Source organism: Salinivirga sp., from assembly GCF_055145285.1.
On record NZ_JBSRDC010000004.1, the window covers coordinates 1 to 115343 of the forward strand.

Here is a 115343-nt window from a genome sequence, read left to right on the forward strand (position 1 = left end):
AAAATCGTTGCGCTCGCCGCGTGAAAACATTCCGGACAAAACCATACTTAAATAAGACACGGCGTGTGTAAGCAAATTACCTGCATAAAAACAAAAAATCATCCCGGAAATTCATTGGCAAACACACCGTGTCTACCAAGTAACCTTTCGCGGATAAAAACAGAATGAACAAAACACCAATATCTCGACAACAAGCCCCCCCCACGGCTATATTCAAATAAACCTTTCATTATAATTTATTTCTTACGAATCATTTTCAAAGATTTGTTATCTTTATTCTTTATTATCGCATCTATTTCTTATGAGCAACCGATATCACATTTTATGCCTTGTGTGCCTGGCAATAGCTCTTCTTATGAAGAGTAATGCATCTTTGGCTGCAACACAAAAAGGTACTCTGCAAAAAGAAACCATTATTGTGGGTGGCGATTATGATTACAAACCATACACCTACCTTGATAAAAACGGCGAAGCCCGGGGATTCGATGTAGAGGTAATAAAGCATATAGCCAAAGCCTATGGCTTTAAAATAGAGTTCCGTTTTACGGAATGGGAGGAAGCTCTCAACAACTTAAAAAACGGCAAAGTTGACCTACTACTGGCAACGCTTTACACCGACATAAGAGATTCTGTTTTTGATTTCACCATTCCTTACAACGAGGATTATTACGATGTATTTGTGCGGAAAAACAGCCCGATAAAAGAGATCGGTGATCTTGCAAACAAAGAAATTATTTCTTTAAAGGGCGATGCTTCTATTAACCGTTTTATTGAACCCATGGCCCTTTATAAAAACACCACCGAGGTAGGCTCTTTGCCCGAAGCCATTCGTTTACTATCAGAGGGTGAGGGAGATGCTGTGTTAGCACCTTATTCCATTGCCATGCAAACCATTGATGATGCTAATATCGACAACCTCAAATCGATTGGATATTCCATTATGCCCATTTTGTACCGGTTTGCCGTAAAAAATGACGATACAGAACTACTTTCAGTTTTAAACGACGGAATTGATGAACTGAAGGTTTCAGGTTTAAAAGAAAAGCTGCAAAACAAATGGAAAATTTATCAACGTAAACAAATATCGGTGATGAAAGTGCTCCGGTACATAGGCATTGGCCTTATCCCTATTATCGTCCTCATCATTATGCTCGTTATATGGACCCGTATGCTCAGAAAAAGAGTGGCCGAGAAAACAAAAAGCCTTCAGGAAAAAACCAATTCGCTTGAGGACATGATTAAAACCAAAGACAAACTTTTCTCTATTATTGCCCATGATCTAAAAGCCCCTTTCAATAGTATTCTTGGCCTGTCGGACTTGCTGCAGGAAGATGACGATAAAAACGACATTGAACACTCTAAATACCTCGCAAAACATATACACACCTCAGCCAAAAACACCTTAAACCTGCTCGAAAATTTATTGAGTTGGGCCAAAATGCAAACAGGCCAGATGAGCTTTAACCCTGAAACGCTGCATTTACGAGACATCACCAATAATGTGGCAGACATTGCAAATGCCTCGGCAAAAATTAAAAACATCTCCATTCAGCAAAATATTGACAATGATATGCAAATATTTGCTGACAGAAACATGCTCAAATCAATACTGTACAACCTGATCAGTAATGCCATAAAATTCACACACAAAAATGGCACTGTCAATATCGAAGCACAACAAACAAACACATCAACACAAATAAAAATATCAGATAATGGCGTGGGAATCAGCCCCGAAGACCAGGAAAACCTTTTTAGCTTACGCTCAAGCATATCCACCCAGGGAACAGAAAAAGAAAAAGGCAGCGGTCTGGGACTTATTTTATGCAAAGAATTTATTGACCGGCACAACGGACAAATTGATGTAAACAGTGAAAAAGGACAAGGCACAACATTTATTATTGAATTACCAATTTCTGGAAAGCAATAAAAAACAGCAACAAAGGAATTGAAACAAATAACGTCGCTTCACCACTCCCTTAAACGAATCTGTTTGTTGAACAGGCAAAACGTACAGCCTAATCATCGTAAAACACTATATTTTTTTAAAATTTTCTTGTAACTTTTGCGAATCATTATCGTCATACAACCGGAAAAGCTAACACCATGACCACAGAGGAATACAATCAGAGTGTTGATGAGTTCAGTGATGCCGTGTACCGATTCATGCTCAAAAACACTCGTAACGAGGAGCTTGCCAAGGACATTGTACAGGAGTCGTTTGCCAAAATGTGGGTGAAAAGGAAAGAAATTGATGGCCAAAAAGCCCGTTCATACCTTTTTTCCACCGCGTATCATCAAATGATTGATGTATACCGTAAAGAAAACCGCAAAGACGACTTCGAAACAGTGCAGGAGCAAGATTACGCGCACGACGACCAGTACTCCGACCTGAGCGAAGTGCTGAGTGAAGCAGTTAAAAAACTGCCCGAAATACAGCGTTCGGTTTTGATGCTACGCGATTATGAAGGTTACTCCTACCAGGAAATAGGAGAAATAACCAAACTCAACGAATCGCAGGTGAAAGTATACATATACCGGGCGAGATTGTATCTGAAGAAATATATTGGTGCCATGGAAAATGTAATATAATGACAAACATTAATCGAAATAACTACGAAATCTATATGATCGACTATCTCGATGGTCAACTCTCAGAAGCCGATGAGCAATCCCTCATGCAGTTTCTGAAAGAAAACCCTGACCTGAAAGAAGAACTCGATCTGATAAAGAACAGCGCACTTCCTGATTCAGATGTGGTTTTTGATGCCAAAAATGCCCTCAAGAAAAACCTGGAGGACGAGCCCATCAATGATGAAAACATTGACGAATGGTGTATTGCTGCAATGGAAGAAGATTTATCTCCGGCAGGGAAAACAAAATTTGCACAAGAATTAGAAAAACATCCGGCTTTCAGAAACATATTTACTCGTTACCTTAAAACCCGCCTTGAGGCTGAAGATATTCCATTTCCCGGTGTTAAACCCTGGCAATTACCAAACTTTGAAACCAGGCCATCCATCGAAGATGCCGACTACTGGATTATTGCAGCCCTGGAAAACGACCTGACCCTTGCACAACGCAAGGAATGGGATACATTTAAAAAACAAATAAACGGTATTGACAAACTTGAAAAAGATTATCTTACCACTAAGCTGATACCCGAACAAATCACCTATCCCGAAAAAAGCAAATTAAAAAAGCGTAACTCCCGCATGCGGTACCTGTACCCATTATCGGGAGTAGCAGCTGCAGCAGCATTGTTTTATTTGTTTATCAGTATTGCCAACATTAACCAAAACACCTATCAGGAGTTTAATAAAAAAATGGCCGGAATAGAACAGCAAACTGAGGAGGGCCGATACCCCAACCCGGCATTTATCAATCCGGCCATGAAGAGCCACATGGTTAATACAATAAAACACTTTACAACTGCCCAAAACCGGAAGGAAGAAACAATTCAAAAACAAAAACCCACTTTTACAAAAAAACATTTTACCACACTTGAACCCATGCCCATCAGGCAGGCAAGCATCGAAAACTTTGAAAATGAAAACATGCCAGAGCCTGAAATGCAAACCGAAGTTATTTCAGCCAATGAGGTGATGAATAAAATGTATGCGCAAAACAGCCAGCCCTCATTCAATGTAAAACCCGAAGATAAATTAACCCTTTTTAAAGTAGCACAAAAAGGCGTAGAGGCCGTGAACAATAAAGTAGGAACGAATATGAACCTGCAGGCCAAATATGACAATCGTGGTCAAAAGAAAAAAGTGCACTTTTCAACGAGGCTTTTTTCCATCACAAGAACAGTAAATAAATAAGGTAACTTATCATTACAACGAATAGTCATAAACACGAAATCGGAAAATAAAGCATGATGAAAAAAATAATTCTAATCCTCAGCATTCTAATCCTCTTTACCACCGGGAAAATCCAGGCGCAAGAGGATACCATAAGCAACCAACATACACCTGACACCACCTATATTGATTTAAAAAACAAACGCATCATCATTATTGATAAGGTGGGTGGCAACTACGATACTTTTGAAGATGATGACGACGAAGACAACCGCACAGAACAAAAGCATAAAAGCGCCGATTTTGATTCACACTGGGGAGGTATTGAATTAGGACTAAACACATACATGACCCCGGACCAATCGCTCACACTTGGCGAAGACCAATACTACCTGGAGCTGGAAGACTCAAAATCGCTGGAGTTTAACCTTAATCTTTTCGACATAGCCATACCCATTATTGACGACCGTGTAGGGCTGGTCTCGGGTCTTGGTTTCAGCTGGAACAACTATAAGTTCGATAACAAACAACTGGTCCTTCAAAACGACAGTTCAGCGCTTTACTATGACAGTGTATCGTTAAAAAGCTATAAAAAGAACAAGCTCACAACCGTATTCCTGACAGCGCCACTGGCATTGGAATTCCATTTTCCGGCTGGTAATAAAGAAGTCTGGTTCCTTGTGGGTGGATATGCTGGTGTGAAAATCGGCTCGTACGTAAAACTGGTGGCCGACGATGATGATAAATCCAAAACAAAAGAAGATTATCACCTCAACACATTCCGTTATGGATTCAGAGCCGCTGCAGGAGTCAATAATTGGAGTATTTATGCCACCTACAGCGCCAATCCATTATTCAAAAAAGACGAAGGACCGGAACTTTATCCTGTAAGCGTGGGAGTAGGACTGGCGTTTTAAAACAACCCTAATCGTAAAGTACATATCCCCCAGAGTCGAACCAATAAGATAGGTTGCGGCCTTTTATATGTACAAATAGCGGAGGCCGGGCAACAAATCAATCAGGCTAATATCCAATGATAAGATTGCAGCAAGGCTTCCATTAAATCGTTGCCTTTCAGTGAGGACCGCACTCAAAGCCAGACCCTCACTATTTATTTACAAGGTTTTATAGAATTTCCGTCAATGATAACGCTCTGTGAAAAAACCGATTCTAAACAAACACGCAGAAACAACCCGTGAAAGCTCAACAGAACCTTTTGAAATTTGGAATTTAAAAAAGCATCAGCCATCATACTTCCCCGTCTTATCTTCAATCGCTACATCTTTTTCAGAAGCCTGCATCTTCAAATTTATCAGTGTCGAAGGAGCCACATTCAGTACTTCCTCTTTCACTTTGGTGAGAATTTCCAATGCATTATCCCAGGTAGTTTCAATAACTGTTTCAAACGGACAAACACGATATTTTACGCCGCTGCTTTCAATTACAGCAATCGCCTTATCAACCACATCGTAAACATTATCAACTCCCTGTGGTAAAACCTGAATAGCTACATTAATCTTTTTCATTTTTCTGTCTTTTTTAACTTACTGCATTCAAGATGCTTAATGATTTCCTATCCACCAAAGATAAAAATTTTATCACCAGGTGTAACATATGCATGAAGTGTTCGTCCTAATATTGAACCCGCGAAAATGAATGTTTAACCCCATTCATTTCCGTTTATTAACCCTTAAAACCATTATTTTATGAAACCCAAAAATCACCCTTTTTTGGCCCTGGCATTAGTATGTCTCCTTTTCAGTATCAGTACCCAGGCCGCAGAAAAACCAGGAACAATTACAGGAATTGTAATTGAAGCAAACACCAAAGAACCTGTAGCATTTGCCAATGTTGCATTAATGAACCAAACAACAGAGAACATTGTCGCAGGAATCATTAGCGACGAAACCGGGCACTTCAAACTGAATGGAGTTCCTTATGGCAATTACAGGTTACAGGTGTCATATCTTGGTTTTGAACGCAAGATGCTTCCCATTAAGCTTAACAGAGAAAATAAAATCCTGGAAGTGGGCACCATACCTTTAAATCCTAAAAGCGAACAGCTTGATGAGGTTATGGTAGAAGAAGAACGCCTTAAAGGAAAGCAGGAAGTCGACCGCACGGTTTATACGGTAAACACAAAGGTGCAGGAGATGTCAACCGACGGCATGGATGTACTCAAACAAATCCCCGGAGTTACGGTTGATTTCCAGGACAATGTAACGCTCGAAGGTACAGGTAATATTCTGTACCAGGTAAATGGCATCACACGCGATAAAGATTTCGTAGCACAACTCAACCCAAATGATTTTAATAAAGTAGAGATTGTAACCAATCCCGGCGTGGAATATGAAGCAGACATAGACGCGGTGATCAACATTGTGTTAAAAAAACGCCCCAAAGGTGGCCGGGGAAAAATTTCTGCCCAGTTACCTAATCCGGAATCGATATTGGGTAACCATAATGCCAGTATTGAATACGGAAATGATAAATTTCGCGTATTTCTCTCAGATCGCTTACATTTCGAAAACTTCGATGCCAATCAAACTACCGAAACCCGCATTATTAGTGGCAATAATGTAACATCACTTTATGAAGAAGGCTCCGGTAACGCCACGTGGATGAACAATAGCACAAATTATGGAATTGATCTGTTCCTAAATGATAAAAACACCATAAACCTTTATGGTAGCGTATATCTGCGCAACATGAATCAAAAAAATTACGAACAGCATGGCATACAACAAACAAACGATGTGTTGATGAAAGAATATGACCTACTCATGAATCAAAAAGACCTTGGTATTGGACTTTATCACTCCCTTTTCTATGAACATAAATTTGATGAAAAACACAATAAATTTACGAGTCAGGTTAACTATTACAACTATACAAGCAACGGTGACAATAGCTACGATTACACCTACACCTTCCTGAATGGTGAACTATCAGAACCGCTGGAAATAAACCGGTTCGAAGATATCAATAATGAGCGCAACATGCTTGAGTGGAAAAATGATTACCAGCAAATGCTGGGCAGCATTAAAATGAAAGCCGGCTATTGGACTTACTACCAATGGTACGACAACAAATTTGAAGCCGACCAGGATGTCGATCGTGATTTCAAATTTAATGAAATCAGACAGGAAGCCTATGTTAGTGCCGGTGAAGCAATAGAGCAACTGCAATGGAATGCGGGTTTGCGCATGTCGTATTCACATAGCCGCATAGACGCCAGCGCCACCAATGAATATCTGGAGCTTCTGCCACAAATGAGCCTGAAGTATGGTTTATCCAAAACCTCATCACTTAAGTTCAGTGCACGCCGCCGCATCGACAGGCCTGACATGGGACAACTGAACCCCTTTGAAACACAAGCCGACAGCCTCACTATTTCACGTGGAAATCCCGACCTGAAACCACAGCTTATCAACCGGGCAGAATTACAATATGCCATCAACTTTAAATCGAACTATATTGCACCCAAAGCCTATATCGACTATACCACAAATAGTGGCCAGCAAACCACTTTCATCAACGAAAATGGTATTTCGGTTGTGCAGCCCGACAATGTGGGCAAAAGATATGAATACGGCCTAAGCCTCACTGGAGCAATAAAAATTACCCGTTGGATGCGATTAAATGCCAACATACGGTTATTCAACACCGAAATTTATGGTCCGGACAATTATAGCGACGAGCAAATGGCCTGGGGCGTAAACAGTTCACTTACTGTGTCGCCCTGGAAAGACAAGCCAATACATTTTATGGCACAAATACAATATAACAGCCCCCGCCTGCAATATAAATCAGAAACCATTCGCGATCCTTTAATTATTATTGGGGCAGATTATAAGATCAATGAAAGATGGCAGGTAAGTGGTTTTGCAGTACCGGCCAATTATAATTTCACCTACGCTGCCATTGAAAGAACCGACACAAACTATTATTTCAAAAACGATGGCAACATTGACATCAGCTACTTTTTTGCCATAGAGTTGGCATATAGATTCAAATGGGGAAAAGAACCCAAAAAACTTCAGCGCTCAACCGATTACGAAAAAGATGGTGGTGGAGGCACACTATAGGGTGATTAGGGTTAATTTGCCTCAAACCGCATGGGGAAGCCTGTGCGGTTTTTTCTGTTTGTATAGCGCAAATACGTTTTCTCGCAGCGACCGCCATTGAAAATATCACACCACGGGCGAAACGGATTATTCTAGCCTGTGATGGTTTCAGGCAATTTCCAGTGGGTTAATTTTTGGGGTCGCATCAGATTATATTTGGTGCGGTTTCCCTATAAAATTGATGCTCAATTGATCTAAAACTAAACGGGCTATTTTTTCATAAACCTCAAAATATCGCGGATTTCTATCACGCTAAATATCAGGTATAACGCAAGCATCTCAATAAGCAAATATTTAAAAATTTCCGGCACTGAAAATGCCATAATGATCATAGCAACTATGAGCACCAATAATTTCAACCCGGTTAAAGCCATAAAGGCCCGGTTAAAAACAGCTAAGCGTTTTTGCACGTATCGATATAGCGAATATTGGATAATCCACGAAAAAACAAGATAGGCAATAAGTAAGTAAAGATAGCCGGGGTGGAAACTAACCAATTTTGTAAATTTCAATATCACCCATCCTGAAAAAAACAAAACAACGCCAAGTAAAAGTGTAATAATTAAAAACTTCCGGTAAGATTTCCACATAATTTTAGAATTTTTTTACAAAAATATCTAAATTCATTGCATTTTATTCTAATTATCAAAAAAAAACCTTCCCTTCTGGTAAGAGTTATTCATTTTCATTAATTTTAAACCCTTTTCCTTAAAAATTTATCAACAGGGATGTAACCATCAGACAACAAATATCGAATAGATTTACAAACACAACCAACAAAAAATAAAAATTATGAAAAAATTATTACTTATTATTGCGGCTGTTACAATGGCTTTTAGCCTTTCAGCGCAAGATTGTTCCGATCTATTTATTTCCGAATATATAGAAGGGGACTCACAAAACAAAGGCGTAGAAATTTATAACCCCACAGCTAATCCAATTTCGCTTACCGGTTACACATTAGTTCGTTTTTCAAACGGCGATGTATATCCGACAGATGAGCTCAATCTTGCTTATGTAGATTCAGTACAGGAAATTCAGCCTTACGATGTTGTTGTAGTAGTTAACGGGCAAACCGTAGAAAACGACTATGGTGTTGTTGATCCGGAACTTTACGATATGGCGGATATTGCAGGGCAAGGTGAATACGGCTTGGATCCCAACTATTTTAATGGTAACGATGCTGTTGCTATTCTTAAAAATGACAATTTAATTGACCTTTTGGGAAAAATTGGTGAAGATCCGGGTGAAGGATGGACTGATGCAGATTCGCTTAATTACGTAGCCGGTGAGTATTACTGGTTATCATGGACATCAAATCACACACTGATTCGTCAGGCAACAGTGCAGCAGGGTGTAACAAGTAACCCAACTGCTTTTAATCCTGCCGAACAATGGGATTCGCTTCCACAAAATGTATGGCAATATTTAGGCTATCACGAATCTGAATGTGACCCCAACTACGACGGATACCCGGATTATTACGACTACGATGGAATTGGTGATTTTTCTGCAGCGCCAGCTAAAACAAAAATGGCTGTTTATCCGAACCCCGCTAAAGCAAATAGCGCAGTTAGAATTATGGGTGCTGAAAACATTGTGAGTGTAAAAATTTACAACGTTCTTGGATCGCTTATAAAAACATACCCCATCAACAATAAAAGCGGAAACATTGTTCTTGAAACTAATGGACTCGAAAAAGGCATGTATCTGATGCGTGTAGCTTTTGACAACCACACAGAAAACACACAACAACTGATTATAGAATAAAAAAGCATATTTAAAGTGCGGGTATTCCTCTATGGGTACCCGCTTTTTTTATAAATATACATTTATAGCAGTATTAAATATAAATTTTTTGCAATGAGAGTATTATTCACAATTTTAGCTTTAGCTCTAACAAACTGGTTAGTTGCACAAACTACCACCATTGAAGGAGTTGTGGTAGATGCTACTAACGGCGACCCCTTGATAGGCGCCAATATTGTATTTGCAGACAATCCCGGTAAAGGAACAGCCGCTGACATGGACGGTAAATTTAAACTTCAGGTTGAACCGGGAAATTATAAGCTGAATATTTCTTATGTAGGCTACAAAAGCAAAACCCTTCCTGTTAGAGTTGGTAACAAACCGGTAAACCTTGAAATTTCTCTAAAAAGCCAAATGCTGGATGAGGTTGAAGTTGTAGCCGATGTAGCCATTGACAGAAAAACACCGGTGGCATTTATCAACATAAAAGAGAGTCAAATTACAGAAGAGTTGGCCGGCCGTGACCTCCCCATGCTCCTCAACACAACACCCGGAGTGTACGCTACCCAACAAGGTGGTGGTGAGGGTGATGCAGAAATAAAAATGCGTGGTTTTGATGGTCGTTTTGTTGGTGTACTTTTAGATGGAATTCCCGTGAACGACATGGAAAATGGTACCGTATACTGGAGTAACTGGTTTGGACTAAGCGCTGTAACCCGCACCATGCAAACGCAACGCGGTTTGGGCTCTTCAAAATTGGCCATCCCATCTGTTGGCGGTACCATCAACATACTGACCAAAGGAATTGACAACAAACTATCATTCAACGCCAAACAAAGACTCGACCAATACGGAAAATCAACCACCACAGCAGGTTTCAACAGTGGTGAGATAGGCAATGGCTGGTCTTTTACCGTGGCCGGATCATACAAAACAGGTAAAAGTTGGGTTGATGCCATGACAACGGATGCTTACTTCTATTTTGCCAAGGTCAACAAAAGAATTAAAAATCACACCCTTAGCTTCACAACCTATGGAGCTCCTCAAAAACACATACAAAGAAGTGATAAACTCAGGATTCAAATGTTCGATTTAGACTATGCTTTGGAAAATGGTGTTGACACTTCAGTTTCAACCCAGGTTGTTGACAAAGGAATAGGATATAACCGCAACTGGGGCTATTTGAGAAGAACCCGAGATAATCCTGATGCTGAAGCAAAAAAATTCTACATGAACCGCAACGATTATTTCAAACCCATGTTTTATCTGAAAGATTTTTGGAATATCTCTGATAAAATAAACGTTTATAATATCGCCTACATGTCAATTGGTCGTGGCGGTGGCATTTCCGGCATCAGAGAACAAGATGGTTCAGGATATACCGTGAACTATGATCCAGCAACAGGCCAGGCAGATATACAAAGCAGGTATGATGCCAATACAGACACTTCTGGTTTTACCGGCCCACCAATTTTCCCAGAATACTCTGGAACCCTCTACCGCTCAAGATATGCCGTGGCCAAACAAAGAAATGACCACATATGGTATGGATATCTCGGAAACATGAATTACAAGCCCATAGAGCCACTTGCTCTTGATTTTGGAGTTGATTTAAGAGCTTATGCTGGTTCACATTATGGTCAGGTAGATGACTTACTTGGAGGAGATTACTACATAGACGAAAGTGATCAACGTCTTAATTACGATGAAAACCCAAAAGCCGCCATGAAGAGCGAAGGCGATAAAATATTGTACTACTCTACTAGCTATGCCAAATGGGGCGGATCCTATTTCCAGGCAGAGTATTCCACCCCTGTATATTCTGCACTTATTAATGTAACCGGTTCAATGGTGAATTATAAAAAGGATGATTATTTTGCTGATACTGCCAGTAATGACAAAAACTTCTATGGATGGACCATCAAAGGTGGCTTCAACTATAACTTTACCGACAGAATCAATGCTTTTGTAAATGGAGGGTACTATGATAAAGTGCAGATGTTATCCTACATATATGAGGGCTATACTGTTGAATATAATGATCAAGTTGAAAATGAAAAAATTAAATCCGTTGAGTTAGGCTTTCAATATAAATCCAAGCTGTTCTCTGCCCGTCTAAATGGTTACTACACAAGATGGGAGAATACTGTTCGCCGAATTAGTGCTTATAAACAAGAAGGACCCAATTCAGGGCAATGGTATAATAATTATGCAGGATTAGATGCTGAACACATGGGTGTTGAATTGGATTTTACACTTAAACCCATAGAAGAATTAGAAATCAAAGGATGGATGTCCCTTGGTGACTGGACCTGGGATAAAGAATATGATAATCTTACACTATTCAATTATGATCCCTTTACAGGTACTGCTTATGAATATGACATTTCATTTGACATAAGTAACATATATGTAGGTGGAGCCGCACAAACGCAATTTGGTGGTCAGGTACGCTATGAACCCATTGATGGGCTATACGGTTCATTAACAGGTACCTATTTTGACAGATATTATGCTGACTTTGAACCCGAAACAGCCACGGACGACGAAGGTAATCCTCGCCAGCCATGGCAAGCCCCATCGCATATTCTATTTGATTTCAATGCCGGCTACAGTTTCCCCTTACCCTGGTATGAAAAAATAAAACTTAACGTTGGTTTCAACATATTAAACTTGCTTGATGAACGTTACATTACCGCAGCACAAAACAACGCTGAGGTACTTGGCGGAGGAAACCCTGGTGAAAATTTCGATGCAGCATCAGCAGCCGTATTTTTTGGACCTCCTCGCAGGTTTATGGTTAACCTTGGAATTCGTTTCTAAAAATAAACTACAAACATAAAACCCACATCACTTCTTCGGGAGTATGTGGGTTTTTAGACTCAAACAACAGAAAAATATCTAAACAATGAAAAATATCACACTCATACTGGCATTGTTCCTGACAATGCAACTGGCAGCCCAACCCACAGGCTATTACAATGGCACCGAGGGCAAAACAGGCACAGAACTTAAAAATGCTTTAAACGATATCATCTCCGGCCACATGGAGTGGGCCTATTTTTATGCTTCAGACATATTTTTGCAGTCCGACGCAGATACAGCAACACCCGGAAATGTAATAACGGTTTATAAAGGTTCTTCAGTTGACGGTACTGACTATGGCACAGGCGGCGATTTTCTGAACCGTGAGCACGTGTGGGCAAAATCACACGGGCAATTCGATACCGAGCTTCCCACAGGAGCCGATGCTCATAATTTAAAACCCTCCGATGGCTCGGTAAACATAGCCCGCAGCAACAAAGACTTTGACAATTGCCAGGCTACCGGCACCCAACACGACGAAGCCACAGGCTGCTATTACACCAGCACAGCATGGGAGCCACGTGATGAGGTAAAAGGCGATATTGCCCGCATCATCTTTTACATGGCTACCCGCTATGAGGGCGAAAATGGTGAGGTAGACCTGGAAGTAAATGACCAGGTTGAAAATTCACCCCAACCACTACACGGCAGGCTATCGGCACTTTTGCAATGGAACGAGCAGGACCCGCCCGATGCTTTTGAACGCAACCGAAACAACGCCATTTTTGGTTACCAGCAAAACCGTAACCCCTTTATCGACAACCCGGAATGGGTAAATATGATTTGGGACGGTGCTGCGGCAAATAGCATCAGTATTGCCAGTGTAACACAATCGCAAGACCTGGTTTTTACCGGCGATGCCGTTGATATTGCTGCTACCATCACCGGAACAGGAACCATAAGTGCAACTTTATACTGGGGAACCGACATTGAGTCAATGACCAACACAGTATCTATGAATGCCTCAGGCGATGAATTTACAGCACAAATCCCTGCTCAGGCCAGCGAAACAGACATTTATTATACCATTGAAGCTACAGACGACAACGGATCGTATCAATCTGTGCCCTACACCTATCACGCAGAAGCCATTTTTAACGGCACAATTCAAACAATTGCCGATGTCCAGGGTGAACAGGCCGCAACACCCTTCGAAGGCCAGGAAGTGACCATTACGGGCGTTGTAACGGCCAATTTTGGTGAGGGCTTTTTTGTTCAGGATGGCAGCGGCCCCTGGAGCGGCATTTATGTGTATGATGTATTGAATCCACAAATTGGCGACAGCGTAATTCTTACCGGAACCGTCACAGAATACTACGACTTAACAGAAATTGTTGATGTAACAGATTATTATCTAATAAGTCGCGATAATGTACTACCTGCTATAGAAACAATTCAAATTAGTGACCTCGGTGAGGGATATGAAAGTGTTCTAATTAAAATTGCAGGAGCTGAATGCACCAACACCGACTTAGGTTATGGTATGTGGGAAATCAATGATGGCACAGGCACTATGGCTGTGCACAACACTCAGATTCACGAAATAGAGCCTTCACTTGGAACAATTTACGATATTTCTGGTCCGCTAAAATGGGACTTTGGAGAATGGAAAATTGAACTAAGAGGTGCTTTTGACACCCAAAGTGGCGACCATACAGCTCCCATGGTCAACGAGGTAACTGCAAACAGTGCTACTTCGCTAAAAGTAACATTCAGCGAAATACCGGAAGAAAACAGTGCTTTAAATTTGGCTAATTACAGCGTAAATAATGGCATTTCAGTAACTGATGCGGCTATCGGTTACCCCTTAACAAACGTGATGCTTACCATCGACGAACTCACAGAAGGAGATTATGAAATAACCATCTCCAATGTTGAAGATGGTTCTGGCAACGTTATGGAGACCCAAACCATTGCATTCAGCTTTGGCACAGGCCTTGAAGATTTTGAAAACCAAAACTTCCGGTTGTATCCCAACCCTGCAGAAAACGGACAGGTAACTGTGGACGGCATCAAAAATGTAAAAAATATTCAAATTACAGATGCTACGGGTCGTGTGGTAAATGAAATCACCAACACCAAAGGCAATAACACAATAACAATTAGTCAGTTAAACGGTGGCATCTATTTTATTAGATTAACTACTGACACCAACAAACAATTTGTTTCAAAACTAATTGTACGGTAATACAGTAATAATTCAAAACTATACTGCACCCCGGGAGTTAGGCTTAACTTCCGGGGTGTTTTTTTGAGGGTTATTGTTTTTTTACTTATCTGAATATAAATGCTCGCCGGGCTACCCCGGCGACCGTGCATTGTATCGCGTGGTATCCTAATTAAATATTACAAACGTTATAAAAGATGCTGCTATAAGTGGCCTCTTTTTTTGCTCACCTCGCACCCTCACTAACTCTTCTATATTTGTGCCATATGGCATTAACCGAAAGGAGCGGACTGCCTGCACGCGGTTCGTGCAGAATTTCTACATTAAGGCCATGAACGGCAAAACGGGCGAAATTGCTTGGCGGCCAATGGGAGGCCGGCTTGGAGCCGGTCTCCCATTAAGGGGGCTTCGAACCTTTTTGGACAGCCTGCTTTAAACTTATCCTGTATATAAGCTTTTCCTAACAGCAGGGGAATGAAAAACCGATTTAAAAAGTAAACATATCATTAATCTTCCTTCGAAATAATCACTCCTTCAACAAATCATCAATAGCGCCGCGAATATGTGCATCACTTCCCATACGCAACTTACCATCTTCTCCTTTAATAAATCCTATGCCGCGGCCCGATTCCAAAAAGTTGCCGTTTTTATCGATATAGAAGAATTTGGGCACGGCCAGAATACCGCAGGTGTCTGAAAATTCATCTGCGCGTACGATGTGCGTAAAATGAAATTCATGATCGTTCAGGAAAATATTAACTTTTTCAGGGTCATCATCGGTTACTGCTAAAAAATGCACCTGATCGGCGTAATCTTCTTTAATTTTATTGAGCAGAGGCATCTCTTTTATACATGGAAAGCAGCGTGTATGCCAAAAGTTGAGCACAATGGGCTTGCCTTTCAGGTCTGAAAGATGCATAGTATCACCGTTCAATTGCTGAAGCGGCAAATCAGGCAGGGGTTTACCTACCTTTAAATACTCAAAATAATGAAACCCCGGGTCGGCTTTTTTAGTAGTGTATTTAAAATACCTGATCAACGAATCATTACGAGTCAACTTTTTATAAATATTAAAATTGACCTGCAGTCCATCTTTTCCGAGTTTTAAACGCATATGTCGCTTAAAATCGTCGAAAGTTTCGGCAGTCATCACTCTTTTTCCGTCGGAATAAAAAACTTTCGGTTTGTCCTGGGTAAAACCTACCAGGCTAGCCAGGGCAAAAATCAGTAATAGCAAGTGTTTCATGATGTTTGTTTTTGAACCATTAAATTAATTAGCAGCAAACAACAGCAAATTAATCACAAATTATTGCAATTAGCTGAATCCCGAAAATCTTATTTACGACATTTCGAGCTTTTCGTGAATTTTCCCCTCAAGTTTATGTAATCTATTCAAAAACCACATACACAGGAAAATGGTCTGAATAGCCTTTCAGGTAAAGTGTACCAGCATGCGTACGTAATGGATGACCGTCGTATTTACCACCTTGTACACGTATACTTTCATCATCATAAATGTTTGCCTTTTCATACTTTAGGCCATCTTTATCAAGTAACGATTTGGTAAGTAAAACCTGGTCAAACAAAAACCAGTCATCACGATAGCATAATGTTCCCCGGTCTTTTGATAAAAGGTTCGCCAAGGGGTTATAAAAGCCTTTGTCACTCAGCCCGGTTTTATCAGATGTAGCTTTTAAAACATCAGCAATACTCTCATTGGCTGGATCATCGTTAAAATCGCCCATTACAATAATATTGGCTTGTGCCTCAGCCCCTTGAACCGAGTCGATAATTGATTTAGTAAGTTTTGCTGCTGCCACTCTTCGGTAGTTACTTTTTTCCTGCCCGCCCCGGCGCGAAGGCCAATGATTAACGATTACATGCACTTTTTCGCCCTGTAATTTACCAACCACAAGCAACTGGTCTCTCGTGTGGTAATCTTCTCCGGGAAATGTTAAAGTATAGGTTTTACTGTCGATTAGCTCAAACCGGTCCTTTCGATACAACAAACCCACATCTATACCCCGGTGATCGGGTGAATCATAATGTACGATTTCATAACCTGCCTGGTCAATTGGCGCGGTTTTTATCAAGTCTTTTACCACAGTTCTATTTTCTACCTCACAAAAGCCCAAAATATCGGGCCCGGCTTGTTTTTTATCGCCGTCCAGTTTCTCAATTACATAAGCCAGGTGATTCAATTTACGTTGATATCTTTCCGTATCCCATGCTTTACCACCACCGGGAGTCCAGTCAAAATCGCCAGATTTTGGGGAATCAATGGTATCAAACAAATTTTCAAGGTTATAAAACGCCACTGAAACAGGTTGTTTTTGGGCGTAACCAAAAGTGAGAAAAAAGGATAAAATCAGTAAAAAAGTTATTCGTATCATAATAATATTTGTTTTTAGGTTGAATTAATGTGCTTCGAGCCAGTCGTTACCGGTATTTATATCTACCTTCATTTTTACTTTAAGTGAAACTGCATTTTTCATTGCTTCCAGGACGATTGTTTTTACTTCATCTATTTCATTTTTTCGTGTATCGACAATTACCTCATCATGTACTTGCATAATCATGCGGCTTTTAAGATTTTTTTCGGCCAGTGCCTTGTTTATCTTAACCATGGCCACCTTGATCATATCTGCCGAAGAACCCTGGATAGGCGCATTGATGGCATTGCGTTCAGCAGCTCCCCGCACGGTGCGGTTGGCCGAGTTTATATCGGGCAAAAATCTCTTGCGCCCCATAATGGTTTCGGCATATCCTTTTTCGCGTGCCCGGGCAATGGATTCATCCATAAAAGCCTTTACTTTCGGATAGGTTTCAAAATAACTATCGATAAGCTGTTTAGCCTCCTTGTTCGACATACCGGTGTTTTGCGACAAACCAAATGCTGAGATACCGTAAATGATACCAAAATTTACCCCTTTTGCCTGGCCGCGCTGTTCACGGGTTACCTCATCGGGCTTTAAGTCAAATAATTTTGCTGCTGTAGACTGGTGAATATCCTCATCATTCTGAAAAGCTTCAAGCATAGCTTCATCCTGGCTTAAGTGTGCCATAATGCGTAATTCAATCTGGCTATAGTCAGCAGCGAGCAACACATGTTCTTTATCTCCCGGGATAAATGCTTTGCGAATAATCTTCCCTTTCTCATCGCGTATGGGTATGTTTTGCAAATTTGGATTGGTACTGCTTAAACGCCCGGTGCTGGTCACTGCCTGGTTATAGGAAGTATGAATCCGGCCTGTTTTGGGATTTACAAGTTTGGGCAAAGCTTCCACATAGGTATTGAGCAATTTACTTAAACCACGGAATTCCAGTATGGCCGGCACTATTTCGTGCTTATCGGCAAGCCGTTCCAGTACATCTTCACCGGTGGCATATTGCCTGGTTTTTGTGCGTTTAGGTTTGTCGGTTATTTTAAGTTTCTCGAATAGCACTTCCCCGAGTTGTTTAGGCGAAGCAATATTAAACTCCATACCGGCATAATCATGAATTTTTTGCTCTAGAGCGATCAGCTCCGTCCTCAGTTCTTCGGCAATATTCTTTAATGCCCCGCTGTCAATGGTAACACCATAATATTCCATATCGGCGAGTACATGTACCAGGGGCATTTCAACTTCCTGAAACAGTTTGTCCAGCTCATATTTTTTCAATTGGTCCTCAAGCAAAGGTTTAAGTTGCCAGGTAATATCGGCATCTTCGCATGCATAATCTTTTATCTTCTCCGGGTTGAGCTGTCCCATGCTCATTTGACCCTTTCCTTTTTTGCCGATTAATGATTCGGTGGTAACCTTTTTGTAGTTGAGGTACCGCTCTGCAATTGAATCAATATTGTGTGGTAATTCGGGCTGAATCAGATAATGGGCAATCATGGTGTCGAACAAATTATGTCCAAGATTGACACCATACTGCCGCATAACAAGCATATCGTATTTGGCATTCTGCGCGGTTATCTTATTAGAATCATCTTCGAGTATTGGTTTAAACAACTTTATTATATTATTTATTTCAAGCTCATTGCCTTTAACACTTATGTAGTATGCGCTTCCTTTTTTCCATGAAAAAGACATGCCCACAAGGTCGGCTTTCAATGGTTGCGAAGCAGTGGTTTCCGTATCGAAGCTAAAGGCAGACTGCTTGTTAAGTAACGCTGCAAAATCCTCAGTTTCTTTTTTTGTAATAATCAGTTTATAATCTGTCTCAACTGTTTGAATGTTTTCGAAATCATCTTTTTCTTCAGAAGTTTCATTATCACCAAACAATGAACCCTGAGCTTCAGATTGCACAGCACGCTCTGGCATGACTCGCTTCTTTAGGTTGCGAAACTCCAGTTCATTGAAAAGCTTTTCGAGCTCTTCCTCGTTAATTTCTTTTCTTTCAAGGTCGCTATAATCCTGGTCAATAGGAACTTCTACATTAATGGTTACCAGCTTTTTGGATAGCATTACCTGGTCCTTATGTTCAATAAGCTTTTCCTTTTGTTTGCCTTTAAGCTCGTCAATATGCTCATAAAGCTCTTCTACAGAGCCATATTGGCCGATAAGCTTTCGGGCAGTTTTTTCGCCAATTCCCGGTGCACCGGGAATGTTGTCTGAAGAATCGCCCCAGAGTGCCATCACATCAATAAGTTGCTCTGGGCGTTCAAGACCATATTTTTCTTTTATTTCATCAACACCAAGAATATCGATGCCCTGTCCAAAGCGCTTGGGTTTATACATTTTTATGCCATCGCTCACCAACTGTCCATAATCCTTGTCGGGCGTCATCATAAAAACCTCTACGCCATTTGGCTCAAGCTTTTTGGCCAATGTTCCAATTACATCGTCAGCTTCGTAGCCTTTTTGCTCGATAAGTGGAATATTCATGGCTTTTATTAAATCGCGGATATACGGAATATTGCTCCGCAACTCCTCGGGCATCTCCTCACGATTGGCTTTATATTCTTTATACATCTCGTGCCTGAAGGTGGGTGCACTTACATCGAAAACCACAGCTACGTGGTCGGGGTTTTCTTTATTGAGCAATTCGGTAAGCACATTCATAAACCCGAAAGCAGCAGAGGTATTCATCCCTTTGCTATTGACGCGTGGGTTTTTAATAAATGCAAAATATGATCTGTATATCAGCGCATAAGCATCGAGCAAAAAAAGTTTTGGTTTAGCCATAAAGCCTGTATTTAATTATTCTGTTGGATTATCTGAAGCATACCATTCGGCAAAGCTGGTGGCAGTTTCATATAGTTTAATGCTAAAAACCGACAGGTTGCCGGGTAGTTGTTTATTAATTTTTGCGGCAAAATCAGCCACGAGGTTCTCACAGGTGGGCTGCTTTTGTTCAACGATGATATTTTCGAACAAATGCTGCATTTCGGGCAGGCGCTCATCGTTTTTATACACCACAACCGAATGGTCATATTTATCCACAATTTCCTTGTTTACCAACTTTTTCAGAGCGCCGAAATCCATCAGCATCCCATTTTTGGGGTCGGCATCATCTTCTTTAGGTTCTCCTATAATAGTTACAAATAGCTTGTAGGAATGTCCGTGTATATTGCGGCATGGCCCGTCATAATTGCGCAGGGCATGCGCCATTTCAAAACTAAACTCTTTGGTAATTCTTATCTTTGACATTGAAAAATTATTTAAAATCAACATTAATTAACAAAAATACAATCTTAAAAGATAAAAGTGCCATATCAGGTGGGCTTTTTAGTCAAATTGAGTATCACTTCAGATGCACAGAAGCAACCAAAAATGGCTGGCATATAAGAAATAGTACCCACATTACTGGCTTTATTCAGTCCCTGCTCCACCACAATGGCGTTTTTATCAACCTCTTCCGGCGAATAAACAGCTCTTACCCCTTTACGTACACCAAGTTTATAAAGTCTTTTTCGCACCATCCGGGCCAGCTGACAGTGATGGGTTTTACTGATATCTGCAACCCTTACCCCGGAAGGGTCCATTTTGCCGCCACTGCCCATTGAACTCACCACAGGATAACCGTTTTTTAAGCTATGGTAAATGAGGTATGCCTTTGGCGCCAAAGTATCAATGGCATCTACCACGTAATCAAAGGGGGTTTCGAGTACTTCGATCATTCGTTGGTCGCGCAGATATTCATCCAACACAACCAGATCCATGTCCGGTTGAATATCACGCAATCGATTCGCCATTACATCTACTTTCTTTTGCTCAATTGTAGACCGCATGGCCGGCAACTGCCGGTTGATATTTGTAGGTTCAATGGTGTCGGCATCTGCAATGGTCATTTGTCCGATTCCTGCGCGGGCCAATTGCTCCGCAGCCATTGCCCCAACGCCTCCTAATCCAACGACCAAAACATGAGATGCTGCCAACCGCGTTATGTTTTCCGCTCCAAAAAGCAACCTCGTTCTATCATTCCACATCATTAAATTCTCTTTTTAAACACTTTAGTAAAATTATGCTCAACTTTTACTTCAAGTTCTTCCACATCTACCGTTCGAAAAGCTGCAAAGTTATCATATATTGACTTGATTTTGCAATCCGTTTCATCGGTCTCGAAAAAAACACGCTCAAGCGGGACTTCGGTTAATACCTTCTGCAATTTAGATGAAGCGTGTAAAATGGCTTTTCCAAAAGAAAAGTACACATTGTAGTCTAATAATTGGTGTAGTTGCTGGATATTTCCCTGAAAACCGTGTAAAACAAATGGAATATTTGCATATGACTTAATAAATGGAAATATATCGCTCAATGATTTTACCTGATGAATGATAACCGGCAACTTTAGCTTATGCGCCACATCTAACTGATGCTTAAAAACTTTTTCCTGTATTGAAAGCTCAGGGCCCTTTACCCGGTCTAAACCGCATTCTCCAATAGCGATGAGATTTTCGGGCTTATGTTTCTCCAGGTAGTTGCAAAAACGCTGTGCTTTGGACTCATCTGCATACCAGGGGTGAAGACCGGCAGTATAAAAACCCGTTGGAAAATTTCCTTGTAAAAAATCTTCGGCGTGCAGGCTCAAAATACTACAGCGGTCATTTTGCTGATGGGTATGCACATCAATCAACATAAGTGAAAATTTATTAACCTTACCGATAAGATGTAATGCATATTGATAACTTTCAGGGTGAGTGGCCTGGATAATGGGTGCATTTGCCTGAAGCTTACCCGTAGCTTCAATGAACAGGTGTTATTTCACCAGCCTCAATTTTTCAGCAGCTTGGTCGAGCACATTCTGCGGCCTCGCAAAACAAAACCGCACAATACCATAATTGGAATGGTCATGCATGTAGGCTGAGAGCGGCACGCCAGCTACACCGAATTCTTTAATTAACTTCAACACAAAATCCTTGTCGCTCAGGCCGGCTTCATTTGGAAATTTCACAGGTTGATACATGCCGGATTTAACCGGTAACAATTCAAAGGAAGTACCTTCTAATAACCGGGCAAAATAGTCTCTTTTTTGCCCAAAAGAGCGGGATATTTGGCCGAAATCGACCCCTTCGGACAAGTAGTCGTCCAGTGCAAATTGAGCCGGGGTATTAACGTTAAATGCAATATATTGATGAAGCTTTCGGAACTCATGCATTAAATCTTCGGGTGCAATGCAAAAACCTACACGCCATCCTGTAATTTGAAATGCTTTTCCAAAGCCCCCCACAATAAAACTCCGTTCGGCAAGCTCACGTTTTCGGGCCAAACTATGGTGTTCATAACCATCATAAATCAAAAACTGCAGGCTTTCATCTCCGAGAATCATTATATCTGTTCCGTTGACTATTCTGTGCAGTTCATCCAAATCATGCGCCTTTAAAATGGTACCTGTCGGGCTATGCGGATTGTTCAGAATAATCATTCTTGTATTGGGCGTAATCAATTTTTGGACCTTTGACCAGTCAATATGAAAATCAGGCTCTTCAAGTTTGACATATATGGGTTTACCCTGGTTTATTTCAACCGTTGGTGCATATAAATCATACGAGGGTTCAAAAATAATAACCTCATCGTTTTCGCGCACAGTGCTGGACAAAACAGTGTAAATGGCCTGAGAGGCCCCAGCGGTAATGGTTACTTCGTTACTTGGGTCGTACTCAATACCATATTTTTCTTTAAAAATAGCAGAAATGTTTCTGCGCAAACCTTTGTGACCATTGATAGAAAGGTAATAATTCCGGTCCTCATCAACATATTTTTTTATGAGTTGGGTCAGTTTTTTATCCTGCTCGAAATTGGGGAAGCCTCTGGATAGGTCCAACGCGCGATGCTCATTAAAAAGCTTTGAAACCTCTGAAAAAATCATGGTTCCATAGTCAGCTATCTTTCCTCTTATTGTATGGTTAAATTTCATTACACATTTTTTTAAACCAGTGATGCATATATAACGCCATTTTCAAATAATCGTTTACAAGATACAAAGATTTGATTAGTTAAACACTTGTTTAAGCACATCGTATGTTTTCAACCTGCTTATATTAAGTTGTATATGGTAATAATCGACTATTTGAGCCAATAAGGCTTGATTGGTCATTCTGTCAAACTTTAATTTGTGAAAACCTGACAAAGGGGTATGCAAAAGTTTATTAAAGCTCACATTCAATTCCTCAGGAATTGTATCGTGCATAATTTGTGGCACAAAGGACCCTTCAGAGGGGGAAAACCATGCCTGTTTGTCGGTTTTTTTTGAAGGGAAAATTCCCAGAAATCGTGTCAGGTGCAATAAAAACAATAAATGAAAATGCTGCGGATTGTCTTTTTCCTCATCAAAAAGGTGAAAAGCATTAATTAAAAAGCTAAAAAACTCTTTGTCAGGCTCCTGCTCCGGAACCACTTTGCTCAGTATTTCGGCAATAAATTGTGCAACAGTATTTTTTTGCACAGAAAAAGGAATGTCGGCATAAGGTTTCGCAAATCGCAACTGCTGAATTCGCTGCAAAGATCTGTTTGGAGAAAAATTCACTTCGAGACTTAAATGAAAAAGCGGCTGAAAATAATTGGAACTACCCCTTTTCCGGTTGCGACGCACAATGGCAGAAAAGCGACCAAAATCTCTTGTCAGGAGATGCACAATCAATTGACTTTCGCTATAACGGATTGTTCGTATTACTATACCTTCTGTAGAAGTACTCATCGGCTGACAACAAAAATTTTTGCCGCGGCTGTAGATGTACCATCGAATGATGAAGCATAAATCATGTAAACACCTGTTTCTACACGCTGATTATTGAAGTCGCGCATATTCCAGAGTGCTGTTCCTCCTTTACTGAACGTCTCAAAGATAATATTACCGGCTACATCAGCTATTCTAACTTTCATGTTATTACTCAGTCCTTCGATGTGTACCAGTCCCTGATAATTTTCATTTACAGGATTGGGATAAACCCTGGGTTTGTCGACCGTGGATTTTGCTTCTTTTATTCCGGAATAATATGACACCAGACCTTCATCAGTGGCAATATATACCCATCCATTGGTATCATCAATTCCAATATCGCGAATAAAATCTGAAGGTAACGGACTGTTCTCTGCGTTCAAATTTAAAATTTGCTCTGTGCCATCTTCAGATATTAAAAATACACCTCCGGTTTGAGTGCCCACCCATTTGCGGTTCCCCGGATCTACAGCAATACAGGAGACCCGCTCGTTTTCGAGTAAATATTGTGCTATGCCTTCTTTTTCAACTATGATTCGTGAAGCTCGGATGTCGTAATTCAATACAGATTGGGCATTATAATAAACGGCTACACCCCCTTCATCCAGGCCAACCCACACATAATTATCCTGGTCTACGGCCATAGTTGTCACAAAACTGGTGAGCATGCTATTGTCGCTGCCAATAACCCTAAAGCGCTTGTAACCATCGGCAATAGACCCATTTTTAATTTTTTCAGGATCAAATGCCACCAAGCCATAGTCCTGGTCTACAAACCAAATATCGCCCCACGGCATGGCCGTAAGGTTGGATGTAATCCGGTTCGAAATACTTCCCTGCAAGCTGTAGGCTTCCCACTCAGCACCTGCAGGCTGGAACAAATACAATGTGTGAGGCACCTGAGATGTTGTAATCCACACATCTTTATTGTTGTCATACACCAAACCTGAAGCTAAAATGTATGCTTTGTCTATATTATTAAAATTCTCAAGTGGGCTGTTATCCTGATTGTAATGATTAATTACAGTAGTATCCATAAACTCTAACAGACCATAACCGTTTGACGTGGCAAAGAAATGCGCATCATTACCCGGGTCGGGCAGAATATAATTCAAGTTGCGCACTTCAAATAATTCTTCGGTATTCCTGTTGTTCAGGTTAATCCACTGACCATCGTAAATATACATTCCATAACGCCTGTATTTAGCGCCTGCAACCCCTCCGGCAAAATATACTTTGCCATTGGAAGCCTCTACGTCATTAATAGCATTCGTGAAAGGAGAATTAGGGAGAATAACACGCTCCTGACCAGGTTCAGCTTTCACAATACCATATGTCGGGTCAGCAAAATACGCAATTCCATTAATTAAAATAGCTGCAGAGGTGTGGCCCCAATTATTATTATATCCATTGAAATAATATTGTGTCAACAAGTTACCGTTTTTGTTAAAAAACCGCACCTTATAGGACGAAATAATTGTGGTTACGCCATTGCGTTTTTCCATTCCATAAACCCTGTATTTTTCGTAATCGTAATATTGTGCGTAACTACCTCCCTGATATTTATAAATAATATCGGTTGTGTCGTCGGGTCTGCTTTGAGCAATATAAATATCACCGCCAACTTTTTCTATAAAAGGAACCTGTAGGTTATAATCAGGAATAGCCTGAAGTACGTTCCAGTTTTGGTAATTGTGCAAGTTAATACCTGTTCTTGCAGCACAATAAACCCCTTTATCTGTACCCACCCAAATGGAATCATTGCTGGTAGTTACATCGAAAGTAATAATAGCATCGCCGCTGGAGCCCAGGAAAAAGGTACTTTGTACTTCACGCTCCGGAATATTAATAAGTACAAGCCCAAAGTCACAAGCTAAAAAGGCAGTATCGCCGGCAAAATGAATATTATTAACTGATTTGGCATTTAATGAGGTGTTTTGCTGAATATCCGCCAGGGTATACACTTCATTATGATAAACAAAATCGACAAGACCGGAACTGTACCCGACCATCAAAAAATCCAATTCCTGATGGTATTTTATGGAAGAAATATTGACACCAGACAAGCCTTCGACAGTAGAAAAAGTGGTAAATTCGCCTGTTGTCAGGTTGTACTTAAATATAGCATTGCTTGTGGCCGCATATATTTCATTTTCATTCCCATCTACCAAATTTACCTGACGGTATGAGAAATGGCTTTCCCAATCGCCAATAGCATAGCCCTGTCCATAACCTGTGAATGATATGCCTGTGAGCGATAACCATATCAATATGGAATAAAACAGAAATACTCTTGCCATAAAATATGTATTAAAGGTTCAGTTCAATAACTCAATTTGGACGCAAATATTTTATTTGCCAGCGTTTTCACGCAAATAGTGAATAAATTTACTGAATGCCTTTCCCCGGTGACTGATCTGATTTTTTAGCTCCAGGTCCATTTCTGCAAAAGTTTGTCTGTAACCATCGGGCACAAAAACCGGATCATAGCCGAAACCTTCCTTTCCTTTCGGGGTATTGATAACCTCACCGGCTACGACACCCTCAAAAAAAAGCGGTTGATCATTTTTCAAAAAACAAATTACGGTTCTAAACCGGGCTCTGCGATTTTCTTTTCCCTTCATTTCGTGTAAAAGCTTTTGCAGATTTGCTTCATCGCTTTTAGGTGTACCCGCGTAACGTGCAGAATAAACACCCGGAGCCCCGCCAAGCGCCTCAACCTCGAAACCGGTATCGTCTGCAAATACGGGTAATAAAACAGAACTTTTTACAAACTGACATTTCTCCAGCGCATTATCTTTCAATGTAGTGCCCGTTTCAGGAATTTCGGTCTCGTAACCTATATCACTCAAATTCCGAATGGTTGCAATGCCCGAAGCCAACTTTTTTATTTCCTTCGACTTATGGGCATTATGCGTTGCGAAAACTATTTCCATATTTGTGATTACTTAGTTGGTTTTTGAAAATAATGTATGGTGCTTTGCCTGCGAGGTATGGGCATTTCTTTTATTCCCCAGAGGAAAAACACATAGAAAAATGTAAAAAACAACCCCCCGGCCTGGGTTTCAATGGTATCTTCATTAAGCATTGAAATAAATACTATAAACAAAAAAATGAGCATAGGTAAATTCAAATTTTTGCGGTAATATTCGTACAGCACAGGATATATGATAGCCCACATAAAAATAATAAATCCTATTAATCCAAAAGTGAGCAAAATGGTTAAAAACTGGTTGTGTGCCCGAAGTCGCCTTTTATGAATTAACTGACTGTCTGTTTTTTCATAATAATTGTCAAAGGCATCCTGCACATCGCCAGTACCTACTCCAATTAGTGGATTGGCTTTAAAAACTTCCCAGCCGGCTTCCACATAATATATGCGCTGAATGATGGAATGACCACTCGGATTTTTACCTTCTTTATAGCGCTCAATCTCCCAAAAAACGCGGTACAGATTCGAGTACAAGTTAATTTTTTTCGCATACAAACAATTGGCCACACCGTTTTCAATGGCCTGTATATCAGATTCGTTAAGTTTCCATACACCTACGGAATCTTTAGTATAGCCCTTGGATGCAAGATACCGGATTAAGGTATGTTTGATTCGGTGACCAATTTTATCCTTCTTTCCATACTTAAATGTGCTCCGTTTGTTCCACGCTTTTCTCAGCTCTTTTTCTGAAATACAGGCGTATACAAAATGCGAATTCTCGTATAAAGTACGGTTTAGGTAGTGCTTATATTTGTTGCCGTTTTTTGTTACAGCGGGCAACTCATCTGCCTTAGGCACTATACGATAATTATACCTGGCCCATGAATGCACTACGAAAGAAATTACAATCAAAGATAAACCAATAATGATACTGTATACTATAAAACGAAACACCTTGTGATTGATCAAATGAGTGTAGTAGAGGCTCATGCCAAAAAAGCCAACACCTAAAACAACAATTCCGGTTAAAGATCTTAGCATAGCCAAAAAAACAATCAGCCACAAGACTGATGGTATGCTCCAGTATCTGAAATATTTATCGTTTTTATGAATAAAAACAGACATATAGATGAACACGAAAATGACAAGATTAATCATTAACGACAACCGTATATGTGAAATTGCAAAAGAAATTCCTCTTATGCTGTGATAACCGACCACACCACCGGATATCAGCAGGTAAGTACTAATAAAAGATGCTACCAAAATGGCGATTCCAAAAATTTTAAATACGAATCGCCATTGCTGAACACTTAATGGTTTAGTGGTTGCAAAAATAAGGGGCAGCGAGAGAAGTGGTAATTTCACCCTAAGATCGTTGGCTGCGTATTCAAAATTCTCAGTATATAAGAGTCCGAGAAAATGTATAATTATGATTCCGAGAAACGACAATACAAGCTTGTTACTAAGTGCTTTTTTAAGCTTTGCCAATATTTCTTTGTCGAACACCCAATTAGCCAATATGATTAATTGCCCAATGGTCATAAGTGACCTGGCCAGGGGCATGCCGACAAACATTACAATAATACCCAAAATATGGATATTTTCCCGGGTAAGATATTTTTGTATAGTAGTATACATTCCGACAAAGATAATATTTTAGCGATAGTTACCTTTCAATCGCCAAATTTTCAATTTACGATTACACAATATGAATGGCATCTACAACACATTTATCTACTACTTGTGCCACATCATCGTCAACCGGATACCTAATTTTCTGAATATCAACTAACTTTTTTTGCCCGGTAAGGCTGGCCTTTCCATCTTCCTCATCCATTGAAAAAATATCGGGATAAACATCTGCACAAATGGCGCAGCCAATACATTTTTTACGGTTGAGTAGTATGGTTTTCATTAAACGCTTCACTAAATGTGCTATTGTAATTTGGCATACTCAGCGGGTACAATTTTGTAAAGTTGATCGCTACGTCTTATCAAACCGGGAACTGGCACACTCACAAAACTACCCTGAGGTGCATGTTCAACGGGCTTTTTATCGAGTCGTAATTCTTCTACTGTCATCTCTATGGTTCCTGTGGTTGGTCCAACAATTAAAATTTTGTCGCCTTTACTTAAATCACGGGCTTCAAGCTTAAATTCTGCCACGCCAATTTTACTGAAATAATTGGTTGTTTTACCAACTATAACTTTTCTTTCCGTAGCTTGCGAACCGTAAATATGACTCCATTCGCCCATTTTCTGGCCAAGATAATAACCATCCCAAAACCCACGATTAAATACACGTTTAAGCTGTGTCATCCAATGGTCTATCTTTTCCTGATTATAGCTCCCGTCAGCAATAGCTTTTACGGCTTCGTCGTAAACCTGAACTACTGTTTTTACATACTCGGGCGAACGTGCGCGACCCTCAATTTTAAGTACGGAGACACCGGCATCAAGAATTTTATTTAAAAAACCAATGGTGCATAAATCTTTGGGCGACATCAGGTACTCGTTGTCTACGCCAATTTCATAACCTGTTTCGTTATCGGTAAGCGTGTATGACCTGCGACAGGTTTGCATGCAGGCTCCCCTGTTGGCGCTGGCATTAAACTCATGCAGGCTCAGGTAGCATTTACCGGAAATGGCCATACATAAAGCTCCATGTACAAATATTTCTATGCGTGCAGGATTTCCTGATGGTCCTGTTATGCCTTGCTTTTCAATATTTCGGATAATCCCGGCGACCTGGTTCAGGTTTAGCTCCCGGGCCAATACTGATACATCTACATATTTTGAGAAAAACTTCAATGCCTCCGTGTTGCTAATATTCAGTTGTGTAGAGGCATGTACTTCCATATCGAGTTCCCTGGCATAAAGCAAAGCCGCCATATCGGACACAATCAAAGCAGAGATACCCGCCGCTTTTGCTTTCTGAATCAGGGTTTTGGTAGGTTTCAAATCATGATCGTAGAGCACCGTGTTGACCGTCAGATAACTTTTTACATTATTGGTTTCGCACCGGCTTACAATCTCCGGCAAATCATCCAACTGAAAGTTGGCTGATGAATGGGCGCGCATATTTAAATGTCCGACACCAAAATACACAGCATCGGTACCCGCCTGAATAGCGGTTTGGAGGGCTTCAAAATTGCCTGCCGGAGCCATAATCTCAACGTCGGTTCGTTTAATGCTCCGGTTATATAAAACAGGGTTACTCATATTTAGTCCAGTACAAATTTATTTGACTAACAATTGCCGCAATATCTTGTTTCATCATACAATTGAAATGGTCTTTTGGACACTTCTCAAATCCTATTTTTGAACAAGGGCGGCACGCGAGATTATTAACTTCGGCAATATAGTATTTGTCTTCCATTCCCGGCATATAAGGATACATTCCCAATGCGGGAGTGGTGTTGCCCCAGACACTTACAATAGGTTTTTTTAACGCAGCTGCAATGTGCATCATACCGGTGTCGGGGGTAACAACAACTTTTGACTTTTTAATAATCTCTGCAGAACCATCAATTGACAAGCGGCCACATTGATTACTCACCGGCACACCAAGGCTATGTTCAATTTCGCTGGCATTTGCTTGCTCTCCTTTACCTCCGACTAACACCACAGGTTTGTCAACTTTATTTAAAATTTCAATCAGCTTTTCGTTGGGTATTTGCTTTGTTGCATGGTTTGCTCCCAGCACTGCCACCACATATCCCCGCTCAAAATCATTCGGAAGATCTATTGAAGTTTGCTGCGCTTCAGAGAAAAAATAATCAAGACCCTTGCCGTCGTGCTCAACATCGAAAAGTTTTGTGGTTTCAAGGTACCGGTTTACGATATGTGCATCGGGTAATTTGTTTATTTTAAAACGCACATACAGCCATTTCTTCCAATTGAGCTTATTATAAGAAAAGCTCATGCGGTGCAGCGTTTTTTTAACTCGTAGAGAACGCAAATTACGATGCAGATCAATCACATAATCAAACCCTTCATTTCTCAGTGTCTCAATGATTTCAGGCATATTATCATCCAATGCATGTACTTTATCAATGTACGGATTAGAATCTACCAGCGTACGAAATTTTGATTTGGTAAGGTAATGTACTTCGGCATTTTCGACCTGCTGTTTTAGCATACGTACCACAGGAGTTGTAAGCACAATGTCGCCGATTGAGCTAAAGCGGATAATCAGATATTTTACGGTATTCATAGAAATAATGCTACAATTGGGGCCAAAGGTAGTAATAAAATTGATTTTGAAATTAAACCCGAGCAGGACGAAACAAAAGAAAAGCTATCGTCGCAAAACTAATTATCTGGCAGATTTGTAGCAATATACGACGATAGCCTGAAAAATTATGCACTCATTTCAGTGAGTACTATAATATTATTGTTCTTAACCTGAATTACACCTCCCGGAATATCAAAAAACTTTTCTTCTTCGCCGGTTGGTTTTACTTTCACTTTCCCCTCAACTAATGTAGAAATTATGGGGGCATGATTATGAAGTACTTCAAAAGCTCCTTTTTTTCCGGGAACCTGAATTAACTCAATTTCGCCTTCGAAAAGCGACTCTTCCGGTGTAATAATTTTAAGTTGCATACGACCTTACTCTTTAGATTCTGCGAGCATTTTTTCGCCCTTCTCAATGGCTTCTTCAATGGTACCAACCATCATAAATGCAGCTTCGGGATATTTGTCAACTTCTCCGTCCATTATCATCTTAAAGCCTTTGATTGTTTCTTCAATTGGGACCTGTACGCCGGGCGTTCCGGTAAATTGTTCGGCTACATGAAAGGGTTGCGAAAGAAAACGCTGCACACGGCGTGCTCTGTGTACCACCTCACGGTCTTCTTCAGAAAGTTCGTCCATACCGAGAATGGCAATAATATCCTGCAACTCTTTATAACGCTGCAAAATCTCTTTTACACGCTGGGTGGTATTATAATGGTCGTCTCCTACAATTTCTGGTGTAAGAATACGGGAAGTAGAATCTAATGGATCTACAGCCGGGTATATACCTAACTCTGATATTTTACGGCTCAATACGGTTGTAGCATCGAGGTGAGCAAATGTTGTAGCAGGGGCTGGGTCTGTCAGGTCATCTGCCGGAACATAAACCGCTTGTACAGATGTAATAGAACCGTGCTTTGTAGATGTAATACGTTCCTGCATTTCACCCATTTCCGTAGCCAGAGTAGGCTGATAACCCACAGCCGAAGGCATACGGCCAAGCAACGCTGAAACCTCTGAACCGGCCTGGGTAAAACGGAAGACATTGTCCATAAAAAACAAGATATCTCTTCCTTTGCCATCTTCTCCTCCATCACGGAAATACTCTGCGAGGGCAAGTCCAGAAAGAGCTACTCGTGCACGTGCACCGGGCGGTTCATTCATCTGACCAAAAGTCAGGGCCAATTTAGATTTTTTTAAGGCTTCGGGATCTACTTTGGAGAGGTCCCATCCGCCTTTTTCCATATCCTCCATAAATTCTTTGCCGTAATCAATAACTCCGGCTTCGAGCATTTCGCGCAAAAGGTCGTTACCTTCACGTGTTCGTTCTCCCACACCCGAAAAAACAGATACTCCACTGTAAGCTTTTGCAATGTTATTGATTAGCTCCAGAATAACTACTGTTTTACCAACTCCGGCACCACCGAACAAACCAATTTTTCCTCCTTTGGCATAAGGCTCTATGAGGTCAATAACTTTAATACCTGTATGCAAAATTTCTGCTTCGGTGGTAAGATCTTTTATCTCCGGTGCTTCACGGTGAATCGGATAGCCATTGGTTTTATCCAGCGGTTTAATGCCATCAACTGCGTCACCGGTTACATTGAATAACCGACCTTTGACGTTTTCGCCCACTGGCATGAGGATAGGAGATCCTGTGGCTTTTACTTCCAATCCCCTCTGTAACCCGTCTGTAGAGTCCATAGCAATGGTTCTGACTGTATTTTCTCCAATATGCTGTTGCACCTCCAACACCAAATTAATCTCTCCTTTCCTTTCAATTTCAAGGGATTCATAGATGTCAGGTAATTCTGTTTTGTCCTGATCAAACACAACATCAATCACAGGACCGATGATTTGTGATATTTTACCGATATTCTGAGCCATGAGATAAAGTTTTTCGGTTTATTTACTACCAAAAATTACGTATATAAAAAGTAATATTTTGGATTAATGTTTATTCCTATAATATGATTTAAAGATAAAAATTATATTACAAACTATGATTGACGATCCATTAATTTTTTGGAGAGGTCATAAAGGTAATCTTTTTGTTGCTCGTCTATGTCAACCTCTTCCAAATAATCGATTGCTTTATTAAAATGATTTTTTATTTCATCTTCGGCTAATGCTTTTATGCCAAGCTTCTCATATATGGCGAGCACGTCACTAATTTTCTCATTTTCAGAGATGTTGTTGTTCCCTATCAACGAAGTAAGTTCATCGTGATAAGCTCCCTTAGCCAGTTCCAATGCTTTCAGCAACAAGAAAGTTTTTTTATTGGCACTTATGTCTCCGCCAATTTTTTTTCCAAAAGTTTTAGTGTTTCCAAAGGCATCGAGATAATCATCCTGTAATTGAAATGCCAGTCCAAGATTTTCGCCAAAAGCGTATATCTTTTTGGCCTGTTCAACATGAGCACCACCAATAATGGCACCAATTTGCAAAGCTCCAGCCAACAAAACAGAAGTTTTCAACCGAATCATTTTTTTATAATCAGAGAGGCTTACCTCGTTGTTGGTCTCAAAATCTAAATCATATTGCTGACCCTCACACACTTCTGAGGTTATTCTGTTAAATACATTTAAGACTTCAGTAATTTTATTGCTGTTAATAAAGCCAAGCTGCTCATAGGCCTTAATAATCATTAAATCACCGCTAAGGATGGCCGTATTTATGTCCCACTGTTGGTGTACTGTAGTTTGGTTTCGACGCAATTCTGCTTCATCCATTATATCATCATGGATAAGTGTGGAATTATGAAAAATTTCAACGGCCATTGCTGCTGGCATGGCGTTTTGATATTTACCGCCAAATGCTTCTGTAGCCATTAAAAGCAGAACTGGACGCAGGCGTTTTCCGCCCATACCCAAGGTATAAATTACAGGTTTTTGTAAATTTTCGGGTTCAACTGCCGGACTGTAACAGTCGATTTCTTTATTAAATATTTCCTGCAATTCTTCGAAACTATGCATGACTATTTATTTTCGTAAAGACCAATTTCCAAAATTTTATTTAATCCTTCTTTTAGTGGAATTAAATCGCGTTCAAGTATATTTTTCATCTCTGTGTTGTCGGGTCTTCTTCGTTTCATATCTCCTTCTTTCAGCGGTGGCAAATACTTAATTTTTGACTTACTTCCTGTGAGTTCAATTACTGTTTTGGCCAGTTCATTTATGGTTATTTCCCTGCTGCCCCCTATGTTAATTACATCATTGACCACGTTACCTTCGTAAAAAGCCTTGAGTGTAGTATCGACATTATCGTCGACATAACAAAAAGTTCGGGTTTGCTCCCCATTACCATAAATAGTTATGTCCTGATTATTGAAGGCCCTGACCAGAAATTTGCTAATCACAAAATCTATTGATTGTTTGGGTCCGTAGGTATTAAAAAACCTGAAGATGGTATAACTTAAATCGTATTCGCGACAGTAACTTCTCAAAAATGCTTCGCCTACATTTTTTACTATAGCATATGGAAGTCGGGAGTTTAACGGTGTTGTATAAACGTTTTGTGGAATTTCTACTGGTTCGCCATAAATTTCTGAGGACGAGGAGAAAAACACCCTTTTAACGCCGGTATTTTTAGCCAACCCCAAAATATACTTTATTCCTTCTATATCGCGCAACACTCTGACGGGATATTTTTGTGTTCTTTTAACCCCCACAACCGCAGCATAATGAAAAACATAATCGAACTGAAAGCCCAGCATAATCTCAGATATATCCCGGTATTCATTGACATCGCATTTTATAAACTTCCAGTTATCTCTCGGTGTTTGTGGTAATTTGCCAAAATCGCCGGTGGACAAATCATCAACTATAACCACATAATTATTCTTATCAGCTATTAATTTCTCCGCAAGGGCACTACCTATGAAACCCGCACCACCGGTAATTAAGATTTTGTACATATTATTCTGATTTAAAATCGCAATAGTCTATTTTAAAAAGCTTGTAAACATTGGAAGATATGCATTTCTTCTACCGAAGTTATGCATTTCAACTTTCAAAACCAATAATAATTACTCACTATTTTTGGTTATTTGTGATCCACTCACTTTAAGATCTTCCAGCTCAATTTCTTCGTCTTCATCATATATGTGAATGAGCGGCTCGCGGAATGCACGTGTCGTAATCATTTTCTCGAGGGTTAGTAATAACGAAGGCAATAAAATTAAATTCGAAAACATTGCAAACAACAAAGTTAAAGACACTAATATTCCCAATGCTTGTGTGCCGCCAAACTCAGAAGCAGAAAATATTGAAAACCCAAAAAAGAGGATTACACTTGTATACATCATGCTTACGCCTGTTTCTCTGATGGCTGTGGTAACAGCTTTTGAAATATTCCAGTCATAAGCATTGAGTTCCTGCCTGTATTTGGCCAAAAAGTGTATCGTATCGTCCACTGAGATACCAAAGGCTATACTAAAAATCAATATGGTTGACACTTTTATTGGAATTCCGAAAAACCCCATAATGGCTGCCGTCATGAGAAGTGGTATAAAGTTTGGAATCAGAGAAATAACGACCATACGCCAGGAATAAAACATAAAAGCCATAAACACGCCAATAAGAACAACGGCAATAGCAAGCGAGATAAATAAATTTCGTATCAGATACCGGGTGCCTTTCGAATATATTACACTTGATCCGGTTATAATTACATCATATTTTTCTGGAGAAAATACACTATCTACTTCCTTGCGTATTTTAGCTTTGAGTTTCTCCATTTTTTCAGTACCCACATCTTTCACGTTCATACTAATGCGGGTTATTTGTTTTGCGGTATCAATAAAAGAATTAATAAGGCTACCACTTTCTTTTGCATTGCGCAAATATCTGGCAATTCGCACGCGTTCGCGTTCGACAGGTAATTTATACCGCCTGGGATCACCCCCGCGATAAGCTTGCCGCAAAAACATGGCGGCATCTGCCACCGACATCGATTTACTAAACTCTGAATACTCAGCAAGTCTTTTTTGCAATGTGTCAATGCGCCGCAAATTATCGAGATCAAGCACTCCATTTTTTTCTTTTGTATCAATCATGATTTCAAATGGAATAATACCACCAAATTCTTCCTGAAAAAATTCAAGGTCCCGGTACATTGGATCGTTATGGGGTATATCATCAATCATGTAACCTGTGGTGTGCATTTGTGAAATACCGATTACAATTAAAACCAATACTACTCCTGTAGAAATATATACCTTAGGTCGATGTTTTTCGGTAATGTGTACCAGACTATCGATAAACCGTTTTACCAATTTATTATCGAGATGTTTTACATGTCTGCGCCGGGGTGGTGGAAGAAAACTAAAAATGATGGGAATCATGGTGATGGCCAAAAAGAAAACGCCCAGAATATTAATGGAGGCCAAAATACCAAACTCAACCAGTATTGCGCTAGTTGTTAAAATAAACGTAGCAAAACCAGAGGCAGTGGTTAAATTAGTCAGAAAGATGGCATTCCCAATTTTACTGATTACCCGTTGAAGCGCCTTTATTTTATTGCCATGCTTCTTATACTCGGCATGGTACTTATTGAGCAAAAAAATACTATTGGGAACACCTATAACAATAAGTAATGGCGGAATCATTCCGGTAAGAATGGTGATTTCAAAATTAAAGAGTGCCAGAAACCCAAAAGACCAGACTGCACCGATGGCTACAACAAGCAATGAAAAGAATACGACTTTAAAAGACCTGAAAAATAAATATAGAATAATGGCTGTAACAATGAATGCTAGTATTACAAACATGCCCAGCTCTCCTTTAATTTTCTTTGATATTTCTGTCCTTACATAAGGTAAACCTGAATATTCGAGTTTCAGATCATGTTTTTTAGCAAAAGCTCTCGCTTTAGAATGAATTGAGTCAACTATTGCAACTCTTTCTTTACTGTTAAGCACCTTTTGGCCAAGAGTGATAGCCATGAGATATGTATGGGTGCTATCCACATACATCAGGTTTTTATAAAATGGCAGGTTATTAAGTTCTTGGGCGAGACTATCCAGCTGATGCTGTGTTTTTACGGTATCGGGGAATACCCGTTTAGTTACAAACTTTTGTTCCCGACGGCTAGCCTTAATATTAACTACCCGCCCTACGGATACTACTTCTGTTATACCAACAATGTCTTTTAAATCGAGTGATAAATGTTGCCAGTCGTTAAATTTATTCAACTGAAAAAAGGTCGTGTCTTTAACACCAATAACTAAAACATTGGCTCCCTCTCCAAAAATTTCTTTAAAATAAAGATGTTCCTGATTTGTAGTATCATCATCTGGCAACATTTGCGCATACTCATAAGTCATTTTTGCATCCTTGCCTTTATAGGCCATAAATGCTGTAAAAAGCGCAATAGCAATTAGAAAGGCAACACGATTTCGGAGAATTATTCTAGCAATATTAATCCACATTGATGATAAATTTCAGGCAAAAATAAACGTTAAAGGGAGATAAACAAAAAACGGCATGCATTGTCAAACATGCCATATAAATTTTTTTACTTACCCAGGGCGTTGGCCCCACTCACAATTTCAGTAATTTCGTTTGTAATAGCGGCCTGACGAGCTTTGTTGTAATTCAATGTCAGGTCTTTAATTAGATCAGTTGCGTTTTCGGTAGCCTTATGCATGGCTGTCATACGCGCGCCGTGCTCAGAAGCCAGCGAATCTAACAAAGCACTGTGTAAACTAATTTGCAAAATTTTGGGCATCAAATCGGTCACTATTTCTCCCGCTGTGGGCTCAAGAATATAATTTGTATCAAATTCTTTATCTTTGTGCGATATATCAACCGGTAAAAAATTTTCCTGTGTGACCCGTTGCACAGCGGCATTTTTAAACCCATTATAAAATAAAACTACCTTATCAAACTCTTTATTAAGAAAAACTTTCATAAGGTCGTTTGCGAGGGAGGCACTCTCTTTAAACTTACTTTGAGCTAATAAATCATCGGCGTTTTTCCATACTTTAAATCCTTCTCTCCTGATGAGTTCATCGCCTTTTCGACCAATAGTTAAAAACTGAATCTTTCCTTGCCCAAGCAAATCGGCATGCTTCGTTCTAACATAACTTAGAGCTGCTTTGGTTATTTGATAATTAAAGGCGCCACAGAGTCCTTTATTTGAGGTAAAAAGCACGATAAGCATTTGATCTGGTTCACGGCTTTCAATAAGCGGACTATAAAAATCTTCCTCACTTGCAGCGGCAATTTGCCCGGCAACTTTATGGAGGGCATCGGTATACGGTCTGATTTTAATAATTGCATCCTGAGCTTTACGTAATTTTGCAGCTGCAACCATCTTCATGGCTGAGGTCACCTGCTTTGTATTCTTTACAGATGCAATTCTGGTACGTATCTCCTTTAAATTGGCCATATTTGTGCCTGTTTATTTATTTCACGTATTTATCTGCAACCTCTTTGGCTGCCTTTGTCATGGTTTCTTTTGCCTCATCGGTCAGTTTTCCTTCACGCAAAGTGTCCAGCACATCACGGTGCTGCGATTCCATAATATTCAAATAATCTTTTGTAAAATCTTTTACTTTATCTACCGGAACCTTATTTAGCAAACCCTTGGTTCCGCAAAAAACAAGTGCAACCTGATGCTCAACCTTATAAGCATTGTACTGTGGCTGTTTGAGAAGCTCAACATTACGCTTACCCTTATCCAACACTGCTTTAGTAGCTGCATCCAAATCTGAACCAAATTTTGAAAAAGCTTCCAGCTCCCGAAACTGTGCCAGGTCAATTTTTAATGTACCTGCTACTTTTTTCATTGATTTTATTTGGGCATTTCCACCAACACGCGACACGGATATTCCCACGTTAATAGCAGGCCTTACACCAGATAAAAACAAATCAGACTCCAGGAATATCTGTCCGTCGGTAATTGAAATAACATTGGTAGGAATATAGGCCGAAACATCACCGGCTTGTGTTTCGATAATGGGTAAAGCTGTCAAACTTCCTCCGCCTTTCACTTTATCTTTAATGCTATCGGGGAGGTCGTTCATTTTCTGAGCAACTTTATCGGATTCTATAATTTTTGCAGCACGCTCGAGCAAACGGGAGTGCAAATAAAAAACATCACCCGGATAGGCTTCCCTTCCTGGTGGCCGGCGTAACAACAGAGAGACTTCACGGTAAGAGACGGCCTGCTTGGATAAATCGTCAAAAATGACGAGCGCATGACGGCCGGTATCGCGAAAATATTCACCAATGGCAGCTCCAGCCATAGGTGCATAAAACTGTAATGCAGCCGGGTCTGCCGCATTTGCAGCTACAATTACGGTATAATCCATGGCGCCGTATTTCTCGAGTGTGGCTGCTACGTTGGCTACAGTAGAGCCTTTTTGCCCAATGGCAACATAAATACAATAAACCGGCTCACCTTTGTCATAATTTTCTTTCTGGTTAATAATGGTATCAATCCCAACAGCTGTTTTACCTGTCTGACGGTCTCCAATAATCAACTCGCGCTGTCCGCGTCCAATTGGAATCATGGAGTCGATAGCAATTAAACCTGTTTGCAGTGGCTCTTTAACGGGTTCTCTGTAAATAACACCCGGGGCTTTCCGCTCCAACGGCATTTCAAAAGTTTCTCCACCAATGTCTCCTTTACCGTCTAATGGTTCTCCAATAGTATTTACGATGCGGCCCAGCAATTGCTCACCAACGTTGATAGAAGTAATACGACCAGTACGCTTAACAGTATCGCCTTCTCCAATATCGCCGGTTTGGCCCATAAGTACAACACCAACATTGTCCTCCTCGAGGTTTAACACTATACCCATTGTTCCATTGACAAACTCAACCAATTCGTTGGCTTTTACATTTTGTAAACCATAAATACGGGCGATTCCGTCACCAATTGTTAACACTGTGCCCACATCTTCGAAACCGGACTTTGAGCTTATTCCGGCGATTTCTTTTTTGAGAATTTCCGAAATCTCTGCAGGTTTAATTTCAGCCATTGTATTTAGATGTTTTAGTTTTTATTATATAATTGATTTTTGATGGACCTGAGTTGTCCGCTAACTGAGGCATCAAGCTGCTGATCGCCTACACGCAACACAAATCCGCCGATCAAATCCTGGTCGGTATATGTTTCTATTTCACTGGATTTTCCAGTCATTTTTTCAAGTATATCGCCAATTTCGTTTATTAATGTCTGCTCAAAATCGACGGCAGTTGTTATTTCAACGTTTTGAATATTGGCATGTTTCTGGTAAATAGTAATAAATGCACGAATTATATCTGGCAAATATTCTTCTCTTCCTTTGCTTATTAAGAGGTTTAAAAAAGCAATTACTTCTGCATGAAACTTGCCATCGAACAAAGTTTTAAAAATTGCTTTTTTCCTTGATGCAGCAATGACGGGGTTATCGATTAAAAAACGAAAATTTTCATCCTGCTTAATTATTTGTTGAAGGTTTTTTAAATCAACAGTATAACTTTCGAGGTTTTGCTTTTCTAACCCTAATTTAAACAATGCTTTGGCATATCGACGTGCAATAATGCTGTCATTCATAGCAATGCTGTGTTAATTCGTTTTAATGTCTTTCATATAACGCTCTGCCACTTCCTTCTGCGTCTTTTTGTTGTCAAATTCCTTACGAAGAATTTTTTCAGCAATTTGAACTGAATAGTCTACAATTTCATTTTTCATTTCAGCAAAAGCAGTTTCGCGTTCGGCTCTAATTTCTTTGCGGGCCTTTTCAATCATTTGCGAAGCTTCTTGTTTTGCACTTTCACGGGCTTCAGCAATAATTTTGTCCTGCGAATCACGAGCTTCTCTGAGCAGTTGTTCTCTTTCAAGCTTAGCTTCTTTAATAAGCTCGTCATTTTTGGCTTCCATTTTCTGCATCTCTTCTTTTGCCTTGTCGGCAGAGTTGAGCGCATTCTCAATATATTGATTACGCTCATTCAGCATTTTCAAAATGGGTTTCCACGCAAACTTACGCAAAATGAACCATACAACAAGAAAGGCCAAAATGGTCCAAAAAACAACTCCTACTTCAGGCATTATTATTTCCATAGTAAAACTTTTTAAGTTTTGAAAAGGCCCGAACGGCCAATCGCCGAACGGAGCCTGTTGTTTTTACCTTATACGAAAAGGATAAGGAACGTTACAGCAATTGCAAAGAATGCCACACCTTCAATCAGAGCTGCAGAAACAATCATGTTTGAACGAATGTCGTTCGCAGCTTCTGGCTGGCGTGCAATGGCCTCCATGGCTTTACTACCAATTTGACCAATTCCAATTCCGGCCCCAATAACTGCAATTCCGGCACCCAGCCCCGCTCCTAATTTAGCTAAGGCCGCTCCTGCTGCAAGTAATACTGATAATGATACCATAATAAATAGTTTAATGATGTATTAATGATGCTCCTCCACGGCCATTCCAAAGTAAATGGCTGAAAGAAGCGTGAAAACAAATGCTTGTATAAATGCCACCAGTATATCGAGAATAATCATAAATACACTGAAAAGAATAGATACGGGCGAAACAGCCAAACCTACAGCTGGGGCAATTGCCCCAAAAATAAATATCAAAGAAATAAAAGCTAACATAACAATGTGGCCTGCTGTCATATTAGCAAATAAACGAATGGCCAGCACAATAGGTTTGGTAAATACACCAACAACCTCTACAATAGGCATTAACGGTATGGGAACCTTCAACCACCAGGGTACTCCGGGTGTATTGAAAATATCTTTCCAGTAATTACGGTTGCCGCGAATGGTAGTTATGCTGAAAGTGATCAATGCCAAAGAGGCTGTTACCGAAATATTTCCTGTTACGTTTGCTCCAAAGGGAGGAATAGGTATTAAACCAAACAAATTGGCAAGAAAAATGAAGAAAAATACCGTTAAAAGGTAAGGAAGAAAATGATTAGATTTCTTACCTATGGCCGATTCGGCTATTTCTTCTTTAACAAACAAAATCAAGGGTTCTACAAATGCCAACACACCGCGCGGAGCATTCTTTGAGCTTTTTCTGGCTGATTTCGCAGCAATTAAAAAAATCAATAAGAGTGCTATTGCGGCTACAAACATTCCTACAACCACCTTCGTTATAGAAAGGTCTACAAGCCCACTCCCATATATTTTTCCATTTTCATCAAATTCAACAATTTTTCCTGCGTTGTAACCTTCTTGCGCAATCTTAAAATTCTTGTAGGAATCCTGACCATGATGAAATTTGCTGGACATAAAAAAGTGGAAGCCACTACGCTGGCTATACAAAATAACCGGTAATGGTACTGAAACTTGCTTACCTTCAGGTGTGGTTAGAATGTGCCAACTATAGTCATTTACAATGTGGCCAATAATTACCTCTTTAACATCGAGCTCCTTTTCTTCAGAAACCTGGTGCTTCTCGTCTGCAGCAAAACCGGAGTAAGCAAAAAACACCATAAAAAGCGATATAAGAAATGCACGCATGATTGTAGAATTGTTGAAATTTGATGTCCAACAAATTTAGAAATAATTAAAAACAAATCTAAACACATAGAGAATTTAATATGTTTTTATTATAAAAAAGACAGCAAAAGAGTTGAGCCACACGTAAAAATAAAACTATAAAAGATTACAATTTATAATTATTCAATGAACAATTTGCCTGCAATTTCGAATCCATCCATACAAAATTAGTCTACAAGTTCAACATGGTCGAGTGTCCACCATTTTTTTACAGAATCTTTAAAGGCAACAACTCCTTGTGTGAAATTTGCAACCATTATTGTATCGCCTGCTCCCATTACAAGCTTTATATCATAAAAGGTAGTGTTATTTATTGTAATTTCCGGCAGGTCTGCATTGTAATCGTCTAAATCAGTTATAAAACTTGCTACCAAATTTTGATCTTTTTTATAATTAATTTCGTAAAAAGCATTGTAGGGTGGTGTTGCTTCAAAATAAACATACAAACCAAACCTAATTGATGCATGATAACTTGAGTATAAATTATTTTTCGCATATTGAGAATATTCAAGTTTCCTTTGCAAATAATTCTCATCACAATCGCAAACACCGGTATAATGCTCATAATAATAATCGAGTAGCGTGTATTCCTGATTAAACAAGAAATGAGCCTGATTGCCTACTGAATCGACATAAGAGAAACGTTTAGATTCTTTAAAATAGGGGGTTGAATAAAGCAGCGATGTATCTATCGTTAAGACTTTTACTGTATCATTCTGCTCACAACAATTGGGCTTCTCTTCTTTAGGTATACAGGAAACGGCTATAATGCTTGTAAAAAAAACAAACATGCATTTTGATATTACGCTAATCATTTTTTTCATGGTTATTATCTTTAAATCCTATTTATTACTTAGTAAAAATTAATATCGGCATATTTAGTATAAATATCTATTACTGTATTATCAGGTCGTTTTTCGACTTGATAAACTTTTTTATTCTGATTATCATGTAATGTGTTTCTCACAACATGGCCCCCATCTTTGATGCATTCATTTAAAGATATATTTCCACCTGATGTTTCCAGCTTATAATTAAACTCATAACAATTTGTATTGATAATATTTACTTCTGTATTATTGCCACTAATCTTTAGTTTCTCCAGGCTGCTATTCATGTGCATTGTAATATTTCCAAACTTAGATTCAATGTCAATGTTTCCGGTGCATTTTCTCATGATGATGTCCACATAATCTGTTTGAATTTTTCCATTTATATGACCCCGAATAATTTCAAGTCCTCCCACACTCTGATTTACAGACAAATTTAGATGACAGTCTTTCAACGTTACTTCACCCATTTGTTGATTTATTTCAACCTTTCCCTTCAAATTTTGCAAAACTACATTACCCGGTTTATTCTTAATGCTTAATTGTGCTTTCTCGGGAACAATTACATCATAAAATACCTCGTATAAGGTTTGCTTATCTGGTTTGTCCTTAAACAACACATAATTATTCAAATAAATACTACGGTCCTGAACCTTTTGAATGAACTCCATTGCGTTCACTGCTTCTTTAGCCTGATTAAGTTGTGGATGTTTTGCGATTAGTTTTACAGTTATTTTAACTTCAGATGTACTGCCACTATGCACATTGATTTTTGCATTTTGCCCGTTGATATATATTACCTGTCCATTATACGGGTGTTTATCTTTAAGCACCCGGGTTACTACCTGATAACTGGTTTGCGACCAACTCAGCGAAAACATCAACATGAACAATATGTAAAGTGCTAATAAACGCATAAACCAATTATTTTAGGCGATTAAAATTCAAATTCTCAAAAGTAAATCCAATATCCAATCCAATGGTAGCCGCAAACTGCAATCCTTTATCCTGATTAAAATAAGCTGCCCGAAAATTATAGAGTGCACCTATTCCACAAAAGAAATCCAGGTACATAATTTTACCTAACCTTCTCTGCAACCCATAATACACATAAACGCCCGGAATAAAATGGTTATCTGGTTTGCGACGCGCTGATACAGAAGACTGCAGACCAAGGTTTAGTTGAGACCCAAAATAGTTTCCTACAAAACTATTGACATTCTTTCCCAGTCTTTTTCTGCGGTCTTTATTGTAATAATATCTGATGGATGAAAACAAACTTGCATGTACCAATGTATAATTCTCTCTAAAATAACTATATGTGCGCCATGCAATCAATGCCCCGTGCTGCATTGTCCAATCTCCTTTAAGGTTATGCTCATACCGGATATTTGGGGACAAACTCGCAAACTCAATCGCATCAAATTTCCATAGTTTTTGAATTTCTGTTCTGTCTTCAATCAACAATTGATAGTGTACACCATATTGTTGATTTGATTTTGTTGAATCATTTTGGGCCCGTAAACTGCCCGTTAAAACGAAAATTAAGAGTAATGTAATGAAACAAATATGCTTATAGGATAGTATCATTTCTTTGATTTTCAGGGGTTAAACGACTATTTTTGTAATTTTGCAAATGCAAATCCAATTTCGAAACCAAGCAGCGGTTTTATGTAGATAAAGTCAAATATACTGCTCTTACCAAAGCCAACTCCGGCATATAAATCTACATATCCGATATTTCCAAGACGGCGATGCAGGCCATATTTCAATGTTGCTTCTGTGTAACTTCCATTAATGACAGGTTCAAGTGTCAGAAGTTTTACACCTTTTGCATCCACACGAACAGGGTCGTCACCATTTTGAATATTGGCAAAAACAACACCCTCAATTGGTACTGTCACATTTGCAGAGTTAAATGTACCATGCACTCCAATTGCTATATAGGAGGCAGAAAACCCATGTGTAAATAATCCTTTCCGCTCTCTTCTTTTTAGGTTGATGTAATTGCGATATTCCACACTGGTATTCAATGCAATATTAAAAAGGTGTTCTTCAATAACCCCCCAATCTTCTAGGTATTGGGAATAACGGTTTTTCCCGAGAACTCCTGACACATCAACATTTACATCAAACAGCAAGGTGCTTTGATTACCCAGCCTTGTTTCTAATGCTATAGAGGGTCTAAATTTCATATAATCGCTGAAATTTAATTTCCAAAAGTGCTTTACAGAAGATGCTTCCTTCAAAAAATATTTTGCGTACCATTTGTTTTTGGTCAAATCTTCACGGCTTTTTTGCTCCGTAGAGTATATAACCGTATCTGTTTGTGCAAGTGCACATGACGGCAGAAAAACAAAGAGAAAAATAAAAATTTTTGTATTCATAATATTTCTGGTTAAAACAGATTAACTTTATTCTATTCTTTCATAACAAGTTCTATCATTTGCTTTTTTATCTCAACCTGTTGGTTATGCAGTCTGTTGCTATACTTAATCAATTGTTGATTTTTTGTTTCTTCTAACATTTGCAATACTTCCTGCCGGGCTTGCTGTACCTGTTGCAGCTGCGATTGTAGTTCACGGAATGCCTCAGAGTTGCATTGGTATGGCCTTACCTGGCAAAACTGTTCAATGCTGCGGTCCATCTCGGCAAGGGTAGGGTTGAATTGTCGTATGCTGATGTCGGGTCTATCAATCATCTCTTCGGAATACGCAATCTCTCCTGCTGCCTGGTGCTGCACGACCTGTGAAGTAAACCATCCCATGCCAATGAGTACCAATAAACCGGCTGCAATTTGCATTGTATGCTTTCTGTAAAACCGGTAATTTTTCTTCGCAGAAATATTTTTCTCTATGCCCTGCCAGATTTCATCATTTAACTCATGCTGAGGCAAATCATTTATGGCATTCCGAAGTTTTTGTTCTTCATCGAGCCTTGCCGCAATGACGGGCCATAAATCTTCATTGAGATTATGTTCCGGTAAATTATTGATTGCCTTATTTAAACCGTCATTTTTCATGGTCGGTGCGATTTTAAAATTTGCTGCAAGTGTTTTTTGGCACGAAAAAGTTGCGATTTCGATGTTCCTTCTGATATGTTAAGCATTTGGGCAACCTCTTTATGTTTGTACCCTTCTACTTCAACCAATAAAAACACGGTTCGGTATCCTTTTTCAAGACTTGCAATGGCCCTTTCAAGTATTTCTCCGGTTAAACCATCATCCCAGGTGAATAAAAAAGATTCCTCATAATGCTCAATCTGCCGCCATTGAATGCCCTTCTCAATTTTCCTAATTGCCGCCCTTACAATAATGGTTTTCATCCAGTAATAAAGTGATGCTTTTCCCGTGTAATTATCCATATTCTGAAATACATCGACAAAGCCATCTTGCAAAGCATCTTGAGCGTCCTCATTATTACCTGTAATTCTTATGGCTATTGTATAAAAAGTATGCTTATACTTTTCGTATAAAAGTTTTTGCGCTTGCCGGTCGTTTGCAAGGCATTTTTTAACTAAGATTGATTCGTCGGCTAAAATTTTCAATGACATTTCAATTTTTTTGTCATTAGTAGAGTGTTACAAAACTACAAAATGGTTGCATGGACAGGAATTTTTCTTGATAAACCATTGACCAGAAAGCATTCATATACTCCATAATTTGCTGTATTACAGAACCCAGCACAGGTTTAAAAAAATTGATTTTTTCAATTGTAATTTGAACTTTAAAGGTTTATCACCAGATTTTTTTATCTTGTGCAAAACAAAATCAATGCTTTATGAGGAATACCAATATTCAAATTGTAACCGACTGGACGTTGCCAACCTTGGTGAATAAACTACAAGAAGGAGAAATAAAAATTCCACGTTTTCAGCGCGATTATGAATGGGAACGCCCCAAGGTTGTTCTGCTACTCAACAGCATTTATTTACAATATCCTATTGGTACTTTCTTTTTATGGATAGCTCCGGAAAAATACCGAAACTTCATACATACTACCGAAGAGTTGCAAATACCTCAAAAAAGCACAAATGGCGCTACACAATTTATTTTGGACGGCCAGCAAAGGATTTTATCGCTGTTTATGGCCATGAAAGGGTTAAATAATAAAAGCGGCAATTATGCACAAATTTGTTTTAATCCGGCGGCTGAGACATTCCGGGTACCACGTCGAAAAAATGAAAAATATGCTTTTCCTGCCTGGAAAATTTTCGACGAAAAGGCGTTTAATGCAATAGCCGAAAAACTGAAATCTGATTCAAAACGCATTTATGACAACTGGACCAATGTGCGCGAAATACTTATGAATTATCCGGTTAGTGTGGTAAAAACACTCAATTATGAACTGGATGAAGTGGTCGAAATTTTTGAACGCATCAATCAGGGTGGTAAGCGACTTACGTCTTTTGACCTAGTTCATGCCACTACCTGGTCGACAGATTTTGACCTGAAAGAAAAAATTGATGAGGTGAACAGCATACAAAAAATTGAAAAAGCCGGCGGACTAACAGAAAAAGTTTTTACCCATGCCCTGGCCCTCAATGCTTTTGACGATTGCAGGAGCTCGTACCAACTTAAGCTGAATCCGGAATTGGCTAAAAACCTGTGGCACAAAACACAAAATGCCATCAGCCGGGCGGTAGACTTGCTTCATGATATGCGCATCACCACCGGATTAAGCTCCTATCAAATCCACATCATTATATTGCAATACTATTTTTTCAGAACCGACCATACAGCCATGCCCGATGATGCCCGCAAAAAGGTTGAAAAATGGTTTTGGGATGCCCGTTTTAGCAAGCGGTTCAGCAAAAGCACCTACACAACCATTAAAGATGATGCTCAATGGATAATAAATTTATAGGCTGAAGCTGAACATTAAGTGTCACTTTAACACAAAACTCCTATATTGTTGTCTTATTTTTATTTAAACAAATAGACTCACTTTTTTGAAACTACTATTTTTGTATTTCCTGTAAAGTGAGACTTATAAATTTTTAAATGAGACCATTTATTTTTCCGGTCGCTATTTCTTTGTGGCAAACAATTAAATTTTTCGCTCATGAAGTTAATAAAAACCGGAATCTTAATAGTGTCTACAATACTTATTGCAGCCTGTAGCAGCACAAAAATATCGCAGGAAAAATGGCAACCTGCTTATCGTATTCAGGGCGGTATAAACAAAGGTGGAATTGCAGAAAACACGCATTTTGATGAAATGGAAGAAACACCTGTTGACGCCTACAGTGGCGCTACCAATTTGGGAGCAAATGCCGGGGCGCGAGTTTTACTGCCACTGGGAAAAAACGCCATTGAAACGGGAGCAGATATAATGTACAACCGCCAAAAATTCACTTATCAGGATGGCTTAAACCAATTTAACGGTGAGAAAACATTAAATGTATATCAAATTATGGTCCCTTTGGTGTACAGTTTTGGGATTTATAGAAAATTTCACCAGGAGGGCCTAATTCAGCTTAAACTTGGTTACACGGGCCAGTTGAGTTTTATTCAGGAAGCAAAAAACACGGGCACATCACCGGAATTCAGCTATAATAAATACTCCGGAGGTTTCACTATCGGATTATCAAGCACCCCGGTAACACTTAAAAACGGCAATAAAATAGGCTTTTATTTTGATGTGTACAGAGGCGGTCAAATCTATAAAGACTTTTACAATAAAGCGGAGATGGAGGAGCCCGGTTCAAGTTTCTTCAAAACCGGCCTTATATTTCATTTTGGCCAATAAAGCATCAATAAAATGAGTTACAAACACATAACAATTATTTTTCTTATGATATCAACACTTCTGGGATGCTCCATCCACAAAAAAGCCACCAAAGAACGCGAACAAATGCTTGAGCAAACACCATCGCCAGTAAAAATACTGGAAGAAAGAGACCTTGAAAACCTCCCTTATCCCGTTAAAAAATGGCTGAAAACAAGCGGAGTTCCTGGCAAAGAAAAAGTTCATTCAGCTTTTGTGGAACAAAATTTAAAAATGAAACTTAAACCTGGTCAGGATAACTGGTATACCGGAAAAGCCAATCAAATATTTACATTGAAAAATCCGGGGTTTAACTGGATTATGGATATGAAAATGTCGCCAATCATCCGGGTAAAAGCCCGCGATAAGTTTGCCAATGGGCATGGAGAAATGCACATTAAAATGAACAACATCATTACGATGGCTAAAGCACGTGGTTCCCAAATTGATGAAGCATCATTACAGCGCTTTCTCGGAGAAATCATTTGGTTTCCTTCAGCAGCTTTAAGTGACCAAATTCAATGGGAAGCGATAGACAGCACTTCGGCCAAAGCTATAATGAAGGTAGGTGGTATAAACATCTCCGGTACTTTCAAATTCAATGCAACTGGAGACGTTGTGAGCTTCTCTGCCATGCGATTTAAAGATACAGGCCCGGAAGCGGAGCGAAAGATGTGGATTAACACCGTTGAAAAAACTGGGGTAATTAATGGGATAAGAGTTCCTGTAAAAACCGCCACAACCTGGAAACTTGATGATGGTGACTGGACCTGGTTACACCTTGAAATTACAGACATTATTTATAATCCGGATAAAAACCAAATTACCAAACTTTAATGCCATGCTAACACTGATTGTATATGCCACAAATCATGGAACAACTGAGCGCGTTGCACATCTTATTGCAGAAAAAATTAAGGATGAGGTAAATCTCGTGGATTTGAAAAAAGAGCAAAAAGTTGACCTACACCCATATAATCAAATTATCATTGGGGGTTCAATTCACGCCGGCATGTTGCAAAAACAAACTCGCCAGTTTTGTGAGACCTACATGTCTCAGTTATTACAAAAACACATCGGGCTTTTTTTATCCTGCATGCATGAACAAAAAGCACAAGAACAATTTGAGCTGGCATTTCCTGAAATATTGCGTTCACACGCCACAAGCAAACAAATAACCGGAGGCGAATTTCGCTTTGATAAAATGAATTTTATTGAGCGGGCAATTGTGAAAAAAATCACCGGAGTAAAAGAAAATGTGAGTAACATCCAACATGAACGCATCGAAACCATGATACAAGAAATGGAACGCTCGCACTGAAAAACCCTGACCTGACTCAGCAAACCCTACATTAAAATTACAGATTTTTAGAATGTAACCACCTATTCATCCGTTTATAATATGATTTCAATGGTGCATAATAATTCCGAAAACCCACAGATTAACTGCATAGGGCACATCTCTTGAAACTAAAATCAGATGGTGTAGTAATTTTTGGGTATGAAGAAAACTCCCAAGAGATAACGTTTTTTGCAAAAGATACCGGCACTGGCATTGACGCTGCATTACTGCACGAAATGTTTGACCGCTTCAGACAGGAAGAACTAAACGATGCCCGAAAAAAAGGGGAAACCGAATTGGGCCTTTCAATATCAAAAAAACTTGTTGCATTGTTAGGCGCGAAAATGTGGGCCGAGTCCAAAAAGGGCAAAGGAGCTTCATTTTTCTTCACCTTACCTGCTAAAAACACAAAACGCTGTTAACTACCAGAGGTTGCAGCACTCCCGGCTACAGCAGCTACAGAAGCAGCGGCCATGGCGGCCTGCATTTCCTGTATAGCATCCTGTATGCCTTCTGCAACGGGATTTTCCGCAACTTTTTGCTTCAACTTCTTCTTAAACTTGCGCCGCTCAGACGTTTTGCTTACAAAAGGTTTAAGCAGGTTAACAGCAGCTATAACACTCAAAAGGTTGGCTTCGGTCGTTGAAAGAGATTCAGGGCCTTCTGTTTTCTCTTTCAGTTCGGATATTAACTCCTGCCTCATCGTATTATTTGACACAGATATTCTCAGGTAAGGAATAAACAGGAAAGTATGATGATTTACCTTCAGCAATCCTTGCTGCTCCATCAAATCGAGAAGCGGCGGACGAAAAAGAGAAGCTTTATTCGACAGGGCGGTAATCCATCGTTTTGCTTTTCTGGACTTATCACGTTCATTGATAAATTTCCAAACAGCTTCATGTGCTGGCGTTAAGCCCGATGGTCTCGATTTAACCACAACTTTTTTCTGGTTAAAATCAATGGCTTGTGCTTCAACCAAATCAAGCATCAAGGTGCCGGCAACACCCATGTTTAAAACTTGTTTCGAAATAAGCCATGTAGCTTTTGAAGGGTGACAGGCCAGTAGCAATAGTTTTTCAGGGTTTGTTTTTAATTTTTCCATTTTAATTTGGGTTATATACCCAAAGTTATAAAAAAGAATAAGTACAATCAACTAAAAGTGATAGCCTGAAATGTTGACTTTTTGATAATTCTTTATATTACAAGCCTTTGACTTTATAAAACATGTTTTCCGTCTGACTGGGAAATTTGTAGTATTACCAATTAAATTTATCTAAGCTGGCAAGACACTGAAGAATCTTCAGTCTTTGATAAGAGCGAGTCAAACACAAGAGTTTCAAAGGTTTTTACGTTTTCTTGCACAGATTACTTTAGCTTTAAATCAGGGTATTTGCTTTTAAATTTCCGGACTTTGGGTTTAATCACGTAACTGCAATAGGGCGCAAATTCATTTTTCTCATAATAATCCTGGTGGGTAACCTCTGCCTTGTAAAAATCTCCTAAGGGTTTAACTTCTGTAACAATCTTTTTATCGTATTGGTCGGAGGCATTTAATTCTGATATCACCTTATCAATAATTTCCCGGTCCTTGCTGTCGGTGTAATAAATGGCAGACCGGTATTGTGTGCCAACATCAGCTCCCTGGCGGTCTTTTTGGGTAGGATTATGTATGGTAAAAAAGATGTCCAGAATTTTCTCAAGCGAAATCTGTTCCGGATTATAAGTTACCTTCACCACCTCTGCATGACCGGTGCTACCCGTGCAAACCTCCGCATAAGTTGGGTTTTTTGTTTTACCACCTGCATATCCAGAAACAGCAGAAGAAACACCTTTGGTCATATTAAAAACAGCTTCAATGCACCAAAAACAGCCCCCTCCAAGTACTATGGTTTTCTCTTTAGTATTCATATTCTTTGCGTTAATTGTATTTATTGATGATATCGGTATCAATAATACCAAAATGAGTATTTTAAAATAATTATTCATAGCTGCATTTTTAATAAATCAAACACAGCCGGTGTATTTTTGTTTGTGTTTACAGTGGGCAAAACGCCGCCCTTCTAAATCGAATGAATTATTAAATATTTATGAGTTTAGCCTTGGAATTATTAATTTAGAATCTTTTTAAAAGTAAATTAAAATCATATAATATGTTTAAAAAAGAAGTTTACACAGAACGCCGGAACAATTTGAAAGCTAAAATGTCTGGCGGCATAGCATTTTTCCCCGGACATTCGGAATCACCCATGAATGCCCCGGCGAACACCTTCCATTTTCGTCAAAACAGCTCTTTCCTGTATTATTTTGGCCTGGACTTTCCCGATATAGCAGGCGTAGTAGACCTCGACAGTGGGGAAAGCATTATTTTTGGCGACGATGTTACAATGGACGATATTATTTGGATGGGACCTCAGCCATCTATGAAGGAACGCTCTGCTGAAGTTGGTGTAAGTGATAGCCGCACCTACAGCCACCTTTTTGACTACATAAAAAAAGCAGTGGATGCAGGCCGAAAAATTCATTTCCTTCCACAATACCGCGCCGACAATCAAATTCTGATGGAAGCCCTTACCGGTATTCGCGCTGCAGAAGTAAACCATTACCAATCGGTAGAACTCATTAAAGCAGTAGTAGCGCAGCGTAGCATTAAGGATGAGTACGAGGTAGAAGAATTGAAAAAAGCAGCTGCGACAGGATACAACATGCATGTAACGGCCATGAAAATGGCCATGCCCGGTGTTTGGGAACAAAAAATTGCCGGTACCATTGAAGGAATTGCCGTAGCAGGCGGAGGAATGCTTTCATTTCCGGTAATTTTATCACAAAATGGCCAAACACTGCACAACCACGATCACAGTCAAACACTAACCGAAGGCAGACTCATGCTAACCGATGCAGGGGCTGAAACCGGAATGCACTATGCAAGCGATTTTACCCGTACCGTGCCCGTTGGCGGAAAATTCTCTGACAGACAACGCGACATTTACAACATTGTGCTGGCAGCCAACAATAAAGCTACATCATTGGCAAAACCCGGCATTCCCTATTTCGACGTGCATGTGGAAGCAGCTAAAGTGCTCGCTTCTGGCCTAAAAGATCTGGGCATCATGAAAGGAAACCCCGAAGAAGCAGCACGCACAGGTGCTTATGCCCTTTTCCAACCCCACGGATTAGGTCACATGATGGGACTTGATGTACACGACATGGAAGATATTGGCGAAAACTATGTGGGGTACGATAATGAAATAAAGCGTTCAGAAATATTCGGCCTGGCAGGTTTACGTCTCGGTAGAAAATTGCAGCCCGGTTTTGTGGTTACCAATGAGCCCGGATGTTACTTTATTCCTGAACTGATTGAAAAATGGGAAAATGAGAAAAAATTCGCTGATTTCATAAACTATGATAAAGTGAAAGAATATCTTGACTTTGGCGGCATACGGCTCGAAGATGACTTACTGATTACAGATAACGGCGCTGAACTTATTGGCGATCGGATTCCGATTTCCGTAGAAGATGTTGAAAAAACCATGAATGAATCATAGTTCGACCTAATAATGGTATCAAAGCGCAATGATGAATTTCATTGCGCTTTTTTTTGATATTCACTGGGTGTAAATCCCGTCATACTTTTAAACACCCGGTTAAAGGTGGCTTTAGCATTGAAACCACAATCATAAGCCAGGGCAATAATTGAATAATTAGCATTTTCGGGAGCCAGACAAGCATCTTTAAATGCTTCTACTCTGAATTGGTTTATAAAATCAAAAAACCTGATATTTAGTTTCCGGTTCAAAATACCGGATAAATATTCCGGCATCACATTCATTTGTCTGCTCAGTTCATTCAGGGTAATCTCTGGTTGTAAATAAGGTTTTTGCTCATTCATATAACTCAACAATTCATGTATAAAAGCCTCATCTGAAGTAAGTTTAGACTGAATACCTGAATTGATTTTTTGCCTATGATTACCAGATGAAATTTGTGCGCCCGAATAAAACACATTAGTTTGCCGTAGACCATAAAACCCCATAGAAAGAATAAACAAAGCACCTACAACAAAAGTGTAAAGTTGCATAACCTTGTAATTGAAAAGGTTAAAGAAATAATCTGAGAGAAACAACAGGCTGTTTATAGCATAAGCAATAATGGCTGCTATCAAAATAAACCTTAACCATGCCAAATCAATATTTTCAATTTTCGAAAAATAATTTCTGATTCTCTTTCGATAGCGATGAATCAGAACCAGCCCCCAAATAAAATACCCCTGGGTAAAAAGCAGGATACCCGTTACCATAAGAGGATAAGCCGGATGGGTTTTAAATTTTCCTGACTGCATTTCAGCAATACGCTCAGCCACTGGCTTAGAATAAGTGGAAAACCACATCAGAAAAAAAGCCAGCACAAAAGGAAGGAAATGCAGTAAATATTGTGGTTTAAATACAAATTTTTCTGTAGTAAAAGACTTGATGTAAAACCAAAGAATGGGCCCATGTAAAAAAATCAGCGGTGGCGAAACATGAATAAAAAACGGATACGGAAAATTATTTGCCTGATTATACTGCTCCACGTAAGAGGCGACAATGGTCATTGCCATAATTAACAGCAACCCAGCCAAAATATAATCCGGCTTATTTTTTTGCTTTTTAGTCAGGATGAGCCCTGCTAAAAAAAGAGCCTCAAAAATACCGATGATTAAAATTGCAGTCATGGGGCCAATTTACACAGAAAACAAATAATACAAAAACACTCGATAAAAGACCAGGCAGCTGCAAAATATAAAAAACAACGCAAATACTCCATAAGAGCCAAATTCCCTTTATCTTTGCATGAAATTTCAAACCATTTGAACTAAACAAATTTTTATGAATTATCGAAAAATTATTGCGCTCCTTTTCATGGTGAGTGCTTTTCAACTCTCAGCCCAAATACCCACGGGATACTACGATAATGCGCAGGGATTAAACGGAACCGAACTGCGCCAGGCACTTCATGACATCATCGACAACCATAATTCACAATCATATTCGGCTTTGTGGACACATTTTCAAAGCACCGACCGCAAAAGCAACAATAAGGTATGGGACATGTATTCTGACGTGCCGGGTGGTACGCCACCTTATGAATTTGCTTTTGTAATGGATCAGTGTGGAAATTACCAGGCAGAAGGTGATTGTTACAACCGCGAACACTCATGGCCCAAAAGCTGGTTCAACGATGGCTACCCCATGTACACGGATCTTTTCCACTTAGTGCCTTCCGATGGTTATGTGAATGGCCAGCGAAGCAATCACCCTTATGGTGAAACCAATGATCCTTATTGGATATCCCAAAACGGTTCAGAAGTTGGAACGTCTTCATTTTCAACCATGAGCGGAACTGTATTTGAACCTATAGATGCCTACAAAGGCGATTTTGCAAGGAACTACATGTACATGGTTACCCGCTATTTTAATGAAGATACCAACTGGTACACCAATGATTTAGTTGATGGAGCAAACTTTACGCTTGCCGGCACAGCGCTCATGTTAAAATGGCATCAGGAAGACCCGGTCAGTCAAAAAGAAATTGACCGAAACAATGCTATTTACGAAATTCAGAACAACCGCAATCCATTTATTGACCATCCGGAATATGCCGACCAAATCTGGGGAAACATTAATACGCCCCCTTATTTTGTTAATTACATTTCAGACACTTCTGTTGCAGAAAATCAAACTCTTGAACTTGATATTTATTATGATGATAATGATCCTCAATCCGTTAATATTGAATGGAATTGCCTTTTTTGCTCTGCAGATTTCGTTTCGCTCACCAATATAAATGAAGGACATGTGAGGTTTACTGCACAACCCGTTTCAGGCGATGTTGGCAGCTATTCAATAACTATTATTGCTAATGATGGTGCAAACGAAACACCAAATTATCTGTTTGACCTTGAAATAGAAGAAGGCAACGCAATAGCAGACGTAAAGAATTATATAAATATTGCACCCAATCCAAGCAATAATAATTTTGTAATTAATACTTCAGCAGCTAATTCAACTTCTCACCAAAGAATATATGTTTATAATGTTGCCGGACAACAAGTTGAAGCATTTAAATTAAATCAAAGCTCAACTTATCAGTTTGGGTCAGACTATAAACAGGGCACTTATATTGTAAAAATAATTACACCGGAACATACATTTACGCAAAAACTTGTAAAACAATAAAGTAATGGACTTTCTGACCGATGACAATTTTTTAATGTTTGTCATTATTGCCCTTGGTTTCCTTCTGGGCCGCATCAACATTAAAGGTATTTCCCTTGGTGTGTCAGCGGTCATGTTTGTAGCTCTGATTTTTGGCCATTACGGACTCAAAGTGCCCGACGCTATACAAACAACCGGGTTGGTGCTTTTTCTATATACCATAGGCATACAGGCGGGTCCGGGATTTTTCGCTTCATTCAAGAAAGACGGTCGCAGGCTTGCCCTACTGGCCGTTGGTGTAATGTTTACCGGAGGCCTTATTACGTGGCTGCTCATTGCCTTTCTAAATATAGATCCCAACATTGCCGTAGGACTGTTTAGCGGAGCTATGTCGAGCACGCCAGGGCTGGCAGCCGCAATTGACATCACAGGGTCGCCGCTGGCCTCCATCGGGTATACCATTTCCTATCCGTTTGGGGTTATTGGTGTAATTGTTTTTGTAAGGGTACTTCCGAAATTACTCAACAAAGACATCGGTCAGGCAGAAGCAGCATTTGAAAAAGAAGCCGAGAAAGAACATCCAAAAATATTACAACGAAATTTCATTGTCGAAAATGAAAACGTAAAGGGTCAAAAAATAAAAGAGCTCAATATTCGGCAAATGACCGGCGCCATGATCAGCCGTATTAAACATGCTGGTGTTTCTGATACGGTACAAGCCGATACGGTTGTATACAAAAACGATATCATCAGGGCCATTGGTCCGGAAGAAGCCCTTGAAAAAGTTGGGCAACTCATCGGGCCGGTTACCGATGAAGAGATTTCATTGCACAAAAGTCACTCGGTTCGTTCACTGTTGGTCACCAACAAAGATGTAGTGAACAAAACCATTCCGGAACTCAATATGCTCACTGCTTATAATGCTGTCATTACCCGTATCAGACGTGCGGGCATTGACATTGTGCCCGATACAAGGGTAAAATTACAAATGGGTGATAAAATTATTGTATCAGCACGCACTGTTGACATACCCGCCATTATCAAAATCTTTGGCAATTCCAACAAAGACCTTTCAGACACCGACTTTCTTCCAATTGCAATTGGTGTTGTAATGGGTTATATTATTGGTCATATCAACATCTCAATGGGGAATTATGCCTTTAGCTTAGGTTTAACCGGAGGAGTTTTAATCACTGGTTTATTGCTCGGTAGAACAGGTAAAACCGGTCCGTTTGTATGGACACTAAGTGGAGCAGCTACGCAGCTGTTGCGTCAGCTGGGTTTAATATTTTTCCTGGTTGCGGTTGGTGCCAATGCAGGCAAGCACATTGTTGAGGCTTTTCAAACATATGGTGCTGAGCTTTTTGGCTATGGAATTGCCATAACGCTTTTACCATTGATACTCATCGTTTTGGTAGACCGCTACCTGCTCAAAATGAATATTTTGTCGTTTTTAGGGGCCCTGTCCGGCGCAGTAACCAGTACTCCAGCCCTGGCAGCAGTAGATCCGATGACAAAAAGCAACGCACCGCATGTAGCTTATGCAACAATCTACCCCATTGCTATGGTCCTGTTAATCATTACAGTAAAAATATTATGTGCTGTATAATATATAAAAAGTGATAGTTAAGTCTAAAAATATTCATATATTTGGATATCATTAATATGTAAAAAACACAAAAATGAAAGTTTCAGAATTAAATATTGATCAACTGGAAGAAGCGGCAAGCATGCTAAAAGCTATTGCACATCCAATGCGCATTGCAATACTCAACTTTTTGGAAGATGGAAACAAAATGACTGTAACCGAAATACATCAAAAATTACAGATTGAGCAATCAACCACATCGCATCATTTAGGAATATTAAAAGACAAAGGGGTGTTATGCTCAAAAAGAGAAGGTAAAAACACTTTTTATTTTCTCAAACATGAGCGTTTAAGTAGTATTGTAGACTGTATAAGTCAATGCACAGTTTAAAAGAAATATGACCATCAGAAAAGGCCGCTTTTTAAGCGGCCTCTTTTATTATTTAAAAATTTTATCCTGTATTTGTAACGGTTCTCTCAACTCTTCATTTTAGCTCGTTTGCGGTCGTTCTCGTTGAGTAAAATTTTACGTAGACGAATACTTTTAGGTGTAATCTCCACATATTCATCCTTTTCAATATACTCCAAAGCATCTTCCAGAGAAAACTCAATGGGTGGAGCTAAAAGAACCTTATCGTCTGAGCCGCTTGCGCGCATGTTTGTAAGCTTTTTTGTTTTGGTTACATTCAGCACAAGGTCGCCTTCGCGCGTATGCTGCCCTATGACCTGTCCGGCATATACATTGTCTCCAGGGGCGACAAAAAACTTACCCCGGTCTTGCAATTTATGCACTGCATAGGCTATAGCCGTGCCACTTTCCATAGCGATTAAAGAACCGTTCTGGCGTTCTTTGATGGGTCCGACAGTAGGCCGGTATTCTATAAACCTGTGATTCATAATGGCCTCGCCTGCGGTGGCTGTAAGCACCTGGTTGTTTAACCCGATTAAACCTCTTGAGGGCACCTCAAATTCAATATTTATGCGCTCACCTTTGCGGATCATATTTTTCATCTCTCCCTTACGCTGACTTACCATTTCAATTACAGTGCCGCTATATTCATCCGGCACATCAACGGTTAGCTCTTCGAAGGGTTCACATTTCTGGGCCCCAATCATTTTATAAAGCACCTGTGGCTGGCCTACCTGTATTTCGTATCCTTCCCGGCGCATATTTTCTATAAGCACAGACAAATGCAAAATTCCACGGCCATAGACATTAAATTTATCTGCCGAATCTGTATCGTGAACCTGCATAGCGAGGTTTTTCTCCAATTCTTTCTCCAGACGCTCCTTAATATGGCGGGAGGTAACATATTTACCTTCTTTGCCATAAAACGGGCTATTGTTTATGGTGAAGAGCATACTCATGGTAGGTTCATCCACAGCAATGGGATCGAGCTGGTCCGGATGGTCGATATGCGCAATGGTTTCTCCGATTTCAAAATTTTCAAGACCTACAATGGCAACAATTTCCCCGGATTCGGCCTCATCGACCTTTTTACGTTGAAAGCCGTCAAACACAAAGAGCTCTTTTATCACCTGCTTAACCACTGATTTATCTTTGCGAATGATAGCTACCTGCTGATTGGCCTTTAAGTTACCCCGATAAACCTTTCCAATGGCGATTCGCCCTACATAAGAAGAATAATCGAGTGAAGTTATACGCATTTGGGTAGTACCATCTTCTACAGTAGGCTCCGGAATATATTGAATAATACCATCGAGCAGGGAAGTTATGTCGTTGGTACGTTTCTTTACATCGTCAGACATCCAGCCTTCTTTGGCTGAACCGTAATACGTCGGGAAATCGAGTTGCTCATCGGTGCCATCCAGATTAAACATCAATTCGAAAACCTCTTCCTGCACTTCAAGTGGCCGGCAATTGGGTTTATCGACTTTGTTAATAACGACAATGGGCTTCAGTCCAATTTCAAGAGCTTTTTGAAGCACAAACCGGGTCTGGGGCATGGTCCCTTCAAAAGCATCGACCAAAAGTAAAACACCATCGGCCATATTCAACACACGCTCTACTTCTCCGCCAAAATCACTGTGGCCGGGAGTATCGATAATATTGATTTTAAAATCTTTATAAGAAACAGATACATTTTTTGAAAGTATGGTAATGCCACGTTCACGCTCCAGATCATTACTATCCATAATTAACTCGCCTGGCTTTTCATGGTCGTCGAAAAGTTTACACTGATATAAAATTTTATCCACCAGGGTGGTTTTGCCATGGTCAACGTGGGCGATAATGGCTACATTTCGAATTTTCTTACTCATTGAAAGGATATTTTTACAATAGGAAAACAAATAACTACTGCTTTTTGCTCAACTAAAAGCTCAAAACATAAAAAAAGGCTGCCTTGAAGCGACAGCCTTAACGGTTGTATGTCGACAATTTTTTATTCCTGTTCTGGTTTTTCTTCAGGTATATTTTCAGGAGCCGGGGCTGAAACAGGTGTTTCAACATTAATTGTTTCTTCTAACTCTGATTTATTTTGAGTTTCTTCTGGCCTTGGCATGGCATACACAGCCAAAACATTCAACAAAAAGAAAACTCCAATTAATACCCATGTAGCTTTTTCAAGAAAATCGGCTGTTTTGCGAACGCCCATTACTTGCGTATTTCCGGCAAAATTAGCTGCCAGGCCTCCACCCTTCGAGTTCTGCACTAAAACGATCAGGACCACTAAAATGGCAACTACAATGATTAATGCTGAAATGAAATAATACATTTTATCTTCTTTTATTGATTATTGATAATTTTTTGGATTTCTTTAATCCGGCCTGCAAAGTAAACATTTTTTTCTGGATATTTCAAACTTAATTTTTCATAAGTAGCTATGGCTTTTTCATATAAACCCTGTTTCATATAAATCCTGGCCAGTGTTTCTGTCATAAAATCAGCGTTTTCGCGGGTGCTTTCTTCTGTTTTATCTGCTATTTCAGCTGATTTTTCTTCTGTTACTTCTTTGTTTCTTTGGCGTTCAGACAAAGATATAAACCGGTCGATAATCTGCTCTTTTTTACCTTTTTCTGCTTTTATTGCACCTGTTTTATGATGTGCGCGTTTAATATTCTGGGCCAACCATGCTTTAGTGTCATCGGTTAATTCATCGCTGGATCGATCAATTTTGGACTGCAGGTCATATTCTTCCGAAGATTTTTGTGTGTTTGTTTTTCCGGCTTCTGTATCTTCACGCGGTACATAATCAAAGTCGAAATATAGCAACCCTTCGTTGTTCAACACGCGCTCAATTTCCTTTTTTCGGAGCCGTCTATTTTCCTGGCGCTCCAATTCGGCACTGGAAACTTGTTGAAGGTTAACTTCGAATTCTTTTTGATCTGATAACGGGTCGTTTGAAACTGACATTACTTTTGCCGGCTCCAGATGCAGCCACTCGTAGAGGCGCTGACGATCGCCGGTACAAATAGCCATCTGCTTTAAATGCTGGCTAAACCGAAACGAGCCTCCCATCAACTGATATTTTAGCAACAAAGCATGAGCAGCCTGAAACCAGGGATATTCCTCAACAAGCGATTCAATTTCAGGCAAATCGGCTTGAGAAATTTCTCCGGGAAATTCCAACAATTCGTAAAACCTTTCAGGCTTCATAGATAAATCTATTTTCTAATGTTTGTTACCAATTAACTACAGAAGCATTAAAAATATCTTCATTCAACCTTTCAATAATTGATTGAACCAATCCATTTTCGACATCACTAAAATTACTGTCGCTGGAATAATCTGCGTATTCCGAAAAGCTTTTTTCAAAAGATGTTTTGGAGTCGTAGCGATTATCAAACTTCACTTTAACCCGGACAGTTAAACGGTTTTGCGCAGCCACAGACTGATCTCCTCCGGAAATTGCAATGGGTTGAACATCGTAACCCGTTATTGTGATATCATAAATTAAATCACCATTAAAATCAACAGAATTTAAGCGGGTTTGCGTAAGCATTCTGTCTATTAATGCCATTTGCATATCATTGGCTAAGGTAGGATTGATGGTAGGTGCCACATTTTCAATTTTGCGAACCGTAAACGTTTTGGCTTCAATAGGTATGGAAGCACCGGTAAAAGAATAAGATACCGTGCAAGCCGTAAAAATCACGGCGATAATTATAAGGCTAAAATATTTCAACACTTTACGCATCAATATCATATTCTTTTATTTTACGATACAAAGTTCGTTCAGAAATCCCCAAATCTTTAGCAGCAAGCTTTCTACGACCGTTATGTTTTTCTAAAGCTTTAGATATTAATTCTTTTTCTTTGTCGGCCAGCGATAAAGACTCTTCCACATATTCCTCTGTGTCCTCAATCAGGCCTTTTTCTTTTTCATTATAATCTTCAGGATGCTCTGCATGCCTGATCTCAGGACCTTTATTTAAATATTTCTCCGGCATTTCAGAGGGCAAATTAGTTTTTTGAGCATGTAAATCACGTAAAATCTGTGTGTTTTCTTCTTTACTGGAAGCCGCATCAGCACCATTTTCCATCATATCGTATACAAGTTTTTTTAGATCCGACATATCTTTTTTCATATCGAACAAAACCTTGTATAAAATTTCCCGCTCTGAAGCAAAAGACTGGCTTTCTTCTTTTTTTGCAAGGGCTGGCAAACTTGAAACATCCACTTCCGGCAAATATCTTCGTACAATATCGGGCGTAATATATTGGTCGCGTTCTATTACAGCTATTTGTTCTGTAATATTTTTCAGTTGACGAATATTGCCGGGCCAGCGATAGCCTTCCAATAACCTCATAGCTTCATCGCTGACGTCTAATGGGGGCATGCCGTACTTATCTGCAATATCGGAAGAAAACTTTCGGAACAAAAACCATATATCATCTTTACGTTCCCGTAGCGGCGGTATAATAATTGGAACGGTATTTAAACGGTAATAAAGATCCTCCCTGAACTTCCCGGCACGTACAGCATCCTCTATATTCACATTAGTGGCAGCGACCACACGCACATCTATTTTTTGTTCTTTTGACGAACCTACCCGTATAAATTCTCCGCTTTCGAGTACGCGCAACAAACGCACCTGTGTAGATAGAGGCAACTCAGCTACCTCGTCCAAAAAAATGGTTCCTTTGTCGGCCACTTCAAAATATCCTTTCCGGCTGTCGTGGGCTCCGGTAAATGCTCCTTTTTCGTGCCCAAACAATTCACTATCGATGGTTCCCTCAGGAATAGCACCACAGTTTACAGCAATATATTTCGCATGTTTACGAATGCTATTCTCGTGTATAATTTTAGGAAACGTTTCTTTGCCTGTTCCACTTTCTCCGTTAATTAAAACAGACATATCCGTTGGAGCCACCTGCATGGCGATGCTGATAGCTCTTTCCAATCCTTCTGAATTACCAATAATTCCATGACGCTGCTTTACGCGTTGAATGTCAGAATCCATGTATTTGTGTCATTTTTACAATTAACTGACAAAATTACAATTTTCAATTCTAAAAAACGAAATTATTACAAATAATCACACCCTGACCATAAATCTATTAAACCCTCAGCGGATCCAATATGCGCATTGAATTCATATTTATACTTTTAAATTTGATTCAAAGCTGTATTTTTGTAGGAAAAAATGCGCTTAGTAATCCAGAGAGTTCAGGCAGCAGATGTAAATGTGGAGAACACCACTGTAGGGAAAATTGGACAGGGCATAACCCTGTTGGTAGGTATTGAGGAGGCAGATCAGGAAGAAGATGCTTTATGGCTCGTAAAAAAAGTTGCCCAACTTAGAATTTTTGATGATGCAGACGGGGTAATGAACAAATCGGTTGAGGATATTGATGGTGAAGTCTTGGCCATCAGTCAGTTTACATTACACGCCAAAACAAAAAAGGGCAATCGACCTTCGTATATCAGGGCTGCCTCACAAGAAAAAGCTGAATTACTTTTTAACTTTTTCGTACAAAAATTGTCTGACCGGTTGAACAAAAAAGTACCTACCGGTCAGTTTGGAGAGCACATGGTAATAAACCAAACAAATGACGGGCCGGTGACCATCTTAATGGACACTAAAAATAAAGAATAATGAGCAAAAAAGCCTGTAAGGATAAAAAGGTGCAAGCAAAGCCCCATAAAGGCCGGGTTGTTTGTGAAAAATGCGACAAATACGCAAAAAAGAAAAAACATTTATGCAAACCGAAAAAAATGGCCAGTTAACATTAAAAGAAGCCCAGCAAAAAGTGGACAACTGGATTCAAAGTTATGGGGTACGATATTTTAATGAATTAACTAATTTTGCGATTCTTACAGAAGAAGTTGGTGAACTGGGCAGGATTATGGCCCGGAAATATGGTGAACAATCTTTCAAACCAGGAGAAGACCAGAGTACAGAAGAAGAAATGGCTGATATTCTCTTCGTACTTATTTGTATGGCCAATCAAATGGACATAGATTTGGAATCAGCATTAAATGAGAGCCTCTTAAAGAAAACCAGCAGAGATAAAAAAAGGCATTTATCTAACCCAAAACTTAAGAACAAAAAACCTTAAATACTGAACTTAAATTTTTTACACATGAAAATAAATCAAAATTACGCATTAGCAGTCGACGCTGAAAAACTCAAAAACAAGATTGATGAAGTAAAAGAAGAAAGCAAATCTTTGCAAACGCAAGCGGTGTATGACCATATTCTTAACATGGTTGATTTAACCACATTGACAGAAACAGACAATGAGTTAAAGATTAAGGATATGTGTGAAAAAGTAAACAACTTCAACCGTAAGTTTCCACATATATCGAATGTTGCCGCCATTTGTGTTTATCCAGCCATGGTACCTTATGTAAAACAACATCTGAATGCTGACAAAATAGGGATAGCCTCTGTAGGAGGAGGTTTTCCGGCAAGTCAAACATTTACTTCCATCAAAGTGGAAGAGTGTAAAATGGCGGTTGAGGCAGGAGCAACAGAAGTAGATATCGTAATACCTGTAGGAGCGTTTTTAGCCGGAAATGACGAACTGCTTTTCGAAGAAACAAAATCCATAAAAGAAGCCATTGGCGATACGCACCTGAAGGTGATTCTGGAAACAGGCGACCTTGAGCCGGAACAAATCCGTAAAGCATCTTTGTTGGCGATGGAAGCAGGTGCCGACTTTATTAAAACATCTACGGGTAAAGTGTCTGTATCGGCCACACATGAGGCCATGTACATAATGTGCGAAGCCATTAAAGACTATTATCAGAAAACCGGAAGAAAAGTAGGTGTTAAGCCTGCCGGTGGTGTCCGCGAAGTGGATGACGCGGTAATATATTATGCGATTGTAAAAAAGGTATTGGGCGAAGCATGGTTAAATAATGAATTGTTCAGGTTTGGTGCTTCGAGCCTGGCCAACAAAGTCATTCAGGCCATTGAAAAAGACGAATCGATAAAATATTTCTAAAAAAAATAGCCGGTTAAATTCCGGCTATTTTTTTTTGATAAAATCTTTTATTGAGACGTAAATACCCAACACTAAACCTAACAGCAAACCTACTGCAAGAAATACAGGCGACGTTTCGAGCCATTTGTCTAACTCATATCCGCCCCATGTAAATAAAGCAATAAGAAAACCTGTTTGGAATGCTATACCCGAGTAGCGGGCATAGGCCATGTATACAGGCTCTTTGTCTTTATTTTCTCTTTGCTTCTTCTCTGAGGTTGGGCTGTTGTTGTCCATCCATTTTACAATTACCATTAAACCTTGCTCCCGGCTCAATGCCTAACTGATGTGTAATAATATCTCCTGAAACTTTTGAGCTGGATTTCAGAGATAATAACTGACTTACTTCTACTTTTCCTTCAATCTGCCCCTGAACATCACAGTTTTTACAGGATATTTCCCCGTTAACACCACCTGTAGGCCCTACAACAACTTTGCCTTTGGCCTGAAGGTTACCTTGCAACTTGCCATCGATGCGTATTTCACCATTAGTGGTGATATCACCGGTGATTTGTGTTCCTTCGCATATTGTATTTACAGCATTTGAAGGCTGATCTGCAGTAGTTTTTGACATATCTGGTAAATTTTCTTTATTGTTTTCCGTCGTAACCCCATTTTATGTACATAGAGCCCCAGGTAAAACCGGCGCCAAATGTAACTAAAATAATATTGTCTCCTTTTTTCAACTTATCTTCCCATTCCCACAAGCATAACGGTAAAGTAGCTGAAGTAGTATTTCCGTAACGCTGTATATTTATCATTACCTGTTCTTTTTCGATGCCCATACGTTTTGCTGTAGCTTCAATAATACGCATGTTGGCCTGGTGTGGGACAAGCCAGGTAAGTGTTTCCGGTGTAATTCCATTGCGCTCCATCGTTTTTACAGATACATCTGCCATTTTTGAAACGGCCCATTTAAAAACAGGTTGGCCTTCCTGGTAGATGAAGTGCTCATGTGCATCAACGGTTTCATGGGATGCCGGTTTCACTGATCCACCTGCTTTCTGATGTAAATAAGCGCGGCCAACGCCATCGCTATGAAGTTCTGAATCAATAATACCAACATCTTCGGTTGTGGGTTCAATTAAGACAGCTCCGGCACCATCGCCAAAAATTGGAGATGTGGAACGATCTTGATAATCAACTATAGAAGACATTTTTTCAGCTCCAACAAGAATGGCTTTTTTATATTTACCACTCTCAATAAACTTCGAAATTGTTTCTAAGCCATATAGAAAACCTGAACATCCTGCATTGATATCGAAACTGAAAGCATTTTTTATTCCTACTTTATCGCTGATAATATTCGCAGTAGCCGGAAATTGCATATCCGGTGTAACGGTAGGAGTTATAAGTAGTTCAATTTCATCAGGATGAGTGTTTGTTTTCTCAAGCAATGCTTTAACTGCAGCTGCACCTAAGTCAGAGGTGCCTTTACCTTTTTCTTTAAGTATTCGGCGTTCTTTAATTCCAATGCGGGTCATGATCCATTCATCGGATGTATCTACCATTTGGGCCAGCTCATCATTGGTCAATTTATAATCGGGCACATAACCGGCCACACCGGTAATTGTAGCATTAATCTTGCTCATGACTCAAAAACTCTTTGATTTGTTGACTTATATTGGCCTTAATTACATCGTGTGTGTGAATAATCATGTTTTTAAAGGCCGTTTCTTTGGATACACCATGTCCGATGATAACCGGTTTATTAATTCCAAGCACCGGCGTACCGCCATATTGATCAAAATTAAATCGATTAAAGAATGTATCGTCGATATTTCGTTTCTTCATCAACCGATAAATAGACTCGGCTTGCTTCAATACTACATTGCCTGTGAAACCGTCACTTACAACTACATCTGCCGTACCGTTTCTAAATAAGTCTGACCCCTCCATATTGCCAACAAAATTGTACTGTGTTGCTTTAGACATAAGTTCAAAGGCAGATTTAGCCAACAAAGAGCCTTTACCGGGCTCTGAACCAAGGTTTAATAAACCTACAGTTGGATCTGTTTTATGGCTAACTCCTTTGGCATATATGGAACCGAGTATCCCGTATTGATATAGATTCTCAGGTTTGGTATCGGGATAGATACCCACATCGAGTAATAGTCCGTCATTACCGTCAATGCGGGGTAACGGAGACGAAATGGCCGGCCTTTCAATACCAGGAACCGTTTTTATCATTGTCATGGAACCAACAAGCATTGCTCCTGTATTTCCAGCACTGGCAAAACCATCGATTTCGCCTGCAGCAAGCATTTTAAAGCCCTTAACAATGTTACTGTCCTGTTTCTCCTGAAAAGATTTTGAAGGGTGGTCGTTCATTTCAATTACCGATGTGGTATTAACCACGGTAAATTTACTGATATCAAAATCGTGTGATTCGCACACACGTTCAATGCTCTCCTGTTTGCCGAAAAGCACTAATTGAACAGATTCGTCGAGCATATTGAAGGCATCTATTACACCCCTGATTGCCCGATCAGGAGCATAATCACCTCCCATTATATCAATACCTATAATCACTGGCTATTGTTTTTAGTCGTGAAAAAACTATAAACTAATTTCTTTCTCAATAGCCTGACGACCACGATAATATCCACATTCAGGACACACTCTGTGATATTGCACAGTTGCGCCGCAATTCTGGCATACACTAAGTTGTGGCGTCACCGCTTTGTAATGCGTTCTTCTTTTGTGTTTTCTTTGCTTTGAAATTCTACTCTTTGGATGTGCCATTTTTTACTTAATTTAAATTAAATCTTTTAAATCATTCCAACGGGGATCAATATCCCCTCCTTTTTTCTTATTATCTTCAATGCGTTTGATCATCTCCTGATCACATTCATCTTCGTTTTTGTGAACCCGTTGTATGGGTAATGCAGTCATGATCATATCATAAAAATATTGATCAAGTTCAATTTCTCCTTTTTCGGGCTCAAAGATAATGATGTTTATTTCATTATCCTGATTTTTGGTTGCTTGTTTTAATATTGCAGACTCAGCCAAATCGAATTCATAATCGAATTCAGAAAGACACCGATCACACATAAGAGAAACAAAACCTTTAATTGATATCTCTAATTCTGTAACATTTGGTCGCTTATATAAAACAACCTCAACAGAGGCTTTGGCATCTTTTATTTCTTCTTCGGGGAATTGATCAAATAACTGACGGTCGATGTCGAATGTAAAATGATTCTCTTCCCCTGAAATTCCATTGATCTGAATACTAAACAGCGCCCTATCTTCCCGCTTATCTCTCATAAATCCGTCCTTCAGCTTTTCAGTTTTTCTTAAAGAAAATTCGTGCAAAATTAAAAAAACATATTAGTCTACACACAAAATTCCAGTATTTTATGTTTATGGTAACGAAAAAACAACCATTTTTAGTTGAAAACCCCTGAATCCTCATCTTTTTTCTCCCAAAGGTTTTATGTTTACAAAACTCAAACCAATTATTAAAATACAGAAACATTAATTGTTTTTGTCACAGTTATGTGGTCCGGGATTTGATTACATAAGCCAAATAAAAAATTTTAATCTTATATATTTGCATCTCACTTAAAGAAAAAAAAATGAATCGGTCGAAACAAGCCAGGCTCATAAGGATTTTAAGAAAAATTCACCGTATATCAGGAATGAACTTATTTGTATTCATAATGGTCATTGCCATATCCGGATTATTCCTTGGATGGAAAAAAAACAGCAATGGATATATCCTGCCGCCAACACAGAAGGGAACAACAACAGAAGTCCAAAATTGGTTGAGTTTTGATTCTTTGAAAAAAATTGCCTGCCAGACAATGGTTGATAATTTGGGATCTGATTTATCTGTAAAAATTAATAAAATTGATGCCCGTCCGGACAAAGGTGTTGTGAAATTTGTATTTGAAAACCATTATCAGGGCATACAACTTGATGCCGCAACAGGCAACGTGCTCCAGGTGGCGACAAGAAGAAGTGATCTTATTGAAAACATTCATGATGGTTCTGTACTGGACAAAATTTTCGGAACGGGCGGTATCATTAAACTAATCTATACCACCTTATTGGGTGTTAGTCTTATTGTATTCACTACTACTGGTTTGTGGTTGTGGTATGGGCCAAAAAAAATCAAAAAAGGTAAATCCGGGAAGTAGGTCTTGGATGCTACATTTAGACAAACAGTAACCTGGGATAGAAGTCTCTGATTTCCCGGGCCCCTTTTAGAACCTGATATTTTCGGATGAATTTCACGGATTATTATCCAGCATGAATGTAATTTGTATATTGATCATCATTTAAGGTCTACGATATGGCAATTCTATTTTTCAGGCCTGCTAAGTTCTATGCGAATAATGGCGCCTTTCCCGGGTTCAGACCATTTTACAAAAATATTGCCCTTATGGTAATCGTTGATAATACGTTTCGACAATGACAGGCCAAGCCCCCAGCCTCTTTTTTTGGTAGTAATGCCGGGGTGAAAAATTCGTTTAAACTTTGAACGATTTATCCCTTTTCCGCTATCTTCAATATCTACATACAAATATTTTTTGTCGTGCTCCACAGTTATATTGATTTTGCCTTTTCGTTCGATGGCATCTATGGCATTTTTAATTATATTTTCTATCACCCATGAGAACAGCGCTTTATTAAGGGGAATAATGTTTGAATCTGTTGTATTTTTGGTATAATTAATTTCAATTTGGCTTGATGCTCTTCTTTTCATGTATGCAACAGAATCAGCAAGCACCTGATCAATGTCAGTGGGTTTAAGTACGGGTCGGGCGCCCACTTTTGAGAATCGTTCTACAATGGTCTCAAGGCGGCTAAGGTCGGCCTGCATTTCATTAACATATTCATGGCATTTTTCTTCGGCTTTCATGAGTTCAACCCATGCTATAAGTGAAGAAATGGGTGTGCCCAATTGGTGGGCAGTTTCTTTTGACATGCCTACCCACACCTGGTTTTGTTCTGCCCGCCGGGATGAACTAAATGCCATGTAAGCCATCAGAATAAACAGTCCAAAAATACCGATTTGTACGAAAGGAAACCAAAACAGCAAACTCAAAAGGGTAGAATCATCATAATAGACCCGGCGTTCAATTTTTCCATTTAGTATATCAATTATTACCGGGTCATGGGTTTCTTTCATCTGGGTAAGCCGGCTTTGCAAATATTCCGAATCAACAGCTTTGCGTTCATTGAGATTTTTATGAGAGATGATGCTGTCGTTTTCATTGGTAAGTATTACCGGAATATTATCGTTGCGGGTTATAACCTCCGATACAAAAGTAAGGTCCTCGTTCATGTTGTCGGTTTGAGCAAAACGGCGTGTAGCTTCAGCAAAAAGCTCTACCCGTTTACGCTCTTGTTCAGAAAGTTTTTCAATCAAAAAATTGGAGTAGCCTAATGAAAGTATGCTGATTAATATGGCAATGCCAATGATGGCAATTTTGTAACGTCTTTTATGTGTGTATATATTCATTCGGTCAATTTACTTAAAGTCTTCGAACTCTATATCAAACTTCTTTTTTTGTTGTTTATCGGGTAGTGGCTGTACTTTTTGACGTTTTAATTTGCTAAACTCAATGTTATTGTTTTCCGTGGTCCCGGTAATATCAACGAAAACCATCATCTTATTATTTTGTCGGCTCGCCTGGGCTTTTTGGTGTTTGCGACGTAGTTTTCTGAACAATACATCGGCCAGCCCAACCGAAAGTTGGTAATCGATAACATTATTGAAGGTATGTGTGCCGGTTAGTCCAATGTCTATAGCGGAAGATTGGACTTCCATATAGGGAATAATAATTTTTTGATTATGAATGCTAATTTGGTTTTCAAGCCGGGCAAATTTTACATGCTGCAGTTCTTCCACATCTATGTAGTCAGACAAGGCTTCGAGTGTTTTATAATCGATAAGAGCCCCATTTTCAATGGTTAAGTCTGCGATAAGATAAAGCGATTCGGGCCGTATGGTAAAGTTTGGATGAAAGACAAAATCGGCTTGTACATCGGCGCTTAAATTTCCGGCCAGGTTTTTTGCTGTAATATATTCCTGTCCAAAATTATTCATCTCCTCAAAAATGCCTGAAACATTAACATTTTGTAGTTTACCTGTTAGTTCTACATACCATTCATTATTTTTTTGTTGTAGTAGTTTTCCTTTTGTCGTTATATGGCCATCGCTGGTTTGCATTCCTAAGTTCAGCACTTCAATTCTTCGTCCGTATTTTTTAAAATGACTTGTAATATCTTTGGCGTTGAATTTATCCTGAACCAGTTCGTTGGCATCAAAAGTGAGGTCGAGTCTGACGTCATCAGTCAGGCGGAAAGGCTCCGTGCTTCCGGTATTTTCAGACAGTAACAAAAACGAGCCCAGATTAAAATACCGGGTATGTGCTTTTCCTTTTATGCTAATAGCCTTCTCTTTTTGAAGGTATTCAAAAAGATTGTCTACCCGACCCTGAAATGAAAGTCTATTTTGATTAAAAACACCATTGAGGCTGTCGATATTAATGGTTTGCGGAGTAACTTTTAAAAGTGCATTAAGCTGATTAATTTTAAAGTCATTTTCCCGAATCACCATTCCCACATTTTGAAATCCTAATTCGCCCTCTTCAAACAACCCGGCATATGATATATTTTCCTTAATGTTGCCATTAATTTGTGCCTGACCATCAATTATCCCAGTGAGATTTCGAACCGGGAGTTTAGCTATTTGTGCCTGGTCTAAATCTTTAAGTTTGGCTGTGAAAGATGTAATTCCTTTAATACTTTGCGAAGGATGGCTATATGAGCCTTCGAAATATGCAGTTGACTCTTTGTAGCCGATTTCGGTCTTATTAATTTTCACAAATGTATTGCCGCCATTATAATTGACCCGGCCTTGCGCATCTATATCTATATGCTTTTCATTAATATTGGCTTTATGTGTTGATTTAAAGCCAAGGCTCAAATATTGGTTGTTTGAGCTTTTAAAGTTGTAACGCACTTGCGTAATTCTCGTTGAACCTTTGCGCAGGTAGATGTTCCGGATGTTGTTTTTTGTTAGTATTTTATTGATAATTGCAGCATCAAAAGTAGCTCCGGTACTTTGGACCATGGCCTGTTTATTTTTCAGATGATAAAATCCATCCACTTTTAATGTGTAGTTGTCAGCTTCGAGTGTACCTTTCCATTCCAGCAGTTCCTGCGACTTGTTGACTTCTCCCGTCCAATGGTATTGCTGAAAAAAATTGTATGTGGTGGGAATAATATCTGTGTGCCCAATGGTAATGTCGATTTTCAGTCGCCAGAAACGCTCCTGAATTATTCCTTGAATAAGGGCCTGTTGAATTTCACTGGTGTAATATTGATTTTGTGGTCTGTTGTTGTAAATAAACTGAATATTCTGTATTTCAACAGCGTCAATTTTCAGTGTTGTTTGTTTATTGGCTCCAGTTGGGACATTTTTTAGTATCTCATAATTTGGAGTACCATCTTCCGAAATGGCTATTTGTATTTTACCATTGCTAATGGCCAAACGGCGTATTTGGGGTTTGTCGCTGATCAGAGTGTTAAGATCGAGGTCAAAATACAGGTTTTTTGCGTATAAAAGTGTATCCGGAGTATTATTATTTTTTTTGGCGGAACCATGGACGGTAACCTGGTTGAATTTCACAGAAACAAATGGAAATCTTTCGAAAAAGGACATTGAAACCTCTTTGACGTCTATTTGTGTGTTGACTTGTTTGTTGACTTCCTTTATTAAAATCTCTACAATTTTCTCCTGATTATAATAAAAATACCCAGCGAGTCCCATAATTAATAGAACTGCCCCCACAATGATACCGGCCAATATTTGTTTAATCACTTTCATCTGCTATTTGTGAAACAAACTTTTTGTAAAAAGATTGCAATAAAAATAGATAATATTCATTGAAATTTGGAAAGGGAAGCCGATGTTTATTGTAAAAATCAAATATCAGATCAGGATTATCAAGAGTTTTTGTTTTGTGCTGATGAGTTGGGACAGGCGCTAAAATTTGATATCCGTATGAAGTTATTTCGCCGATGATTTGGTTCATAGGAGGTAATTTTTGCGAAACGCGGCGATTAAGGCGGATTGTTCTCGACCCAGGGCGTTGCCCGTGGGTTAGGGTCAGCTGCCCTTTCAGGGCGAAGGGATCAGGTCAAAGTTTTCGCTCAAACCCTGCGGTGGTTACCTTTAGAGCCAAGAGCGCAGGATGCGAAGTTTTGCCGGAGTAAAGTCCGTACCGCTTACATGTCGGTAGAAAAAAATCACGAAAAAGGGAGAATTCGCCGCGACAGGGTTTTGATTGATTTGTACCCAAATTGAGCGATTTTCGCTCACGCCAGCTGGCTGAAAGCGCATTTTAAATACGTTCAAACCGCTCAACTTAGGTTGTAAAAAAAAAATCATCGGCGAAATCTGTAGGAGAAGTATTATTCCAAAAAAGGGGTTGCCCCATAAGAGACAACCCCCGACTGAGTGGTTCCTTTGCCGGACTAAAAAGCCAGGCTAACACCAAGACTTATCGGATACAACTCAGGGCCTTCGTCTTTTTTGAATAACGACTGCAGGCTGTAGTTACAATACAATCCAAAACTGTCAAATCCAATTTGGGCGCGTAATCCGTAACGCAATGTGTTCAGGTGAAAATCTTTTCTCACTTTGGTTTTATCGCCATCGTTGGTTTTAAGTTTGGTATGGCTGCCAATTTTCACGCCACCATATCCGCCCACAGCTATCCATAGTTCTTTGCTCCCCACTTGCTGTTGGAATTCCAGCATCAAAGGTACATTAAGGTATACACTGGTAAGTTTGTTTTTGGAATAATTTTTTGTGCTGTCATAAACCGTGTAGATTTCTTCGCCATCATTTTGAAGAACCAGCTGCTTATTATCGAATTTGTAGTTGTTCCAGCTAAGACCGAGGCCGGTTACGAGGCCAAAACGATCTTTTACAATTGGCAAGGCTACATCAGCAATGTTCCAATTAAATTCCAGGGATTTGGAGTCGTCCAGTTCCATAAATTGACCATCTTCGGGTACCGTCATTTCCATGTCGGCATTTAGGTAATTGTTTACACCAAGTTCAATTCCGCCGTAGTGGCCATCGAATTTTTTGTTCCAGCTAATGTCCACGTTCATTTTAGAAAAATCTTTATCATCCTCCCACCCTTCAAATTTGGTGTCAAAAGCATTTCTGTCTTCAATAATGATAATTTCTTTACCATTGACTTTCAGATATGAAGTGTCTTTTTTTGTGGTGGGTGTAGCAGTACTGTCAGGATTTTGTGCAAATGATGTAACAGTAAGCATTGTAAAGGCTAAGATTAAATTTAGAGTTCTCATAATTTCTGATTTTAAGGGTTATTTTGTCTCTAAGACGGAGTGGTTCAATATTAGTTACAGACTTTTTTTCTGTTTGATGGGTTGATCTTTGATGGGTTGATCTTTCAACAGGCTCATTATAAGTTTAAAAGGTGATTTCTGTGAAACACGGCGAATTATCCGTTGATTTGCTGACCCAGGGTGTTGCCCGTGGTTTAACGCCCTTTCAGGTCATGGATAATGTATTTGGTTAATTGGTTGTGGTTTATATTTTGAAATTTACAACCGCTGAGCTTCGCGGTTGCCATCGGAACGCTTTAAGCCCCGAAGCTAATTCCAAAAAAATGCCCCGCTGGAAATCCCGCGAGGCGTAAGTTTTTGTACAGAATAGCGGAGTCCGTTGACCTTTTTGGTTTGCCACCGGGGCGCTATAGATTCCCGACATTATGATAAAAATGAAAAAGCCCTACAGATGTTAACTGTAAGGCTTTTATTTTCAGTAGTGGAGAATAGCGGAGTCGAACCGCTGACCTCTTGACTGCCAGTCAAGCGCTCTAGCCAACTGAGCTAATTCCCCAAAAATATAAGAACTTCGTTTTCTTCCTTCTTTAGCCAATTCCGAAAAAACAGAAATCTTTGATTTCATTTTTTTTCGAGGACTCTCGTAAAACTAGCCAATTGAAAATTGGCGATTTTACGGAGCTGAGCTAATTCCCCGTAGGAAATGAGTTGCAAAACTAATAAACTATTTTATTGTAGCAAATTTATATTCCAGATTTTTAAAATGGTCGAGAACAAGTGGTAACGTATATTCCAAATTCTTAAATGCTTTCATAGAATCATGAAAAACGATTATAGACCCGTCTTTATATCTTGATAATACGTTGATCAGACAACGCTCGCCGGATATCTTCCTGTTAAAATCATACGAAAGCACATCCCAAAAAACAATATTGAAGTGTTTTTTAAGATATTTGAGCTGCATGGGAGTAATTTTACCATATGGTGGCCGGAACAATCGGGTATCAATAAAACGGTTAGCAAGTTGAATATCTTCAATATATTTATTGAAACCAAGCTTCCATCCGCTGACATGACTATAGGTATGATTTCCGACCTGATGTCCTTCATCAAGAATACGCTGATACAGCGATTCATTCTTTTCGACATTTTTACCTATCAGAAAAAATGTAGCTTTTGCGTCGTACTGCTTAAGAAGCTTCAGCAGCCAGGGCGTGGTTTCGGGGACAGGACCATCATCAAATGTCAGAAAAATCTCCTTCTGTCTATCCGGGTAACTCCAGGTAGTAGTAGGCATGATTCTCTCGGCAATATGGGATGGTTTTATATTAAACATGGTTGTAGGTTAATTAGCAGCAAAATTAGTTTTTTTAATTTTTTTAGAAAAACATTTTGTGCGTGAAAAAAAATAATATACTTTTGCAACCACGTTATGGATGACCCATGGTGTAATGGCAACACAGCTGGTTTTGGTCCAGCCGTTCGAGGTTCGAATCCTCGTGGGTCAACAAAGAAAGGCTTCGATTGTTCGAAGCCTTTTTTTTATATTAGAACAGCGGTTTTCATATATTTGACAATAATGAATTGCGTTATACATGCCGCCCCGCTACAAGGGTTTACCGATTTTCGATTCAGAAAAGTTTTGTCTCAGCTTTTTGAAGGCATAGACCATTTTTATGCGCCCTACATACGATTAAATACTGCAAAGGATATCAAAAAAGCCACAGCAGAGGATATTAAACTGGAGAATAATGCTGGTTACAATTTAATTCCCCAGGTATTAACCAATAATTCTGCTGATTTTTTAAATGTAGCAAAATATGTAGAAAACCTTGGGTACAAAGAATTAAACTGGAATCTGGGTTGCCCCTATCCTATGGTTACAAACAAAGGCATGGGTGCCGGGATGCTAAACAATGCAGATGCCATTGATAATTTATTAGACCCCGTTTTTACAAATACGAACTTACAAATATCCATAAAAATGAGGCTTGGGCTTGAAAGCCCTGAAAGTATTTTCTCTGTTTTGCCTGTTCTGAACAAATATCCCGTAAAAAATATCACCATTCACCCGCGCATCGGAAAGCAACGCTATAAAGGTAACGTCGATCTGGACAGATTTGAACAGTGCCTGGAACTAACCCGACATGTAATTATTTACAATGGAGATATCAGATCTGTAGATGATTATGAAATTTTAAGTCGGCGGTTTCCAACTATTAATCATTGGATGATTGGCCGTGGTGTGATTATCGATCCATTTTTACCAAAAATGATAAAAGCAAACCAGAAAAATTATCCGGAAAATCGAGATGAACTTATGCGAAAAATGCATGATTTGCTGTTTTATGAATACGAACAAAAACTTTTAGGCGAAGCACATATATTACTGAAAATGAAATCTTTTTGGAATTACTGGTGTCTAAATTATCCCGGGAGAAAAACAGCCTGTAAAAAAATAAAGAAAGCTAAAAGCTTTGTAAAGTATAATGATGCTGTGGGCAGGGTTTTCTCAAAAACTTAACCCGCACAGTGTCGAATAAAAAAATGCTGGCCCGGGCATACTACCCACAGCCAACATTTATATGTTGCGATAATAATCGGAATTTGCCTATCTTAAAAAGATTCCAACTGTTTTTCAAGGGTCCTGGTGTAATCCCCTTTCATTTTTTGAAAAGGTCGCTCCCACTTACCATACATTGGATTGGGCAGAATAATAAACTTTTTGCCAAGAAGGTTTTTTTGCTTTTCGAGCACGTGGTGGGCATTCTGGTTTTCACGTTTATCGTATAAGTGGTCAAAATCGCCAAGGTTGTCTCCAATAAGCAACTTAATATCATAATGCTCTTCCACTTTGGCCCTACGGTAACGCTTATCGGAAGTAGAATCTTTAAGTAAAATAAATTTCTTTTCAGCATTTGGGAAGCCCTTTTCTTTCAAATTTTGGATGGTAACATCCATTTGCGAAACGCGGCGATTAGAAATATAAAATACCTCCACACCTTTTTCCGTAGCATATTTGGTAAAATCAAGGGCTCCGGTTAGTGCTGCTGCTTCTCCTTTCTGTACCCACCGGTTCCAAGAAGCGGGAGAAAAAGAACTGTCGTTTTCAATACACCACCCCTGATATGGTGAATTGTCTAAAATCGTTTCATCGATATCGAGAACCACAGCCGGTTTTTGCTTATAAGACTTTTGCGTTATCTTGTCCACGCGCATTTTGGCTATATTGTATCCTTGATAAAAAAGAGCTTTTCGTTCAGCTGCTTTCTGAAACCAAATTGTACTAAGAAGCATACGTGTTGATTGCTCCTCTTGATTTGGAGTCGTTTGTACATTAGAATTGTCGCACCCCTGAATTAAAAAAAGGGCACTGAGAATGATAAGTGAAAATACTTTCATGAATTAAAAATTTTGTATGTTATTTTTTTCGTGAAACAGTGTATTCAACTATCTCAAGCAGAGAGTTCTTATACTCACTATCAGGAAAACGGTTTAAAATATCAATAGCATCATTCTTAAATTCTTCCATTTTCTGACGAGCATAGGTTATTCCGCCGTGTGTGTTCACGAGTTGTATCAAATTTAATACCTCTCTTTTCGATTTCTTTTTCTTTTTTAGTAATCGAAGTATTTGGCGTTTTTCTTTAGCAGAAAGCTGGTCTTTTACATGGATAAGTGGAAGCGTCATTTTCTTCTCTTTAATATCGTTTCCTGAAGGTTTACCTGTAATACCGTTGGTTTCATAATCAAACAAATCATCTTTGATTTGGAATGCCATACCAAGCTTCAGGCCAAATTGTTCCATGGCTTCAATAACATCAGAAGAAGCGTCAGCCGATAAGGCCCCGGCTTTCACACATGCTGCTATAAGCGCAGCTGTTTTTTGTTCAATGATTTTAAAATAAACTTCCTCAGTGATGTTAAGCTTACGAGCTTTCTCGATTTGCAATAGTTCGCCCTGACTCATCTCGTCCACGGCTTGCGAAACAACTTCAAGTAACTTATATTGTTCATGTTTCACAGACAGTAGTAAACCGCGAGCCAATAAGTAATCACCAATGAGGACGGCAATTTTATTTTTCCACAAGGCATTAATAGAAAAGAAACCCCGTCGAAAGTTAGAATCGTCTACCACATCATCGTGGGTTAACGTAGCTGTGTGCATTAATTCAATTAATGCAGCGGCATGGTGCGTAGAATCATTAATTTTACCGTGCATCCCGGCAGATAAAAATACAAGCATCGGTCGCATCTGTTTCCCCTTGGTACGAAGGATAAAACGGGTGATAATATCAAGTAATGGCGTAGTGCTTTTCATAGTACTTTTAAAAAACACCTGAAAATCAGCCATTTCTTGTTTTATCGGTTGCTTTATTGTACTTAATTTTGCCATTCGGATTTAGCATTGGAGAATTTATTGCAATTCTCTTTCAGAAAACGAACATATTATTTTTTCTTGAGATAAAGGGTATTATTCCAAGGTTTTTTTAATTTGCAATTTAAAAAACCCCCAAATACTTTATTCTATTGACAATCAGTTACTTAAAAAATATCATATCTAATTTACCCGGGAAACCAGGCGTTTACCAATACTTTGATGAGCACGGTAAAATAATTTATGTTGGCAAGGCTAAAAATCTGAAAAAGAGGGTTTCGTCTTATTTCTCCAAACATCATGATACCGCTAAACTCCGTATTTTGGTATCAAAAATAAAAGATATTAAAACAATAATTGTAGATCGGGAAGAAGATGCTCTTTTACTTGAAAACAATTTAATTAAAAAATATCAGCCGCGTTACAATGTAATGCTGAAAGACGATAAAACTTTTCCATGGATTTGCATAAAAAATGAACCTTTTCCGAGAATTTTCAGCACCCGTCAGGTTGTAAAAGATGGTTCAGAATATTTTGGCCCCTACACTTCGGTTAAAATGGTCAAAGCCATTCTGGACTTTATTCATAAAACTTACAAAATACGCACATGCAGCTTAAACCTCAATAAAAAGGATATTGATGCAGGAAAGTTTAAGGTCTGCCTAGAATACCATATTGGTAATTGTCTGGCTCCATGTGAAGGTTTGCAGGAGGAGCACAATTACATGAAAAATATCGGGCAAATCAGAAATATACTAAAAGGAAACATCAAAGAAGTAATTAAGTACTTTGAGGCTGAAATGAAGCGGCTTGCTAGGGAATACAAATTTGAAGAGGCAGAAGAAATAAAACAAAAACTAAGATTATTACAAAACTACCAAAGCAAATCTACCATCGTTAATCCAGGCATTCATAATGTAGATGTTTTTTCTCTTTATAACCGGGATAAAGCTGCATATGTAAATTTTATTAAAGTAAGCAATGGATCTATAATCCAGTCACATACAGTTGAAGTAAAGAAAAAACTGGATGAAGAACCGGCATCGTTATTAGAATTTGCTATTACAGATATCAGGGCAAAAGTTCACAGCACAGCAAAGGAAATAATAACTCCTTTTGATATTGATTATCCGGGACTTAACATACACGTGCCTCAACGTGGCGACAAAAAAAAGTTACTTGATTTATCAGAACGCAACGCCAAATATTTTGCATTGGCGCGGCAAAAGCAAGCAGAAAAGGCCAACCCTCAGGAGCGTCAGGAAAAATTATTGGCCAGCATACAAAAAGATTTAAGACTCACCGAATTACCCAGACATATTGAAGGATTCGACAACAGTAACATTCAGGGATCAAACCCGGTTGCAGCATGTGTAGTATTCAAAAACGGAAAACCGGCTAAACGTGAGTACCGGAAATATAACATCAAAACGGTTGAAGGTCCGGATGATTTTGGTTCAATGCGGGAAATTATACATAGGCGTTACAGCAGACTTATGCGAGAAGGAAATTCTTTGCCGCAAGTAATTGTCATTGATGGCGGAAAAGGACAACTTAATGCTGCAGTTCAAAGTCTGGAGGAATTAAATTTGCGTGGCAAGATTGCCATTATTGGCATAGCAAAGCGATTAGAGGAAATATATTTTGCAGATGATCCGGTACCGCTTTACCTGGATAAAAACTCACCTACACTCAGGGTGATACAACACATTAGAAATGAATCGCACAGATTTGGGATCACATTTCACAGGGATAAGCGCAGCCAGAACTTTGCTCAATCAGAATTAGATGCAGTACGGGGTCTCGGGCCAAAAACAATCGAAAAACTATACGGCGATTTTAAAAGCCTTAAAGGCATAAAAAGAGCATCTTTTGAAGAATTAAAAGATGCTGTGGGAGCATCGAAAGCCGAAATATTAAAAAATTACTTCAAAAAAGAATAAATTTATTCTCCGTACAAATCAACAAAGTCAAATTTATCTACGTCGAATAATCCCTGATCGCCAAGTTTCAAAGCAGGAATTACCAGCAGACTCATAAAAGCCAGCGTCATAAATGGTGCCTGAAAAGCAGATCCCAGGTTCTTAACTTTTTGGTCAAGCTTATTATATTTAACAGCCATGTTTTCAATGGTTTCATTTGCCATTAATCCACCAACAGGTAAAGGAATTAAGTCAGATTTCTGATCTGCACATACCCCTATCCCTCCTTTTTCGGCAATAAGTGTATTGATGGCCATCATCATATCATGATCGTCTACTCCAACGCAAATAAGATTATGGCTGTCGTGCGCTATAGAGCTGGCAAAAGCGCCATTTTTGAGACCAAACCCGTGGACAAACCCAAGCTGGACTTTGGGAATTTTATCGTACCGGTTTACCACAGCAATTTTTAATATATCATGACTTACATCGGTGTGCAAAAAACCATTTTCGGCAGGCAGTTTAGCCATTATACTTTTAGTGATTAACGCTCCATCTTGTGCCACTATAACCTTTACCGGCATTTGCTTATCGGGCACTTTAAGCTGATCTATAATTACCGGATCTACATTAAATTGATTGACAACATTGGAAGGAAACTGGCTTTTGTTTTGTTGATTTTTGTCATAAACAATCTCTCCACCCAGCACGGTTTTTTCGATAGTGAAACTTACAAGGTCGTTAACCAAAATAAAATCTGCATTGTCATTTACTTTTAATGTGCCTAATGGTAAATCATAATGTTTTATCGCATTAACAGAAGCCGCTTTAAGCACATTAAAAATGTTATGTCCTTTTGCAATGGCCATTTTCACAAGCAGATCGATATGTCCGTGAAGTAGTGTATCCGGATGAGCATCATCGGTACAGAACATAACCCTTTCCGGATACTCTGTAATAAGCTTATGCAAAGCCTCGAAATTTCTGGCGGCACTTCCTTCTCTTATTTGAATCTTCATGCCTGACCTAATCTTTTCCTTCGCTTCATCGTATGTAAAAGCCTCATGATCTGTAGATATACCTGCATCAACATATTTATTAAGGTCTTTACCAATTAATGCCGGCGCATGACCATCGATAACTTTTCCACGCCGTTTGGCAACATCTATTTTCTGCATTACATCCGGGAGGTGATTAATTACACCCGGGAAGTTCATCATTTCTGAAAGCGCCACGGTTTTGTAGTTCTGAAATATTCGCTCGATTGTAGCCGGATCAAAGACTGCCCCTGAAGATTCAAATGGTGTAGCGGGCACACAAGATGGAACCCCAAAATGAATAGAGACCGGTGCATTTTTGGCTTCATTGTACATATAATCAAAACCCTCTTCCCCACAAACATTCGAAATTTCGTGCGGATCAGTCACCACGCCAATTGTTCCGTGTTTTACCACATGATCTCCAAAATACTGTGGAGTAACCATAGTGCTCTCAATATGCACATGGGCATCTATAAGACCGGGTAAAATATAGGATAGTGAATCATCCTCCCCTTCGCGGATTCGGACAATATTTTCTATTTTCCCATTAGAAATAATAACTTCTCCAACAAAAAAAGTCCTTTTCTCCAGGTCGGCAACATTTCCTTTTATCTTCATAAAGTTTTTCTTTTTATTCCATCTATATGATAAATATAAGGTAAAAAACAGAAAACATAGCATCATAAGCCACCAAGGCCTAATAAAAACTCACAAAATGCTACAAAATAATGTTTTATGCGCGCTCAGTTAATGTTCCACGTGGAACATCTAATCAAATTAAAGTAAAGGTTCCACGTGGAACATATGTTTTTAGTAAATTATCGTCCCATGAAAACCAATAAAACATTAACGTCGGCCGGACTAACACCAGAAATTCTGCTAGCTTCTGCAATGGTTTTAGGTCTTAGTTTGGTTAGCTTTTGTCGTCCTTCAGTTGAAATGGATGAGAATTGGTTAAAATCTATGGATTCAGGGATTCTTATTTTACCAAGTCGCGAGAGTTTTTCAGCACTTTGTTTTTCCCTGTCGATGTAACCGCTATATTTGATTTTAATCTCTGCGCTTTCTTTTACTTCAGCACTAAAAGAATTTAAGTTTAGTGCTTTTAATAGTTTATCTATAGAAACTTGTGGGCGTAAAAGAATCTTAGAGGCTTTGGTTTTCTGTTTGATTTCTGATGTTCCCTGAATCTTTAAATAGGAATTGATTTCAGCGGGCGCAACACTGTGTTTTGAAATTAACGCAACGAGCCTTGAAACATTTTGATATTTTTCCTGGTAAAGGTCCCACCTTTCACCTACCACTAATCCTATTTCTTTTCCTATAGGAGTTAATCTTTCATCAGCATTATCCTGTCTTAATAAAATTCTGTATTCGGCCCTGCTGGTAAACATTCTATAAGGTTCATTAACACCTTTGGTAATAAGATCGTCTATTAGAACACCAATGTAAGCCTGGTCGCGCTGTAAAACAAAAGCAGGTAAATGATTGATTTTACGATGTGCATTTATTCCTGCCATCAGGCCCTGAGCGGCAGCTTCTTCGTAGCCGGTAGTTCCATTAAGCTGCCCGGCAAAATATAGATTTTCAACAAACCTCGTTTCAAGTGTGTGGTGCAAATCAGTGGGATCAAAATAATCGTATTCGATGGCATAACCGGGTCTGAAAATTTTTACGTTCTCCAATCCGGGTATTTTTTGCATTGCTTTCAATTGTACATCCCAGGGCAAACTGCTGCTAAAGCCGTTAATGTAGTACTCCACAGTATTCCATCCCTCAGGCTCTAAAAAAAGCTGATGTCTGTCCTTATCAGCAAATGTTACAATTTTATCTTCAATACTGGGACAATATCTGGGTCCAATACTTTCTATAGTTCCATTAAACAAGGGTGACATTTCAAATCCGGTGCGTAGCACATCATGAACTCCTTCATGCGTATGCACAATAAAACAGCTTCTCTGTTTGGTGCGTTTTTTACCCACATTCAGAAAACTAAAGGTCCCAGCGTCTTCATCTCCGGGTTGCTCTATCATTTTAGAAAAATCTATACTTCTTCCATCCAATCGTGCTGGGGTTCCTGTTTTTAGTCTTTGGACCTTGAAGTTATATTGTAAAAGTTTTTCGCTTAAACCTGAACTGGCAGGATCACCTGCGCGACCACCTTTTATTTGAATATTGCCAATGTGCATCAGTCCGTTTAAGAAAGTTCCGTTGGTTAAAATAACGCTATTGGATTCAAATTTAAATCCCATTTGTGTTTGCACTCCCCTAACCTGATCGTCTTCGATGAAAATATCAATAACCTTATCCTGAAATAAGTCCAAATTGGGATTTTCTTCAAGATATTCCCGCCACCGTATAGAAAACAACATTCGGTCGCTTTGCGCCCTGGGGGACCACATTGCAGGGCCCTTGGATTTATTCAGCATGCGATACTGAATTAAGCTATAATCAGTGACTAATCCCTGATAACCGCCTAAAGCATCGATTTCGCGTGTAATTTGCCCTTTAGCAATACCCCCAATAGCTGGGTTACAACTCATTTGGGCTATTTTATTAAGATCCATAGTAATTAAGAGTACTTTGGATCCCAGGTTGGCAGCAGCCATAGCAGCTTCTGATCCGGCATGCCCTGCACCAACAACTATAATATCGTATTTAGGTAACATTTGGAAATTTCTTTAAATATTCATCCTCTTTCTCGCTCATCATTTGTTTTTCTTCCTCTGTGTGATCTCCATAGCCACACAAATGTAAAACACCATGTATGACAACTCGTAGAAATTCTTGTTCAGGGGTTACGTTAAACCGTTTGGCATTATCTTGAATACGCTCTTCACTCACAAAAATATCGCCAGATATAATATCTCCTACTACATAGTCGAAGGTAATAACGTCTGTGAAATAGTGATGATCCAGATGCTTTTTATTCACATTTAGTAAATAGGCATCGCTGCAGTTAATTATATTAATTTCGCCGACTTCTGATCCTTCACTATTAATGGTTTGTTCAATCCATTCTTTTAATAAACTAAAGTCTTTTTTGTATAAGCCAAATGGCTTATCAGCAACAGTAAACTCAATCATAAGATGTGTATTTATAAAGTGGTGAGGGCGTTATTTTCTACAGAACTTCAGAATAACTTTTCTGCCACTATTTTCGAAAGAAATATCGTCAGATAATTTCATCATGAGAAATATACCGCGGCCATGCGGTTTTTCAACATTGATGGGTTTGGTCGGATCTGGTACATTTTCAAAGTCAAACCCTGGTCCTTCATCTTCAATGATAAATTGAAAGTTTTTGTCATCGGCGTCGAAAGCAAGATTTACTTTTTTATCAGGATTGCGATTATTGCCGTGAATAACCGAATTGGTAACAGCTTCGAGTACTGCGATTAAGATATTGCCATATATATCTTTATCCAGATTAAACCTTCTGTTGATTTCGTCTATTAATTGCTCAACAACAGAAATATTTTTTATATCTGAGGAAAAAGAAATAGTCTTATTCATCCTGACTAAAATTACATTACGAAATTAATATTTTTCGATTTCATTAAGATATTTATCGTACTTTCTTTGAAAAAAATATTTTAAAGGTAATTCTTGTTTGTAAATAATACCCTTTTGACTTTTTCTATCTTTTTTATACTCAAATTTTCCCTTAGGGTTACTTAATTCGTAGTTATTTGGTGCCTGACTCTCTCTTTTCTTTTCTTTTTCCCTTTCCTGTTCAGCCTTTTCAGCTTCCAGCATTCTATTAAGAATCTTTTGCTGTCTTTGAAGCATATTATCACTAATATTTCTATTAATGATATCGTCTATATTGCGATCAACCATTTTGTTGATTTCTTGTAAGATTTGCTTGGATTGCTGGCCGACACCTCCTGAATTCATAAGTTGCTGGAGTAATTGCTGCATTTTTTCCTGCTCACCGAGCATTTTTGATAGCTGCTTACTCTTTCCTTTTTTGCCCTTACCTGATTTTGAACCTTTTTTAAGTTCATCAATCATTTTTTGTAATGCATCTTTAAAACCTTGCTGTTGCTTTTTCATTCCTCCCATACCGGATTTACTTTTTTTACCACTTTTAGTTTGGCTGCCTTTTCCGCTCATTGAGTTCTGCATATTCTCCAGCGATTCGTTAAGCATTAAAATAAGCTCATTAGCGCTTTGCATTATTTTTTGTTGATGTATTTCTATTGACCGGAATCTTTCCTGCTCAAATACCTCTTGTATGTTGCTAAAATGGCTATTTATAGTTTGCAATTGACTACCTATTGCACTTGCAACTATGCTATTTCTGGTCATTAAGGCATGCAAACTGTCCTGAACTACCACAAACCTTTCTTTAAGTCCGGCCTGGTCTCTTCTGAGTTGATTAAAATTATGATTTTGCCGATTATTAAATTGTTCAATTAATCCTTCTTGCAAATGAGAAAACTTCAACAAGTTTTCAAGTAGTTGTCTTATCACTTGAGCGTCTTCCCCTTGTTGTTTTTGCATGGCCATTTGCATATTCATTTGCATTTGGTTGGCAAGTTGTTCAATATCATCAGAGGGATTATTTTGATTTTGTTTTAAATCTTGTTCCTGATTAATTTGATTGGTTTTTTCTTGTATCTGTTTCTTTTCATCAGAAAAATCATCCAGATCTAAAGGAGAAGAAAGTTCTTGATTCTTTTTTAAATTATCGTTATGCTTTTCCAGGGTTTTTTCCAAATCTTTTTTGAGACTATCGGTTTGGTTACCTGGATGTTGTAATAGTGAATCAACATTTTTAAACTTTTTACTAAGCTCTTTTAGTTCACCTATTACCTGTTGTTGATTTTTTTCTACTTCATATCTCTTCAGCATTTCCAGATTCCGATCTAATTCTTTCTCAAGATCATCCATGGTAAAATCGAATTTTTTATTATCGATTTTTTTATCCTGCAGCAACTCTTTTTGCAACTCTTTGAGTTCTTCCATAAGTTTTTCAAGCTCCTTATCCATCAATTTATCAAGCATTTCTTCGAGCTGCTTTTTCTTCTCGAATAACTTTTTATTGTTTGATTGATCCTGAACCTTTTTCAAATCTTCCCGGAGGTTCTGTATCTTTTTTTGAAGATCAGAGATTTCTTTGCTGGTATTTTGAATTTGCCTGGCTAATTGTTGCCTTTCCCATTTACCGAGATCGTTATTAAGTAATTTTTTTCTCAGTTTCTTTTGTTCCTGATTAACTTTATCAAGAATGTCTTTGCCTAACTTCAGTTTATCTTGAAGTTGATCCATTCGCTGTTGTTCGGCCTCCTGTATTTGTTTTTTATCAGGTAGCATAGTAAAAACACTATTTGATTTTACTTTTTTATAAGGTGCAAAGGGATCATTATCACGCAACTCCAGGTATATTTCTACATTGGTACCTGATTTAAGAAAGTTATAATCTTTTAGCTGACCGCCATAATTAAACTCCTGGTTTGTGCTATTTGATAGAAGTGGAATAATATTTTTGTATGTAGAGTCTTGTGTTTTAATTACAAATCTAAAATCCTTAAAACCATAATCATCTTTAATTTCACCTCGAAATATAAATTCACCAAAAAGACTAACTTTTTGCTGTGCTAACTGGATGTTCGGATATTGATCAGGAATAACATGTGATTTAAATATAAGCGTATCTTTTTTCACCTGTTGTTGATTAATGGGAATAAAGAAATAATTGTCAGCCTTAAAAAGTTTTTTCCTAAAGTGAAATCGATCTCCACTCCTGACCATGGTATAGGGTTCCTGATAAAATAGAATCAAAGAATCTGTATCATAAGTATCTAAATTCCAATGTATAGTACTACCATAAGGAAAAGTGAAACTTCCAGTACCTTCTGTTTTCCTTAATTCCAGTTTGGTATATTTAGGTGGAATGATGTTGATTCTGATTTTTTGTATAACCGGAACAGGGATACATTTAAGTGTATATTGCTCTGATTGAAATTCATCATTAAAAACCTGGAATTGTATGTTCTCCTGAACATTCCGGAACCGGTAAAAATATATATTACTGCTATCAGATAATAGTTTTGTATTACTTCCATAAGAAAGCTTAAGGTCTTCAGGAAGAATATTTCCTTTGACCGAAATATGGAGTAAAAAATCATCTCCTTTATCTACCTGTAAGTTACTATTATCAATTCGAATTTTATAAGGTAACTGGGTTTTATGTGTATTGATTGGCAGCAGGCGGGAAGTAGAATACAAAACTTCATTGGGTGACAAAAGATAAAATACTCCTACAAGTAGAACAACCAAAAGAAATCCTAAAAAGTGATGTAATAATGCTTTGAAACTAAAAAAAGGAACAAATTTATTAAGGTCTACTCTACTAATTTTTTGAGTTAAACTGGCTTGTACCAGGTTATCATTTTCATTAAGCTGCTGTAGCTCTAATATATTAACCAGCTTATCGTCGATGTCTGGTTCCGATTCCCCAATTTTTTTTGCAATCCAAATTTTTGAGTACCCTCCCAGATTAAAAATCCAATATATAAGGGGTCTCCCAACATAAAACAGAAAACTAAATATAATATAAAGTGTAAATAGGGTTCTTATAAAAGTTAGAAAGGATTGGGAGAAATGCACTGCAAAATCTGCTAATAATAAGAAAATACCAGCACTAAATAAGAGAATAAAAAACAGGAGTATTCCTTTTAAAAGTGTTCGGGTAAAATATAAATTTCTATAATGTGTTAAGTATGCCTGTATTTTAGAGAATTCTTTCATTTTTTACCTGCCAGCCATTTTTGTGGGTCGAGTTTACTAAATTCCCTCCATACCTGGAATTTGAATGTTCCAATCCCTTCGTCTCTATTTGTATGAACAATTCCAATGGTTTGTTTACTATCTATTTTCTCTCCTACTTTAACGAATATTTCATCTAAATTACTATAGACCGTCATATATTTACCGTGTCTGATAATACAAGTATTATTTAATCCAGGTATTTTAAATATTTTACGTACTTCTCCTTTAAATACGGACCTAACGACTTCTCCGGGATTGGTGCTAATATCTACCCCATCGTTGCGGACCATTATCCCATCTAAAACGGGGTGAGGATGTTCTCCGAATTTCTCTGTTACCACACCTCTTTTTATAGGCCAGGGCAAACGACTCTTATTGCTGGCAAAATTGTCATCTATTAATTGTTGTTCCGGAGTCAACTCATAATTATTAGTTCTTTTTCGTCTGGCAATTTCTTCTGCAATTAGGTCCTGAATTTGTTTATTTAATTGTTCTGCAATGGCTTGTTTTTTGTCCAGCTCCTCTTTTAATTTTTGTTCTCTCTGGCTAAGTTCCTGTACGGCATCTTTTTGGTTGCTCCTCTCCTGGCTTAAAATTTTTGATTCTCTTTGCCGTTCGTTGAGTAAAGATGATTTTTGTTGCTGAGCAGCCTGTAGTTCAGCAATTTTTTCTTTTATAACAGTTTGGGTGGCGTTGATACTTTGAGCTTGCTTACGACGGTATTGATTGTAATGTCTCAAATATTTTAAACGGCGATAGGCCTGATTAAAATCTTCCGAAGAGAATACGAACATTAAACGGTCGTAAGAACTTCTGTTTCTATAAGCATAATAAACAAGCTTTGCATATTCTTCCTTAATCTCTGAAAGGTCCTTTTTCAAAGATTCAATCATAATTTGATTTTCGAGTATTTGTTGGCTAATTCCGTCTAAATCATTCTCAAGTTGGTATATTAACTTTTGTCTCAAATCAATTTTTTGCTTAATGATAGCTAATTGATTTAAGGTTAAATTCTTACGTTTTTGATTCTTCTCAAGAAGTTGGTTTGTATATTTAATTTCTTCGATTAATGCACGTCTCTGCTCCTCAAGTTTATTTCTTTCCTGTGCAGATAAACTTAAAGTAACGATAAGGATTAAGGCTGTTAATAAATTTTTACCTAAGGCCATACTTGTTCATATTTACCTGGTATACGGAAAGGGGTTTTAAACGATTTATTGACCGTAATTTTCTTATAATTGAGCTCCACCCCCACCTCCTGGGTATTTTGTTCAATATTAATATTAATACTTTGAGGCATATTTTGATTTTCTACGTCAACATAATCAGAAAATGCAATATGTAATGAGGCATCTTTCTTTAAATCTTTAAAAACAATATTAGTAAGTTTTTTAATTCCTGGATTAAAAGTAAAACTCTGCGCAGTAGAGTCTTTTTGAGCCATATTTACATTGTATAATCCCTGTTCGGTTCTTTTTACTTCGTGATTATCATCATTAGGTAAAATTAAAAATCGGTTGGTTAAAATATTTTGCAAAAGCTCAAAATCTATATTGACGCTGTATTTATTCCTAAAATATTGATAATCGCTAACAAAATAAGTATTGTCTTTTCTGTTAATAAATTTAATGTTTTCAGGTGTAAATAATAACCTTGCAGCTTCTATGCCCATAGGGGATATAGAAATCCAAATGGTTTCGTCCTTAATAATTCTTAACAGACCTCTAAACCGAAAATTTTGTTTTTCGGAACTAAACTTACCTGTATATTTTATACTGTAAGTATTAAAAGTACTATCAGTTTCACGAATATATTCTACCAGCTTATCATAATCGGTATCAAGCTTATTATTGCGTAACACAAATTTTTTGCTGCACCCGGTCAGTAAAATAATTATGCCAAGAAAAATCAACAATTTATTCAACATAGGTCTGTTTTTCAACTTTTTCCAATAAAGAATCGGTGGGGTCTGGCAATAATTTAGCCTCTTCCCAGGCGGTTAATGCCTCTTCTTTTTTGCCTAATTTATAAAGTATATCTCCATAATGTTCCATTATTACGCTGGACGATGAACCTCCATTTAAAATTGCCTTTTCAATGTATTGCAGGGCATCTGAGTAATTTTCTAATTTATATAATATCCAGGCATAAGTATCTAAATACGTAGCATTATTAGGTTCCTGCTTAATAGTTTTTAGACTCATATCCCTGGACTTCTCCAGTTTCATATTATGTTCACTTAAATAATAGGCATAATTATTAAGTAAACTAATTTCATTTGGATTGATATCTAATGCTTTATCAAAATAATTAAATGCAACTTGAATAGAATCTAAGTTATAATATGTTTCACCCAAAAAATATAGAAATTGGAATTTAAGTGGGTCGGTTTTCCCGGTAATTTTATTGCCAAATTCTAAATCTTTTTTTGCCTTTTTATACTGTTCCATAAGCATATTCGAAATACCCCGGTAGTAATACAAGTCTGATTGGTTGGGAAAATATTCCAAGGCCTTTGCAGTATGTTTAATTATGGCTTTATGTTCTTCAAGTTGGTTATCAACCATGATTAATTGTATCCAGGCATTCAAATTATCAGGCTGATTGCTCAGGGCTTTTTCGTATTCGGTCTGTGCTTCTGGAAATTTTTCTTCACGAACCAATAAATTAGCATATAATAGTTGCACTTCACTCTGTCCACTATATTGTTCTTTTAGGCTCTTAACTAATCGAGAGAAGTAATAAGAAAGCTTTGGATTTTGCTTTGAAATTTGCATAAAACTAACCAAAACTTCTATCTTTTTATCCACATCTAAATCCTGACTGTTGATAACTCGTTCTATGTAATTAAAACTTTTATCATAAAGATTGTTTGCCCTGTAATAATCAGCCATTGACAGCAAAGCAACAGTATTATCAGGAGCGATGGTAAGTAGTTTGTTATATGTCTCAACTCCTTTTTCTACGCGTTCAGTTTTAAAATAAAATTCTCCCAGTAACTCAAGCACCTTGGTATTTTCTGGATATTTTTCACTGTATTTTATGAGTTCTTTCTCTAATTGATTGAGTTCATCTAATTGGTGCAAAAGTTTGAATTTATTTATAAGAATCTGATTATTAAAACCAAACTTGTTCTCATAATCTTCGAGGAGTGTTAATGCTCTTTCATATTGCTTCGACTTAAGATAAAATTCAGCAGCATTGAACCATAATTTCTGATTATCAGGATTTTCTTTTAGTAATTGGTCATAGTAATTATTGGTTTTATTCAAATCACCAGCAGACTGAGAAATCATCAACCTAAATTCTTGGTAAAGAAATTTCTCGGGGTTCCGTTTTATTGAAATATTAATATCTTGAAAAGCACTATCGTATTGTTCATTTTGAAAATAGTATTTGGCTCTTTCATAATGAGCAACCGGATGCGTACTATCTATTACGAAGACCTTTCGTAAATGCTTAAGTGCCTTATTGTTTTGTTCATAAAGCATATTCCTTTTATAATCGAGCAAATGAGATTCTAACGCTCGAACTTCTTTTTCATTCAATTGGGGTGTTGGTAATTGTGTAATATTTTTTTGAACATTGCAGGCGCTCAAAAAAAACACTATAGTAAACGTTATAAGTATAAACTTCATCTGTGTATTTTTTAAATTTTTATGTCAGACCTCTCTGCCATATAAGTAAAGCGGACAGGTGGGCCCGCATGATTTAAATAATAAGTAAAATCATGCGTATTTCATGCTATTTATTTTCCTGAATGGCCAAATCCACCTGTACCCCTCACGGTACTGTTTAGTTCATTTACAAACTCAATATCAACCATTTCATATTTGTTAATTATCATTTGCGCTATGCGATCACCAGGTTTGATGGTATAATCTTCATTACTTAAATTCACAAGAATAACACCAACTTCGCCGCGGTAGTCTGCATCAATGGTGCCCGGTGTATTTAAGACTGTAATACCATGTTTCAGGGCTAATCCACTGCGTGGTCTTACCATAGCTTCGTAACCTTCCGGCAATTCAACAAATATACCAGTTTGTATTAAAGTCCTTTGAAGTGGTTTTAAAATAATTTCATCCTGACAAAAAGCATGGAGGTCCATACCAGCAGAATGTTCAGTTGCGTATTTTAAATCATACGGGCTTTTATTTACAACTTTTATTTCCATCATATATCTTTTTGTTGAATCCTAAATGAGTAAACGCTTGAATATAGTATTAATTCTAAAAGAAAAGTTAATATTATCTACTTCTTAATCTTTTTAAAAATTTGCGGTCAATAAACCATAAAGATACAAGAAATGCAAAGATAATAAGTGTACCGAAAATGAGGGAATAAATAACCTGTTCGCTTCTAAAAAACCAGAATACAGTAACTAAAACCACTGCAATAGTGAAAAGTTCACTAATGTGTTTCCAGTCATAATTAACTTTGTAATATTTACGTCCTGCTAAAATATTAGCTAGAGCCATAGTAACAAAACAGAGCAGTGTCGCAATAGCAGCCCCCATATAACCAAGGGCCGGAACTAACAATGAAATAACTATAATAGTAATAATTGAACCTATAAAAGTAAAATAAACTCCAAATTTGGTTTTGTCTGTAATTTTATACCAAATACTTACATTGTAATACAGCCCGAAAAAGAAGTTACCAAATAAAACGATAGGCACAATTTTTAATCCTACGTGATAATCTGAATCTATAAAATGCTTAAAAATGTCTATATACCCGATAATGGCAACTAAAATAAATAAACCAGCATAGCTAAAGGCTTTGGTTACTAATGCATAGGTAGTTTTGTGGTCTTTTTGATCGGAGATACGGAAAAAGAAAGGTTCTACTGCAAATTTGAACATTTGTATAAAAATGATCATTAATGTAGCAATTTTGTAATTGGCTCCATAAATACCTATTGCGTAATTAGCCTCGTTTTTACCATCGATGAAATACTCAAGTATAAATTTATCGCCTACATCATTGATCATTCCTGCCAGGCCACTCAGAACAATTGGATAACTATAAAGCAGCATTTGTAAAATAATACCCCGGTTGAGTAATTTAAGATCAAGTTGAAATGATGGGATGAGTAAAATAAGCGTAAAAATATTGGCCAATAAATTACTCATGAAAGCATATTCAAAGGTAAAATCGGCGACATAAAGAGTTTCAAAAAAAGGTAAATGCTTAAGATGTGGTAAGACGAAAAAGAAAAAGACATTAAAGGAAATATTCAGACTGACATTGATGATTTTTAGGGTGGAAAAGAGTTTCGCTTTATTCTCATACCGTAGACGTGCAAAAGGTAATGACATAAATATATCAGTAAGTACAATACCCATCATCATTACGATAGCGATTTTTGCACCTTCTATATTGAGTGAATAGGTAATGTTATCGATGTTGAACCCAACGAATAGTGTACTAATTACCGCAGTAGCGACAATAAAGAAAAAAGCATTCGTGAATACCCGGGAGGAATTGTATTTTTTGGCAAATCTAAAAAAACTGGTTTCAGTACCAAATGTCAATAAAACAATAAGAAAGGCACTATATGCATATAATTTGGTAAGGATTCCATAATCGGGTTCCTCAAATAAACGTGTATAAACAGGTGTTAGAAATAAATAATTTAGGAACCGAGGTATAATGGTACCTAATCCGTATATTAATGTTTGTCCTGCAAGTTTTTTTATCTGATTCAATGTATCAAGGTTTAAAAAATATAGATTCGCCCTTTTTATATGTTTTTACTTTATAAAGTATGCCTTCGCGGTCATAAAATTGCCAATGGCCGAAAGGCTGTCCAAATTTATAAAACTCTATTCGTCTTTTAATACCAGTGGGGTAATAAAAAATAAATTTATCGTGAGCTTTACCTCTAATGTAATTCCCTTGAAATGCTTTTACACCATTTTCATAGTTTCCTATCCACATGCCATCTGGTTCTCCATCAAAATAAGAACCTTCGAAAATAATTGAGCCTCTTCTTTCTATCCAGTGCTCTTGTTTAAGATTGTTGATATATATACCTTTTTGTAGAACATTCCCGTAGGCATCGTAGCTAACATAAAGGCCATCCTTATTGCCGTTTCTATAATTTTCTACTCGTAGCGTATCTCCATTTTTATAAAACCAAACCCATTGTCCGTGTAGTTTACCGAACCTATACTGTCCTTGCTGTTCTACGTCCTGCCCATTTTTGTAATAAAAAGTCCAGGTGCCATGCCGTAAATTATTTCTATAAGAACCATTATATCGCCTATTACCATTTAGAAAGTATCCGGTTACCTGTCCATGAATTTTGTAATTTTTAACCTGACCTTTTTCTATTTTTCTACTTAAACTATCATACAAAATATACTTTACAGGTTTACCTTCCTTATTGAAACTGACATGTCTTCCTACAGGTTTGCCCTGTATAAATTGTCCTTCAAAAAGAGAGTCCTTTGGGGTTGTATTAAGGCCTTCAATTGTATATTTTACTCGTTTTTCATCAGCCCTGTTTTCTTTCACAGAGACCGGTTTACCTTTAATGTATTGTGTCTCTTGCTGCAGTTTAAACTGGTCGTTTACTTTAATCCATGTACCGGTTTTGATACTATCTTTAATTTGGTTAACCTTTTGGAATGAAACAGGTCTATTGTTTCGATACTCCGTAATTTGCAGCGGTTTCTTATTTTTTGTAAATTTTATACTATATCCGCTTTTTTCTCCTTCTTCGAAATGGGTAACAGATTTTACATTACCAGTCGGATAATAGGTAAACTCTTTGTCATGTAAAACACCATCGATATATAATTTTTTTTGAAAAAGGTAATGACCGTAATCGTCATGGATTTTATAAATGTATGTATAACCGTTCTTTATGCCTTTAGAATACTGAATTTTCATTTTAACTTGTCCTGAAGCAAAATAAAAAGACCAGGTACTATCGAGTTTACCATAAAACCGTTTACCGACGGATTTTAAATTTCCATTGGGATAAAAATTTTTCCATAGACCATGTGGTTGGTCTTCTATAAAAAAGCCTTTTGCTGAAACAGTGCTATCTCCGTAGTAATAAGTTACTGGTTTTTGTCCATCGAGGTTTAAAAATGAAAGACTAAAGACCAAGCTTATTACTAATTTCAAGCATTTTTTCAATAGGTTTGGCAGCTTTTTTTCGTAATTCATCATCTAATGTAATTTCAGGCACTTCATATTTCATGGCCAAATAAATCTTTCTCAGTGTATTCATTTTCATGAAATTACAATCATTACAAGCACAAGTACTATCTTCCGGGGGTGCAGGAATAAAATGTTTATCAGGGGAGAATTTTCGCATTTGATGCAAAATTCCGGATTCGGTAGCAACAATGTATTGTTGTCCACTATCATTTTTGGTGAAGTTTAATAGCGAACTTGTACTGCCAACATGATCGGCCATAATTAATAAATCACTCTGACATTCCGGGTGTGCAATTATTTGTGCATTGGGGTATTGTTGCTTGAGTTCTACAATACGGGGAATGCTAAACTCTTTGTGAACATGGCAAGCACCCTCCCATAAAAGCATATTACGTCCGGTTATCTTGTTAATATAATTGCCCAGGTTTTTGTCTGGTGCAAAAATTAATTTAGCATCTTTTGGAAAACTATTTACAATATGCTTTGCGTTTGAACTGGTGCAACATATATCAGTAAGTGCCTTAACCTCAGTTGAACTATTGATATAGGTAATAACTGTATGTTCAGGATAAGCATTGACAAACTTTTCAAATTCATCGGCTGGAGCACTATCAGCTAATGAGCATCCGGCATTAAGGTCGGGCAGGACAACTTTTTTTGTGGGATTAACAAGTTTAGCTGTTTCTGCCATAAAATGCACCCCTGCAAAAACAATTAAATCGGCATCTGTTTTAGAAGCTTCTTGTGCCAGAGCAAGGCTATCTCCTAAAATATCCGATATTTCCTGTATATCGTCTGTTTGATAGTAATGCCCCAAAATTATGGCATTTTTTTCGGCTTTAAGCTTGTTTATTTCTTCCTTTAGATTCAAATTGTCGGGCAAATCGATATCAAGGAAGCCCTTCTTTTTTATTTCATTATTGATATCCATAAAAATTTTTCTCTATGATGATATTAATATGCGGTTAATAAGTGTATAAAATTTCTACAAAAAGTTTGCAAATTACGTAATAAACATTCTCAAAATAATAGTCAACAGCAATGTTAATTACAAAGAGCTAAAAATCAAACATGATTTATAGATATTAACAATTGTTGACAAAAGTAAGGCTTAAAATAAATTTTTAATCAAGAAAGCAAATAATGTTCATTTGGGTGTTGATAAATGAAGAAATGAATCTAAAAAATTAATTTGCTTTTTATTTATTATGATGTCTTATCCAACTTTTTCAAAAATCAAAACATGTTTTTGAGAATTAAGCCCAAAAATATTCAACAATTATAAACAATTTACTTTTTATATTACATACTGTATTACAATTATTTATGTTCAATATACTATTGATCACATTGATTTACATTAAATTAACAGCAGTTGAAAAAAAAATATTGCTAAACGTTTGCTTTTTATAGAAAACCATCTAATAGCACAGTTATTTTTACTACTTTTGTAGTTAATTCATTTTATTTTAACAAGTTTCATTATTTATGTCGAAGAAAATATTATTAGCATCAGATCACGCAGGATTTCCAATGAAGAGCCATTTATATCATTGGTTATTAAAAAAAGGATATGAAGTAAAAGATTTGGGTACGGACGGAGAAGAAAGTGTAGATTACCCTGATTTTGGACATAAACTGGGTGCAATTATAGACGAAAGCGATGAATATATTGGACTGGCTTTATGTGGCAGCGCAAATGGCATGAATATGTCGATCAGTAAACATTCCAAAACCCGCAGCGCTGTGTGCTGGAATACGGAAATTGCATATCTTGCGCGGTTACACAATAACGCCAACGTATGTGTGATGCCGGGTCGCTACGTTACACAAAATCAAGCCGAAGAAATAGCAGAAAAATTTCTTGGTACTGAATTCGAAGGAGGCCGGCACGAAAAAAGAGTAAATAAAATACCACTTAAATAAAAAATTATGCTTTCAAATACATGTAAGTACGGTATTCGTGCTATTATTTACCTGGCTCTGGAAAATAGTGACAAAAAAGTTGGCATTAAACAGATTGCAGAGGATCTGGATATACCAAGCCCATTTTTAAGTAAAATACTGCAACTTTTAGCAAAAAATAAAATTCTCACTTCAACAAAAGGCCCTCATGGAGGCTTTGGAATAGGAAAGCGTGCCGAAGAAATATCATTAATGGACGTTGTAAAAGTTATTGATGGTATGGATTTTTTCGAAACATGCCTTATTGGAATGAAAAGCTGTACCGATCCTGAGGCCTCAGTTAAGTGTCCAATACACAAACAGTATGAACCCATCAGACAACAAACCAGGGAATTATTTGACAATACTTCTATAGCACAATTGGCAGAATCAATAAAACTTTCAGGAGGGGAAATAAGAATTTAACGTAAAATTCATGTAGTTTTTTTGCATAATAAAAGGCCAATTACGTTATTGAATTATACAACCATAGAGTTTATTTTCAGAATTCAATAATATATAATCCGTGAAAGCTAAAACAGCGTTTCTTTTTTTACTACTTAGTATTCAGATATATGCTCAGGATAAACCCCGTACTGAGGTTAAAACTGTTGTTGATAATTTCATTCAGGCGCTCAATCAAAAAGATACCGAGACACTACTGAAGGTTATGGACCGTAATATTGGGTTTATGACTGTTTTTTTCGATGGTACCAAGAGCATTCTGGCAGCTGAAAGTGTTGAAATGTTTATAGATAATATCGAGAACACAAAACCAGGCACCATTGAAGAACAACTTTTAAACTATAAAATTACAGCTTCAGAAGTCCTGGCCACCGTGTGGAGTGAATATAATTTTTATGTAGATGGTAAGCTACATCATTGCGGAGAAAATGCTTTCCAACTTTATAAATCGCCAAAAGGCTGGAAAATTATTCAAATTACAGACACCCGTTACAATGAAACAACTTGCAACAAAACACACACAGCTGACAAATATGAACGAAAAGCATCGCTCATAAAATTTATAGATAATTGGCACCTTGCCGCATCTAACGGCGAAATTGAAGCTTATTTTAATGCACTTGGTGATGATGCCGTTTACATAGGCACAGACCCGGATGAATACTGGACTAAATCTCAGTTTAAAGAGTGGGCAAAATCATATTTTGACGAGGGCAAAGCCTGGAATTTTGAGACTATTAAGCGCGATATATTTTTTACTGACGATGAAGACATTGCATGGTTTAATGAAAAGCTAAATACAAGTATGGGAGCATGCCATGCTACTGGTGTTGCTGAATATACAAGAAACGGATGGAAAATTAAATACTATCAATTATCCGTTACTGTTCCCAATGAATTACTGGAGCAGTTTATTAAACTCAAAAAAGAGGTAAAAATAAGCGAATAAAAAGTTCGTTTTTCTATCAACATGCGGGCACTTTCGAAAACTTTATGTTTTTTTGTGGTTGTAAATATTTCATAGTATGAAGCGATTGTTTATTTATTTTGTTTTTTATGCTTTTATTGTGCTACTGTACAGTTGCGCAAAAGAAGCATCTCCAACAGGAGGGCCAAGAGATTTTACCCCACCGGTAGTAGTCGAAGAAAAACCACCGAATTATACCACCAATTTTTCTGAACGGAAAATTAAGATTTATTTTAATGAATTCGTGAAACTCGAGAACTTACGCGAAGAATTGTTGATATCTCCTCCTTTTAAAGAAATACCAAAGATGGTGATAAAAGGAAAAAAAATAGTTATCAATTTACCGGATTCGTTACCCCAGAATAAAACAACAAACATGAACTTTTATAATGCTATCGCAGATGTAAATGAATCCAATGTTTTAAAAAATTATCAGTACGTATTTTCCACTTCTTCTGAAATAGATACCAGCTTTATCGATGGTCGGCTAATTGATGCCGAAACTGGCAAGCCGCTTGCGAACGAACTAATATATATGTATGAATCTTTTAGCGATTCTGTGGTCAGCAAAAAATTGCCGGATTACATTGCCCGAACAAATGAGCATGGCATATTTGTGGTCAATAACCTGGGCAAAGGCCCCTATAAAATATTTGCCCTAAAAGACCGCAATAGAAACAATTTGTACGATCAACCCGCAGAAGGAACAGCTTTTTTAAATGATTCGGTAAGACCTGCAGTTGAGTGGACAACCATAAAAGATACCATTAAGCTTATCGACAGCATTTTAATTGAAAAAGCCGACACAACCTACCGCGATTCTGTTTATGAACGCGACGTGCAAGTAAGTATGTTAAAACCTTTTCAATTAAGGTTATTTGTAAAAGATTATAAAAAGCACTATTTAACTTACTCGGGTAGGCCCAGGAAAGGACTAATACCCTTGAGTTTTAACAGGTCAATTGCTAACCTTGATTACAATGTGGAATTATTAACACCCAAGCCGTCTGAAGATAGTTGGTTTATCGAAGAAAAAATTGCGAACGATTCCCTGCTGCTCTGGATAAAAGATTCTGTAATTTATCAATCAGACTCTATCCGGGCGGCTATTACCTACCCTTTTTCAGATTCTGCCGGGGAAATAACACCCAAAACCGATACAGTTTACCTGAACTATGATTTTACTGAACTAAACCGGGCAGATACCTTATTAACCATAAAAGGAAACCTCCGTAAAAACAAGCTCGATATCGACTCATCGTTGATTATTACTTTTTCAGAACCCCTGGAAGAAATAAATAAGTCGAAAATACAGCTCCTGGTAAAACTCGATACAGTTTATAGTCCATACGAATTCAATATTGAGCTTTTACCATCATTGCGCAAAGCCAAAGTAAATTTCAAGCAGGATTTATATGGTAAATATAAATTAATAATGGACAGTGCTGCTTTTTCCGGTATTCAATCCAACACCAATGATTCTTCGGTAATTAATTATAAATATTACGAAAAGGCAGATTATGGAAATCTTATCCTGAATGTGGATACCATCCCCGAGAAAGCTATATTTTTTCTTTACACAGACAATGAGGAGTTATTTGCCCAAAAAAGTAATATTACGCAAAGTCCAGTTGAGTTTAATCAATTGCCACCGGGAGATTATCAGGTACGGGTACTTATTGATTCTAATGAAAATGGCAGATGGGATACCGGAGATTATTATAAAAACCAATACCCGGAACTGGTTATTGCCCTGCCTGCAAAACTAATTGTTAAGGCCAACTGGGACACAGAACAAAATTGGGACCTGGGTAAATCCCTGCAATTATATAAATAGTTTTCAAGCATAATTTTGCTGCAAAATGAACAAGCATGCACAAAAAACCATTCTTGTGGCCCCGCTTGACTGGGGGTTTGGTCATGCAACACGAATGATTCCACTGGTGAGGTTATTGTCTGAAGAATATAATGTGGTTGTGGCCGCACCAAAAAAAATTCAACATTTTTTCGACGATGAAGCAGTAAAAGTGGTGCTTTTTCCGGGATATAACATTCGTTATTACCGTTTACCCCTAACCATTTCTTTGGTGATTCAGGCACCTAAAATAATTTTTCGAGCATTGCTTACTGTATATAAAACCAGACGGTTGGTAAAACAGCTTAATCCTGAGATTATTATTGCAGATAATCGACCATTTGTAAAAAGTAAAATAGCAAAATCGGTTTACATTACCCATCAGCTTACATTGCTTCATGGAAATAAAAATATTCAGAAAATATTGAATTATACACACAGATTTTTAATAAACAGGTTCGATGCCTGCTGGATTCCCGACAGCACGGATTCGTTTTTTGCCGGAGATTTATCCCAGGGGAAATTAAAAACACAAAAGTATTTTATTGGAGCACTTTCAAGGTTTGTATACACAAAAACATCAACCCCATCATCGTTTAAAACCGTATGTATTTTGAGTGGTCCGTTGCCAAATCGTACGCTATGGGCAAATCAGATAAAAAAACAACTGCAAAAACAAAAAAGCAGTTTAATTATTGGCGCTATACCGGGTAAAGACCAATTTATAAAAGAAGGAGAAATAACGTTGGCATCCCACTTAAATGATGAGCTATTTCAAGCTGTTTTGATAGGCGCAGAAAAAATATTTTCACGTAGTGGTTATACCACCATTATGGACCTTTACCGGTTAAGGAAAAATGCCTTTTTGTATCCTACGCCAGGCCAGCAGGAGCAGGAATATTTGGCTCAGCATCATCATGGAAAGTATTTTTTTAACTGTAAATTACCTAATAAAGAAACCCTTACTTTCGATACCATTCCGGATGCAAAAGGAGACAAATTTTGCAAAAAAGAACATATTTTAAAGCTGATAAAGAAATTGTAACACTCATAAAAGGAAAAATCTCTTTGTGAGGAGCTTTGCACAAAAATATCCCCGATTCAATAAAATAAATTTTTATCTTCGCTGTTTGTAAACAATAAAAAACCAATGCTTGTGAATAAAGCCGTAGTAATAATTCCAACATACAACGAAAAAGAGAACGTTGCACGTATAATTGATGCCGTTTTCAATCTAAATCAGGGCTATCATGTACTCATTATTGATGATAATTCTCCCGATGGAACAGCCCAAATTGTTAAAGACAAGCAGCCTGCAGTTGAAGGGAAACTGCATATTGTAGAACGCAAAGGAAAGCTTGGCCTTGGAACGGCGTATATTAAAGGTTTTGAGTGGAGCCTGGAACATGAATACGACTATGTATTTGAGATGGACGCAGATTTTTCGCACAATCCCGCTGATTTACCACGGCTCCTTGAAGCTTGTGAAAAAGGTGCCGATGTTGCGGTTGGTTCAAGATACGTCTCGGGTGTTAATGTTGTTAACTGGCCCATAGGCCGTGTGCTGATGTCGTATTTTGCCTCCAAATATGTTCGCATGGTCACGGGTCTTAAAATTGCAGATACAACCGCAGGTTTTAAATGCTATTCTCGTAAGGTTTTAGAAGCCATTAATTTCGACCAAATTCGTTTTAAAGGTTATGCTTTTCAAATTGAAATGAAATTTACCGCGTGGCAATTGGGATTCAACGTTGTGGAAGTACCTATTGTTTTTACTGATAGAACCGAAGGAACATCAAAAATGAGCGGTGGTATTTTCAATGAAGCAGTTTGGGGCGTTTTATCAATGAAACTTCGTAGTATTTTTCATAGCACCAAAAAAAAGCATCAAAAACCAACAAAAGAAGCATCTGAATAATCAAGTTATTTTTGGGTAATTATTATTCGTCATGTATATTTAAAATAAAAAGGGATGAATAAAATATTGATTACTAATGCTACAATAATCAATGAGGGGAGACAGTTTTCCGGGAGTGTTTTAATTGAAGATAATTTCATTAAAAAAGTATATGAGGAGCCTTTTCCACATACCGATGAGCAAACTTACGATGCAAAAGGAAAATGGCTGATTCCGGGAGTAATTGATGATCAGGTGCATTTTCGTGAACCTGGTTTAACTCATAAAGCAACCATCGCTTCAGAGTCGAAGGCAGCAGTTGCCGGAGGTGTTACTTCTTTTATGGAAATGCCAAATACCAATCCCCAAACAACCTCTTTTGAAGCATTAGAAGAAAAAATTGGAAATGCCAATGCCGTGTCTCCGGCTAATTTCTCGTTTTATTTTGGTGCAACAAACGATAATGCACATTTGCTGAAGAAAATTAACCCGGCTAAAACTTGTGGCGTAAAGGTATTTATGGGTTCTTCCACAGGTAACATGCTTGTGGATAACGACAAAGTGCTGGAACAAATATTCAGAGAAAGTCCGGTTTTAATTACTGCACACTGCGAGGACGAATATACCATCAAAGAAAACATGAAGGTGGCTACAGAAAAGTATGGAGAAAATATTCCTTTCTCGATGCATCCTATAATACGCAGCGCCGAAGCTTGTTATTTATCGAGCTCTAAAGCCGTAGAGTTAGCCAATAAAACAGGAGCAAGGCTCCATATTTTGCATTTAAGCACAGCTAAAGAGATGTCTCTTTTTGCATCAGGGCATGTGTGCGACAAAAAAATAACCGCCGAGGGCTGCGTGCATCACCTGTGGTTTGACGAAAGCCAGTATGATGAAAAAGGCAGCCTGATAAAGTGGAACCCGGCTATTAAATCGGCTGAGGATAAAGAGGCACTGCGGGAGGCCTTGCGCACGAACCGTATAGATGTGGTGGCAACAGACCATGCCCCGCACACCTACGATGAAAAAATGAACTCGTATACCAAAGCACCTTCAGGCGGACCATTAGTGCAGCATTCCTTAGTAACAATGCTGGAAATGGCCCATGAAGGCATTTTTACGACAGAGTTGGTAGTCGAAAAAATGTGTCACAATCCGGCCCGCCTTTTCCAGGTGAACAGAAGAGGGTTTATTCGCGAAGGATTTTATGCCGATCTCGTACTTATTGACCCTGAAAAGCCATGGGAAGTCACAAAACAAAACATACTCTACAAATGTGGGTGGTCGCCGTTTGAAGGACAAACATTCCGCTCAGCCGTTACCCATACCTGGGTCAATGGATCACTGGTCTACGAAGAAGGGAAAGTACATGAAATGGCTGCCGGAATGCCGTTGGAATTTAACAGAGACCAAAACAATGAAAGTTCTATTTGCTGATACTACACATCCTGCATTACCCGAATTGCTTGCTGAGGCCGGCTTTATTGTTGAAGAAAACCGTTGCAAATCAAAACAAGAATGCCTGGCTATTATTAATCAGTACGATGGCATCATTATTCGCAGTAAATTTATTATTGATGAGGAGTTTCTGCAAAAGGCCCCAAAACTAAAATTTATCGGTCGCGTGGGCGCAGGCATGGAGAATATTGATGTGAAAGCTGCTGAAAGCCGGGGAATAAAATGTTTCAATAGCCCTGAAGGCAACCGTAATGCTGTGGCAGAACATGCTTTGGGTATGCTGCTGGCCCTCCAAAATAATCTTATCAGGGCCAACGCCGAAGTAAACCGGGGTATGTGGCGTAGAGAAGAAAACCGCGGAACAGAGCTCAAAGGTAAAACCATCGGTATTATTGGTTTTGGTAATACCGGCAGCACTTTTGCCAAAAAACTCAGCGCTATGGAAATGCGAATTCTGGCTTATGATAAGTATAAAAGCAATTATGCTCCGAATTATGTGCACGAAACAGATATGCAAACATTATTTCAAGAATGTGATATCGTGAGTTTCCATGTTCCTCTCACAGATGAAACCCATTACATGGCTAACGCCGATTTTTTCAATGCTTTTCGCAAACCTGTTGTTTTAATAAATACTGCCCGGGGAAAAATTGTTAGCACCCGCGACCTTATGGCTGCCATGAAGCACGATAGCGTAACCGGCGCCTGCCTCGATGTGCTGGAATACGAAGCTGTTTCTTTTGAACATTTGCATAAAAAATCCCTACCCGAAGCGTTCCGTTATTTGAGTGAAAGCGACAAAGTGGTATTATCGCCTCACATAGCAGGTTGGACACATGAGTCGAATATTAAACTTTCTTCAGTATTGGCCGATAAAATTATTGATGCTTTTGCACAGTAAGCATGCACGGCTTATTGAACACATTAATTTTTCATAAAACGAACTATTTGTGCTGTTTTTCGGGTTTTTTGTTCAATCAGCACATCATTATCGTTTAAAATTCGCCTCAGGCTTTCATCATTGTAATTTCTGATGGTAATAATTTCTACTTTAGCATTAAATCGCACATGGTAATCCGATTGTAATTCAGCAATGAATGGATCGAACATGTTTTCTATCTGATCAATACATACCGTAAAACTGGCTGCCGACATTTGGGCCAATTGTACACTGATATGCATGTTGGCCATCAATTTAAAAATATGACTAATATCGGTTTCTGCGACAAACTCCGGAGTTTTGGGACGTATGCTAATTAAAGCCTGTTGCTGTTTTCTGATATATACTGGCAGGGTGTTTTGAGTATCATCTATATCACCAATAACAGAGCCCGCTACTTCAGGTTCAAGGAAAGAATTTACATAAAGAGGTATCTTGTTTTGCTGCAGAGGTTTGATGGTTTTAGGGTGAATAACTTTTGCTCCGTAGTATGTTAACTCAATTGCTTCCTGATAGGAGAGAGCATCTATTTTTTGTGCATCATTCATCCAGGCAGGGTCGGCATTCATAATGCCTGGCACATCTTTCCACACTACAAGCTTTTGGGCATTGCAGGCGCTGGCCAGCAAAGCAGCAGAATAGTCACTTCCCTCACGCCCCAGGGTGGTAGTCTGATTATTGGTGGAGCCGGCAATGAAACCCTGTGTAAGGTAAATTTTGTAATTTTCAAAAGTAAATCGTTCCAGTGCAAATCGCTTGGTGAGGTTCCAAATTACGCCGGCTTGCTTAAAGTTACGGTCTGTTTTTATTACCGATCTCACATCAATATAATGCGCTTTTGTATTTAAAATATTAAAATATGAGGCAATAATTTTTGTAGAAAGTAATTCACCAATAGATACAATCTGGTCATATTCGTAATTATAATCTAAAGAAGGCGTTTCTCTGAGCTTTTGCCACAAATCTTCATATATGCTGTTCAAATTATTAGGAACATGCTGTTCGAATAAGTCCGAAATAATTTTTTGATGGTAATCAATTAATTCTTGTAATTGGTCTTCAAAGTCTTTCCCGTCGAACCATAAGCGGGCAATGTTTTCTAAACGGTTGGTGGTTTTTCCCATTGCCGACACCACAATAATTAAATTATCGTCACATTGCTTTACAATTTTCACCATTTCTTTTATAGACCCGGCATCTTTTAACGATGCACCACCAAATTTATATACCAACATAGGGTTACTATTTTTTGTTATACAAACAGCTCAATCTGTTTTTCTGCACAAATACTAAAAAATTTGTAAGTTTGTAATATAAGGCAATAATTGATAATCACCAATTGGTTTTTCGAGGATTTGCCTGTTTTTTTTAAAATTTTTCGCAAACGTTTGCGGTGTTTTGGACTGGCAATCAATATGTTGATAAAACAGCATTGAAAATGACCAAATTAACCATAAAACATCAATGATATTTGCTTGTTTCACAGTTGCTAAAAGCTTAAAAAATAATGTTATGAAGGAATATTTAGGCATTACCCTCAATGAATTTATCATTCGCCGCCAATCAGATTTTAAATACGCTACCGGTGAGCTGTCGAGATTATTGAGTCACATTGGTGTGGCAGCAAAAATTGTCAATCGTGAGGTCAATAAAGCCGGGTTGGTAGATATTTTGGGCGAAGTAGGAACTGTAAACACACAGGGAGAAGCTCAGCAAAAACTCGATGTTTATGCCGACTCCCAATTTATTCATGCCCTGCGTGCCTCTGGAGAGGTTTGCGGTATGGCTTCAGAGGAAGACGATAATATTGTAACTTTCGACAACGTGTTGTCAAACGACGGAAAATATATCGTCTGTATCGATCCTTTAGATGGGAGCTCAAACATAGATGTCAACGTGTCTATTGGAACCATTTTTTCTATTTATCGTCGTATTTCAGAACGTGGGCACAAAGCAGTAGATAAAGATTTTTTACAAGAGGGTTTAAAGCAAGTGGCCGGAGGTTATATTATTTATGGATCATCTACAATGTTGGTTTATACTACAGGCCGGGGAGTTAACGGCTTTACACTCGATCCCTCTATCGGAGAATTTTGTCTTTCTCATGCTGAAATTCGTACACCGGAAAGCGGCGCCATTTATTCTATCAATGAAGGCTATTATGTTAAATTTGAAGATGCCATCAAAAAATATATTAAGTACACACAAGAAGCTGACAAACAAACCAATCGGCCATATAAAGCTCGCTATATTGGTTCGCTTGTGGCAGATTTTCACCGAAACCTGTTAAAAGGTGGTATTTATATTTATCCTGCCACAGCAGATGCCCCTAATGGAAAATTGAGACTGCTTTACGAGGCCAATCCGTTAGCATTCGTGGTTGAGCAGGCCGGAGGCATGGCTGTAAATGGCAAAGATCGCATACTTGACATGAAACCTCAGGATCTGCATCAGCGTACACCATTGATCATTGGATCTACAAATATGGTCAATAAAGTCATGGAGTTTATTGAAAATAAGTAAATTTGTTCCGAGGTCGACCAGAATTTTGCTGGTAAAATTTAAAATAGCTATTTATGCGAAATACATCGTTTGTTTTCAGAAAGGCATGTTTAATCATGTTTTTAATTGGCACACAAGCTTTTTATGCTACAGCACAAACCGGCATTTTTTATTATCCCAATCCAGCCGAAAATTATGTAAACAATAAGCTTCTGGCATTAACAGAAGCACCCAACCAGGAAATTTATTTGCTTGGGAAGCTATCAAATGCTTCATACGAAAAATCCATACCGTATTTTTGCCGGGTCGACAAGAGAGGAAACCTGCTTGTTGAAAACGCGCTCACAAAACATCAAATCTACGATCTGAGTGCTTTATTTATTTTAAATAACCAAAGAGTAGAAGCTTTTGGCAGTCGTCGACAGGGACCCATTTTTGCTCCCTGGATGGTTACTTTAAATAGTAAAGGCGATATCGTTAAAGAAAAAAGTGATTATGTGGTTTACTCTACCATCATGAACGATGTAACTGATATTGACGGCAAAAACCTCATGATAGCTGAAACAAAAGTTGATAATAATAAACTTTACAATATTAATTTGGTAAAACTCGATGCCGAAAAGGATGAGACACTCTGGTCAAAGCGCATTGAATCGAACCAAAATGAAGAAGCTTCGACCGTTATTACGCTAAAAGATGGTAATTTGCTTGTTTTGGGGAAAAAATACAGCAGTGATCTTTCAGACTATTCCCCGGTGCTCTATAAAGTAAATCCCTCAGGAAAACCACTTTGGCGTGTGGGTATTCCCGTACCCGATAATTTTTATGCGCAGGACATTGCCGAAGACAGCAAGGGTAACCTCATTTATATGTGCAGTTACAGTAAAGAATATATGGGAACCAACGAGACCCGCGTCATTAAATTAAATAGTCAAGGCCAAAAAAAGAGCTACAATGTAATTTTGGATATTAGTTCCAATGGGTTGGTAATGAAACCTGAAGATAAGTTTGTTTTGTATGGTTCCAACATAAAAGTTCATAATAAACGACCCATTACTAAAGGTAAGTATGTGGTTATTGGCAGTGATTTACAGCCATTGCATGAACATGAATTATCAAAAACAGACAAGCCAGACAGCCAAATGCCCGAAGATGTAGCTGAAAACTTACCAACCACAAGCGATCTTACCTCAGGGATTTTGTTGAGAGATGGGCGCGTTGCATTGGCAGGGCGAATTTACATGCCATCAAATCCGTCTCAGGCTAACCCTTATGGAAACGACCGTAACAATTTCGCTTTGATGATGATTTTAGATGATACAGGCAGGTTTTAATAAAAATAAGAAAAATAATAAATTGAAAATGCCTGCTCGTATTGCGAATAGGCATTTTCATTTTACAATAGTTAAATCGATATAAAACAGTTATCTATGGTTAAGTATGATTTTGACAAACCCGTTGACCGGTCAGGGACAAGTTGTATTAAGTACGATGCACGCGAAAGAATTTTTGGACAGGACGATGTGTTACCTTTATGGGTAGCCGATATGGATTTTGAAGTTGCTCCTGAAATTGCAGACGCGATTCAGGAAAGAGCAAAACATAAAATTTATGGCTATACCATGCGATGCGGCGAATATTACGATATCATCCAGGAATGGCTTCAGAGGAGGTATAATTGGTCTGTGGAAACCTCACACATTTCTTTTTCTCCAGGTGTGGTTTCTGCACTGGCAATGGCATTACTAGCATTTACAAAACCCGGAGATAAAGTAATTGTGCAGTCGCCGGTTTATTTTCCTTTTTTCACCACTATTGAGCAAAACGGACGCAGGGTGGTTAATAATCAACTTGTGGAAAGCACCAATCAATATGCCATGGATTTTGACGATTTGGAGCGGCAAATTGACAATCAAACCCGAATGATGTTCCTGAGCAATCCACATAATCCCGTTGGACGTGTATGGACCCGGGAAGAGCTCACACGTTTGGCGGAGATTGCTGAGAAACACCAAATTATAGTAGTTTCTGACGAGATACATTCCGACATTATATTTCCCGGACATGTGCATACACCCTATGCTTCAGTATCGGAATATGCAGCTCAAAATTCTGTTACTGCCATGGCGCCCAGTAAAACCTTCAACCTGGCAGGATTATCCACCAGTGTGGTTGTGATTGAAAATGAGCGCATGATGAAAGATTACAATTACATGGTGGAAAGCTTTCACATTGGCTTGACCAATCCGTTTGGCTTAGCAGCCCTAAAAACAGCTTATCAAAAGGGCGATGACTGGCTCGAAGCACTTTTAATATATTTGGAAGCCAATCGTGATTATGTGTATGAATTTATTCAAAACGAGGTGCCAGGCGTAAGTGCTGTTTTACCTGAATCAACCTTTTTAATGTGGATTGATTTCAGAGGGTTGGGATATTCCGATAAAGAGTTGCAACATCAGCTTGTGCGGCAGGCAAAGCTTGGTTTGAGCCATGGACCTATTTTCCGCAAAGGCGGTGAGGGATTTCAGCGCCTGAACTTTGGATGTCCCCGGTCGCAATTAGAAGAGGCTATGCAAAGACTCAAAAAAGTGATTCATATGAGTTTGTAATCTGTTGGATAAAAAGAGTTTATAATAAAAAAAAAGATGGTAAAAAATTTTACAGGTTTAGTAGTTTTTTTGTCAATATTTACGACAAGCTTTGGGCAACAAACAATAAACAGCTCTATAATGCATGATGATTTGGGGCGTGATTATATACTTTATATTCCTGCATCTTATACGGGTGATGTTGCTTTTCCACTGGTTTTTAATTTCCATGGCTATACCAGCAATGCTTCGGAACAAATGTATTACGGAGATTTTCGGTCTATAGCCGACACAGCGGGTTTTTTAGTTGTGCACCCCATGGGTGAACCGGATATTAATGGTCAGCCACACTGGAATGTGGGGCAGGGAGGAACAAATATTGACGATCTTGGTTTTATATCAGCTTTGATGGATACATTGCTGTTCAATTACAATATTGATGAGGAAAAAGTTTACACCACAGGTATGTCGAACGGAGGTTTTATGAGTTATTACCTGGCCTGCCATTTGAGTGAACGTTTTGCAGCAATTGCTTCGGTTACCGGCACAATGACTACCGATATGATTAACAATTGTTTTGCGACCCACCCCATGCCTGTTATGGAAATTCATGGAACAGCTGACAACACCGTACCATACAATGGTTTGGATTGGATGGAGCCCATTGATGATGTGCTGAGCCATTGGAGAAATTTTAATAATTGCAATGTTACACCGACCATTACTGATGTCCCCGACATAAATACGACAGACGGTTCTACGGTTGAACATTACGTTTATTCAGATGGAGATAATGGTGTAGCTGTTGAGCATTATAAAGTGATTGGAGGAGGACACACCTGGCCCGGAGCAGCTTACAACCCAGGCATGACGAACTATGATATAAATGCATCTCTTAAAATCTGGCAATTTTTTGCACAATATGATATCAATGGCAGTATCAATCCAACGGCACTTGATAAACCGTTAGCTTTGAAAAAAATAAAGGTTTATCCTAACCCTGCTGATACTGAAATTCATATTGAAACGGGACAATCAGGAGCCAGAAACTATCAAATATTTGATATTCAGGGAAGGCAATTACTACAAGGTCGTTTGGATGGTTCAAGTAACACCTTGAATGTTGCGCAGCTTGCTGAAGGATTGTATGTGCTTCGATTAGGAAATGCGGCTTTTAAATTTGTGAAAGGATAATATAAAACCAAATTTTTTACTTCCCGTTTTTTTGCTTTAACATTTTAAGCAGTCGAAATAATAAAAACAACCAATAGTGTCTCATCATGCATGATGGGACACTAGGTAAGACTTATTCTATCCGTTACAATTTTTTTATCCTTCCTGACTTGTCCACCTTTTCATAAACTCGCTGAATTATGGTTGTAAATCAGTGACTTACGGGTAATCAGGCTCATGTTTGCCACACTAATATGCTATTATTCTTTAGATTTTAAGAAAACAATAAAATTAAAACCTGATGTTTTAATATTGTAAGAATTATTAAAGTAACTACGGTATTTAAACGCGCCTCAAGCCGGCTTGGCTCTTCATTTTTGGCTTGAACCAAAAACGAAGCAACCGCGTGCCGCCTTAGCTATAGCGGTGGCGCAAAAATTCAAGGCTTAGTATTTTGAGCGACCTTCATTTCTTTCATAAGCTAAATTAAAATAACTCACGGATGCTGTTAATGCTGTTGCATTAAACTAAAATATTACGCATCCGTTCAAACAGATTTTAATTTTTCGCTTATTTCAAGATGAAGGTGCCCGCTCAAAACACTTAGGCCAATCCAGCTCAGTCCCTGTAATAGTTCAATAAGGATTCAAGTGTAATTCTTATGTTTTTTTATAACCAAATACAATTTGTCGCACTAAATTGGACAAGTTAGGAGGTAAGACTTATTTTATCCGTTTCAATTTCAATTTTTTTATCCTTGTAAAGTTTGCCCACAGCTTTTTTAAATATTTTTTTACTTACGTTAAAAGCGTTTTTTATGGTTTCCGGATCGCTTTTGTCTGTAATAGAAATTGTGCCACCCTGCTCTTTAATGTAACGGAGTAAGATATCGGAGAAATCTTCCACGGCCGTATAGCCGGGTTTTTGCAGCGTAAGGTCCAGTTTTTGGTCTTCCCGAACCTTTTTTACATAAGCCTTGCCTCTTACGCCGCGCCTTACAGGACTAAAAACTTCATCGTGGTAAATCATGCCCCACACATGCTCGTTGACTAAAACCCGGTATCCAATGGAGTTTTTAAACACCGGGAAAATTTCGACTTCGTCTCCCGGCTCATAATTAACAGGAGATTGATCCAGAAACTTGTCTGTTTTGGAAGTGGCCACAATACGATTGGTTTCCTCATCCAAATAGATGTACACAAAATATTTTTCACCGATTTCAATATCGTGTCGTTGTTCGCTATAAGGCAAAAGCAAATCCTTCGGTAGGCCCCAATTCAAAAAAGCGCCAAATCGATTAACGGCCACGGCCTCGAGCAAGGCAAAATCTCCTACGGTAGCCAATGGTTTTTCGGTAGTGGCTATTAGCCGGTCCTCAGAATCGAGATACAGAAATATTTCCAACTCATCGTCCACCTTAGTATTTTCAGGCACATAACGAGTCGGGAGCAAAATTTCACCAAGCTCTTCCCCGTCGAGATATAGACCAAAATCCACTGATTTTACTACCTTTAAGGTATTGTATTGTCCTATTTTTACCATATCATAAAATATTGTGGTGCAAAGTTAGTATTTATTTGTAAGGAACTATTCAACAGGCAATTCTTATCAAAACCGTAAAAAGAGAAAATATTATTTATTTTAAGCTGGGTAAGCCACCAATGAACATCATTATGGCTGCTGTTTTTTTTCTGCTTATTGGTGTTATCCTGGCCATGAAGCTATGGTTTTTAAAAATTCCATTGATGGTTTCGGGGCTGGCCTTAATCACCAGCCGCGACAGGTTGGCTGTAGATTTTGAGAACAGGCGTTTTATGAAATATGCGTTGATTTTAGGCTACCGATGGGGTAAATGGCAATCTGTAGAACAAGCCAAATATGTTTCCCTTGTCAGGATACGTATGCATAGAAATGAGAACTTCATCAGCATTACCCGGCACCGCACTTCAGCTATGGTTAAGGCTAACTTAATATTTTCTAAAAAACGTTATGTCACACTATTTCGTGAAAAAGGGATCAATGCCCTTGAAATGGTGAAAACCATTGCGCTTGGATTTGATCTTAAAGTGTTGGATTTGACGGGTAAGGGGAAACATTGGATTGAGCCCAATATTTTGCATGGTCGTTTCGATGGCACTGAAACGAGTTGGGAGTAGGTTGCTCTCGCTTTCGGGTTTTTGTTTCGGCCAATTTGGAAACGCCCACAGCCCAAAGGGCTGACAGGGTAAATGGTTGTCTTCAGAATCACGATTTATGTTTATTTGAAAAGGTCGCTGTGTGTGCCCGTATCGAGGAACAATAATGTCAATGTAGTATCGTCTTGTTGCCAAATTAAGAGCCAATCAGGTTTTATGTGACATTCCCAGCAGTTACTGTAATTTGCCAGTTAACTTATGTGATTTATATATTTTTGGTAGTTGACCATTGTTTTGAAGCAGATCTACAACTTTGGCTAAATTGTCAAGATTAAATCCTCTTTTCTTGCATCGTTTTACTGACTTCTTGAATTGATTCGTATACTTAATTTCATACATTATTTAAGACAATTGGAAATTAGGTCTTCTGCATCTTTAGCACTGTGAATATTTCCGTTTTCAGCATCCAACAAGGCTTTATCAATACCTGATTGATGTTTTTTTTCAATTTTGACAACATCTCCCATTGCTTTCATTAGTGAAATAAGATGTTTGCCGGCATTTGATTGCTCGTCAATATTTATTGTATATCGTGCCATATTGTTTTTTTTATGCAAAATTAGTGATTTTTCTACCTATTAATACGTATTTAGATTTTAAATGTTTTAGGGTATAACCAAAGCCTTACTGTTACCATCCCTGTGGCAAATTGGGAGGAGCCAGAGGCGGGAAGCCAGGAAAAATGAACCAGCTGTTACTTCTGCGACGGTTTGCACATCTTCCGCCGATGATTTTTTTCTTACATCGTATCACCGTCCAGACACGGCGGTTTTGTGGCGTTGCCACAATCCCGGGGGCAACGTCCTGGGTAAATGTCGTAATGACGGACCGAAGCCCTGAAAGGGCGTTAGCAGGGATTGCCCGGTTTTCGGTAGGTTATGCACATTCGTTGTTTTTTTGCACGGTTGTTAATATTCGTACGGTCGGTGGTTTGCGCACATTTGATGGTTTTTCGCACTATTTGCAGACAAATGCACACTGCGATGATTAATCAATCAATTAGC

Annotated in this window: 106 protein-coding genes, 2 tRNA genes and 1 pseudogene (1 of these 109 running past the window's edge); 37 read left to right on the forward strand and 72 right to left on the reverse strand. The window is 38.4% G+C overall.

What is annotated here, in order from left to right; translation table 11 throughout:
• Nucleotides 1-355 precede the first annotated feature (355 nt).
• From ACTB0Y_RS00450 to ACTB0Y_RS00465, 4 genes are all read left to right on the forward strand, one after another.
• Nucleotides 356-1930, forward strand: a complete 1575-nt coding sequence (locus tag ACTB0Y_RS00450) for a transporter substrate-binding domain-containing protein (protein ID WP_463204810.1) — start codon at nucleotides 356-358, stop codon at nucleotides 1928-1930.
• Between the two features lie 176 nt (nucleotides 1931-2106).
• Entirely contained in the window at nucleotides 2107-2592 is a 486-nt protein-coding gene (locus ACTB0Y_RS00455) for an RNA polymerase sigma factor (RefSeq protein WP_463204811.1), read from the forward strand.
• On the forward strand, nucleotides 2592-3824 hold the full coding sequence (locus ACTB0Y_RS00460; RefSeq protein ID WP_463204812.1) for a hypothetical protein: 1233 nt from the start codon (nucleotides 2592-2594) through the stop codon (nucleotides 3822-3824). The genes ACTB0Y_RS00455 and ACTB0Y_RS00460 overlap by 1 nt, the downstream gene beginning before the upstream one ends.
• Before the next feature lie 56 nt (nucleotides 3825-3880).
• Complete coding sequence (locus tag ACTB0Y_RS00465; protein WP_463204813.1) at nucleotides 3881-4720, forward strand: outer membrane beta-barrel protein; 840 nt, start codon at nucleotides 3881-3883, stop codon at nucleotides 4718-4720.
• Between the two features lie 324 nt (nucleotides 4721-5044).
• On the opposite strand, the gene ACTB0Y_RS00470 is transcribed toward ACTB0Y_RS00465, so the two are convergent.
• The gene (locus ACTB0Y_RS00470) at nucleotides 5045-5329 is read right to left on the reverse strand and encodes a thiamine-binding protein (RefSeq protein ID WP_463204814.1); all 285 of its coding nucleotides are present in this window, start codon (nucleotides 5327-5329) and stop codon (nucleotides 5045-5047) included.
• Between the two features lie 180 nt (nucleotides 5330-5509).
• Between ACTB0Y_RS00470 and ACTB0Y_RS00475 the strand changes: the two genes are divergently transcribed.
• Entirely contained in the window at nucleotides 5510-7891 is a 2382-nt protein-coding gene (locus ACTB0Y_RS00475; protein WP_463204815.1) for an outer membrane beta-barrel protein, read from the forward strand.
• Between the two features lie 248 nt (nucleotides 7892-8139).
• On the opposite strand, the gene ACTB0Y_RS00480 is transcribed toward ACTB0Y_RS00475, so the two are convergent.
• Nucleotides 8140-8520 (reverse strand): hypothetical protein, encoded by a 381-nt coding sequence (locus ACTB0Y_RS00480; RefSeq protein WP_463204816.1) that lies wholly within the window; start codon nucleotides 8518-8520, stop codon nucleotides 8140-8142.
• A gap of 202 nt (nucleotides 8521-8722) precedes the next feature.
• Between ACTB0Y_RS00480 and ACTB0Y_RS00485 the strand changes: the two genes are divergently transcribed.
• From ACTB0Y_RS00485 to ACTB0Y_RS00495, 3 genes are all read left to right on the forward strand, one after another.
• Entirely contained in the window at nucleotides 8723-9700 is a 978-nt protein-coding gene (locus ACTB0Y_RS00485; protein WP_463204817.1) for a lamin tail domain-containing protein, read from the forward strand.
• Nucleotides 9701-9793: 93 nt separating this feature from the next.
• Nucleotides 9794-12502, forward strand: a complete 2709-nt coding sequence (locus ACTB0Y_RS00490) for a TonB-dependent receptor (RefSeq protein ID WP_463204818.1) — start codon at nucleotides 9794-9796, stop codon at nucleotides 12500-12502.
• 85 nt (nucleotides 12503-12587) lie between these two features.
• A complete protein-coding gene (locus ACTB0Y_RS00495) occupies nucleotides 12588-14732 on the forward strand; it encodes an endonuclease (RefSeq protein ID WP_463204819.1) in 2145 nt (714 codons plus the stop codon).
• A gap of 505 nt (nucleotides 14733-15237) precedes the next feature.
• Here the strand turns inward: ACTB0Y_RS00495 and ACTB0Y_RS00500 are convergent.
• The 31 genes from ACTB0Y_RS00500 to ACTB0Y_RS00650 all read right to left on the reverse strand — a co-directional run bounded on the left by ACTB0Y_RS00500 (nucleotide 15238) and on the right by ACTB0Y_RS00650 (nucleotide 46915).
• Nucleotides 15238-15957, reverse strand: coding sequence for a TlpA family protein disulfide reductase (locus tag ACTB0Y_RS00500; RefSeq protein WP_463204820.1), 720 nt, complete (start codon nucleotides 15955-15957; stop codon nucleotides 15238-15240).
• Between the two features lie 142 nt (nucleotides 15958-16099).
• On the reverse strand, nucleotides 16100-17104 hold the full coding sequence (locus ACTB0Y_RS00505) for an endonuclease/exonuclease/phosphatase family protein (RefSeq protein WP_463204821.1): 1005 nt from the start codon (nucleotides 17102-17104) through the stop codon (nucleotides 16100-16102).
• Nucleotides 17105-17128: 24 nt separating this feature from the next.
• Nucleotides 17129-19885, reverse strand: coding sequence for a DNA polymerase I (gene polA, locus ACTB0Y_RS00510; RefSeq protein ID WP_463204822.1), 2757 nt, complete (start codon nucleotides 19883-19885; stop codon nucleotides 17129-17131).
• 15 nt (nucleotides 19886-19900) lie between these two features.
• The gene (locus ACTB0Y_RS00515; protein WP_463204823.1) at nucleotides 19901-20350 is read right to left on the reverse strand and encodes a 6-pyruvoyl trahydropterin synthase family protein; all 450 of its coding nucleotides are present in this window, start codon (nucleotides 20348-20350) and stop codon (nucleotides 19901-19903) included.
• A 65-nt stretch (nucleotides 20351-20415) separates the two neighbouring features.
• Nucleotides 20416-21132, reverse strand: coding sequence for a tRNA threonylcarbamoyladenosine dehydratase (locus ACTB0Y_RS00520; protein WP_463204824.1), 717 nt, complete (start codon nucleotides 21130-21132; stop codon nucleotides 20416-20418).
• Nucleotides 21132-21779, reverse strand: a complete 648-nt coding sequence (locus ACTB0Y_RS00525) for a TatD family hydrolase (RefSeq protein WP_463204825.1) — start codon at nucleotides 21777-21779, stop codon at nucleotides 21132-21134. Before ACTB0Y_RS00525 ends, ACTB0Y_RS00520 begins: the two co-directional genes overlap by 1 nt.
• A gap of 120 nt (nucleotides 21780-21899) precedes the next feature.
• The gene (locus tag ACTB0Y_RS00530) at nucleotides 21900-23057 is read right to left on the reverse strand and encodes an aminotransferase class I/II-fold pyridoxal phosphate-dependent enzyme (protein WP_463204826.1); all 1158 of its coding nucleotides are present in this window, start codon (nucleotides 23055-23057) and stop codon (nucleotides 21900-21902) included.
• 75 nt (nucleotides 23058-23132) lie between these two features.
• A complete protein-coding gene (gene recO, locus ACTB0Y_RS00535; RefSeq protein WP_463204827.1) occupies nucleotides 23133-23837 on the reverse strand; it encodes a DNA repair protein RecO in 705 nt (234 codons plus the stop codon).
• The gene (gene porZ, locus ACTB0Y_RS00540) at nucleotides 23834-26158 is read right to left on the reverse strand and encodes a type IX secretion system anionic LPS delivery protein PorZ (protein WP_463204828.1); all 2325 of its coding nucleotides are present in this window, start codon (nucleotides 26156-26158) and stop codon (nucleotides 23834-23836) included. Before porZ ends, recO begins: the two co-directional genes overlap by 4 nt.
• Nucleotides 26159-26209: 51 nt before the next feature.
• Nucleotides 26210-26794: an RdgB/HAM1 family non-canonical purine NTP pyrophosphatase gene (gene rdgB, locus ACTB0Y_RS00545; protein WP_463204829.1), complete on the reverse strand. Its 585-nt coding sequence runs from the start codon at nucleotides 26792-26794 to the stop codon at nucleotides 26210-26212.
• Between the two features lie 8 nt (nucleotides 26795-26802).
• Nucleotides 26803-28431 (reverse strand): O-antigen ligase family protein, encoded by a 1629-nt coding sequence (locus ACTB0Y_RS00550; RefSeq protein WP_463204830.1) that lies wholly within the window; start codon nucleotides 28429-28431, stop codon nucleotides 26803-26805.
• A gap of 61 nt (nucleotides 28432-28492) precedes the next feature.
• On the reverse strand, nucleotides 28493-28720 hold the full coding sequence (locus ACTB0Y_RS00555) for a ferredoxin (RefSeq protein WP_463204831.1): 228 nt from the start codon (nucleotides 28718-28720) through the stop codon (nucleotides 28493-28495).
• Nucleotides 28721-28728: 8 nt separating this feature from the next.
• The gene (locus tag ACTB0Y_RS00560) at nucleotides 28729-30015 is read right to left on the reverse strand and encodes a peptidase U32 family protein (protein ID WP_463204832.1); all 1287 of its coding nucleotides are present in this window, start codon (nucleotides 30013-30015) and stop codon (nucleotides 28729-28731) included.
• Entirely contained in the window at nucleotides 30008-31009 is a 1002-nt protein-coding gene (locus tag ACTB0Y_RS00565) for a glycosyltransferase family 9 protein (protein ID WP_463204833.1), read from the reverse strand. Before ACTB0Y_RS00565 ends, ACTB0Y_RS00560 begins: the two co-directional genes overlap by 8 nt.
• Before the next feature lie 146 nt (nucleotides 31010-31155).
• Complete coding sequence (gene atpC, locus ACTB0Y_RS00570) at nucleotides 31156-31401, reverse strand: ATP synthase F1 subunit epsilon (RefSeq protein WP_463204834.1); 246 nt, start codon at nucleotides 31399-31401, stop codon at nucleotides 31156-31158.
• A gap of 6 nt (nucleotides 31402-31407) precedes the next feature.
• A complete protein-coding gene (atpD, locus tag ACTB0Y_RS00575; RefSeq protein WP_463204835.1) occupies nucleotides 31408-32919 on the reverse strand; it encodes a F0F1 ATP synthase subunit beta in 1512 nt (503 codons plus the stop codon).
• A gap of 113 nt (nucleotides 32920-33032) precedes the next feature.
• Complete coding sequence (locus ACTB0Y_RS00580) at nucleotides 33033-34007, reverse strand: polyprenyl synthetase family protein (RefSeq protein ID WP_463204836.1); 975 nt, start codon at nucleotides 34005-34007, stop codon at nucleotides 33033-33035.
• Nucleotides 34008-34009: 2 nt separating this feature from the next.
• On the reverse strand, nucleotides 34010-34948 hold the full coding sequence (locus tag ACTB0Y_RS00585; RefSeq protein ID WP_463204837.1) for an NAD-dependent epimerase/dehydratase family protein: 939 nt from the start codon (nucleotides 34946-34948) through the stop codon (nucleotides 34010-34012).
• A 111-nt stretch (nucleotides 34949-35059) separates the two neighbouring features.
• Nucleotides 35060-37462 carry an efflux RND transporter permease subunit gene (locus ACTB0Y_RS00590; protein ID WP_463204838.1) on the reverse strand — a complete coding sequence of 801 codons (2403 nt, stop codon included), beginning with the start codon at nucleotides 37460-37462 and terminating at the stop codon, nucleotides 35060-35062.
• An 86-nt stretch (nucleotides 37463-37548) separates the two neighbouring features.
• A complete protein-coding gene (gene atpG, locus ACTB0Y_RS00595) occupies nucleotides 37549-38424 on the reverse strand; it encodes an ATP synthase F1 subunit gamma (RefSeq protein ID WP_463204839.1) in 876 nt (291 codons plus the stop codon).
• A 16-nt stretch (nucleotides 38425-38440) separates the two neighbouring features.
• Nucleotides 38441-40021 (reverse strand): F0F1 ATP synthase subunit alpha, encoded by a 1581-nt coding sequence (gene atpA, locus ACTB0Y_RS00600; RefSeq protein ID WP_463204840.1) that lies wholly within the window; start codon nucleotides 40019-40021, stop codon nucleotides 38441-38443.
• A 14-nt stretch (nucleotides 40022-40035) separates the two neighbouring features.
• The gene (gene atpH, locus ACTB0Y_RS00605) at nucleotides 40036-40578 is read right to left on the reverse strand and encodes an ATP synthase F1 subunit delta (protein WP_463204841.1); all 543 of its coding nucleotides are present in this window, start codon (nucleotides 40576-40578) and stop codon (nucleotides 40036-40038) included.
• Nucleotides 40579-40590: 12 nt separating this feature from the next.
• Nucleotides 40591-41085, reverse strand: a complete 495-nt coding sequence (gene atpF, locus ACTB0Y_RS00610; RefSeq protein ID WP_463204842.1) for a F0F1 ATP synthase subunit B — start codon at nucleotides 41083-41085, stop codon at nucleotides 40591-40593.
• 68 nt (nucleotides 41086-41153) lie between these two features.
• Nucleotides 41154-41405, reverse strand: coding sequence for an ATP synthase F0 subunit C (gene atpE, locus ACTB0Y_RS00615; RefSeq protein ID WP_463204843.1), 252 nt, complete (start codon nucleotides 41403-41405; stop codon nucleotides 41154-41156).
• 21 nt (nucleotides 41406-41426) lie between these two features.
• Nucleotides 41427-42494, reverse strand: coding sequence for a F0F1 ATP synthase subunit A (atpB, locus tag ACTB0Y_RS00620; protein ID WP_463204844.1), 1068 nt, complete (start codon nucleotides 42492-42494; stop codon nucleotides 41427-41429).
• Nucleotides 42495-42700: 206 nt separating this feature from the next.
• Nucleotides 42701-43357: a hypothetical protein gene (locus ACTB0Y_RS00625; RefSeq protein WP_463204845.1), complete on the reverse strand. Its 657-nt coding sequence runs from the start codon at nucleotides 43355-43357 to the stop codon at nucleotides 42701-42703.
• Nucleotides 43358-43386: 29 nt separating this feature from the next.
• Nucleotides 43387-44280: a DUF4097 family beta strand repeat-containing protein gene (locus tag ACTB0Y_RS00630; protein ID WP_463204846.1), complete on the reverse strand. Its 894-nt coding sequence runs from the start codon at nucleotides 44278-44280 to the stop codon at nucleotides 43387-43389.
• A 7-nt stretch (nucleotides 44281-44287) separates the two neighbouring features.
• On the reverse strand, nucleotides 44288-44953 hold the full coding sequence (locus ACTB0Y_RS00635) for a hypothetical protein (protein ID WP_463204847.1): 666 nt from the start codon (nucleotides 44951-44953) through the stop codon (nucleotides 44288-44290).
• A gap of 26 nt (nucleotides 44954-44979) precedes the next feature.
• Entirely contained in the window at nucleotides 44980-45750 is a 771-nt protein-coding gene (locus ACTB0Y_RS00640) for a hypothetical protein (protein WP_463204848.1), read from the reverse strand.
• A gap of 32 nt (nucleotides 45751-45782) precedes the next feature.
• Nucleotides 45783-46385 (reverse strand): hypothetical protein, encoded by a 603-nt coding sequence (locus ACTB0Y_RS00645; protein WP_463204849.1) that lies wholly within the window; start codon nucleotides 46383-46385, stop codon nucleotides 45783-45785.
• A complete protein-coding gene (locus ACTB0Y_RS00650) occupies nucleotides 46382-46915 on the reverse strand; it encodes an RNA polymerase sigma factor (RefSeq protein ID WP_463204850.1) in 534 nt (177 codons plus the stop codon). The genes ACTB0Y_RS00645 and ACTB0Y_RS00650 overlap by 4 nt, the downstream gene beginning before the upstream one ends.
• Before the next feature lie 227 nt (nucleotides 46916-47142).
• On the opposite strand from ACTB0Y_RS00650, the gene ACTB0Y_RS00655 reads away from it, so the two are divergent.
• The 5 genes from ACTB0Y_RS00655 to ACTB0Y_RS00675 all read left to right on the forward strand — a co-directional run bounded on the left by ACTB0Y_RS00655 (nucleotide 47143) and on the right by ACTB0Y_RS00675 (nucleotide 50895).
• Nucleotides 47143-48228, forward strand: coding sequence for a DUF262 domain-containing protein (locus ACTB0Y_RS00655; RefSeq protein ID WP_463204851.1), 1086 nt, complete (start codon nucleotides 47143-47145; stop codon nucleotides 48226-48228).
• 198 nt (nucleotides 48229-48426) lie between these two features.
• Nucleotides 48427-49113: a hypothetical protein gene (locus ACTB0Y_RS00660; RefSeq protein WP_463204852.1), complete on the forward strand. Its 687-nt coding sequence runs from the start codon at nucleotides 48427-48429 to the stop codon at nucleotides 49111-49113.
• 12 nt (nucleotides 49114-49125) lie between these two features.
• Nucleotides 49126-49968, forward strand: coding sequence for a DUF6544 family protein (locus ACTB0Y_RS00665; RefSeq protein WP_463204853.1), 843 nt, complete (start codon nucleotides 49126-49128; stop codon nucleotides 49966-49968).
• A 4-nt stretch (nucleotides 49969-49972) separates the two neighbouring features.
• Entirely contained in the window at nucleotides 49973-50452 is a 480-nt protein-coding gene (locus ACTB0Y_RS00670; RefSeq protein WP_463204854.1) for a flavodoxin domain-containing protein, read from the forward strand.
• Nucleotides 50453-50595: 143 nt separating this feature from the next.
• Nucleotides 50596-50895, forward strand: a complete 300-nt coding sequence (locus tag ACTB0Y_RS00675) for an ATP-binding protein (RefSeq protein WP_463204855.1) — start codon at nucleotides 50596-50598, stop codon at nucleotides 50893-50895.
• Here the strand turns inward: ACTB0Y_RS00675 and ACTB0Y_RS00680 are convergent.
• Together ACTB0Y_RS00680 and msrA are read right to left on the reverse strand one after the other, a co-directional pair.
• A complete protein-coding gene (locus tag ACTB0Y_RS00680; RefSeq protein ID WP_463204856.1) occupies nucleotides 50892-51575 on the reverse strand; it encodes a GOLPH3/VPS74 family protein in 684 nt (227 codons plus the stop codon). The genes ACTB0Y_RS00675 and ACTB0Y_RS00680 overlap by 4 nt on opposite strands.
• 263 nt (nucleotides 51576-51838) lie before the next feature.
• A complete protein-coding gene (gene msrA, locus ACTB0Y_RS00685) occupies nucleotides 51839-52381 on the reverse strand; it encodes a peptide-methionine (S)-S-oxide reductase MsrA (RefSeq protein WP_463204857.1) in 543 nt (180 codons plus the stop codon).
• A gap of 242 nt (nucleotides 52382-52623) precedes the next feature.
• On the opposite strand from msrA, the gene ACTB0Y_RS00690 reads away from it, so the two are divergent.
• Nucleotides 52624-54015, forward strand: a complete 1392-nt coding sequence (locus ACTB0Y_RS00690; protein ID WP_463204858.1) for an aminopeptidase P family protein — start codon at nucleotides 52624-52626, stop codon at nucleotides 54013-54015.
• A gap of 38 nt (nucleotides 54016-54053) precedes the next feature.
• On the opposite strand, the gene ACTB0Y_RS00695 is transcribed toward ACTB0Y_RS00690, so the two are convergent.
• Nucleotides 54054-55181 carry a helix-turn-helix domain-containing protein gene (locus ACTB0Y_RS00695; RefSeq protein ID WP_463204859.1) on the reverse strand — a complete coding sequence of 376 codons (1128 nt, stop codon included), beginning with the start codon at nucleotides 55179-55181 and terminating at the stop codon, nucleotides 54054-54056.
• Between the two features lie 154 nt (nucleotides 55182-55335).
• On the opposite strand from ACTB0Y_RS00695, the gene ACTB0Y_RS00700 reads away from it, so the two are divergent.
• The 3 genes from ACTB0Y_RS00700 to ACTB0Y_RS00710 all read left to right on the forward strand — a co-directional run bounded on the left by ACTB0Y_RS00700 (nucleotide 55336) and on the right by ACTB0Y_RS00710 (nucleotide 58643).
• Entirely contained in the window at nucleotides 55336-56685 is a 1350-nt protein-coding gene (locus ACTB0Y_RS00700) for an endonuclease (protein ID WP_463204860.1), read from the forward strand.
• Nucleotides 56686-56689: 4 nt separating this feature from the next.
• Nucleotides 56690-58273 (forward strand): aspartate:alanine exchanger family transporter, encoded by a 1584-nt coding sequence (locus ACTB0Y_RS00705; RefSeq protein WP_463204861.1) that lies wholly within the window; start codon nucleotides 56690-56692, stop codon nucleotides 58271-58273.
• Between the two features lie 73 nt (nucleotides 58274-58346).
• Complete coding sequence (locus ACTB0Y_RS00710; RefSeq protein WP_057953110.1) at nucleotides 58347-58643, forward strand: ArsR/SmtB family transcription factor; 297 nt, start codon at nucleotides 58347-58349, stop codon at nucleotides 58641-58643.
• Between the two features lie 86 nt (nucleotides 58644-58729).
• Here the strand turns inward: ACTB0Y_RS00710 and typA are convergent, their stop codons facing one another.
• The 5 genes from typA to ACTB0Y_RS00735 form a co-directional block, all read right to left on the reverse strand.
• Entirely contained in the window at nucleotides 58730-60535 is a 1806-nt protein-coding gene (gene typA / locus ACTB0Y_RS00715; protein ID WP_463204862.1) for a translational GTPase TypA, read from the reverse strand.
• Between the two features lie 122 nt (nucleotides 60536-60657).
• Complete coding sequence (gene secG, locus ACTB0Y_RS00720; RefSeq protein WP_463204863.1) at nucleotides 60658-60990, reverse strand: preprotein translocase subunit SecG; 333 nt, start codon at nucleotides 60988-60990, stop codon at nucleotides 60658-60660.
• An 11-nt stretch (nucleotides 60991-61001) separates the two neighbouring features.
• Complete coding sequence (locus tag ACTB0Y_RS00725; protein WP_463204864.1) at nucleotides 61002-61871, reverse strand: hypothetical protein; 870 nt, start codon at nucleotides 61869-61871, stop codon at nucleotides 61002-61004.
• A 25-nt stretch (nucleotides 61872-61896) separates the two neighbouring features.
• Nucleotides 61897-62421 (reverse strand): LPS assembly lipoprotein LptE, encoded by a 525-nt coding sequence (gene lptE / locus ACTB0Y_RS00730; RefSeq protein WP_463204865.1) that lies wholly within the window; start codon nucleotides 62419-62421, stop codon nucleotides 61897-61899.
• Nucleotides 62405-63679 (reverse strand): sigma-54 interaction domain-containing protein, encoded by a 1275-nt coding sequence (locus tag ACTB0Y_RS00735; RefSeq protein ID WP_463204866.1) that lies wholly within the window; start codon nucleotides 63677-63679, stop codon nucleotides 62405-62407. Before ACTB0Y_RS00735 ends, lptE begins: the two co-directional genes overlap by 17 nt.
• Nucleotides 63680-63862: 183 nt before the next feature.
• Between ACTB0Y_RS00735 and dtd the strand changes: the two genes are divergently transcribed.
• The 3 genes from dtd to deoC all read left to right on the forward strand — a co-directional run bounded on the left by dtd (nucleotide 63863) and on the right by deoC (nucleotide 65669).
• Entirely contained in the window at nucleotides 63863-64315 is a 453-nt protein-coding gene (gene dtd, locus ACTB0Y_RS00740; protein WP_463204867.1) for a D-aminoacyl-tRNA deacylase, read from the forward strand.
• A 103-nt stretch (nucleotides 64316-64418) separates the two neighbouring features.
• Nucleotides 64419-64778 (forward strand): nucleotide pyrophosphohydrolase, encoded by a 360-nt coding sequence (locus ACTB0Y_RS00745; protein WP_463204868.1) that lies wholly within the window; start codon nucleotides 64419-64421, stop codon nucleotides 64776-64778.
• 24 nt (nucleotides 64779-64802) lie between these two features.
• The gene (gene deoC / locus ACTB0Y_RS00750) at nucleotides 64803-65669 is read left to right on the forward strand and encodes a deoxyribose-phosphate aldolase (protein WP_463204869.1); all 867 of its coding nucleotides are present in this window, start codon (nucleotides 64803-64805) and stop codon (nucleotides 65667-65669) included.
• A 24-nt stretch (nucleotides 65670-65693) separates the two neighbouring features.
• Here the strand turns inward: deoC and ACTB0Y_RS00755 are convergent, their stop codons facing one another.
• From ACTB0Y_RS00755 to ACTB0Y_RS00780, 6 genes are read right to left on the reverse strand one after another with little or no spacing between them, the layout of a single operon-like run.
• Nucleotides 65694-65945 (reverse strand): AtpZ/AtpI family protein, encoded by a 252-nt coding sequence (locus tag ACTB0Y_RS00755; protein WP_463204870.1) that lies wholly within the window; start codon nucleotides 65943-65945, stop codon nucleotides 65694-65696.
• On the reverse strand, nucleotides 65899-66282 hold the full coding sequence (locus ACTB0Y_RS00760) for a bactofilin family protein (protein ID WP_463204871.1): 384 nt from the start codon (nucleotides 66280-66282) through the stop codon (nucleotides 65899-65901). The genes ACTB0Y_RS00755 and ACTB0Y_RS00760 overlap by 47 nt, the downstream gene beginning before the upstream one ends.
• Nucleotides 66283-66298: 16 nt before the next feature.
• The gene (locus tag ACTB0Y_RS00765; RefSeq protein WP_463204872.1) at nucleotides 66299-67300 is read right to left on the reverse strand and encodes a beta-ketoacyl-ACP synthase III; all 1002 of its coding nucleotides are present in this window, start codon (nucleotides 67298-67300) and stop codon (nucleotides 66299-66301) included.
• Entirely contained in the window at nucleotides 67287-68240 is a 954-nt protein-coding gene (locus tag ACTB0Y_RS00770) for a phosphate acyltransferase (protein WP_463204873.1), read from the reverse strand. Before ACTB0Y_RS00770 ends, ACTB0Y_RS00765 begins: the two co-directional genes overlap by 14 nt.
• A 27-nt stretch (nucleotides 68241-68267) precedes the next feature.
• Nucleotides 68268-68453 (reverse strand): 50S ribosomal protein L32, encoded by a 186-nt coding sequence (gene rpmF, locus ACTB0Y_RS00775; protein ID WP_463204874.1) that lies wholly within the window; start codon nucleotides 68451-68453, stop codon nucleotides 68268-68270.
• A gap of 12 nt (nucleotides 68454-68465) precedes the next feature.
• A complete protein-coding gene (locus tag ACTB0Y_RS00780; protein WP_463204875.1) occupies nucleotides 68466-68981 on the reverse strand; it encodes a YceD family protein in 516 nt (171 codons plus the stop codon).
• A 311-nt stretch (nucleotides 68982-69292) separates the two neighbouring features.
• Here ACTB0Y_RS00780 and ACTB0Y_RS00785 point away from each other — a divergent pair, with 311 nt between their 5' ends.
• On the forward strand, nucleotides 69293-69856 hold the full coding sequence (locus ACTB0Y_RS00785) for a PepSY domain-containing protein (RefSeq protein ID WP_463204876.1): 564 nt from the start codon (nucleotides 69293-69295) through the stop codon (nucleotides 69854-69856).
• A gap of 164 nt (nucleotides 69857-70020) precedes the next feature.
• Here ACTB0Y_RS00785 and ACTB0Y_RS00790 read toward each other — a convergent pair whose 3' ends face one another.
• From ACTB0Y_RS00790 to ACTB0Y_RS00815, 6 genes are all read right to left on the reverse strand, one after another.
• Nucleotides 70021-71184, reverse strand: a complete 1164-nt coding sequence (locus ACTB0Y_RS00790) for a sensor histidine kinase (RefSeq protein ID WP_463204877.1) — start codon at nucleotides 71182-71184, stop codon at nucleotides 70021-70023.
• A gap of 9 nt (nucleotides 71185-71193) precedes the next feature.
• Nucleotides 71194-73557, reverse strand: coding sequence for a hypothetical protein (locus ACTB0Y_RS00795; RefSeq protein ID WP_463204878.1), 2364 nt, complete (start codon nucleotides 73555-73557; stop codon nucleotides 71194-71196).
• Nucleotides 73544-73765: a hypothetical protein gene (locus tag ACTB0Y_RS00800; RefSeq protein WP_463204879.1), complete on the reverse strand. Its 222-nt coding sequence runs from the start codon at nucleotides 73763-73765 to the stop codon at nucleotides 73544-73546. Before ACTB0Y_RS00800 ends, ACTB0Y_RS00795 begins: the two co-directional genes overlap by 14 nt.
• Nucleotides 73766-74207: 442 nt before the next feature.
• Complete coding sequence (locus ACTB0Y_RS00805) at nucleotides 74208-75056, reverse strand: outer membrane beta-barrel protein (protein WP_463204880.1); 849 nt, start codon at nucleotides 75054-75056, stop codon at nucleotides 74208-74210.
• Nucleotides 75057-75538: 482 nt separating this feature from the next.
• Nucleotides 75539-75612: transfer RNA gene (locus ACTB0Y_RS00810), tRNA-Ala, on the reverse strand.
• A gap of 168 nt (nucleotides 75613-75780) precedes the next feature.
• Nucleotides 75781-76392, reverse strand: a complete 612-nt coding sequence (locus tag ACTB0Y_RS00815) for a polysaccharide deacetylase family protein (protein WP_463204881.1) — start codon at nucleotides 76390-76392, stop codon at nucleotides 75781-75783.
• Between the two features lie 101 nt (nucleotides 76393-76493).
• Here ACTB0Y_RS00815 and ACTB0Y_RS00820 point away from each other — a divergent pair.
• Both ACTB0Y_RS00820 and ACTB0Y_RS00825 read left to right on the forward strand, forming a co-directional pair.
• Nucleotides 76494-76564, forward strand: a tRNA-Gln gene (locus tag ACTB0Y_RS00820).
• 71 nt (nucleotides 76565-76635) lie between these two features.
• Nucleotides 76636-77580 (forward strand): tRNA dihydrouridine synthase, encoded by a 945-nt coding sequence (locus ACTB0Y_RS00825; RefSeq protein ID WP_463204882.1) that lies wholly within the window; start codon nucleotides 76636-76638, stop codon nucleotides 77578-77580.
• Between the two features lie 92 nt (nucleotides 77581-77672).
• Here the strand turns inward: ACTB0Y_RS00825 and ACTB0Y_RS00830 are convergent, their stop codons facing one another.
• Both ACTB0Y_RS00830 and ACTB0Y_RS00835 read right to left on the reverse strand, forming a co-directional pair.
• Nucleotides 77673-78458: a 5'-nucleotidase, lipoprotein e(P4) family gene (locus ACTB0Y_RS00830; protein ID WP_463204883.1), complete on the reverse strand. Its 786-nt coding sequence runs from the start codon at nucleotides 78456-78458 to the stop codon at nucleotides 77673-77675.
• A gap of 19 nt (nucleotides 78459-78477) precedes the next feature.
• Nucleotides 78478-79452: a polyprenyl synthetase family protein gene (locus ACTB0Y_RS00835; RefSeq protein ID WP_463204884.1), complete on the reverse strand. Its 975-nt coding sequence runs from the start codon at nucleotides 79450-79452 to the stop codon at nucleotides 78478-78480.
• 134 nt (nucleotides 79453-79586) lie between these two features.
• Between ACTB0Y_RS00835 and uvrC the strand changes: the two genes are divergently transcribed.
• Complete coding sequence (uvrC, locus tag ACTB0Y_RS00840; RefSeq protein WP_463204885.1) at nucleotides 79587-81377, forward strand: excinuclease ABC subunit UvrC; 1791 nt, start codon at nucleotides 79587-79589, stop codon at nucleotides 81375-81377.
• 2 nt (nucleotides 81378-81379) lie between these two features.
• Here uvrC and ade read toward each other — a convergent pair whose 3' ends face one another.
• The 12 genes from ade to nadA all read right to left on the reverse strand — a co-directional run bounded on the left by ade (nucleotide 81380) and on the right by nadA (nucleotide 97286).
• Entirely contained in the window at nucleotides 81380-83014 is a 1635-nt protein-coding gene (ade, locus tag ACTB0Y_RS00845) for an adenine deaminase (RefSeq protein WP_463204886.1), read from the reverse strand.
• A 200-nt stretch (nucleotides 83015-83214) separates the two neighbouring features.
• The gene (mnmG, locus tag ACTB0Y_RS00850; protein WP_463204887.1) at nucleotides 83215-85065 is read right to left on the reverse strand and encodes a tRNA uridine-5-carboxymethylaminomethyl(34) synthesis enzyme MnmG; all 1851 of its coding nucleotides are present in this window, start codon (nucleotides 85063-85065) and stop codon (nucleotides 83215-83217) included.
• A complete protein-coding gene (gene ybeY, locus ACTB0Y_RS00855) occupies nucleotides 85055-85483 on the reverse strand; it encodes an rRNA maturation RNase YbeY (RefSeq protein WP_463204888.1) in 429 nt (142 codons plus the stop codon). Before ybeY ends, mnmG begins: the two co-directional genes overlap by 11 nt.
• A gap of 30 nt (nucleotides 85484-85513) precedes the next feature.
• Nucleotides 85514-85912, reverse strand: a complete 399-nt coding sequence (locus tag ACTB0Y_RS00860) for an ATP-binding protein (RefSeq protein WP_463204889.1) — start codon at nucleotides 85910-85912, stop codon at nucleotides 85514-85516.
• A gap of 24 nt (nucleotides 85913-85936) precedes the next feature.
• Complete coding sequence (locus ACTB0Y_RS00865; RefSeq protein ID WP_463204890.1) at nucleotides 85937-89155, reverse strand: hypothetical protein; 3219 nt, start codon at nucleotides 89153-89155, stop codon at nucleotides 85937-85939.
• The gene (locus ACTB0Y_RS00870; protein WP_463204891.1) at nucleotides 89152-90345 is read right to left on the reverse strand and encodes a murein hydrolase activator EnvC family protein; all 1194 of its coding nucleotides are present in this window, start codon (nucleotides 90343-90345) and stop codon (nucleotides 89152-89154) included. Before ACTB0Y_RS00870 ends, ACTB0Y_RS00865 begins: the two co-directional genes overlap by 4 nt.
• The gene (lolB1, locus tag ACTB0Y_RS00875) at nucleotides 90336-91103 is read right to left on the reverse strand and encodes a lipoprotein insertase outer membrane protein LolB1 (protein ID WP_463204892.1); all 768 of its coding nucleotides are present in this window, start codon (nucleotides 91101-91103) and stop codon (nucleotides 90336-90338) included. Before lolB1 ends, ACTB0Y_RS00870 begins: the two co-directional genes overlap by 10 nt.
• Entirely contained in the window at nucleotides 91093-92814 is a 1722-nt protein-coding gene (locus ACTB0Y_RS00880) for a tetratricopeptide repeat protein (RefSeq protein WP_463204893.1), read from the reverse strand. Before ACTB0Y_RS00880 ends, lolB1 begins: the two co-directional genes overlap by 11 nt.
• Before the next feature lie 110 nt (nucleotides 92815-92924).
• Nucleotides 92925-93353 carry a dUTP diphosphatase gene (dut, locus tag ACTB0Y_RS00885; RefSeq protein ID WP_463204894.1) on the reverse strand — a complete coding sequence of 143 codons (429 nt, stop codon included), beginning with the start codon at nucleotides 93351-93353 and terminating at the stop codon, nucleotides 92925-92927.
• Between the two features lie 73 nt (nucleotides 93354-93426).
• Nucleotides 93427-94890: a lipopolysaccharide biosynthesis protein gene (locus ACTB0Y_RS00890; protein ID WP_463204895.1), complete on the reverse strand. Its 1464-nt coding sequence runs from the start codon at nucleotides 94888-94890 to the stop codon at nucleotides 93427-93429.
• 4 nt (nucleotides 94891-94894) lie between these two features.
• A complete protein-coding gene (locus tag ACTB0Y_RS00895) occupies nucleotides 94895-96319 on the reverse strand; it encodes a toxin-antitoxin system YwqK family antitoxin (protein WP_463204896.1) in 1425 nt (474 codons plus the stop codon).
• Complete coding sequence (nadA, locus tag ACTB0Y_RS00900; protein WP_463204897.1) at nucleotides 96291-97286, reverse strand: quinolinate synthase NadA; 996 nt, start codon at nucleotides 97284-97286, stop codon at nucleotides 96291-96293. The genes ACTB0Y_RS00895 and nadA overlap by 29 nt, the downstream gene beginning before the upstream one ends.
• A gap of 557 nt (nucleotides 97287-97843) precedes the next feature.
• Here nadA and ACTB0Y_RS00905 point away from each other — a divergent pair.
• The 8 genes from ACTB0Y_RS00905 (at nucleotide 97844) to ACTB0Y_RS00940 (ending at nucleotide 105842) form a co-directional block, all read left to right on the forward strand.
• Nucleotides 97844-98281 (forward strand): RpiB/LacA/LacB family sugar-phosphate isomerase, encoded by a 438-nt coding sequence (locus tag ACTB0Y_RS00905; protein WP_463204898.1) that lies wholly within the window; start codon nucleotides 97844-97846, stop codon nucleotides 98279-98281.
• A 6-nt stretch (nucleotides 98282-98287) separates the two neighbouring features.
• The gene (locus ACTB0Y_RS00910; protein WP_463204899.1) at nucleotides 98288-98725 is read left to right on the forward strand and encodes an RrF2 family transcriptional regulator; all 438 of its coding nucleotides are present in this window, start codon (nucleotides 98288-98290) and stop codon (nucleotides 98723-98725) included.
• Nucleotides 98726-98825: 100 nt separating this feature from the next.
• Complete coding sequence (locus tag ACTB0Y_RS00915; RefSeq protein ID WP_463204900.1) at nucleotides 98826-99713, forward strand: nuclear transport factor 2 family protein; 888 nt, start codon at nucleotides 98826-98828, stop codon at nucleotides 99711-99713.
• Between the two features lie 76 nt (nucleotides 99714-99789).
• Nucleotides 99790-101568, forward strand: coding sequence for an Ig-like domain-containing protein (locus ACTB0Y_RS00920; RefSeq protein WP_463204901.1), 1779 nt, complete (start codon nucleotides 99790-99792; stop codon nucleotides 101566-101568).
• A 25-nt stretch (nucleotides 101569-101593) separates the two neighbouring features.
• Complete coding sequence (locus tag ACTB0Y_RS00925; protein WP_463204902.1) at nucleotides 101594-102631, forward strand: hypothetical protein; 1038 nt, start codon at nucleotides 101594-101596, stop codon at nucleotides 102629-102631.
• A gap of 105 nt (nucleotides 102632-102736) precedes the next feature.
• Nucleotides 102737-103504 (forward strand): polyprenol monophosphomannose synthase, encoded by a 768-nt coding sequence (locus ACTB0Y_RS00930; RefSeq protein WP_463204903.1) that lies wholly within the window; start codon nucleotides 102737-102739, stop codon nucleotides 103502-103504.
• 54 nt (nucleotides 103505-103558) lie between these two features.
• Nucleotides 103559-104920, forward strand: a complete 1362-nt coding sequence (locus ACTB0Y_RS00935; protein ID WP_463204904.1) for a dihydroorotase — start codon at nucleotides 103559-103561, stop codon at nucleotides 104918-104920.
• Nucleotides 104901-105842, forward strand: a complete 942-nt coding sequence (locus ACTB0Y_RS00940) for an NAD(P)-dependent oxidoreductase (protein WP_463204905.1) — start codon at nucleotides 104901-104903, stop codon at nucleotides 105840-105842. The genes ACTB0Y_RS00935 and ACTB0Y_RS00940 overlap by 20 nt, the downstream gene beginning before the upstream one ends.
• Nucleotides 105843-105865: 23 nt before the next feature.
• Here ACTB0Y_RS00940 and ACTB0Y_RS00945 read toward each other — a convergent pair whose 3' ends face one another.
• Nucleotides 105866-107116: an aspartate kinase gene (locus ACTB0Y_RS00945; protein WP_463204906.1), complete on the reverse strand. Its 1251-nt coding sequence runs from the start codon at nucleotides 107114-107116 to the stop codon at nucleotides 105866-105868.
• Nucleotides 107117-107393: 277 nt separating this feature from the next.
• Between ACTB0Y_RS00945 and fbp the strand changes: the two genes are divergently transcribed.
• The 4 genes from fbp (at nucleotide 107394) to ACTB0Y_RS00965 (ending at nucleotide 112165) form a co-directional block, all read left to right on the forward strand.
• Complete coding sequence (gene fbp / locus ACTB0Y_RS00950; RefSeq protein ID WP_463204907.1) at nucleotides 107394-108404, forward strand: class 1 fructose-bisphosphatase; 1011 nt, start codon at nucleotides 107394-107396, stop codon at nucleotides 108402-108404.
• Nucleotides 108405-108457: 53 nt separating this feature from the next.
• On the forward strand, nucleotides 108458-109717 hold the full coding sequence (locus tag ACTB0Y_RS00955; protein WP_463204908.1) for a hypothetical protein: 1260 nt from the start codon (nucleotides 108458-108460) through the stop codon (nucleotides 109715-109717).
• A 96-nt stretch (nucleotides 109718-109813) separates the two neighbouring features.
• The gene (locus ACTB0Y_RS00960; RefSeq protein ID WP_463204909.1) at nucleotides 109814-110992 is read left to right on the forward strand and encodes a MalY/PatB family protein; all 1179 of its coding nucleotides are present in this window, start codon (nucleotides 109814-109816) and stop codon (nucleotides 110990-110992) included.
• 120 nt (nucleotides 110993-111112) lie between these two features.
• Nucleotides 111113-112165, forward strand: a complete 1053-nt coding sequence (locus ACTB0Y_RS00965; protein WP_463204910.1) for an extracellular catalytic domain type 1 short-chain-length polyhydroxyalkanoate depolymerase — start codon at nucleotides 111113-111115, stop codon at nucleotides 112163-112165.
• Between the two features lie 687 nt (nucleotides 112166-112852).
• Here ACTB0Y_RS00965 and ACTB0Y_RS00970 read toward each other — a convergent pair.
• Nucleotides 112853-113686, reverse strand: coding sequence for a CvfB family protein (locus ACTB0Y_RS00970; RefSeq protein ID WP_463204911.1), 834 nt, complete (start codon nucleotides 113684-113686; stop codon nucleotides 112853-112855).
• Between the two features lie 119 nt (nucleotides 113687-113805).
• Here ACTB0Y_RS00970 and ACTB0Y_RS00975 point away from each other — a divergent pair, with 119 nt between their 5' ends.
• Nucleotides 113806-114300, forward strand: a complete 495-nt coding sequence (locus tag ACTB0Y_RS00975; RefSeq protein ID WP_463204912.1) for a hypothetical protein — start codon at nucleotides 113806-113808, stop codon at nucleotides 114298-114300.
• A gap of 101 nt (nucleotides 114301-114401) precedes the next feature.
• On the opposite strand, the pseudogene ACTB0Y_RS00980 reads toward ACTB0Y_RS00975, so the two are convergent.
• From ACTB0Y_RS00980 to ACTB0Y_RS00990, 3 genes and pseudogenes are all read right to left on the reverse strand, one after another.
• Nucleotides 114402-114678 (reverse strand): annotated as a pseudogene (locus ACTB0Y_RS00980) (type II toxin-antitoxin system YafQ family toxin).
• Nucleotides 114678-114878 (reverse strand): hypothetical protein, encoded by a 201-nt coding sequence (locus tag ACTB0Y_RS00985; protein ID WP_463204913.1) that lies wholly within the window; start codon nucleotides 114876-114878, stop codon nucleotides 114678-114680. Before ACTB0Y_RS00985 ends, ACTB0Y_RS00980 begins: the two are co-directional and overlap by 1 nt.
• A 460-nt stretch (nucleotides 114879-115338) precedes the next feature.
• On the reverse strand, nucleotides 115339-115343 hold the end of the coding sequence (locus ACTB0Y_RS00990) for a LytR/AlgR family response regulator transcription factor (RefSeq protein WP_463204914.1). 685 nt of this gene lie beyond the right edge of the window; only the last 5 of its 690 coding nucleotides appear in the window; its start codon lies off the right edge, out of view; its stop codon occupies nucleotides 115339-115341.

What these genes read in the sequence shown, in the direction of transcription:
- msrA (WP_463204857.1), bottom strand. Translation starts at nt 52,381, where the DNA reads ATGAATACTAAAGAGAAAACCATAGTACTTGGAGGGGGCTGTTTTTGG.
- ACTB0Y_RS00655 (WP_463204851.1), top strand. Translation starts at nt 47,143, where the DNA reads ATGAGGAATACCAATATTCAAATTGTAACCGACTGGACGTTGCCAACC.
- ACTB0Y_RS00520 (WP_463204824.1), bottom strand. Translation starts at nt 21,132, where the DNA reads ATGATGTGGAATGATAGAACGAGGTTGCTTTTTGGAGCGGAAAACATA.
- recO (WP_463204827.1), bottom strand. Translation starts at nt 23,837, where the DNA reads ATGAGTACTTCTACAGAAGGTATAGTAATACGAACAATCCGTTATAGC.
- atpG (WP_463204839.1), bottom strand. Translation starts at nt 38,424, where the DNA reads ATGGCCAATTTAAAGGAGATACGTACCAGAATTGCATCTGTAAAGAAT.
- ACTB0Y_RS00920 (WP_463204901.1), top strand. Translation starts at nt 99,790, where the DNA reads ATGAAGCGATTGTTTATTTATTTTGTTTTTTATGCTTTTATTGTGCTA.
- ACTB0Y_RS00650 (WP_463204850.1), bottom strand. Translation starts at nt 46,915, where the DNA reads ATGTCATTGAAAATTTTAGCCGACGAATCAATCTTAGTTAAAAAATGC.
- ACTB0Y_RS00455 (WP_463204811.1), top strand. Translation starts at nt 2,107, where the DNA reads ATGACCACAGAGGAATACAATCAGAGTGTTGATGAGTTCAGTGATGCC.
- ACTB0Y_RS00525 (WP_463204825.1), bottom strand. Translation starts at nt 21,779, where the DNA reads ATGTTGATTGATGTGCATACCCATCAGCAAAATGACCGCTGTAGTATT.
- ACTB0Y_RS00625 (WP_463204845.1), bottom strand. Translation starts at nt 43,357, where the DNA reads ATGAAAAAAATGATTAGCGTAATATCAAAATGCATGTTTGTTTTTTTT.
- ACTB0Y_RS00460 (WP_463204812.1), top strand. Translation starts at nt 2,592, where the DNA reads ATGACAAACATTAATCGAAATAACTACGAAATCTATATGATCGACTAT.
- ACTB0Y_RS00450 (WP_463204810.1), top strand. Translation starts at nt 356, where the DNA reads ATGAAGAGTAATGCATCTTTGGCTGCAACACAAAAAGGTACTCTGCAA.
- ACTB0Y_RS00700 (WP_463204860.1), top strand. Translation starts at nt 55,336, where the DNA reads ATGAATTATCGAAAAATTATTGCGCTCCTTTTCATGGTGAGTGCTTTT.
- ACTB0Y_RS00480 (WP_463204816.1), bottom strand. Translation starts at nt 8,520, where the DNA reads ATGTGGAAATCTTACCGGAAGTTTTTAATTATTACACTTTTACTTGGC.
- atpD (WP_463204835.1), bottom strand. Translation starts at nt 32,919, where the DNA reads ATGGCTCAGAATATCGGTAAAATATCACAAATCATCGGTCCTGTGATT.
- ACTB0Y_RS00725 (WP_463204864.1), bottom strand. Translation starts at nt 61,871, where the DNA reads ATGAAGCCTGAAAGGTTTTACGAATTGTTGGAATTTCCCGGAGAAATT.
- lolB1 (WP_463204892.1), bottom strand. Translation starts at nt 91,103, where the DNA reads ATGTTGAATAAATTGTTGATTTTTCTTGGCATAATTATTTTACTGACC.
- ACTB0Y_RS00705 (WP_463204861.1), top strand. Translation starts at nt 56,690, where the DNA reads ATGGACTTTCTGACCGATGACAATTTTTTAATGTTTGTCATTATTGCC.
- ACTB0Y_RS00580 (WP_463204836.1), bottom strand. Translation starts at nt 34,007, where the DNA reads ATGCATAGTTTCGAAGAATTGCAGGAAATATTTAATAAAGAAATCGAC.
- ACTB0Y_RS00945 (WP_463204906.1), bottom strand. Translation starts at nt 107,116, where the DNA reads ATGTTGGTATATAAATTTGGTGGTGCATCGTTAAAAGATGCCGGGTCT.
- ACTB0Y_RS00870 (WP_463204891.1), bottom strand. Translation starts at nt 90,345, where the DNA reads ATGGCCTTAGGTAAAAATTTATTAACAGCCTTAATCCTTATCGTTACT.
- ACTB0Y_RS00965 (WP_463204910.1), top strand. Translation starts at nt 111,113, where the DNA reads ATGCATGATGATTTGGGGCGTGATTATATACTTTATATTCCTGCATCT.
- ACTB0Y_RS00760 (WP_463204871.1), bottom strand. Translation starts at nt 66,282, where the DNA reads ATGTCAAAAACTACTGCAGATCAGCCTTCAAATGCTGTAAATACAATA.
- ACTB0Y_RS00640 (WP_463204848.1), bottom strand. Translation starts at nt 45,750, where the DNA reads ATGAATACAAAAATTTTTATTTTTCTCTTTGTTTTTCTGCCGTCATGT.
- ACTB0Y_RS00860 (WP_463204889.1), bottom strand. Translation starts at nt 85,912, where the DNA reads ATGAATAAGACTATTTCTTTTTCCTCAGATATAAAAAATATTTCTGTT.
- ACTB0Y_RS00865 (WP_463204890.1), bottom strand. Translation starts at nt 89,155, where the DNA reads ATGAAAGAATTCTCTAAAATACAGGCATACTTAACACATTATAGAAAT.
- lptE (WP_463204865.1), bottom strand. Translation starts at nt 62,421, where the DNA reads ATGATATTGATGCGTAAAGTGTTGAAATATTTTAGCCTTATAATTATC.
- ACTB0Y_RS00800 (WP_463204879.1), bottom strand. Translation starts at nt 73,765, where the DNA reads ATGAACCAAATCATCGGCGAAATAACTTCATACGGATATCAAATTTTA.
- ACTB0Y_RS00565 (WP_463204833.1), bottom strand. Translation starts at nt 31,009, where the DNA reads ATGAATACCGTAAAATATCTGATTATCCGCTTTAGCTCAATCGGCGAC.
- atpB (WP_463204844.1), bottom strand. Translation starts at nt 42,494, where the DNA reads ATGCGTGCATTTCTTATATCGCTTTTTATGGTGTTTTTTGCTTACTCC.
- ACTB0Y_RS00465 (WP_463204813.1), top strand. Translation starts at nt 3,881, where the DNA reads ATGAAAAAAATAATTCTAATCCTCAGCATTCTAATCCTCTTTACCACC.
- ACTB0Y_RS00955 (WP_463204908.1), top strand. Translation starts at nt 108,458, where the DNA reads ATGCGAAATACATCGTTTGTTTTCAGAAAGGCATGTTTAATCATGTTT.
- ACTB0Y_RS00670 (WP_463204854.1), top strand. Translation starts at nt 49,973, where the DNA reads ATGCTAACACTGATTGTATATGCCACAAATCATGGAACAACTGAGCGC.
- ACTB0Y_RS00935 (WP_463204904.1), top strand. Translation starts at nt 103,559, where the DNA reads ATGAATAAAATATTGATTACTAATGCTACAATAATCAATGAGGGGAGA.
- ACTB0Y_RS00515 (WP_463204823.1), bottom strand. Translation starts at nt 20,350, where the DNA reads ATGTCAAAGATAAGAATTACCAAAGAGTTTAGTTTTGAAATGGCGCAT.
- mnmG (WP_463204887.1), bottom strand. Translation starts at nt 85,065, where the DNA reads ATGTTACCTAAATACGATATTATAGTTGTTGGTGCAGGGCATGCCGGA.
- atpC (WP_463204834.1), bottom strand. Translation starts at nt 31,401, where the DNA reads ATGCAACTTAAAATTATTACACCGGAAGAGTCGCTTTTCGAAGGCGAA.
- ACTB0Y_RS00470 (WP_463204814.1), bottom strand. Translation starts at nt 5,329, where the DNA reads ATGAAAAAGATTAATGTAGCTATTCAGGTTTTACCACAGGGAGTTGAT.
- atpH (WP_463204841.1), bottom strand. Translation starts at nt 40,578, where the DNA reads ATGAATGACAGCATTATTGCACGTCGATATGCCAAAGCATTGTTTAAA.
- ACTB0Y_RS00970 (WP_463204911.1), bottom strand. Translation starts at nt 113,686, where the DNA reads ATGGTAAAAATAGGACAATACAATACCTTAAAGGTAGTAAAATCAGTG.
- ACTB0Y_RS00940 (WP_463204905.1), top strand. Translation starts at nt 104,901, where the DNA reads ATGAAAGTTCTATTTGCTGATACTACACATCCTGCATTACCCGAATTG.
- ACTB0Y_RS00795 (WP_463204878.1), bottom strand. Translation starts at nt 73,557, where the DNA reads ATGAAAGTGATTAAACAAATATTGGCCGGTATCATTGTGGGGGCAGTT.
- ACTB0Y_RS00590 (WP_463204838.1), bottom strand. Translation starts at nt 37,462, where the DNA reads ATGTGGATTAATATTGCTAGAATAATTCTCCGAAATCGTGTTGCCTTT.
- ACTB0Y_RS00485 (WP_463204817.1), top strand. Translation starts at nt 8,723, where the DNA reads ATGAAAAAATTATTACTTATTATTGCGGCTGTTACAATGGCTTTTAGC.
- ACTB0Y_RS00905 (WP_463204898.1), top strand. Translation starts at nt 97,844, where the DNA reads ATGTCGAAGAAAATATTATTAGCATCAGATCACGCAGGATTTCCAATG.
- ACTB0Y_RS00490 (WP_463204818.1), top strand. Translation starts at nt 9,794, where the DNA reads ATGAGAGTATTATTCACAATTTTAGCTTTAGCTCTAACAAACTGGTTA.
- ACTB0Y_RS00710 (WP_057953110.1), top strand. Translation starts at nt 58,347, where the DNA reads ATGAAAGTTTCAGAATTAAATATTGATCAACTGGAAGAAGCGGCAAGC.
- rdgB (WP_463204829.1), bottom strand. Translation starts at nt 26,794, where the DNA reads ATGGAAATAGTTTTCGCAACGCATAATGCCCATAAGTCGAAGGAAATA.
- ACTB0Y_RS00645 (WP_463204849.1), bottom strand. Translation starts at nt 46,385, where the DNA reads ATGAAAAATGACGGTTTAAATAAGGCAATCAATAATTTACCGGAACAT.
- ACTB0Y_RS00960 (WP_463204909.1), top strand. Translation starts at nt 109,814, where the DNA reads ATGGTTAAGTATGATTTTGACAAACCCGTTGACCGGTCAGGGACAAGT.
- ACTB0Y_RS00765 (WP_463204872.1), bottom strand. Translation starts at nt 67,300, where the DNA reads ATGAGCAAGATTAATGCTACAATTACCGGTGTGGCCGGTTATGTGCCC.
- ACTB0Y_RS00500 (WP_463204820.1), bottom strand. Translation starts at nt 15,957, where the DNA reads ATGAAACACTTGCTATTACTGATTTTTGCCCTGGCTAGCCTGGTAGGT.
- ACTB0Y_RS00835 (WP_463204884.1), bottom strand. Translation starts at nt 79,452, where the DNA reads ATGGCAAAATTAAGTACAATAAAGCAACCGATAAAACAAGAAATGGCT.
- deoC (WP_463204869.1), top strand. Translation starts at nt 64,803, where the DNA reads ATGAAAATAAATCAAAATTACGCATTAGCAGTCGACGCTGAAAAACTC.
- atpF (WP_463204842.1), bottom strand. Translation starts at nt 41,085, where the DNA reads ATGGAAATAATAATGCCTGAAGTAGGAGTTGTTTTTTGGACCATTTTG.
- ACTB0Y_RS00985 (WP_463204913.1), bottom strand. Translation starts at nt 114,878, where the DNA reads ATGGCACGATATACAATAAATATTGACGAGCAATCAAATGCCGGCAAA.
- ACTB0Y_RS00745 (WP_463204868.1), top strand. Translation starts at nt 64,419, where the DNA reads ATGCAAACCGAAAAAAATGGCCAGTTAACATTAAAAGAAGCCCAGCAA.
- ybeY (WP_463204888.1), bottom strand. Translation starts at nt 85,483, where the DNA reads ATGATTGAGTTTACTGTTGCTGATAAGCCATTTGGCTTATACAAAAAA.
- ACTB0Y_RS00530 (WP_463204826.1), bottom strand. Translation starts at nt 23,057, where the DNA reads ATGAAATTTAACCATACAATAAGAGGAAAGATAGCTGACTATGGAACC.
- ACTB0Y_RS00550 (WP_463204830.1), bottom strand. Translation starts at nt 28,431, where the DNA reads ATGTATACTACTATACAAAAATATCTTACCCGGGAAAATATCCATATT.
- ACTB0Y_RS00475 (WP_463204815.1), top strand. Translation starts at nt 5,510, where the DNA reads ATGAAACCCAAAAATCACCCTTTTTTGGCCCTGGCATTAGTATGTCTC.
- ACTB0Y_RS00815 (WP_463204881.1), bottom strand. Translation starts at nt 76,392, where the DNA reads ATGTTTAATATAAAACCATCCCATATTGCCGAGAGAATCATGCCTACT.
- ACTB0Y_RS00695 (WP_463204859.1), bottom strand. Translation starts at nt 55,181, where the DNA reads ATGACTGCAATTTTAATCATCGGTATTTTTGAGGCTCTTTTTTTAGCA.
- ACTB0Y_RS00790 (WP_463204877.1), bottom strand. Translation starts at nt 71,184, where the DNA reads ATGAATATATACACACATAAAAGACGTTACAAAATTGCCATCATTGGC.
- nadA (WP_463204897.1), bottom strand. Translation starts at nt 97,286, where the DNA reads ATGGATATCAATAATGAAATAAAAAAGAAGGGCTTCCTTGATATCGAT.
- ACTB0Y_RS00635 (WP_463204847.1), bottom strand. Translation starts at nt 44,953, where the DNA reads ATGATACTATCCTATAAGCATATTTGTTTCATTACATTACTCTTAATT.
- ACTB0Y_RS00665 (WP_463204853.1), top strand. Translation starts at nt 49,126, where the DNA reads ATGAGTTACAAACACATAACAATTATTTTTCTTATGATATCAACACTT.
- ACTB0Y_RS00495 (WP_463204819.1), top strand. Translation starts at nt 12,588, where the DNA reads ATGAAAAATATCACACTCATACTGGCATTGTTCCTGACAATGCAACTG.
- ACTB0Y_RS00925 (WP_463204902.1), top strand. Translation starts at nt 101,594, where the DNA reads ATGAACAAGCATGCACAAAAAACCATTCTTGTGGCCCCGCTTGACTGG.
- ACTB0Y_RS00830 (WP_463204883.1), bottom strand. Translation starts at nt 78,458, where the DNA reads ATGAAAGTATTTTCACTTATCATTCTCAGTGCCCTTTTTTTAATTCAG.
- dtd (WP_463204867.1), top strand. Translation starts at nt 63,863, where the DNA reads ATGCGCTTAGTAATCCAGAGAGTTCAGGCAGCAGATGTAAATGTGGAG.
- ACTB0Y_RS00560 (WP_463204832.1), bottom strand. Translation starts at nt 30,015, where the DNA reads ATGAGTAACCCTGTTTTATATAACCGGAGCATTAAACGAACCGACGTT.
- porZ (WP_463204828.1), bottom strand. Translation starts at nt 26,158, where the DNA reads ATGGCAAGAGTATTTCTGTTTTATTCCATATTGATATGGTTATCGCTC.
- fbp (WP_463204907.1), top strand. Translation starts at nt 107,394, where the DNA reads ATGAAGGAATATTTAGGCATTACCCTCAATGAATTTATCATTCGCCGC.
- typA (WP_463204862.1), bottom strand. Translation starts at nt 60,535, where the DNA reads ATGAGTAAGAAAATTCGAAATGTAGCCATTATCGCCCACGTTGACCAT.
- ACTB0Y_RS00505 (WP_463204821.1), bottom strand. Translation starts at nt 17,104, where the DNA reads ATGATACGAATAACTTTTTTACTGATTTTATCCTTTTTTCTCACTTTT.
- ACTB0Y_RS00680 (WP_463204856.1), bottom strand. Translation starts at nt 51,575, where the DNA reads ATGGAAAAATTAAAAACAAACCCTGAAAAACTATTGCTACTGGCCTGT.
- ACTB0Y_RS00910 (WP_463204899.1), top strand. Translation starts at nt 98,288, where the DNA reads ATGCTTTCAAATACATGTAAGTACGGTATTCGTGCTATTATTTACCTG.
- ACTB0Y_RS00660 (WP_463204852.1), top strand. Translation starts at nt 48,427, where the DNA reads ATGAAGTTAATAAAAACCGGAATCTTAATAGTGTCTACAATACTTATT.
- polA (WP_463204822.1), bottom strand. Translation starts at nt 19,885, where the DNA reads ATGGCTAAACCAAAACTTTTTTTGCTCGATGCTTATGCGCTGATATAC.
- ACTB0Y_RS00785 (WP_463204876.1), top strand. Translation starts at nt 69,293, where the DNA reads ATGAATCGGTCGAAACAAGCCAGGCTCATAAGGATTTTAAGAAAAATT.
- rpmF (WP_463204874.1), bottom strand. Translation starts at nt 68,453, where the DNA reads ATGGCACATCCAAAGAGTAGAATTTCAAAGCAAAGAAAACACAAAAGA.
- atpA (WP_463204840.1), bottom strand. Translation starts at nt 40,021, where the DNA reads ATGGCTGAAATTAAACCTGCAGAGATTTCGGAAATTCTCAAAAAAGAA.
- ACTB0Y_RS00880 (WP_463204893.1), bottom strand. Translation starts at nt 92,814, where the DNA reads ATGAAGTTTATACTTATAACGTTTACTATAGTGTTTTTTTTGAGCGCC.
- dut (WP_463204894.1), bottom strand. Translation starts at nt 93,353, where the DNA reads ATGGAAATAAAAGTTGTAAATAAAAGCCCGTATGATTTAAAATACGCA.
- ACTB0Y_RS00825 (WP_463204882.1), top strand. Translation starts at nt 76,636, where the DNA reads ATGAATTGCGTTATACATGCCGCCCCGCTACAAGGGTTTACCGATTTT.
- secG (WP_463204863.1), bottom strand. Translation starts at nt 60,990, where the DNA reads ATGTATTATTTCATTTCAGCATTAATCATTGTAGTTGCCATTTTAGTG.
- ACTB0Y_RS00690 (WP_463204858.1), top strand. Translation starts at nt 52,624, where the DNA reads ATGTTTAAAAAAGAAGTTTACACAGAACGCCGGAACAATTTGAAAGCT.
- atpE (WP_463204843.1), bottom strand. Translation starts at nt 41,405, where the DNA reads ATGGTATCATTATCAGTATTACTTGCAGCAGGAGCGGCCTTAGCTAAA.
- ACTB0Y_RS00780 (WP_463204875.1), bottom strand. Translation starts at nt 68,981, where the DNA reads ATGAGAGATAAGCGGGAAGATAGGGCGCTGTTTAGTATTCAGATCAAT.
- ACTB0Y_RS00975 (WP_463204912.1), top strand. Translation starts at nt 113,806, where the DNA reads ATGAACATCATTATGGCTGCTGTTTTTTTTCTGCTTATTGGTGTTATC.
- ACTB0Y_RS00755 (WP_463204870.1), bottom strand. Translation starts at nt 65,945, where the DNA reads ATGGACAACAACAGCCCAACCTCAGAGAAGAAGCAAAGAGAAAATAAA.
- ACTB0Y_RS00735 (WP_463204866.1), bottom strand. Translation starts at nt 63,679, where the DNA reads ATGGATTCTGACATTCAACGCGTAAAGCAGCGTCATGGAATTATTGGT.
- ade (WP_463204886.1), bottom strand. Translation starts at nt 83,014, where the DNA reads ATGAAGATAAAAGGAAATGTTGCCGACCTGGAGAAAAGGACTTTTTTT.
- ACTB0Y_RS00930 (WP_463204903.1), top strand. Translation starts at nt 102,737, where the DNA reads ATGCTTGTGAATAAAGCCGTAGTAATAATTCCAACATACAACGAAAAA.
- ACTB0Y_RS00805 (WP_463204880.1), bottom strand. Translation starts at nt 75,056, where the DNA reads ATGAGAACTCTAAATTTAATCTTAGCCTTTACAATGCTTACTGTTACA.
- ACTB0Y_RS00585 (WP_463204837.1), bottom strand. Translation starts at nt 34,948, where the DNA reads ATGTACAAAATCTTAATTACCGGTGGTGCGGGTTTCATAGGTAGTGCC.
- ACTB0Y_RS00630 (WP_463204846.1), bottom strand. Translation starts at nt 44,280, where the DNA reads ATGCGTTTATTAGCACTTTACATATTGTTCATGTTGATGTTTTCGCTG.